The 115343-nt window shown below is 71.4% G+C and carries 89 protein-coding genes, 4 tRNA genes and 4 pseudogenes (2 of these 97 running past the window's edge); 54 read left to right on the plus strand and 43 right to left on the minus strand.

Annotation, left to right across the window (positions count from 1 at the left end):
- The 4 genes from OG410_RS16105 to OG410_RS16120 all read right to left on the minus strand — a co-directional run.
- Positions 1 to 473 carry the 5' portion of a GNAT family N-acetyltransferase gene (locus OG410_RS16105; protein ID WP_329299795.1) on the minus strand. It extends 181 nt beyond the left edge of the window, so 473 of the gene's 654 nt are visible here — the first part of the coding sequence; its start codon is at positions 471 to 473; its stop codon lies beyond the left edge, outside the window.
- A gap of 75 nt (positions 474 to 548) precedes the next feature.
- On the minus strand, positions 549 to 1808 hold the full coding sequence (locus OG410_RS16110; protein ID WP_329299796.1) for a Gfo/Idh/MocA family protein: 1260 nt from the start codon (positions 1806 to 1808) through the stop codon (positions 549 to 551).
- A gap of 110 nt (positions 1809 to 1918) precedes the next feature.
- Positions 1919 to 3157, minus strand: coding sequence for a 3-phosphoshikimate 1-carboxyvinyltransferase (aroA, locus tag OG410_RS16115; protein ID WP_329299797.1), 1239 nt, complete (start codon positions 3155 to 3157; stop codon positions 1919 to 1921).
- Between the two features lie 4 nt (positions 3158 to 3161).
- A complete protein-coding gene (locus OG410_RS16120) occupies positions 3162 to 4067 on the minus strand; it encodes an EamA family transporter (RefSeq protein WP_329299798.1) in 906 nt (301 codons plus the stop codon).
- A 129-nt stretch (positions 4068 to 4196) separates the two neighbouring features.
- On the opposite strand from OG410_RS16120, the gene OG410_RS16125 reads away from it, so the two are divergent.
- On the plus strand, positions 4197 to 5108 hold the full coding sequence (locus OG410_RS16125) for a LysR family transcriptional regulator (protein ID WP_329299799.1): 912 nt from the start codon (positions 4197 to 4199) through the stop codon (positions 5106 to 5108).
- Positions 5109 to 5288: 180 nt separating this feature from the next.
- Positions 5289 to 7157 (plus strand): glycoside hydrolase family 3 protein, encoded by a 1869-nt coding sequence (locus OG410_RS16130; RefSeq protein ID WP_329299800.1) that lies wholly within the window; start codon positions 5289 to 5291, stop codon positions 7155 to 7157.
- A gap of 106 nt (positions 7158 to 7263) precedes the next feature.
- On the opposite strand, the gene OG410_RS16135 is transcribed toward OG410_RS16130, so the two are convergent.
- Together OG410_RS16135 and OG410_RS16140 are read right to left on the minus strand one after the other, a co-directional pair.
- A complete protein-coding gene (locus OG410_RS16135; protein ID WP_329299801.1) occupies positions 7264 to 8727 on the minus strand; it encodes a S28 family serine protease in 1464 nt (487 codons plus the stop codon).
- Positions 8728 to 8814: 87 nt separating this feature from the next.
- Complete coding sequence (locus OG410_RS16140; RefSeq protein ID WP_328452224.1) at positions 8815 to 9204, minus strand: hypothetical protein; 390 nt, start codon at positions 9202 to 9204, stop codon at positions 8815 to 8817.
- A 187-nt stretch (positions 9205 to 9391) separates the two neighbouring features.
- On the opposite strand from OG410_RS16140, the gene OG410_RS16145 reads away from it, so the two are divergent.
- The gene (locus tag OG410_RS16145; RefSeq protein ID WP_329299802.1) at positions 9392 to 9868 is read left to right on the plus strand and encodes a hypothetical protein; all 477 of its coding nucleotides are present in this window, start codon (positions 9392 to 9394) and stop codon (positions 9866 to 9868) included.
- Here the strand turns inward: OG410_RS16145 and OG410_RS16150 are convergent.
- The 4 genes from OG410_RS16150 to OG410_RS16165 form a co-directional block, all read right to left on the minus strand.
- On the minus strand, positions 9852 to 13580 hold the full coding sequence (locus OG410_RS16150) for an ABC transporter ATP-binding protein (RefSeq protein ID WP_329304139.1): 3729 nt from the start codon (positions 13578 to 13580) through the stop codon (positions 9852 to 9854). The genes OG410_RS16145 and OG410_RS16150 overlap by 17 nt on opposite strands.
- Before the next feature lie 179 nt (positions 13581 to 13759).
- The gene (locus OG410_RS16155; protein ID WP_329299803.1) at positions 13760 to 14683 is read right to left on the minus strand and encodes a serine hydrolase; all 924 of its coding nucleotides are present in this window, start codon (positions 14681 to 14683) and stop codon (positions 13760 to 13762) included.
- Between the two features lie 153 nt (positions 14684 to 14836).
- The gene (locus OG410_RS16160) at positions 14837 to 17041 is read right to left on the minus strand and encodes a trypsin-like serine protease (protein WP_329299805.1); all 2205 of its coding nucleotides are present in this window, start codon (positions 17039 to 17041) and stop codon (positions 14837 to 14839) included.
- A gap of 171 nt (positions 17042 to 17212) precedes the next feature.
- Positions 17213 to 17683 carry a hypothetical protein gene (locus tag OG410_RS16165; RefSeq protein WP_329304140.1) on the minus strand — a complete coding sequence of 157 codons (471 nt, stop codon included), beginning with the start codon at positions 17681 to 17683 and terminating at the stop codon, positions 17213 to 17215.
- A 1862-nt stretch (positions 17684 to 19545) separates the two neighbouring features.
- Here OG410_RS16165 and OG410_RS16170 point away from each other — a divergent pair.
- The 7 genes from OG410_RS16170 (at position 19546) to OG410_RS16200 (ending at position 30591) form a co-directional block, all read left to right on the plus strand.
- On the plus strand, positions 19546 to 22929 hold the full coding sequence (locus OG410_RS16170) for an ALF repeat-containing protein (protein WP_329299806.1): 3384 nt from the start codon (positions 19546 to 19548) through the stop codon (positions 22927 to 22929).
- Between the two features lie 138 nt (positions 22930 to 23067).
- A complete protein-coding gene (locus OG410_RS16175) occupies positions 23068 to 25062 on the plus strand; it encodes a DNA/RNA non-specific endonuclease (RefSeq protein WP_329299807.1) in 1995 nt (664 codons plus the stop codon).
- A 31-nt stretch (positions 25063 to 25093) separates the two neighbouring features.
- Positions 25094 to 26137, plus strand: coding sequence for a hypothetical protein (locus OG410_RS16180; RefSeq protein ID WP_329299808.1), 1044 nt, complete (start codon positions 25094 to 25096; stop codon positions 26135 to 26137).
- A 304-nt stretch (positions 26138 to 26441) separates the two neighbouring features.
- Positions 26442 to 26705, plus strand: a complete 264-nt coding sequence (locus OG410_RS16185) for a CopG family transcriptional regulator (protein ID WP_329299809.1) — start codon at positions 26442 to 26444, stop codon at positions 26703 to 26705.
- Positions 26702 to 27115: a type II toxin-antitoxin system VapC family toxin gene (locus OG410_RS16190; RefSeq protein WP_329299810.1), complete on the plus strand. Its 414-nt coding sequence runs from the start codon at positions 26702 to 26704 to the stop codon at positions 27113 to 27115. Before OG410_RS16185 ends, OG410_RS16190 begins: the two co-directional genes overlap by 4 nt.
- Positions 27116 to 27271: 156 nt before the next feature.
- Positions 27272 to 29572, plus strand: a complete 2301-nt coding sequence (locus OG410_RS16195) for a glycosyltransferase family 39 protein (RefSeq protein WP_329299811.1) — start codon at positions 27272 to 27274, stop codon at positions 29570 to 29572.
- 215 nt (positions 29573 to 29787) lie between these two features.
- Entirely contained in the window at positions 29788 to 30591 is an 804-nt protein-coding gene (locus OG410_RS16200; protein ID WP_329299812.1) for an endonuclease I family protein, read from the plus strand.
- Positions 30592 to 30682: 91 nt separating this feature from the next.
- On the opposite strand, the gene OG410_RS16205 is transcribed toward OG410_RS16200, so the two are convergent.
- Both OG410_RS16205 and speB read right to left on the minus strand, forming a co-directional pair.
- Positions 30683 to 32368, minus strand: coding sequence for a thiamine pyrophosphate-binding protein (locus OG410_RS16205; protein WP_329299813.1), 1686 nt, complete (start codon positions 32366 to 32368; stop codon positions 30683 to 30685).
- Entirely contained in the window at positions 32365 to 33333 is a 969-nt protein-coding gene (gene speB / locus OG410_RS16210; protein WP_326787619.1) for an agmatinase, read from the minus strand. Before speB ends, OG410_RS16205 begins: the two co-directional genes overlap by 4 nt.
- Before the next feature lie 261 nt (positions 33334 to 33594).
- Here speB and OG410_RS16215 point away from each other — a divergent pair, with 261 nt between their 5' ends.
- Together OG410_RS16215 and OG410_RS16220 are read left to right on the plus strand one after the other, a co-directional pair.
- Complete coding sequence (locus tag OG410_RS16215; protein ID WP_329299814.1) at positions 33595 to 35535, plus strand: PucR family transcriptional regulator ligand-binding domain-containing protein; 1941 nt, start codon at positions 33595 to 33597, stop codon at positions 35533 to 35535.
- A 62-nt stretch (positions 35536 to 35597) separates the two neighbouring features.
- On the plus strand, positions 35598 to 36386 hold the full coding sequence (locus OG410_RS16220; RefSeq protein ID WP_329299815.1) for a phosphatase: 789 nt from the start codon (positions 35598 to 35600) through the stop codon (positions 36384 to 36386).
- Between the two features lie 234 nt (positions 36387 to 36620).
- On the opposite strand, the pseudogene OG410_RS16225 reads toward OG410_RS16220, so the two are convergent.
- From OG410_RS16225 to OG410_RS16245, 5 genes and pseudogenes are all read right to left on the minus strand, one after another.
- A pseudogene (locus tag OG410_RS16225) lies at positions 36621 to 36893 on the minus strand (cation transporter); the annotation flags it as partial.
- 240 nt (positions 36894 to 37133) lie between these two features.
- Positions 37134 to 37418, minus strand: a pseudogene (locus tag OG410_RS16230) (cation diffusion facilitator family transporter); the annotation flags it as partial.
- A 23-nt stretch (positions 37419 to 37441) separates the two neighbouring features.
- Entirely contained in the window at positions 37442 to 38314 is an 873-nt protein-coding gene (tesB, locus tag OG410_RS16235) for an acyl-CoA thioesterase II (RefSeq protein WP_328452203.1), read from the minus strand.
- Between the two features lie 34 nt (positions 38315 to 38348).
- Complete coding sequence (locus tag OG410_RS16240) at positions 38349 to 39506, minus strand: acyl-CoA dehydrogenase family protein (protein ID WP_329299816.1); 1158 nt, start codon at positions 39504 to 39506, stop codon at positions 38349 to 38351.
- A gap of 109 nt (positions 39507 to 39615) precedes the next feature.
- Positions 39616 to 40266 (minus strand): SACE_7040 family transcriptional regulator, encoded by a 651-nt coding sequence (locus tag OG410_RS16245; RefSeq protein ID WP_329299817.1) that lies wholly within the window; start codon positions 40264 to 40266, stop codon positions 39616 to 39618.
- Positions 40267 to 40363: 97 nt separating this feature from the next.
- Between OG410_RS16245 and OG410_RS16250 the strand changes: the two genes are divergently transcribed.
- The 10 genes from OG410_RS16250 (at position 40364) to OG410_RS16295 (ending at position 53644) form a co-directional block, all read left to right on the plus strand.
- Positions 40364 to 41980: a carboxyl transferase domain-containing protein gene (locus tag OG410_RS16250; protein WP_329299818.1), complete on the plus strand. Its 1617-nt coding sequence runs from the start codon at positions 40364 to 40366 to the stop codon at positions 41978 to 41980.
- Positions 41981 to 41988: 8 nt separating this feature from the next.
- Positions 41989 to 43923: an acetyl/propionyl/methylcrotonyl-CoA carboxylase subunit alpha gene (locus OG410_RS16255; protein ID WP_329299819.1), complete on the plus strand. Its 1935-nt coding sequence runs from the start codon at positions 41989 to 41991 to the stop codon at positions 43921 to 43923.
- A complete protein-coding gene (locus tag OG410_RS16260; protein ID WP_329299820.1) occupies positions 43920 to 44879 on the plus strand; it encodes a hydroxymethylglutaryl-CoA lyase in 960 nt (319 codons plus the stop codon). Before OG410_RS16255 ends, OG410_RS16260 begins: the two co-directional genes overlap by 4 nt.
- A gap of 11 nt (positions 44880 to 44890) precedes the next feature.
- Complete coding sequence (locus tag OG410_RS16265; protein ID WP_329304141.1) at positions 44891 to 46051, plus strand: acyl-CoA dehydrogenase family protein; 1161 nt, start codon at positions 44891 to 44893, stop codon at positions 46049 to 46051.
- A 400-nt stretch (positions 46052 to 46451) separates the two neighbouring features.
- A complete protein-coding gene (locus tag OG410_RS16270) occupies positions 46452 to 47501 on the plus strand; it encodes an ABC transporter substrate-binding protein (RefSeq protein ID WP_329299821.1) in 1050 nt (349 codons plus the stop codon).
- Between the two features lie 42 nt (positions 47502 to 47543).
- The gene (locus OG410_RS16275; protein ID WP_329299822.1) at positions 47544 to 48401 is read left to right on the plus strand and encodes a siderophore-interacting protein; all 858 of its coding nucleotides are present in this window, start codon (positions 47544 to 47546) and stop codon (positions 48399 to 48401) included.
- Positions 48402 to 48575: 174 nt separating this feature from the next.
- A complete protein-coding gene (gene desA, locus OG410_RS16280) occupies positions 48576 to 50060 on the plus strand; it encodes a lysine decarboxylase DesA (RefSeq protein WP_329299823.1) in 1485 nt (494 codons plus the stop codon).
- Positions 50044 to 51321, plus strand: a complete 1278-nt coding sequence (locus OG410_RS16285; protein ID WP_329299824.1) for a lysine N(6)-hydroxylase/L-ornithine N(5)-oxygenase family protein — start codon at positions 50044 to 50046, stop codon at positions 51319 to 51321. Before desA ends, OG410_RS16285 begins: the two co-directional genes overlap by 17 nt.
- Positions 51318 to 51875: a GNAT family N-acetyltransferase gene (locus OG410_RS16290; RefSeq protein WP_329299825.1), complete on the plus strand. Its 558-nt coding sequence runs from the start codon at positions 51318 to 51320 to the stop codon at positions 51873 to 51875. The genes OG410_RS16285 and OG410_RS16290 overlap by 4 nt, the downstream gene beginning before the upstream one ends.
- A complete protein-coding gene (locus OG410_RS16295; RefSeq protein ID WP_329299826.1) occupies positions 51872 to 53644 on the plus strand; it encodes an IucA/IucC family protein in 1773 nt (590 codons plus the stop codon). The genes OG410_RS16290 and OG410_RS16295 overlap by 4 nt, the downstream gene beginning before the upstream one ends.
- A gap of 88 nt (positions 53645 to 53732) precedes the next feature.
- On the opposite strand, the gene OG410_RS16300 is transcribed toward OG410_RS16295, so the two are convergent.
- Positions 53733 to 55316, minus strand: coding sequence for a beta-N-acetylhexosaminidase (locus OG410_RS16300; RefSeq protein ID WP_329299827.1), 1584 nt, complete (start codon positions 55314 to 55316; stop codon positions 53733 to 53735).
- A 135-nt stretch (positions 55317 to 55451) separates the two neighbouring features.
- Between OG410_RS16300 and OG410_RS16305 the strand changes: the two genes are divergently transcribed.
- Entirely contained in the window at positions 55452 to 56333 is an 882-nt protein-coding gene (locus tag OG410_RS16305; RefSeq protein WP_329299828.1) for a DUF4429 domain-containing protein, read from the plus strand.
- A 128-nt stretch (positions 56334 to 56461) separates the two neighbouring features.
- Here the strand turns inward: OG410_RS16305 and OG410_RS16310 are convergent, their stop codons facing one another.
- The gene (locus tag OG410_RS16310; RefSeq protein WP_329304142.1) at positions 56462 to 58030 is read right to left on the minus strand and encodes a purple acid phosphatase family protein; all 1569 of its coding nucleotides are present in this window, start codon (positions 58028 to 58030) and stop codon (positions 56462 to 56464) included.
- Positions 58031 to 58194: 164 nt separating this feature from the next.
- On the opposite strand from OG410_RS16310, the gene OG410_RS16315 reads away from it, so the two are divergent.
- Both OG410_RS16315 and glmS read left to right on the plus strand, forming a co-directional pair.
- Positions 58195 to 58452 (plus strand): hypothetical protein, encoded by a 258-nt coding sequence (locus OG410_RS16315; RefSeq protein WP_326787600.1) that lies wholly within the window; start codon positions 58195 to 58197, stop codon positions 58450 to 58452.
- Positions 58453 to 58466: 14 nt separating this feature from the next.
- A complete protein-coding gene (glmS, locus tag OG410_RS16320; protein WP_329299829.1) occupies positions 58467 to 60284 on the plus strand; it encodes a glutamine--fructose-6-phosphate transaminase (isomerizing) in 1818 nt (605 codons plus the stop codon).
- Between the two features lie 150 nt (positions 60285 to 60434).
- Here the strand turns inward: glmS and OG410_RS16325 are convergent, their stop codons facing one another.
- Positions 60435 to 60998 (minus strand): GPR1/FUN34/YaaH family transporter, encoded by a 564-nt coding sequence (locus OG410_RS16325; RefSeq protein ID WP_329299830.1) that lies wholly within the window; start codon positions 60996 to 60998, stop codon positions 60435 to 60437.
- 185 nt (positions 60999 to 61183) lie between these two features.
- The gene (locus tag OG410_RS16330; protein ID WP_328555400.1) at positions 61184 to 61711 is read right to left on the minus strand and encodes a universal stress protein; all 528 of its coding nucleotides are present in this window, start codon (positions 61709 to 61711) and stop codon (positions 61184 to 61186) included.
- 1358 nt (positions 61712 to 63069) lie between these two features.
- On the opposite strand from OG410_RS16330, the gene OG410_RS16340 reads away from it, so the two are divergent.
- The 4 genes from OG410_RS16340 (at position 63070) to OG410_RS16355 (ending at position 65843) form a co-directional block, all read left to right on the plus strand.
- Positions 63070 to 64308: a helix-turn-helix domain-containing protein gene (locus OG410_RS16340; RefSeq protein WP_329299832.1), complete on the plus strand. Its 1239-nt coding sequence runs from the start codon at positions 63070 to 63072 to the stop codon at positions 64306 to 64308.
- Between the two features lie 163 nt (positions 64309 to 64471).
- Positions 64472 to 65074: an oligoribonuclease gene (orn, locus tag OG410_RS16345; protein WP_329299833.1), complete on the plus strand. Its 603-nt coding sequence runs from the start codon at positions 64472 to 64474 to the stop codon at positions 65072 to 65074.
- A gap of 109 nt (positions 65075 to 65183) precedes the next feature.
- Positions 65184 to 65256, plus strand: a tRNA-His gene (locus tag OG410_RS16350).
- Positions 65257 to 65336: 80 nt separating this feature from the next.
- Positions 65337 to 65843 carry a GNAT family N-acetyltransferase gene (locus tag OG410_RS16355; RefSeq protein ID WP_329299834.1) on the plus strand — a complete coding sequence of 169 codons (507 nt, stop codon included), beginning with the start codon at positions 65337 to 65339 and terminating at the stop codon, positions 65841 to 65843.
- Positions 65844 to 66070: 227 nt separating this feature from the next.
- On the opposite strand, the gene OG410_RS16360 is transcribed toward OG410_RS16355, so the two are convergent.
- On the minus strand, positions 66071 to 67126 hold the full coding sequence (locus OG410_RS16360; RefSeq protein WP_329299836.1) for a LacI family DNA-binding transcriptional regulator: 1056 nt from the start codon (positions 67124 to 67126) through the stop codon (positions 66071 to 66073).
- A 389-nt stretch (positions 67127 to 67515) separates the two neighbouring features.
- Between OG410_RS16360 and OG410_RS16365 the strand changes: the two genes are divergently transcribed.
- The 4 genes from OG410_RS16365 to OG410_RS16380 all read left to right on the plus strand — a co-directional run bounded on the left by OG410_RS16365 (position 67516) and on the right by OG410_RS16380 (position 72304).
- A complete protein-coding gene (locus tag OG410_RS16365) occupies positions 67516 to 68838 on the plus strand; it encodes an ABC transporter substrate-binding protein (protein WP_329299838.1) in 1323 nt (440 codons plus the stop codon).
- Positions 68835 to 69863: a carbohydrate ABC transporter permease gene (locus OG410_RS16370; RefSeq protein ID WP_326787590.1), complete on the plus strand. Its 1029-nt coding sequence runs from the start codon at positions 68835 to 68837 to the stop codon at positions 69861 to 69863. The genes OG410_RS16365 and OG410_RS16370 overlap by 4 nt, the downstream gene beginning before the upstream one ends.
- Positions 69860 to 70768: a carbohydrate ABC transporter permease gene (locus tag OG410_RS16375; protein WP_329299839.1), complete on the plus strand. Its 909-nt coding sequence runs from the start codon at positions 69860 to 69862 to the stop codon at positions 70766 to 70768. Before OG410_RS16370 ends, OG410_RS16375 begins: the two co-directional genes overlap by 4 nt.
- A gap of 105 nt (positions 70769 to 70873) precedes the next feature.
- Entirely contained in the window at positions 70874 to 72304 is a 1431-nt protein-coding gene (locus tag OG410_RS16380; RefSeq protein ID WP_329299840.1) for a GH1 family beta-glucosidase, read from the plus strand.
- A gap of 140 nt (positions 72305 to 72444) precedes the next feature.
- Here the strand turns inward: OG410_RS16380 and OG410_RS16385 are convergent, their stop codons facing one another.
- Positions 72445 to 73167, minus strand: a complete 723-nt coding sequence (locus OG410_RS16385; RefSeq protein WP_329299841.1) for a TetR/AcrR family transcriptional regulator — start codon at positions 73165 to 73167, stop codon at positions 72445 to 72447.
- Between the two features lie 152 nt (positions 73168 to 73319).
- On the opposite strand from OG410_RS16385, the gene OG410_RS16390 reads away from it, so the two are divergent.
- Positions 73320 to 75539, plus strand: a complete 2220-nt coding sequence (locus OG410_RS16390; protein ID WP_329299842.1) for an MMPL family transporter — start codon at positions 73320 to 73322, stop codon at positions 75537 to 75539.
- On the opposite strand, the gene OG410_RS16395 is transcribed toward OG410_RS16390, so the two are convergent.
- Positions 75522 to 75947: an ATP-binding protein gene (locus OG410_RS16395; protein ID WP_329299843.1), complete on the minus strand. Its 426-nt coding sequence runs from the start codon at positions 75945 to 75947 to the stop codon at positions 75522 to 75524. The two genes, OG410_RS16390 and OG410_RS16395, sit on opposite strands and share 18 nt — an antisense overlap.
- Before the next feature lie 238 nt (positions 75948 to 76185).
- On the opposite strand from OG410_RS16395, the gene OG410_RS16400 reads away from it, so the two are divergent.
- A complete protein-coding gene (locus tag OG410_RS16400; protein WP_329299844.1) occupies positions 76186 to 77067 on the plus strand; it encodes a helix-turn-helix domain-containing protein in 882 nt (293 codons plus the stop codon).
- A 12-nt stretch (positions 77068 to 77079) separates the two neighbouring features.
- Positions 77080 to 77283 (plus strand): DUF397 domain-containing protein, encoded by a 204-nt coding sequence (locus tag OG410_RS16405; RefSeq protein WP_329299845.1) that lies wholly within the window; start codon positions 77080 to 77082, stop codon positions 77281 to 77283.
- Positions 77284 to 77420: 137 nt separating this feature from the next.
- On the opposite strand, the gene OG410_RS16410 is transcribed toward OG410_RS16405, so the two are convergent.
- From OG410_RS16410 to OG410_RS16420, 3 genes are all read right to left on the minus strand, one after another.
- A complete protein-coding gene (locus OG410_RS16410; protein ID WP_329299846.1) occupies positions 77421 to 78905 on the minus strand; it encodes a glycoside hydrolase family 18 protein in 1485 nt (494 codons plus the stop codon).
- A 470-nt stretch (positions 78906 to 79375) separates the two neighbouring features.
- Positions 79376 to 80752, minus strand: a complete 1377-nt coding sequence (locus OG410_RS16415; RefSeq protein WP_329299847.1) for a HAMP domain-containing sensor histidine kinase — start codon at positions 80750 to 80752, stop codon at positions 79376 to 79378.
- Positions 80749 to 81453: a response regulator transcription factor gene (locus OG410_RS16420; RefSeq protein ID WP_329299848.1), complete on the minus strand. Its 705-nt coding sequence runs from the start codon at positions 81451 to 81453 to the stop codon at positions 80749 to 80751. The genes OG410_RS16415 and OG410_RS16420 overlap by 4 nt, the downstream gene beginning before the upstream one ends.
- Positions 81454 to 81608: 155 nt before the next feature.
- Here OG410_RS16420 and OG410_RS16425 point away from each other — a divergent pair, with 155 nt between their 5' ends.
- Entirely contained in the window at positions 81609 to 82151 is a 543-nt protein-coding gene (locus OG410_RS16425) for a hypothetical protein (RefSeq protein WP_329299849.1), read from the plus strand.
- A 150-nt stretch (positions 82152 to 82301) separates the two neighbouring features.
- On the opposite strand, the gene OG410_RS16430 is transcribed toward OG410_RS16425, so the two are convergent.
- Together OG410_RS16430 and OG410_RS16435 are read right to left on the minus strand one after the other, a co-directional pair.
- Entirely contained in the window at positions 82302 to 83201 is a 900-nt protein-coding gene (locus OG410_RS16430; protein WP_328669279.1) for a spermidine synthase, read from the minus strand.
- A gap of 64 nt (positions 83202 to 83265) precedes the next feature.
- Entirely contained in the window at positions 83266 to 83703 is a 438-nt protein-coding gene (locus tag OG410_RS16435; RefSeq protein ID WP_328669280.1) for a hypothetical protein, read from the minus strand.
- 297 nt (positions 83704 to 84000) lie between these two features.
- Between OG410_RS16435 and OG410_RS16440 the strand changes: the two genes are divergently transcribed.
- The gene (locus OG410_RS16440) at positions 84001 to 85569 is read left to right on the plus strand and encodes a hypothetical protein (protein WP_329299850.1); all 1569 of its coding nucleotides are present in this window, start codon (positions 84001 to 84003) and stop codon (positions 85567 to 85569) included.
- 19 nt (positions 85570 to 85588) lie between these two features.
- Here OG410_RS16440 and OG410_RS16445 read toward each other — a convergent pair whose 3' ends face one another.
- On the minus strand, positions 85589 to 86185 hold the full coding sequence (locus OG410_RS16445; RefSeq protein ID WP_329299851.1) for a histidine phosphatase family protein: 597 nt from the start codon (positions 86183 to 86185) through the stop codon (positions 85589 to 85591).
- 243 nt (positions 86186 to 86428) lie between these two features.
- Here OG410_RS16445 and OG410_RS16450 point away from each other — a divergent pair, with 243 nt between their 5' ends.
- The 7 genes and pseudogenes from OG410_RS16450 (at position 86429) to OG410_RS16480 (ending at position 93158) form a co-directional block, all read left to right on the plus strand.
- Positions 86429 to 87430, plus strand: coding sequence for a phosphatase PAP2 family protein (locus tag OG410_RS16450; protein WP_329299852.1), 1002 nt, complete (start codon positions 86429 to 86431; stop codon positions 87428 to 87430).
- Positions 87381 to 88493, plus strand: a pseudogene (locus tag OG410_RS16455) (hypothetical protein); the annotation flags it as partial. The gene OG410_RS16450 and the pseudogene OG410_RS16455, both read left to right, overlap by 50 nt.
- Before the next feature lie 260 nt (positions 88494 to 88753).
- A complete protein-coding gene (locus tag OG410_RS16460) occupies positions 88754 to 90349 on the plus strand; it encodes a hypothetical protein (protein ID WP_329299853.1) in 1596 nt (531 codons plus the stop codon).
- Entirely contained in the window at positions 90346 to 91680 is a 1335-nt protein-coding gene (locus tag OG410_RS16465; RefSeq protein ID WP_329299854.1) for an AAA family ATPase, read from the plus strand. The genes OG410_RS16460 and OG410_RS16465 overlap by 4 nt, the downstream gene beginning before the upstream one ends.
- A gap of 155 nt (positions 91681 to 91835) precedes the next feature.
- The gene (locus OG410_RS16470; protein WP_328452125.1) at positions 91836 to 92213 is read left to right on the plus strand and encodes a hypothetical protein; all 378 of its coding nucleotides are present in this window, start codon (positions 91836 to 91838) and stop codon (positions 92211 to 92213) included.
- Between the two features lie 212 nt (positions 92214 to 92425).
- Positions 92426 to 93094: a bifunctional DNA primase/polymerase gene (locus OG410_RS16475; protein ID WP_329299855.1), complete on the plus strand. Its 669-nt coding sequence runs from the start codon at positions 92426 to 92428 to the stop codon at positions 93092 to 93094.
- A tRNA-Lys gene (locus tag OG410_RS16480) sits at positions 93085 to 93158 on the plus strand. The genes OG410_RS16475 and OG410_RS16480 overlap by 10 nt, the downstream gene beginning before the upstream one ends.
- A gap of 74 nt (positions 93159 to 93232) precedes the next feature.
- On the opposite strand, the gene OG410_RS16485 is transcribed toward OG410_RS16480, so the two are convergent.
- Positions 93233 to 94771, minus strand: coding sequence for a M6 family metalloprotease domain-containing protein (locus OG410_RS16485; RefSeq protein ID WP_329299856.1), 1539 nt, complete (start codon positions 94769 to 94771; stop codon positions 93233 to 93235).
- Positions 94772 to 95124: 353 nt separating this feature from the next.
- Here OG410_RS16485 and OG410_RS16490 point away from each other — a divergent pair, with 353 nt between their 5' ends.
- A complete protein-coding gene (locus tag OG410_RS16490; RefSeq protein ID WP_329299857.1) occupies positions 95125 to 97062 on the plus strand; it encodes a putative bifunctional diguanylate cyclase/phosphodiesterase in 1938 nt (645 codons plus the stop codon).
- Here OG410_RS16490 and OG410_RS16495 read toward each other — a convergent pair.
- The 3 genes and pseudogenes from OG410_RS16495 to OG410_RS16505 form a co-directional block, all read right to left on the minus strand.
- Positions 97053 to 98168 carry an LLM class flavin-dependent oxidoreductase gene (locus OG410_RS16495; protein WP_329299858.1) on the minus strand — a complete coding sequence of 372 codons (1116 nt, stop codon included), beginning with the start codon at positions 98166 to 98168 and terminating at the stop codon, positions 97053 to 97055. The genes OG410_RS16490 and OG410_RS16495 overlap by 10 nt on opposite strands.
- A gap of 187 nt (positions 98169 to 98355) precedes the next feature.
- Positions 98356 to 99087 carry a maleate cis-trans isomerase family protein gene (locus tag OG410_RS16500; RefSeq protein WP_329299859.1) on the minus strand — a complete coding sequence of 244 codons (732 nt, stop codon included), beginning with the start codon at positions 99085 to 99087 and terminating at the stop codon, positions 98356 to 98358.
- Positions 99084 to 99582: pseudogene (locus OG410_RS16505) on the minus strand (hypothetical protein). Before OG410_RS16505 ends, OG410_RS16500 begins: the two are co-directional and overlap by 4 nt.
- A 202-nt stretch (positions 99583 to 99784) precedes the next feature.
- On the opposite strand from OG410_RS16505, the gene OG410_RS16510 reads away from it, so the two are divergent.
- The 7 genes from OG410_RS16510 to OG410_RS16545 all read left to right on the plus strand — a co-directional run bounded on the left by OG410_RS16510 (position 99785) and on the right by OG410_RS16545 (position 105510).
- Positions 99785 to 100768 carry a D-2-hydroxyacid dehydrogenase gene (locus OG410_RS16510; RefSeq protein ID WP_329299860.1) on the plus strand — a complete coding sequence of 328 codons (984 nt, stop codon included), beginning with the start codon at positions 99785 to 99787 and terminating at the stop codon, positions 100766 to 100768.
- Positions 100769 to 101062: 294 nt separating this feature from the next.
- Positions 101063 to 101992 (plus strand): ectoine/hydroxyectoine ABC transporter substrate-binding protein EhuB, encoded by a 930-nt coding sequence (gene ehuB, locus OG410_RS16520; protein ID WP_329299862.1) that lies wholly within the window; start codon positions 101063 to 101065, stop codon positions 101990 to 101992.
- Positions 101989 to 102729, plus strand: coding sequence for an ectoine/hydroxyectoine ABC transporter permease subunit EhuC (gene ehuC, locus OG410_RS16525; RefSeq protein WP_329299863.1), 741 nt, complete (start codon positions 101989 to 101991; stop codon positions 102727 to 102729). The genes ehuB and ehuC overlap by 4 nt, the downstream gene beginning before the upstream one ends.
- 85 nt (positions 102730 to 102814) lie before the next feature.
- Positions 102815 to 103465 carry an ectoine/hydroxyectoine ABC transporter permease subunit EhuD gene (gene ehuD, locus OG410_RS16530; RefSeq protein ID WP_329299865.1) on the plus strand — a complete coding sequence of 217 codons (651 nt, stop codon included), beginning with the start codon at positions 102815 to 102817 and terminating at the stop codon, positions 103463 to 103465.
- 43 nt (positions 103466 to 103508) lie between these two features.
- Positions 103509 to 104291, plus strand: a complete 783-nt coding sequence (gene ehuA / locus OG410_RS16535) for an ectoine/hydroxyectoine ABC transporter ATP-binding protein EhuA (RefSeq protein ID WP_328674513.1) — start codon at positions 103509 to 103511, stop codon at positions 104289 to 104291.
- 252 nt (positions 104292 to 104543) lie between these two features.
- Complete coding sequence (locus OG410_RS16540) at positions 104544 to 105302, plus strand: IclR family transcriptional regulator (protein WP_326787561.1); 759 nt, start codon at positions 104544 to 104546, stop codon at positions 105300 to 105302.
- A gap of 134 nt (positions 105303 to 105436) precedes the next feature.
- Positions 105437 to 105510: transfer RNA gene (locus OG410_RS16545), tRNA-Lys, on the plus strand.
- Between the two features lie 55 nt (positions 105511 to 105565).
- Here the strand turns inward: OG410_RS16545 and OG410_RS16550 are convergent.
- The 6 genes from OG410_RS16550 to OG410_RS16575 form a co-directional block, all read right to left on the minus strand.
- Complete coding sequence (locus OG410_RS16550) at positions 105566 to 106891, minus strand: M18 family aminopeptidase (protein WP_329299866.1); 1326 nt, start codon at positions 106889 to 106891, stop codon at positions 105566 to 105568.
- A 527-nt stretch (positions 106892 to 107418) separates the two neighbouring features.
- On the minus strand, positions 107419 to 109176 hold the full coding sequence (locus tag OG410_RS16555; protein ID WP_329299867.1) for an AMP-binding protein: 1758 nt from the start codon (positions 109174 to 109176) through the stop codon (positions 107419 to 107421).
- A 63-nt stretch (positions 109177 to 109239) separates the two neighbouring features.
- Entirely contained in the window at positions 109240 to 109704 is a 465-nt protein-coding gene (locus tag OG410_RS16560) for a DUF3592 domain-containing protein (RefSeq protein ID WP_329299868.1), read from the minus strand.
- A gap of 118 nt (positions 109705 to 109822) precedes the next feature.
- Complete coding sequence (locus OG410_RS16565; RefSeq protein WP_328669299.1) at positions 109823 to 110476, minus strand: lytic polysaccharide monooxygenase auxiliary activity family 9 protein; 654 nt, start codon at positions 110474 to 110476, stop codon at positions 109823 to 109825.
- 158 nt (positions 110477 to 110634) lie between these two features.
- A complete protein-coding gene (locus OG410_RS16570) occupies positions 110635 to 111966 on the minus strand; it encodes an SPFH domain-containing protein (protein WP_329299869.1) in 1332 nt (443 codons plus the stop codon).
- 60 nt (positions 111967 to 112026) lie between these two features.
- Entirely contained in the window at positions 112027 to 113367 is a 1341-nt protein-coding gene (locus OG410_RS16575; protein WP_329299870.1) for a peptidoglycan-binding protein, read from the minus strand.
- A gap of 184 nt (positions 113368 to 113551) precedes the next feature.
- On the opposite strand from OG410_RS16575, the gene OG410_RS16580 reads away from it, so the two are divergent.
- Positions 113552 to 113625: transfer RNA gene (locus tag OG410_RS16580), tRNA-Lys, on the plus strand.
- A 142-nt stretch (positions 113626 to 113767) separates the two neighbouring features.
- On the opposite strand, the gene OG410_RS16585 is transcribed toward OG410_RS16580, so the two are convergent.
- From OG410_RS16585 to OG410_RS16595, 3 genes are all read right to left on the minus strand, one after another.
- On the minus strand, positions 113768 to 114433 hold the full coding sequence (locus tag OG410_RS16585; protein ID WP_329299871.1) for a class F sortase: 666 nt from the start codon (positions 114431 to 114433) through the stop codon (positions 113768 to 113770).
- A 1-nt stretch (position 114434) separates the two neighbouring features.
- The gene (locus tag OG410_RS16590) at positions 114435 to 114989 is read right to left on the minus strand and encodes a hypothetical protein (RefSeq protein ID WP_329304144.1); all 555 of its coding nucleotides are present in this window, start codon (positions 114987 to 114989) and stop codon (positions 114435 to 114437) included.
- Between the two features lie 142 nt (positions 114990 to 115131).
- Positions 115132 to 115343 carry the 3' portion of an HAD-IIA family hydrolase gene (locus tag OG410_RS16595; protein ID WP_328669304.1) on the minus strand. Its footprint extends 568 nt past the window's final position, so the window shows 212 of its 780 coding nt (coding positions 569–780); its start codon lies off the right edge, out of view — the gene reads right to left on this strand; it ends in the stop codon at positions 115132 to 115134.

Consider the following 115343-nt stretch of genomic DNA (forward strand, 5'->3'; position numbering starts at 1 on the left):
CGGGCGCCGGTGCTCGCGATCGCGGCGCGGGAGCGGGCGTTGCGGGCGTCGGTCTTCAGGTCCACGCGTGCCACGCCCCACTCCTCGAAGGCGTGCCGGAAGAGGAGGAGCTTGGACTCGGCGTTCAGGCCGGTGCCCTGGGCCGAGGCGGCCAGCCAGGTGAACCCGACCTCGACGGCGTCGAGCTTGTCGTCCGACCGCCAGCACCGCGGTTCCCAGTACGAGGTGGCACCGACCGCCCGTCCGGAGGCGAGGGAGACCTGCGCGTAGGGCACCAGCCTGCCCGTCGCGGCGCGGGCGAGCTGCGCGTCGACGTAGTCCCCGACCTCGCCGGCCCGGGGCACCCAGGTGAACGCGTACGAGTCCCGGCGTTCCTCCGCCGCCTCGGCGAGGTCGGCCGTGTGCCCGTGGCCGAGCGGCTCCAGCCGTACCAGCGTGCCTTCGAGGACCGGCCCCTCCAACTGGAAACCCAACGCCCCGCACCCCTTCGCCGACCGGTATGTGTCCGCTGCGATTTCTATGTGGCGGGGGCGGCGCGTGTCCAGCGGTTATACGTCCTCGACGGTGCCCGCGTGCCGGGCGCGTTCGGCGGCCAGGACGGTGAGGTGGCTGGTCAGGGACTCGCGCGGGCCCGACTTCACCAGGTCGGGGTTCCCGGTGGCGACGGCGGCGACGAAGGCGTCCATCAGTCCGGCGTCACCGCCCCCGTGGCCGCCCGCCGCGTCCGTGCCGCCCGGGCCCGCGAGGTCGACGGCCTCCTCGGTCCGGGTCAGGAAGTCGTAGACGCTCAGACTCCCGCCGTCGCCGCGCAGTTCGCCGCGGGTCCCGAAGATCCGGGTCCGGCGGTCGGCCTGTTCGGTGAAGGCGGTCATGGTGAAGGTGGCGGTGGCCCCGGAGGCGAACTCCATCGACACCACCTGGTGGTCGACCACGTCGTTGTCGCAGGCATACACGCACCGCCCGTACGGGCCCTCGCGCAGGGCGGTCTCCAGGGCCTCGGGGGTGAAGTCGTCGACGAGCACGCTCAGCGGCCAGTGGTGTTCGCCGCGGGCGAGCCGGTCGCCGTACTCGCGCCGGGCGGAGTAGGGGCAGGTGTTCTCCACCGCGCAGTCGAGGCAGCGGTCGGCGGCGCCCTCGGGCCTGTTCTCGGGCCGGAAGTGCGAGAGGCGCCCGAAACTGGAGACGCGGACGGGGGGTTGGCCGAGGACGTACTGCAACCAGTCGATGTCGTGGCAGGACTTGGCCATCAGCATGGACGTCGCCCGGTCCGTGCGGGCCCAGTTGCCCCGGACGAAGGAGTGGGCCTGGTGCCAGAAGCCGACGGGTTCCAGGTGCTGGACGTTGACCACGTCACCGAGCCGGCCGGAGTCCACCACCTCCTTCACGGCGCGGGTGTACCGGGTGTAGCGCAGGACGTGTCCGACCGAGAGGATCACCCCGGCCTTCTCCACGGCGTCGACGATCCGCCGGCACTCGTCCTCGGTCAGGGCCATCGGCTTCTCCAGCAGGATGTGGTAGCCGAGGGCCGCGAACTCCAGGACGGGCTCCAGGTGTTCGCGGTCGAGGGTGCAGACCAGCACGGCGTCCGCGATCCGGCCGCGGGCGGCCAGTACCCGCCAGTCGTCCACCGAGGCGTCCGGTTCCAGGCCGTGGGCGGCCGCGAACCGGTTGCGCCGGGTCTCCCGGGGCTCGGCGACGGCCACCACCCGGGCCCGTTCCGGGTGGTCCAGGGCCCAGCGCGCGTGACCGGTCCCGCGGTCCCCGGCACCGACGACGGCGAGTGTGACAACGGAGGCGACGGGAGACATCTGTTCACCGCTTTCCCGGTCGGGGCACAGGCGCGGTCGGCGCCGTCCGTCGCGAAGCTAGCCGCCCCGGTTCTTCCCGACAAGACGCCGCCGCCGGCCACCGGGACCGCTCAGTCCTCGTCCCCGGCGGCCGCCCAGGCCCCGAACACCTCGTGGAAGGCGGGGAACGTCTTGCGGACGCATCCGGGGTCGTCGAAGACCATGCCCGGGGCACGCAGCGAGGTCACAGCGAAGGCCATGGCGATGCGGTGGTCGCCGTACGTCCTGATCCCGGTGGCGACGGGGACGCCCGGGTGGATCTCGATCCAGTCGGGGCCGGTCTCCACCCGGATGCCGAGCCCCCGGAGGTTCTCCGCGCAGGCCTCCAGGCGGTCGCACTCCTTGACCCGGGTGTTGGCGACGTCCTCGATGCGGACGGGAGCGGTGGCGAAGGGCGCGATCGCGGCGAGCGTCGGCATGGTGTCGGAGATGTCCCGCATGTTGACGGTGAGTCCGCGCAGTTCGCCGGTACCGCGCACTGTCGTGCGGTCGGGCCCGGTCTCCACGTGCGCGCCCATCCGGCGCAGGACGTCCACGAAGCCGAGGTCGCCCTGGAGCGCCCCCGCTCCGAGGCCGTGCACGGTGACCTCACGGCCGGTCAGGGCGGCGGCCGCGAAGAAGTAGCTCGCGGTGGAGGCGTCGGGCTCGACGGGGTAGGTGGTGGCCCGGTAACCGCCGGGCGCCACCTCGAAGACGTCGCCCTCCGCCCGTACGTCCGCGCCGAACGCGCGCATCATCGCGAGGGTGATGCCGACGTACGGGGCGGAGACCAGGTCGGTGACCTCGATGCGCAGGCCCGTGCGGGTCAGCGGGCCGAGCAGGAGCAGGGCGGTGAGGTACTGGGACGACTGACCGGCGTCGAGGGTGACCGTGCCGCCCTCCACCCCGGACGCCACGATGCTCAGCGGGTGATGGCCCTCCGCCTCCTCGTGCCGCAGGTCCACGCCCAGGTCGCGCAGCGCCTTCGACAGGGGGCCCAGCGGGCGTCGGCGCATCTGGGCGGAGGCGTCGAAGCGGTAGGTGCCGTGGCCGGCGGCGACGAGCGCCGGCAGGAAGCGGGCCGTGGTCGCGCCGTCCCGGCAGTACACGTCCGCCCGGGCCACCGCCGGACCCCCCGGGCGGCCGTCGACGTGCCAGCTGTCCGGGGTCCGGCCGACGCGGTAGCCGAGCCGGGTCAGGCCCTCCGCGAAACCCTCGGTGTCGTCCGAGCGGAGCGGGCGGACGAGGCGGGTGACCCCGTCGGCCGCCGCGGCCAGGAAGAGCGCGCGGGCGGTGATGGACTTGGAACCGGGAATGTCGACGACGGCCATGGGGTCATGCTGGCGCCCCTGCCCGTTCCGGCGCCGGAACGTCCGCCGACTGGACCTTTCGTGGCGCCCGTGAGGTGAGCGCCACCCCGCCCACCAGCAGGGCCGCCGCCGCCCACCGCAGCGGGCCGACGGACTCGTGCAGGAACAGCGCGGCCGACGACATCCCGAAGACCGGGACGAGCAGCGAGAAGGGCGCGACGGTGGACGCGGGGTGCCGGTGCAGCAGCCAGCCCCAGGCGCCGAAGCCGAAGACGGTGGTGATCCAGGCGACGTAGACGACGACTCCGGCGCCCTGCCGGTCCAGGGCGCGCAGCGCGTCGAGGTCGCGGGCGGGGCCCTCGGTGAGCAGGGACAGGCCGAGCAGCGGCAGGACGGGGACGGTGCTCACCCACACCATGAAGTTCAGCGCGTCGGGCGGGGACGCCTTGCGGGTGAGGACGTTGGACACGCCCCAGCAGGCCGCCGCCGCGATGACCAGGGCGAAGGCGCCGAGGGGGCCGGTCGTGCCCTCGTCGACGGCGGCGAGGCCCACACCGGCGAGCGCCACCGCCATGCCGTACAGCCTGACGCGGGTGGGGCGTTCGCCGAGGAAGGCGAAGGCGACGACCGCGGTGAAGACGGCCTGGATCTGGAGCACGAGGGAGGACAGTCCGGCGGGCATCCCCGCGTCCATGCCGATGAACAGCAGCCCGAACTTCGCGACGCCGAGGGCGAGTCCGACCGCCACGATCCACTTCCACGCCACCTTGGGGCGGCCCACGAAGAACACGGCCGGCACGGCCGCCACCAGGAAGCGCAGAGCCGAGAACAGCAGGGGCGGGAAGTGGTCGAGTCCGACCTCGATGACGGTGAAGTTCACGCCCCAGACGGCGGCGACGAGGACGGCGAGGCTGATGTGTGCGGGTCGCATACGTCGAGCATCGGACGCCACCACCATGTAGCACCAGCGCGAATGTCTGGATGGATGGATGAAGCAACGCTTACGTAAGCTGGGTCGCGAGCGACATGGGCGTGCGACAACGCGGACCGGGAGGCCTCCATGCTCGATCTTCAGCGGCTGCGCGCCCTGCACGCCGTCTCGGTGCACGGCACGGTCGGCGCGGCGGCGGCCGCGCTCGGCTACACCCCGTCCGCCGTGTCCCAGCAGATCGCGAAACTGGAGCGGGAGACCAGGACCGTCCTGCTGGAACGGCGCGGACGCGGCGTCCGGCTCACCGAGCAGGCCGAACAACTCGCGGCCACCGCCCAGGAGTTGCTGGCGATCGTGGAGCGGGCGGAGACCGAGCTGGAGGAGCGCCGGGGGATGCCGGCGGGACGGCTGACGGTGGCGGCGTTCGCCTCGGCGGCCCGCGGTCTGATGCCCGCCGTCCTGGCCGATCTGGCCGCCCGTCACCCGGCCCTGGACACCCGGCTGACGGAGATCGACCCGCATCTGTCCGTCGACCTGGTCGCCCGGGGCGCGGTCGACCTGGCCGTCGCGCACGACTGGGACATCTCCCCGCTGCCCGCTCCGCCGGGGGTGGAGCAGGCGGTGATCGGGGACGACCTGTGCGATCTGCTCGTCCCCGCCGGACACCCCTTCACCGGGCGGGCCTCGGTACGGCGCGAGGACCTGGGCGGCCAGCGGTGGATCTGCCAGCCGCCCGGGCGGGTCTGCCACGACTGGCTGGTGCGCACCCTGCGCGAGGCGGGCTGCGAGCCGGACATCGTCCACCAGGCCGAGGAGAACCCGACCCTCATCGCCCTGGTCGCCGCCGGCCTCGGTGTCGCCCTCATCCCGCGCCTGGGCCGCGGCCCCCTCCCCGAAGGGGTGGTGGAGGTGCCGCTCGACCCCCTGCCGGTCCGCCGGCTGTACGCGCTGTGGCGCTCGGGGGCGGCGCGCCGGCCGGCCATCGCCGAAACGGTCCGCACGCTGCGGTCGCACTGGCCCGCGGTGGCGAGCCGCGGCTGAACGACCCCGGCCGGCTCGGCCGCCCCGCCCTCGGCCGACAGCACGTCGTCACCGGCGCGCCACCTTCCGACTGCGCCGGTGGCGGCCCTTTCGCGGATACTGTGCACACTCTTGACTGGAAGAAACTTCCCGGATAATCGTGACTCCTCGGAAGTTTCCTTCACGAGGGAAGGAGCGCTTGTGCGCGACTCCAGCACGGGAAGCACCGCAAGACCCTCCGGGCCGGCCGGGCCGGAGGGACCGTCAAAGCCCTCCCGGCGTACGGTTCTCGCCGCCACGGCGGGTATCACCGCCGCGCTGGCGGCCGGCCCGCGCGCCCACGCGGCCGACGCCCGCCCGCACGACGACAAGGCCCTGCGCGCCCTGATCTCCCGTATGACACTGGAGGAGAAGGTCGGCCAGCTCTTCGTCATGCGGGTGTACGGCCATTCGGCCACCGCGCCCGACCAGGCCGACATCGACGCCAACCTCAAGGAGATCGGCGTCCGCACGGCCGCCGAGCTGATCGCCAAGTACCGCGTCGGCGGCATCATCTACTTCGCCTGGGCGCACAACACCCGCGATCCGCACCAGATCGCCGCGCTGTCGAACGGGATCCAGCAAGCCTCGCTGGAGCTGCCGCGCGGGCTGCCGTTGCTGATCTCCACCGACCAGGAACACGGGATAGTGGCCCGGGTGGGCAAGCCCGCGACACTGTTCCCGGGCGCCATGGCGCTGGGCGCGGGCGGCTCGCGGGCCGACGCCCGGACGGTGGGCCGCGTCAGCGGGGCCGAACTGCGCGCGATCGGCATCAGCCAGGACTACTCCCCCGTCGCCGACGTGAACGTCAACCCGGCCAACCCGGTGATCGGTGTCCGCTCCTTCGGCGCCGACCCGGACGCGGTGGCGGGCCTGGTGGCGGCCGAGGTGAAGGGGTACCAGTGCTCGGGGGTCGCGGCCACGGCCAAACACTTCCCCGGCCACGGCGACACCGCCGTGGACAGCCACTTCGGCTTCCCCGTCATCACCCACAGCCGTGAACTGTGGTCGGAGCTCGACGCGGTGCCCTTCCGGGCGGCGATCCGCGCCGGCATCGACTCGATCATGACCGCGCACATCATGGTCCCGGCGCTCGACCCGGCCGGAGACCCCGCCACCCTCTCCCACCCGATCCTCACCGGCATCCTGCGCGGCGAACTCGGCTACGACGGCGTCGTGGTGACGGACTCGCTCGGCATGGAGGGCGTGCGCACGAAGTACGGCGACGACCGCGTCCCCGTCCTCGCGCTCAAGGCCGGTGTCGACCAGCTCCTCAACCCGCCGGACCTGGGCGTCGCGTGGAACGCGGTGCTGAACGCCGTGCGCGGCGGCGAGCTGACCGAGGCCCGGCTCGACGAGTCGATCCTGCGCATCCTGCGGCTCAAGGCGAAGCACGGGCTGCTGAGCGACCCGTACGTCCGTGACACGGCCGTCGACCGGGTGGTCGGCATCCCGGCGCACCTCAGGGCCGCCGACCGGATCGCCGAGCGCACCACGACCCTGCTGGTCAACAAGGAGAGGCTGCTCCCGCTGTCCCGGCGGCGCACCCCGAGGGTGCTGGTGGTGGGCGCCGACCCCGCCTCGCCGTCCCTGTCCGACGGGCCGCCCACCACGGTCGTGGCCGCGGAGCTGACCGGGCTGGGCTTCACGGCGACGGCCCTGTCCACAGGGACGGCGCCGTCGGCGGCCACGATCGCCAGGGCCGTCACGGCGGCGGCCGACGCGGACGCGGTGGTCGTCCTGACGTACAACCTGACGGCGACCGGCTCCCAGAAGACGCTGGTCGAGAGTCTGGTCGCCACGGGAGTCCCGGTGACCGCCCTCGCCATCCGCAACCCGTACGACATCGCCCGGATCCCGGGGATCGGCGCCGCTCTGGCCTCGTACTCCTGGACCGACGTCGAGGTGCGCGCCGCCGCGCGGGTGATCGCCGGCCGGGTGGACCCGCGGGGCAGGCTGCCGGTGGCGGTGCAGCGGGCGGACGACCCGGCGCAGGTCCTGTACCCGATCGGGTACGGGCTGAGGTACTAGACGTACGCGGCCCGCCCGGGTGCCGCGCCGGTGCGCGCGCGCCCGGAGGAGGGCCGGTGGGCCGTGCCCGCCCGTGTGTACGCGGGCGGGCACGGCCCCGATCCGGTCAGGGACGCAGGGTCATGTCCCGTTCGGTGTCCCGGTGGTCCAGCTTCGCGTCGAACCTCGCGAGCGGCCGGGCCGCCGAGGGGTCCGCCTGGACCGTCGCGGAGGCGACGCCCGCCCAGTCGAGGACGCGGGCGGTGGCGAGCGTCTTCTCGTCGGCGGCGAGTCCGGCGACGTTGGCGCCGTGGTTCAGACCCGGAGCCGTGAAGACGTAGGAGTCGCGGGCCTTGGAACCGAGACGGAACCGCTCGGCTCCCCAGGGGTCGTTCTGGCCGTAGACGAACAGCATGTGGTGCGCGTTCCGGCGGACCCAGCCGTCCACGTCACGCATCGCGGAGGGCTGGAACCTCATCGGGATGGAGCGCGGCACGAAGGTGCGCGGGGCCTGGTAGCCGTAGCGGAGGTACTTCTTCTCGATGTGCGGGAAGTGGATGGTGGGTGCGCCCAGTTGGGTGCCCGCCTGGTAGTAGTACGGGGTGTACGGCTCCAGGCCCTGGTCGGTGTAGAACGAGAAGCCGGAGATCGCGTCGACGGAGTTCCAGATGTCGTCGTCGCTCGCGTGCGCGGCGTCCGCGGGGATCGTGTCGCAGTCCTTCAGCAGGCTGTACTGCCAGAAGCCCCACACGTAGTCGAGCACGACCGCCTCGTACGCCTTGTCGAGGCTGCCGACCGTGGTGAAGGTGTAGCCGTTCTCGGCGGCGTAGTCCGCGTACTTCTTCTCCAGCGGCTCGCGGCGTACGAGGGCCTCGCGCTGCACGGCGTTCAGCCTGTCGCGGCACTCCTTGGTGCCGACCGACGCGAAGAAGCGGTCGTACGCCGAGTCCTCGTCGTTCACGACGTCGTTGGGCGCGACGTAGGCGACGACGCCGTCCATGTCACGCGGGTAGAAGCGCTCGTAGTACGTGGCGGTCATGCCGCCCTTCGAGCCGCCGGTGGAGATCCACTTCTTGCCGTAGACCGGCTTGAGCGCCTCGAAGATACGGTGCTGGTCGCTCGCCGCCTGCCAGATGTCGAGCTTGGACCAGTCGGCCGGGTCGGGCCGGGACGGCGTGAAGTAGCGGTACTCCATGGAGACCTGGTTGCCGTCCACGATCTGGGTCGGCTCGCGCCGGCTCGGTGTGGTCGAGACGTTGTAGCCGCCGGTGTAGAAGACCGTCGGGCGCGAAGTGTCCTTGTGCAGCACGGTGATGCGCTGCTGGAACGTGCCCTTGGACGGGTGCCGGTGGTCGACCGGCTGGGTGAAGTTCAGGACGAAGAACCGGTATCCGGTGTACGGCTTCTCCTGGACGAGGCTCACGCCCGGGATCGCGAGGAGCCGGTCCAGGATGTCCTGGCCCTCGTCGGCCGTGCTGGTTGCTCCTGTGGTGCCGTGGGCCTCCGGCTGGACGGCGGTGGCCGTCCCGGCCGTGCTCAGCGTGCCGATGAGCACCGTGAGCACGAGCAGCCCTCTGAGCGCCTTGCGCATGCACCCTCCCCTGGGAACACTCGGTTGTCCGCCGGAACCTAACGGAGCAACTCCCGTGACGCCAGGGGGTCTTGGGTCATCCGTGGTTCAGCACAGGATCCAGCCGGAACTCACCGAGCCCGATCCGACCGAGCCTTTGACCCGGACACAGCGGTGGCCCGCGTACAGGGTCACCGGGCCCGCGTGATGCGCGAAGCGTCCGGAGTTCACCACCGGCCGGCCGCCGCGCGCCTGCACGCTGACGGACATCGGCTTGCGTGAGCCCCGCGCCCCGGGGAAGGTCACGGCGCAGACATAGCCGCTGCGCTTGTACACCTGGACGGAACCGGTCGTGAAGGGCAGCGTGCGGACCTTGCGGCCCGAGCAGGAGGAGGCGGCGGCCTGGGCGCTGCCCGCACCCGTGAAGGCGAGCAGTCCGGCCGCGGCCAGCACGGCCAGGCCGAGCGCCATCCGTCGGCGTATCGCACCACTGTCCACTGTCGTCCCTCCCGCGCGGCAATCAGCGTACTGGTGTACGGACGCAGGACGTACGGCGGATGGTTGCGTACCGCTACGGCCTCAAGGGCGGGCGCATCTCACCCTTGCGAGGTTTTTGCCTTTTTTGAAGACAACCGTGCCTGTTTCTCCCGGGTCCAACCGACCAGGAAACGAAAGGCGGTTCTTCATGTCCGGCATCAAGTCCACTCTCACGCCCGGCCGCGCGGTCATCGCCGCGGCCCTTCTGATCGCCGCCGGCGCCTCGGTACCGGCCGTCGCGAGTTCCACCGCCGCGCCGCCCGCGCGCAGCGGAAGCAACGGTCCCGCCTACGACCGCGTGGCCGACTTCTACGGCGCCTACGTGGACGCCGTGACCGACGAGGGTTCCGGCCGCCTCAGCACCCAGCTGCGGTCGTTCTACCTGACCCCGGGGCTGCGCTCCCAGCTGGCCCGCTGGGAGAACCGTCAGCACGCGGACGGGGTGCTGCGCGCCCAGAACGTGCCGAGCGCCTGGAAGGTGACGGCGGGCGACAGCGGCGCCGGGCACACCTGGTCCACGGTCCGGCTCACCTGGGGCTCCGCCGCGCACCCGACGTACACCTATCTGACGGTGCAGTCGGATCTGGCGACGAAGAAGATCTCCGGCATCAAGCCGAGGAGCTGACGGGTTCCTCGGGCTCCGGGGAACCCACGAAGGTCCGCCACAGCGCCGCGTAGCGGCCGTCCAGGCGGAGCAGTTCCTCGTGGGTGCCGTCCTCGGCGACCCGGCCGTGGTCCATCACGACGACGCGGTCGGCGCGGGCGGCCGTCGTCAGCCGGTGGGCGACCACCAGCGTCGTACGGCGGCCCGCGAGCCGGTCGGTGGCCTGGTTGACGAGGGCCTCGGTCGCCAGGTCCAGTGCCGCCGTCGCCTCGTCGAGCAGCAGCACGTCCGGGTCGACCAGCTCGGCGCGGGCCAGCGCGATGAGCTGGCGCTGGCCTGCGGAGAGGTTGCGGCCGCGCTCGGCGACCTCGTGGAGATAGCCGCCCTCCAGGGTGGCGATCATGTCGTGTGCTCCGACCGCGCGGGCGGCGGCCTCCACCTCGGCGTCGCCGGCGCCCGGACGGCCGTAGGCGATGGCGTCGCGGACGGTCCCCTGGAAGAGGTAGGCCTCCTGGGGGACGACACCGAGGCGGTGCCGGTAGGAGGTGATGTCCAGGTCGCGCAGGTCCATGCCGTCGACCGTCACCCGCCCGGCCGTCGGGTCGTAGAACCGGGCGACCAGCTTCACGAGCGTCGACTTGCCCGCGCCGGTCTCGCCGACGAAGGCGACGGTCTGCCCGGCGGGGACGCGCAGGGACACCGCGCTGAGCGCCTCCTCGGCCTCGCCCGCGCGGCCGTACGCGAAGCCGACGTCCTCGAACGCGATCTCGCCGCGCAGCGACGTGACGTCCTGCGGCGCGTCGGCGGACTTCGTCGAGGTCGGCTCCCGGAGCAGTTCCTGGATGCGGCCGAGCGAGACGGTGGCCTGCTGGTAGCCGTCGAACACCTGGGAGAGCTGCTGCACGGGCGCGAAGAACAGGTCGATGTAGAGGAGATAGGCGACCAGCGCGCCGGTGGTGAGGGTGCCGGAGTCGATCCGGTGGGCGCCCACGATCAGCACGGCCGCCGCGGCCCCCGAGGCCAGCAGCTGGACGAACGGGAAGTAGACGGAGATCAGCCACTGTCCGCGGATCCGGGCCCTGCGGTAACTGTCGCTGCCCTCCGCGAACCGCCGCCCGCTCGCGCCCTCGCGCCGGAACGCCTGGAGGATCCGCAGCCCGGACACCGACTCCTGGAGATCGGCGTTGACCACCGACACCCGCTCGCGGGCCAGCTCGTACGCCTTGACGCTCGCCCGGCGGAAGAAGAACGTGCCGACGACCAGCGGCGGCAGCGTCACGAAGACGACCATCGCGAGCTGTACGTCGATCACCAGCAGGGCGGCCATGATGCCGAAGAAGGTGACGACGGAGACGAACGCGGTGACGAGCCCGGTCTGCAGGAACGTCGACAGGGCGTCGACGTCGGTCGTCATCCGGGTCATGATCCGGCCCGTGAGCTCCCGCTCGTAGTAGTCGAGTCCCAGGCGCTGGAGCTGCGCGAAGATCTTCAGGCGCAGCGAGTACAGGACCCGCTCGCCGGTGCGGCCGGTCATCCGGGTCTCGCCGATCTGCGCGGCCCACTGCACGAGCACGGTGACCAGTCCGAGCGCGGCCGCCGCCCACACCGCGCCGAGCGCGAGCCGGGTGACGCCCTGGTCGATGCCGTGCCGGATCAGGATCGGCAGCAGCAGCGTCATCACCGCGTCGACGGCGACCAGGGCGAGGCTGATGAGCAGCGGGGCCCCGAAGCCGCGCAGCAGCCGGCGCAGTCCGTAGGAGTCCTCGGCCCGGACCGCGCGGGCCTCGTCGACGTCCGGGACGTCGGCGGCCGGGGGCAGCGCCTCGACCTGGGCGAGGAGTCCGGGGGTGGCGGGCATCCCTTCGAGCGCGTTGTCCCGGGGCTCGCGGTCGCCGGCCCACAGGTGCGGGGTCACCCCGCGCTCGGCGTCGAACTCGGCGTCCAGCTCCTCGCGTACGGAGGTGTCCTCCCGCGGCGCGGCCGGCACGGCGTGTCCCGGGGAGACGCCGCCCAGCTCGTCGGGGTCGGTGAGCAGCCGCCGGTAGAGGGCGCAGCGGTCCTGGAGTTCCTCGTGGGTGCCGATGTCGGCGAGCCGGCCTCCGTCGAGGACGGCGATGCGGTCGGCGAGGTTGAGGGTGGAGCGGCGGTGCGCGATCAGCAGGGTCGTACGGCCCTGCATGACCTCCCCGAGCGCCTCGTGGATCTCGTGCTCGACCTGGGCGTCCACGGCGGAGGTGGCGTCGTCGAGAACGAGCAGCCGCGGGTCGGTGAGGATGGCGCGGGCGAGCGCGACGCGCTGGCGCTGGCCTCCGGAGAGGGTCAGGCCGTGCTCGCCGACCGTCGTGTCGTACCCGCCGGGCAGCTCGGCGATGAACCGGTGCGCCTGGGCGGCGCGGGAAGCGGTCTCGATCTCGTCCTGGGTGGCGTCCGGGCGGCCGTAGGCGATGTTGGCGCGGACGGTGTCGGAGAAGAGGAAGGAGTCCTCGGGGACGAGCCCGATCGCGGCGCGCAGCGACTCGGTCGTCAGCTCGCGGACGTCGTGCCCGCCGATCAGGACGGCGCCGTGCGTCACGTCGTAGAAGCGGGGCATCAGCAGCGAGACCGTCGACTTGCCCGAGCCGGAGGAACCGACGACGGCGAGGGTCTCGCCGGGCCGGATCTCGAAGCTCAGCCCGTCCAGGACGGGCCGGTCCTTGGTGTACCCGAAGGACACGTCGTCGAACTCGACGGTGGCGGGCGCGTCGGCCGGCAGGGTCTTGGTGCCGTCCTTGATCGACGGCTCGGTGTCGATGAGCTCCAGCACGCGCTCGGCACCCGCGCGGGCCTGCTGTCCTACGGTCAGCACGACGGCCAGCATCCGTACCGGTCCGACGAGCTGCGCGAGGTAGGTGGAGAAGGCCACGAAGGTGCCCAGCGTGATCTGGCCGCGCACCGCCAGCCAGCCGCCGAGCGCGAGCATCGCGACCTGGCCGAGGGCGGGCACGGCCTGGAGGGCCGGGGTGTACCTGGCGTTCAGCCGGATGGTCCGCAGCCGCCCCGCGAAGAGCCGCCGCCCGACCTCGCGCAGTTTGCCGGTCTCCTGGTCCTCCTGCCCGAAGCCCTTCACCACGCGGACGCCGCTGACGGCGCCGTCGACGACACCCGCCACGGCGGCGGCCTGCGCCTGCGCGTACCAGGTGGCGGGGTGCAGCCGGGAGCGGCTGCGCCTGGCGACGAACCACAGGGCCGGGGCGACGGCCAGCGCGACCAGGGTGAGCGGCAGGGACAGCGCGGCCATGATCCCGAGGGAGATCAGGAAGAGCAGGACGTTCCCGATGGTCATCGGGAGCATGAACAGCAGACCCTGGATGAGCTGGAGGTCGCTGGTCGCGCGGCCCACGACCTGCCCGGTGGACAGCTCGTCCTGGCGCCGCCCGTCCAGCCGGGTGATCGTCTCGTACATGTCGGTCCGCAGATCGTGCTGGACGTCGAGGGCGAGCCGGCCGCCGTAGTAGCGGCGGACGAAGGTGAGGGCGTAGACGAGGACGGCGGCGCCGAGCAGTGCGCCCGCCCAGGGGGCCATGCCCCGGCTGTGGTCACCGATGACGTCGTCGATGATCACCTTGGTGATCAGCGGGACCACTGCCATCAGGGCCATGCCGCCCAGCGAGGAGCCGAGCGCGAGCACCACGTCCTTCGGGTACCGCCAGGCGTACCCCGCGAGCCGTCGCGCCCATCCCCGTTCCGTCGCCACTCCGGTGCCTTCCGTAGATCTCACTCCGCCGGAAGGAAGCAACACCGAGCGAAGCGGATTTCATCCCTCCGCAACAATCGTCCGCCCGGCAGCGCGACAGACGTCCGCCCGCCGGGCACGGTGGCCGGGCGGGCGGACGACGGAGTACGGAGGTGACGGCGCGGGGTACGCGGCCCCGGTCAGCTCGCCGGGACGGCCGGGAAGGCCTCCGTCGGCTGCGAGGTCGGCGTGTACCGCTGGGGTGCGACGGTCGTCGGCACGAGGTCCTTGTGGATGACCTTGGCGACGGCCTGGATGGTGGCGACGCCGTAGTCCATGGTGCTGCTGCCGACGGTGAGCACCGACATCATGTAGTCGCGGCCGCCGCCGTTGAAGGTGCCGAGGCTGTGCACGCGCCACGCGTTCGAGGAACGCGAGAGCCAGCCGTTCTTGACGTGCACGGTGACCGTCGAGGGCGCCCCGGCCGGTGTCCCCCAGCGCTGCGAGGAGACGACCTTGTTCATGAGCTTCAGGATGTAGGCGCGGGAGCTGTCGCTCAGCACCGTGTTCTTCGCCGTGACGAGTTTGAGCAGCTTCTGCTCGTCGGTGACGTTGATCTGCGTCAGACCCCAGTAGCCGCCTGTGCCCGGCGTGGTCTTCGTCATCCCCGCGGCGGCCAGGAAGCCCTTGATCTTCGTCAGACCGAGCTGGTTCCACAGCTTCGTGGTCGAGGCGTTGTCCGACTGGGTGATCATCTTCGTGGCGAGCGACGTCTCGGTGCTCGTCAGATAGCGGTTGTGCTTCTTCGCGTCCCACAGCAGCGCGGCGAGGACGGTGACCTTCACCGTGCTGGCCGAGTCGAACGAGGTGGTGGCGCGGAGGGTGCAGGTGGTGTTGGTCGAGCGGTCGTAGAGACCGACCGCGACCGTGCCGCGGCGGGTCGCGAGCGCCGCGGTGATGTCCTTCTGAAGCTTGGCGGCCAGACCGGCCTTGCCCGACGTACAGCTGACCGTCGGCGCCGGCGCGGCACCGGCGGGGGCCGCGGCGGCGACGCCCGCTACGAGCAACCCGGCGGTGAGACCCCCCACCACCACTCTCGTACGTCTGAATATCCCGTGAGTCATGCCCATGTTGACTCACGAGTTCGCCCGAATGGTTGTACGGATCATTGCGGGGATTGTGTGTCGGCCGCGGGTACGGCGATACGTGCCGGGAGCCTCCGAGTCCCGTGCGCCGGGTCTCGGAGGCTCCTTCGGGGTTACTTCACGAGCTCGGCGTCACTTCACGACGATGCCGAAGCGGACGCCGGCGGCCGGGAGGTTTCCGGTGCCCGGGGCGTACGTGGTGACCGCGGCCGCCGTGCCACCGGTCACGTTGGACCAGGGCAGCACGTGCACCGCACCGTACGCCGACGGACCGTAGGGCATGCCCACGTACAGGTTGGTGCCGGTCGCGGCGATGCTGATGCCGACCCGCTGGTTCGCCGCCGGGGTGCCCGGCAGACCCGAGCCGCCCGCCTGGACCCAGTAGTCGGAGTCACCCGGAGCACCCAGCAGCGAGAACGTCTGGATCGCGCCGGCCTTGGCGGCCGTACCGACCGCCTCGCCCGGGAGGCCGACCGCGAGCTTCATCGTCGCGGCCGTGCCCTGCGAACGGGGCGCGGTGTTCATGGCGGCCACCCGCTCGCCGAAGCGGTCGCCCGCCTCGGCCCCGCCGGTCACACCGTCGGCCTCCTGCTGGACGTCACCGAGCTGGCTGACGACACCCGCCGCGGTGATCCGCAGGGTCACCACCCGTCCCGCGTCCGCCTTGTCGGCATCGCCCACGGTCAGCGACTCGCCCGGCGAACCCACCGCCAGGATCGAGTCGGTGGCGGCCGTGGCCCCGGCCGGACGGTACTCGGTCATCGACAGCGACGCGCCGAACTCGTCGTCCGCCTCCGCCGTGCCGGTGATCCCGTCGGTGTCCTGGTCGATGCCCGCGAGCGGGGTCGGGATGCCGCCGGCGTTCAGCTTGTGGTCGAAGACCGCCAGCCCGCCGGAGTCCGCCAGCGTGCCGATCTCCTCGTTCGGGATGCCGACCGCGATGTGGTTGGCGTCGCCCGCGACCGAGGTGCCGAAGCCGTCGTTCGCCTCGCCCGTCCCCGGCACATCCGTCTTGTCCTGGTAGATGGCCACGTTCGTGGCACCGCGCAGGTAGAACGCCGAGCCCGCCTTGGTCACCGTGCCGATCGACTCGCCCGGCACACCGATCAGCAGCCACGGCTCGCCCACGGTGCCGGCACCCGCGGCCAGGGAGTAGCCCATGCGGTCACCGGCCTCGGCGGCCGACCCGAGGATCGCGCCCGAACCGGTGCCCTGCTCCAGGTGCAGCGTCGCCTTCCCGGTACCGAGGCCGCCGCTCCCGCCGTACAGCACGTCGACGAAACCGGCGTCCACCGCGTCGCCGACGTCCTCGTTGGGCGAGCCGACGACCAGGTCGGTATAGCCGTCCTCGTTGTAGTCGACGGTCGCCAGAGCCGCGCCGAAACCGTCGCCGGTCTCCGCGCTGCCCGGCACCCAGGTCAGGTCCTGGGTGATCTCGGCGCTGCCCTTGCCGCCGCCGTACACGATCCGGACCAGACCGGCCTTGGTGTGGGTGCCGACGGTCGCCTCGGGGTCGGCGACGGCGATGTCCTCGATACCGTCGCCGTTGAAGTCGTTGACGCGGGTGGCGCTGACCTTGGAGGTGACCCAGGAGCCGAGGTCGTCGACGCGGGTGGCGACCGCGCCGGTGCGGGTCTCGGTGGTGCCGAGGCCGTAGCAACCGCCCTGCCAGGAGCGGCTGTTGATCGCGGCGAGCTGGGCATTTCCGCCGGTGACGCGGATCTCGGGGCCGCCGGTGTCGCCGGGGCAGACGGACACGCCGTCCTTGCCGGTGACGGAGGCGGTGGTGGCGTCGGAGGCGTCCACCGAGAAGGCGCCGGTGTGCAGGGCGAGGGGGGCCCACTCGTCCTTGGTGCGGCCGTAGCCGGCGACGCGCAGTTCCTCGCCGACGGTCGGCGCGGTGGTGGCCAGGGCGATCGGGGTGACACCGGTCGCCGGGGCGGAGAGGCGGGCCAGCACCAGGTCGCGGTCGGTGCGCGGCACCAGCTCGACCACGTTGCGGACCACACCGGCGGTACCGGTCAGGTCGGCGCGGCCGATGGTGGCGGTGGTGGCGAGCTTCGGCGCGCCGGCGGGCACGGTCAGTCCGGCGGCGGGGTTGTCGACGAAGCAGCTGGCGGCGGTGAGCAGCCACTCGGGGTCGACGAGGACTCCGGAGCAGCCGCGAGTGCTGTTGCCGATGTCCAGGCGGACGGTGTAGCCGTAGCTGGTGTCGGCGGCGGCGACGGCGGGGCCGGTGAGGGCCTGCGCGGGCGCGGCGCACAGGGCGAGCGGCGCGGCGATCAGGGTCGCGGCCAGCGCGGCGAGCCGGACAGGTCTGGCGTGTGGGGTGAGCATGACGTCCTTGGGGCGAGAAGACGGAAAAAGGAAGAAGGAGGGGCCGGCCGGAGGACAACAGGGCTCACATCGGCGCGACTTGGGCTGCCCGGTCCGCAACACGGCGCTCACGAAGTGAACTCGACGGCCACGGAGCGAACTCGGCGATCCCTCGGAGTACCTGACGGAGCGCTACTTGGTGGTCCTGATCTCCACGAGCATGAACTCGCGTCCCTCTTCGTCCGCGCTCTCGCCCACGGCCGTCCAGGTGTTCTTGGTGATGTCGTAGGACTTCTCCTCGTCACCCACGGTCATGTCCACCTGGGTCTCGTAGTCGTTGCCCCTCACGACATAGACGGCGGGGATCTCCAGCGTCAGCCAGCCCGATTTGCCGACCGTCTTGAAGCAGATCGTCTCCGACTGCCGCCGGGCCATGACCTGGAGGAGGCCGGTGCCACTGGCACAGTCGGCCAGGATGATGTGACCGTCACCGCGCTTGAGGACGATGCCCTGCTCCGCCAGGATCTTGTCGGCCTGCGGGTAGTCGAAGTTCTCCACCGCGTAGCCGGGCGCCTCGCCCGCGACCGGAGCCGCTCCGGCGGCCGACGCGCCCACCCCGGCGGACCCGCCCGGCAGACCCTGTGCCACGACGAGCCAGCCCATGGCGGCCGTCGCCACCAGGCCCACAACACGCCGCGCAAGTCTCCCGCGGCTCGGCCGCGCCTGAAGCGCGGTACGCACACGTGCCTTCATCACAGTCTTGATCCACAGCCTTTGTCGTCGGTTCCGGGAAACTCCGGAACGCGGAATGAAAGGCGGGCGTTAAAGCCGTGTCCAGCGGCGAGGACACGTTCAAGGATGTGCGGAGAAACGACTCTCGACATAACAAAGCGACAGCTCGCAAACGCATATCCATGAGCTCACCCCCTCCTGGAACCCCCGGCGCTCCGCCCCCAGAAAGCCACTCAAAGTCCCGTCCACCCACCTTGCCGCACGATGAGGCCAGGGGTCGGGGAGGCACCAAGCCGCACGGGCAATGGACCGCGAAAGCGCTTGTGCATCCCGAACGGGAACTCTTTGGCTGCGCTATGAAATCTCATGATCCACACTTTGTCCAGCCATCGCGTTCTGCGCATAAGTGGACATAAGCTCGGCCCTGACCGTGACGCACGTCACCTCACCATGAACGCCTTGCATGCTTTGCGCAATCAGAACGCAAACATCAAGTGACGGATCGGCAACGGGCGGTCCGGTCCACCGGCACCCCGCCACCCCCTCGCACCCGCCCGGCGCACACACGCGCCCTGTGCGGGATAAATCAGACACATTTGCCTTGTGTGTGAATTCACCCGCGCGATCCGTGCCATCCTTCCGCCGGTAATCGATGACATCGGCACCTGTTTCGGGAGGAACGATGGGACCATTGCGCCGCTTACCCCTTTCATGGGTGCCTTTTGGCCCTCCCCGGGGGGTTCATCCAAAGAGATTCCAGACAATGACCACGGTCGCAGAGCGGGCAGCGCCGCCCTGGACTCCGGCGGCCGGGCGAACCTCGCCACGTTCCTCACGCGCGTCCCTCGGCGACGCGCCGCTCGACCGGCTCATGCGCCTTCGACCGCCGCGCACGGGAGACAAGCCACTCGCCGTACGGCGTCGAGGGCTCGGACGGCACCACCGGCTCCCTCACGGCCGCGTGTATGGGGAAGGCGCAGTAGTCGTTGCCCTTGACCGAGTGGACGGCGGGGATCTCCAGGGTCAGCCGGCCCTCGTCGCCGATGTTGTTGCGGGCCAGGAGCTCGAGCCGCCCGGTCCGGCCACGCGGTCGGCGAGCGTGATGCGGCCGCCGCCGCGCTTCAGGGCGAGGTTCTTCCCTGCCGGGATCTTGCCGGCGCGCGGGTGGCCGAAGTCCTCCACGGCATAGGCGGGGTGCCGTCTGCGACGCTCGCCACATCGGCCTTCCCGGACGGCGGGACAAGGACCCCAGCGGTCGTGGCGAGTACGGCAAGTGCGCCTGCCGCCGCAATGCCAGGAATCCGCGACAAGTCGATTCCTTCGCCGCTCCACAGCCATTACGTCATGTTCCCTCACCGCGCTCCTCACCCCGAAGCGGAATGGCAGGTTTGCGAAATACCCCTCATACCGAGGGGAATCGCAGCTACCCCGTAAAGGGTCGCCCGACCTCTCACAGCGAGGACTGCAGGCCTGCATTACCTTCACGAACGCAACCATGGCAACACGAACCCGAAGCGCTGATCAACCGTCAAAGCTCGCTCACACGAAGGATCTTGACGATACGTCAGGTGTGACGTTCACCACCTCGCGAAAGGGTTGTACGGAAAGAAGCGGCAATTGAATAACACCTCCCGTCACGCCTACGACCTTCCCGGTCCTTTAACTCGGCTTCGGCTGTGGTGAGTTGGTAGGGTCACCGTCATTCATTGACGTTTCCACGTATACCCGTGCCGGATCCTGCCCGCGCGATTTCAGCGGAGCTCATCCCACTTCTCACGCGAGGAAATCCCCTTATGCAGACAGTTTTCTGGAGCAGGCGCCGCGTGCTCGGTGCGCTCGCCGCCGCGACCGCCGTCGCGGCCACTCCTTCGGTCCTGATACCGGCCACCGCCGCTGCCACCGAAGGCACCGCACCCGACCCGGTACCGCTGCCGGACACCGAGCGCGCCAAGGTCGTCAGGGCGTGGCTGACCGGTGGCAAGGGCGTCAAGGCCGCCGCCGCCGAGGCCCTCCAGGGGTCGGACGCCGACATCCAGACCTTCCTCGCCGAGACGCTGCCGAGGCAGACCGTGGAGGACAACCGGGTCGCGATCGTCCGCAGCCTGGACCGTGCGGGCAAGGGCCTGCGCCGGGAGGCCGCCGCCGCCCTCGACAACGGCGACGCCGCGATCGCCGCGTTCCTGAAGAACGGCTTCGGACCGGCCATCCTCGAAGACCTCCGGGTCGCCACCACCACCGTCTCGTCCACCGGCGGCAAGGCGGTGGTGCGCAGCGCCAACACCGCCCTCGACACCGCCACCGGACCGGCTCTCACCACTTTCCTCACCGACAAGCAGTACGACTCGCGCCTGGAGGACACCCGGGTCCAGGTCGGCACCATGCTGATGACCGGTGGTCCGGAGGTGCAGAAGTACGCGAGCCGTGCGCTCGACGGCGCCGCGACCGATGTGGAGTGGTTCATCGAGACCGGCCAGCACATCGCGCGCGCCCGTGACCAGGAGTCGGCGACCATCGAGGAGCTGGTGGCCCTCGTCGAGCGCGAGGGCAAGCGCGCCGAAAGCGAGACCAACCTGGCCGTGGAGGCCTCGGCCCGCGCCGAGACCGCCGCCGGGAAGGCCAAGGAAGCCGCCCAGAAGGCCGCCGCCGAGGCGACCGCTGCCCAGAACGATGTGCAGAAGTCGGGGGCGGCGGCCCGTAAGGCGGCGGGTGCGGCGAAGGGCGCGGCGGACGCCGCACGCAACGCCATCAACGCCTCCAATGCCGCGGTGAGTGCGTCCCGCCGCGCCTCCTGGGCGGCCACCGGCGCCGCTCAGGCCGCCTCGAAGGCGGGCAGTGCCGCGTCCCGTGCCTACAGGGCCGCGATAGCCGCCTCCAAGGACGCGGGCAAGACGGAGGAGGCCAAGAACGCCGCGGTCGCCGCCAGGAACGCGGCCGGCAAGGCCCGTAGCGCCGCCAAGGCCGCCGACAAGGCCGCCATCGCCGGTGATGCGGCCGCGGCCGCCGGCAGGACCGCCGCCTCCGCCGCACGCAACGCGGCCGCCGCCGCCACAGCCGCCGCCCAGGCCGCCGTCGCCGCCGGTGTCGCCCAGGCGGAGGCCGCCGAGGCCAAGCGCCAGGCCGCCATCGCCACGGCTGCCGCCAACCGTGCCACCAACGCGGCCTCCACCGCCCAGACCCTGGCCAGCACCGCCGCCGCCGCGGCCCGTACCGCCCGCGACGCCGCCAACTCCGCCGCCGACCACGCCGACAAGGCGGCAGCCGCCGCCGACGAGGCCGTGAAGTACGCGGGCCAGGCCATCGACTACGCCAACAAGTCGACCGCGCACGCCGATGAGGCCGTGAAGGCCGCGAACGTCGCCACCAAGGCCGTCAGCGACGCCATCGAGGTGGAGAAGAACGCCCGCGCGGCCGAGGCCCAGATCCTGGAGCAGGACAAGCAGCAGGCGATGGAGGAAGCACAACTGCTCGCCTCCATCGAGGCGAACGACCTGTCCGACGTCCGCGACAAGCGGCTCATGGCGGAGCGCACCACCCAGGAGATCAAGGACCTCACCACCCGGGCCGAACAGGCCCTGTACTCCGGCGACATGGCTCTCGCCGCGACCCTGGGGCGCAGGGCCGCGACCGGCCTGATCGACGCCCGGGGCGCCTGGACCCGGCAGGCCGCCCAGCACGCCCTGGCGGGCTCCGACGACGACATCTTCGCCTGGATCGACCTCGACCGGGCCATCGCCCAAGGCCAGGACGACCGCGAGACCACCCTCCATGTGGCGACGATCGCCGCACCGAAGATCGCCCAGGCCGCCCAGCTCGCCCTGGCGAGTTCCAGCTCCACGGCCATCGGCGACTTCCTCACCAGCGGCATGAAGAATGCCTCCGACGAGGATCTGCGCGTCGCGATCGGCAAGATCCTCCACGATGGCGCGGGCAAGGCCGTCACCAAGGCCGCCAACGATGCGCTCGACAAGAACACCAGCGACTCCCTCAACGACTTCTTCGACCACGACTACCCGCTGGCGCAGGAGGAGGACGACCAGGTCGCCGCCGGCCAGCTCATCGCCACCGCCGGCGCCATCACCAAGGCCTACGCCGAGGTCGCCCTCGAGGGCCCGGCGTGGATGCTCCGCAACTTCATCACCGTGGTCCAGTTCCTGACGGCCCAGCTCGACCACGACACCGCCACCCATGTCGCCGCGATCCGCGGTGCCATCGCCGCCGCCGCGAAGATCGCCGAGAAGGCGCAGGAGAACGCCGCGCTGGCGACCCAGGCCTCCTGGGAGGCCCGTAACAACGCCGCCAAGGCCCAGGAATGGGCGGACAAGGCGATCGCCTCGGCCGCCAAGGCCGAGGATTACGCGGACGAGGCGCGAGCGAACGCGGACGCCGCCGACAAGTCGGCCGCTGACGCCCAGGCTTCCGCCGACACCGCGAAGGCGGCTGCCGCGACCGCCCGTGGCGCGGCCCGCACGGCCAACTACTCGGCCAACAAGGCCATAGACTCCGCGCGTTCCGCCCTCAAGTCCTCCGCCGACGCCCAGGCTTCGGCCAACGCCGCCCGTGCCGCCAAGCTCGCCGCGCAGGCGGACGCGAAGGAGGCCGCCGCCGCGTACTCCGAGGCCAAGCAGATCGTCGTCCAGAAGCATATGGCCGAAATAGCCACCAAGGCCAAGCTGGCCGCCATGGAGGCCGAGGACAACCTCAGGAACGGGAATAACCCCGCCGACAACAACCGGAACAACCAGGTCAACCCCAACGGCACCAAGGACCCCGCCGACTCCGACGAGTGGTGGAACGACGCCCAGTTCTACGCCGACGCGGCCAACGCGGTCAGCATCGGCGCCGGCTTCCTGGCCGCCGGCTGCACTCTCGCAGGCTTCGTCTTCCCGCCGGCCTTCGCCGCGGCCGGGTTCTTCGCCGGTATCTCCGTGGGTGCGAGCGCCATCGGCACTGTCTTCACCGGCATCGAACACGGCTTCACCAGCAGCGAGTTCGCCTGGTCCGCCGCCGGCACCGGCCTGAACCTGGTCACCTACGGCCTGTCCAAGACGCTGAGCGCAGCCGCAAAGCCCACTGCCAATCTCGTCAAGCCCGTCGCGGGCAAGATCGCCGGCGTTGTCGAGGACGGGGCCTCCGCCATCACCAGAGGACTCAGTGATGTCTTCGGACTGGCCTCCTGACGAGTGCGTCCCCTTCGTCCGGCCCTGACGCGGTAGAGCGCGGGCCGCCCACCGCCGCCGTTCGGGGGGGCACTGCATGTCCGGTGCCCCCCCCTCCCTCCCCCAAGACAGCAAACAAGGAAGAGAGATCTGACGTACATGCATGAGATACGCCCCAGAGGCGCGGCTCGAATACGGGCCCGGTCGACCGTACTGGCCGTACTGACCGCGGTGACGCTGGGACTCACCACGGCGGGTACGGCCACGGCACAGCAGACCGCGGACGAGAAGCCGCGGCAGGTGGGGAGGGTGGACCTGACCGCCGCTCCCGCCCCCGCCACCGTGACCAGCACCTTCCCCAAGCAGTCCGGGGAACGCTGTGAGGCCACGAAGGCAGGCTCGAAGGAGCGCAGGGCGGGCGCCGTCAAGGCGTGCGTGAGCACCAGCCCCATCCTGGCTCCGCGTACCACGGCACAGCCGAAGAGCCTTGCCGCCACTGCCACTGCCACTGCTGCCACCGCCGCCAGCTGCTCCCTCACCAGCTCCGGCAACTACTCCTACGAGCGCTTCAGTTACTGCGTGACCGGGATAAACGTCCTCTACATCCTGCGCGACAGCAACGGCGCGGAGCTCGGGCGCGGCACCCTGGAGATCTCCACCAGCGCGTCACTGCCCGCGAGCGGCACGACGTGGAGCGAGCACGTCACCGTGACGATGACCTCCGCGATCGGCGAGGTCACCGCCCTCAACGCCAAGTTCCGCGCCTCCTGCGGCACCGGCTGCACGGCGACGACGACCTCGCCCTGGTACAACAACAACGACCTGGTCCTGGGGAAGAGCCTCAACGGCGACGTCAAGTACTCCTCGTCCCCGGCGGCGGGCGGCGTCGCGGAGTTCCTCACCTCGTACAAGATGTACGTGACCTCCCCGGGCGCCACGGCCATCGACCCGAACGCCTCGTGGGACAACCCGCGCAAGATCCGCTGTGACAACGCGGTCGGGGGCACCTCGGCGGCGGGCTGTGTCATCCCCTCGATCACGCCCGTCGTACCGATGAGCGCGCAGGCCTCCGACGCCGGCGGCGCCGTGGCCGCCTACGCGTGGGCGCAACAGAACCTCGACGGCGCCTGGGGGAAGAAGAGCAGCCCCCTGACCCGGTCGACGAGCGGCGTGGCCAACCGCACCGCCAGCACGTGCGGCGGCTTCACGGCCCAGACGGAGATCGTCGAGAACGACTCCTGCGGCGACTTCCCCTTCGGCGAGGCGAAGGAAGGCGGTGCCGCCGGCGCGCAGTGCGCCCAGGTGATCCCCAACCTCGGCAACGGCGAATGGGACGCCTACGTCCTGAACGACGCCCATGTCCTGGACCGCGCCGCACCCTGCGTACAGGCCCATGTCACGCCCGCCGAGAAGCAGTTCGCCGACAACCAGCTCGCCGACGGCTTCAAGAACCAGCGGGTGATCGACGCCGACCAGTTCGAGCTGACGTTCTCGTTGCCGGACGCCGGCCCGCAGGCCAGCTGCCTGAACGACCCCCGGCCGATCAACTCGATTCCCAATCCCAACGGCGGCGGCTGGTTCTGGAACACCACCGAACCGGTTCCCCACGTCAACAAGACGGTCAGCCTGCCCAGCCCGCCCAGCCCGCCCGACACGCCCTACCCGGCCGGAGAGCGGCCGACCCGGGCGCAGGCATGCCTGACCCGGCAGACCGAGGAGGGGACCGGAACCAGCGATCCCATCACCGGCTGGGAGGACGCGGAGGAGTTCAAGGCGAACAACGGCCTCACCTACCAGCTGGCCCGGTGTCATCTCATCGCGAACATCCTCGGCGGAAAGGGCACGAGTGAGCTCACTCGGTTCAACCTCGTCCCCTGCTGGCAGTCCGGGATGAACACGGGCAAGCCCAGCATGCGGACCTACGAGCTCATTGCGCAGAAACTGGTCCAGGGCACCACCCCCGGTCTCGGAACGAGCGACGCGATCTTCTACCAGGTGACACCCGTCTACAATGACCCGGAAAGCACCATCCCGGTGGGCGTCACGATGAACGCCCATATCGAACGGGCGGACGGGACAACCGAGGACCTCTTCCCCGACGTCTACGTCACCAACACCTATCGGAACACCGGGTTGTACAACCTCGGTAACTGATCCCGCCCAGTTCGCGCCAACGGGAGCCGGCATGAGTTTCACCACCCCACCGCGGCCGTTCGACATCACCGCGCTCTTCCCTCAGCTGGCCCCGCTGGCGCGCACGGCGACCCGGTTGCACCCGCGCCCCGGGTCTCCGACCGTGCACGACAGTTCCGTCGGCGGGCCGCTCCTGTGGCCCGCCGATGAGATGTGGCCGTACTGCGGCGAGCCGCACGACAGTCGCGCGGCGCCGGTGGTCCACTCACCGGACGACATCCGGCTCCTCCGCCGAAACCGCGTGGAAGCGACCGAGCGGCTGCGTCACGACCCTCAGGCACCCGAGTGGACCCCCGAGGAACTGGCGGCCTGGGAGCGGATCAACGTGGGCCGCCCGTGGTTCGACGGCCCGATCCCCCTCCTCCCCGTCGCCCAGCTCTACGCTCGTGACGTCCTCTTCCCGTGCCCGCCCGGCACGGACCTCCTCCAGGTCCTCTGGTGTCCCTTCGACCACGGGGAACACGCCCACCCCAGGACCGCACTCTTCTGGCGCTCCTCCGCCACCGTGACCGACGTCCTCGACGCACCGCCCGAGCCGCCGATCGTCCAGCTCGACTACTACCTCCCTGAGCCGTGCCTGTTCTCACCGGAGCAGGTCACCGACTTCCCCAACCCCTTGGAGCTGGACAAGGAGCTTCGGGACCAACTGGCCGACATGAGCCGCTGGGAGACGGTCGACCCCGCGCGGTACAACACGTACGCGGACGACCCGGGCGAGCTCTACCTGAACAACCTCTCCACCGCCCCCGGCTGGAAGACCGGCGGCTGGACCCGCTGGAGCCCCACCGACCCCGTGCCCTGCCCCTGCCCCGAGTGCGGCACCGAGCAGGTCCCGCTCCTCACCATCGCCTCCTCGGAATGGGACGGCGGCAGCAGGACCTGGATCGCCGAGGAGGAGCGGACGAACCCGACCCCGCTTCCCCTGGGCACCCCGGCCGGCAACTTCACCAAGATCGACATCGCCGGCGGCCACGACCTCCAGCTCCACGCCTGCCCGAAGTCCCCGGACCATCCCCACATCGAACTGGTCCAGTGAGCAGACCCGCCGCCCAAGTACCGGGACGCCACTCGCACGATTACCGTGGGAGTTACGTTGAGCACCGATATCGAGCGGGACGACGGATCGGTGGAGGAGCTGTTCCCCGACGTCCACATCCCAACACCCGGGCCGACACTGGGCTGTTCAACCTCGGCAACTGATCACGGCCAGTTCGTGCCATCGGGAGCCGACATGAATCCCGCCACCCCGCCGCAGCCTTTCGGCGTCACCGCGCTCTTCCCTCGACCGGCCCCGACGGCGCACACGGCACGACGGTAGGATTCAAGGTAGGATAAGTAGCATGAGTGAGCCTACCGGCAAGTACTCGATCACCATGCCGCGCGACATCGCCGAGGCCGCCAAGGCCCGCAGCGGCCCCTCCGGACTGTCCGCCTACGTCGCCGCGGCCGTCGCCCGCCAGATCGAGCGGGACAGTCTCAACGAACTCATCACGGTCGCGGAGGCCGAACACGGCCCCGTCACCGACGAAGAGATCCAGGCCCTGCGAGACCAGCTCCACCGAGCCCGGGAGCAACAGACCCGAGGCGGGGCGGACGCTGCGTGAGCCCCTCCCCCGCCGTCCCCGGCGGCACCCTGGTCCTCGACAGCGAGGGGCTGGCCAAGGCCGTCCTGCGCGACCGCACGGTCACCGGCTGGCTCGCCCTCGCCCGCGCCGAAGACCTGCGGGTGATCACTTCCGCGGCCACCCTCGTGGAAGTGATCCACCCACGGATCAATCGGCCGGCCCTGGAATGGACCCTGTCCCGCCTCGTCGTCGAACCGGTCACCGAGCCCATCGCCCGGCACGCCGCCGCCCTCCTCTCCGACACCGGCCTGCACGGCCACAAGTACGCCATCGACGCCATGGTCAGCGCCACCGCCCTCGCGGCCCCCGGTCCGGTGACGGTCCTGACCTCCGATCCGGAGGACATCATGGCGCTGTGCGACGGGCACGCCACCGTCATCAAAATCTGATTCCCGCCGGGCACACCGGCACAAGCGCCGGTCACGCTCCGCAACGCCGTTCTCGCACCAACCGGCTGCAACGGGTGCCCCCTTCACCCACACACCCACAGGCTGCCCTCAGCTTCACCACAGCCGTCACCCATCCGGCGCCTGCACGGTGCAGTGGTGACATCTGCCACCGACCCACACCCCCACCCGACCGCGACTCCCGACTCACCGCCGCCGGTCACGCCCACGGCGCCCCCGACGGGCTCGCCCCGCTGGTCGCTCCCCGCACTGATCGCGATCCTGATCCTGGCGGCGGTGCTCTACTCCTGGAACCTGTCCGGCTCCGGCCTGAACAGCTTCTACAGCTCCGCCGTGTTCAGCGGCACGCAGAGCTGGAAGGCGTGGTTCTTCGGCTCGCTGGACGCGGGCAACTTCATGACCGTGGACAAGCCGCCGCTCGCGCTGATGGTGATGGGCCTGTCCTGCCGGATCCTCGGCTTCGGCACCTGGCAGATGATGCTGCCGATGATCCTCGTCGCGCTGGCGACCATCTGGATCCTGCACGCCTCGGTGAAGCGGGTGTGGGGTCACGGCGCCGCGGCCGTCGCCGCCCTGGTGCTCGCGCTGACCCCGATCACGGTCGCCATCAACCGCGACAACAACCCCGACACCCTGCTGGTGTTCCTCATGGTGTCGGGCGCGGCCCTCGCCCTGCGGGCGACCACGAACGGCCGGCTGCTGCCGCTGCTCGGCTCGGCCGCCTGCTTCGGCCTCGCGTTCAACACGAAGATGCTCCAGGGCTACATCGCACTGCCCGCCGTCTTCGCGGTCTACCTCTACGCGGCCACGCCGACGCTCCGGAAGCGGATCCTGAACCTGGCGCTCGCGGGCGTGGCGCTGACCGTCTCCAGCTTCTGGTGGGCGACGGCCGTGTCCCTCGTGCCCGCCGACGACCGGCCCTACATCGGCGGCTCGACGGACGGCACCGCCTGGGACCTGATCACGGGCTACAACGGCCTCGGCCGGGTCCTCGGCGGCGAGGGCAACGGCGGCGGAGGCGGGGGCGGAGGCGGGGGCGGGGGCGGCGGCTTCTCCGGCACCGCGAGCCTCGGCCGGCTGTTCAACGACATCCTGGGCGGCCAGATCTCCTGGCTGATCCCCTTCTCGGCCGTCGCCCTCGTCGGCGGTCTGGTGCTGTGCGGGCGCGCCCCGCGCACCGACCTCACCCGCGCCGCGCTGGTGCTGTGGGGCGGCTGGATGCTGCTGCACTACCTGACGTTCGCCATGGCCGAGGGCACGATGCACCCGTACTACACGACCGCGGTCGCCCCCGGCATCGCGGTGCTGTGCGGGGGCGGCGGCGTCATGCTGCTGCGCGCCTTCCGGGGCGGCGACGCGCGCTGGTCGTGGGTGCTGCCCGCCGGGTTCGCGGTCACCGGCGTCTGGGCGGTCGTGCTGCTGCGCCGGGCCACCGACTGGAACGCCTGGCTGTGGCCCGCCGTCGCGGTGGTCATGGTGCTGGCGATCGTGGGCCTGGTCCTCTTCCGCACCGGCCGGCGCGCCCGGCTGCTGGCCGTGTCCGTGACCGCCGCGATCGTCGCGGCCCTCGCGGGTCCGACGGCGTACGCGGTCGCCGTTCCGGCGAGTACGGGCGGCGGCATGGGCGGCACCAACCCGACCGCCGGTCCGTCGACCGGCAACGGATTCGGCGGCGGTGGCGGTCGGGGCGGCTTCGGCGGCAACGGCGGCGGGCCGGGCGGTGGCGAGCTGCCCGGCGGCACCCGGCAGGGCGGCCAGGCGACCGGCCAGGAAGGCGGTCAGACGACGCCCGGCGGCGGTGCGAACGGTGAACTGCCCGGCGGTGCCCCGCAAGGCGGCGGGAACGGCGGATTCCCGGGCGGCGGCGAGAACGGCCAGGGCGGCGGCTTCCCCGGCGGTGAGAACGGCACGGCTCCCGGCGGTACGGCCCCGAACGGCTCGGGCGGTCAGCCCGGCGGGGGCGGCTTCGGCGGCGGTGGTGGCGGCATGGGCGGCGACACCAGCAGCGAGCTGATCTCGTATCTGGAGAAGCACCAGGACGGCGCCGAGTGGCTGCTCGCGGTGTCCAATTCGCAGAGCGCCGGGCAGTTGATCCTGAGCACGCACAAGCCCGTCATCTCCATGTTCGGCTTCACCGGCAGCGACAACGGCATGACGGTCGCCAAGCTCAAGGAGCTGGTGAAGAAGGGCGAACTGCACTACATCCAGATCGGCGGCGGAGGCATGGGCGGCGGTATGGGCGGCGGCAACAGCGCCAGTTCGGCCGTCACCGCCTGGGTGCAGAAGAACGCCACGGCGGTGAAGGAGAGCGAGTACAGCAAGACCACGACGTCGGAGTCGGGTTCCGAGTCGAAGTCGGGTTCGGGTTCGAGCTCCGAGGCTCAGAACAGCCAGTCGACGTCGACTCTCTACCGTCTGGATCCCTCGGACGTCAGCTGACAGCGCCCCTCCACACCCGAACGGCCCCCGGCTCCCCGCCGGGGGCCGTTCCCGTACCGTCCCTCACCCCGTCGGGCAATCAACTCGCGTAGACAGCTCCCGACTTGCCCGTTCCCGTCATCCGAAAGACATGTCAGATTCATTGCCAAGCCTACATGTTCATGTCATTCTCGCGATTGCCGCCTCCCATCAACCCGCGTAGATCGGACCCCCACATGCTGGCGACACGCACATACCGATGGAAATCCGTGGCCCTGGCCACCGCTGCCGTCCTGGTCGGCCTGACCGCACCCGCCCTCACCGCGACCCCCGCCGCGGCGACCACGACGGCGTACGACTCGACGTACTACAAGAACGCGGTCGGCAAGACCGGCACCAGCCTGAAGTCCTCGCTGCACACCATCATCAGCAGCCAGACCAAGATCTCGTACTCCGCGGTCTGGAACGCGCTGATGGCCACCGACCAGGACCCGAACAACAGCAGCAACGTGATCCTGCTGTACAGCGGTGTCTCGCGCGCCAAGTCCCTCAACGGCGGCGACGTCGGCGACTGGAACCGCGAGCACACCTGGGCCAAGTCGCACGGCGACTTCGGCGAGGTGACCGGCCCCGGCACCGACCTGCACCACCTGCGTCCCGCGGACGTCCAGGTGAACAGCATCCGCGGCAACCTGGACTTCGACAACGGCGGCAGCGCCGTCACCAACGGCGGCGGCAGCACCGTCGACTCCGACTCCTTCGCGCCTCGCGCCGCGGACCGGGGCGACGTGGCCCGCATGATCCTCTACATGGCCGTGCGCTACGAGGGCGACGACGGCTTCGCGAACCTGGAGCCCAACGAGAAGGTCGGCAACGGCAGCAACCCCTACATGGGCAAGCTCTCGATCCTCAAGGCATGGAACGAGGCGGACCCGCCGAGCGCCTTCGAGGAGAAGCGCAACCAGGTCATCTACGACACCTACCAGCACAACCGCAACCCGTTCATCGACCACCCGGAGTGGGTCGAGGCGATCTGGTAGACGGGCGGGCCCGGCCCTTCCCCGTGCCCCGGGGCCTCTTCCGGACGGGAGAGGCCCCGGGGTGACTCCCGGCCCCGGCGAGGGCCGGCCCTCAGTCCAGGTGGGTCGGCGCGAACATCCGCAGCAGCGCCGGGAGGACGACCACCGAGGGGCCGGGCGTGGCCAGGGCCTTGGCCAGATCCTCCTCCAGCGTCCCGGGGGTCGTCAGGACACCCGGGACGCCGAAGGACTCGGCAAGGGCCACGTAGTCCGGGCGGGACAGTTCCGTGGCGGTCGCCTGGCCGAAGGCGTCGGTCATGTACTCGCGCAGGATGCCGTAGCCGCCGTCGTCGACGATCAGCCAGGTGACGTCCAGGCCGTACTGCCGGGCCGTGGCGAGTTCGGCGATCGAGTACAGCGCGCCGCCGTCGCCGGAGACCGCGAGGACGGGGTGGGTGGGATCGGCCGCCGCCGCGCCCAGCGCCGCCGGGAATCCGTAGCCGAGACCGCCCGCGCCCTGGGCGGAGTGCATGGTGTTCTTTCCCCGCGGGTCGAAGGCCGACCACGCCCAGTACGCCAGGATCGTCATGTCCCAGAAGGACGGCGAACCGGCCGGCAGGGCCCGGCGGACGGATGCCAGCAGGTCCTGTTCCAGGGTGAGTTCCTGGGCGGCGATGCGCTCCGCCACCCGCGCGAGGACCGTGCTCACGCGCCCGGCCGCCGACGGGTCGGGGCGCTCCCCGACCGTCTCCAGAAGCGCGGACAGCGCGAGACGGGCGTCCGCGTGGATGCCCAGCGCCGGGTGGTTGGACTCCAGCTTGCCGAGGTCGGCCTCGATCTGGATCACCCGGCCGCGGGGCTTGAACGTGTGGTAGTTCGAGGACAGTTCACCGAGGCCCGAACCGACGACCAGCAGGACGTCCGCGTCCTCCAGGAAGTCCGTGGTGTGCCGGTCCTCCAGCCAGGACTGGAGCGAGAGCGGGTGGATCCAGGGAAAGGCGCCCTTGCCGCCGAACGTGGTGACGACCGGCGCGTTCAGCTTCTCCGCGAGGGACTTCAGCTTGCCGGACGCGTCCGACCGGACGACACCGCCGCCCGCGATGATCACGGGACGGGCCGCCGAGGACAGCAAGTGGGCCGCCAGCGCGGTCAGTTCGGGACGCGGGACGAGGTCCTCGGGGGTCGCGTCCATCGCCGTGACCTGGGGCAGAGAGGTCTCGGCGAGCAGGACGTCCTGCGGGATCTCCACCCACACCGGTCCGTGCGGGGCGGTCAGCGCCGACTCCCAGGCCGCCGCGATCGCGGAGGGGATCTGCGACTGCGTACGGACCGTGTGGACGGACTTGACGACACCCCTGAACGACGCCTGCTGGTCGGGGAGTTCGTGGAGATAGCCGTGGCGGCCGCCGCCGAGTCCCGCGGTCGGGACCTGGCTGCCAATGGCGAGGACCGGGGCCGAGGCGGCGCGCGCCTCCTGGAGCGCGGCGAGCGAGGTCAGCGCCCCGGGACCGGTGGACAGCAGCAGCGGCGCGGCCTCGCCGGTGATCCGGCCGTAGGCGTCCGCCGCGAAGCCCGCGTTGTTCTCGACGCGCAGTCCGATGTACCGGAGCGAGGAGCGGCGCAGCGCGTCGAACATGCCGAGCGCGTGCTGGCCCGGCAGCCCGAAGACGGTCGTCGCGCCGAGCCCGGAGAGGGTCTCCACGACCAGGTCTCCGCCGTTGCGGCCGGGGGGCGGGTTGAGCGCGGCCTCCGTCTGCGCCGCCGAGGGACGGAGAACCAGGTCGTGGTCGTGGGTCACTTGTTCCGGGCCTCCGCGATCTGGCGGGACATGATGGTGGTCAGTTCGTACGCGGTGTGCGACGCGGCCACGGCGGTGATCTCGGCGTGGTCGTACGCCGGGGCGACCTCGACGACGTCGGCCGAGACCAGGTTGCAGGACGAGAGTCCGCGCAGGATCTCCAGGAGCTCGCGGGAGGTCATGCCGCCCGCCTCCGGGGTGCCGGTGCCGGGCGCGTGCGCCGGGTCGAGGCAGTCGATGTCGATGGAGATGTAGAGCGGGCGGTTCCCGATGCGCTGGCGGAGCTGGTCGGCGACCTCGTCGGCGCCGCGGCGGTAGACGTCCGCCGAGGTGACGATGCCGAAGCCCATCTTCTCGTCGTCGGTGAGATCCTGCTTGCCGTACAGCGGGCCGCGGATGCCGACGTGGGAGAGCGCGGAGGTGTCGAGGATGCCCTCCTCGACGGCGCGGCGGAACGGGGTGCCGTGGGTGTACTCGGCGCCGAAGTAGGTGTCCCAGGTGTCGAGGTGCGCGTCGAAGTGGAGCAGTGCGACCGGGCCGTGCTTCTTGGCGACCGAGCGCAGCAGGGGCAGCGCGATGGTGTGGTCGCCGCCCAGGGTCATCAGGCGGGCTCCGGTGCCGAGCAGCTCGTCGGCGGCGGCCTCGACCGTCTCCACGGCCTCGTTGATGTTGAACGGGTTCGCCGCGATGTCACCGGCGTCCGCGACCTGCGCGAGGGCGAACGGGGAGGCGTCCTGCGCCGGGTTGTAGGGGCGCAGCAGCCGGGACGCCTCGCGGATCGCGTTGCCGCCGAAGCGGGCGCCCGGCCGGTACGAGACGCCGGAGTCGAACGGCACGCCGACGACGGCGACGTCGGTGGTGCCGACCTCGTCGAGGCGCGGCAGCCGGGCGAAGGTCGCGGGGCCGGCGTACCGCGGGACACGGGACGAGTCGACGGGGCCGCGGGGCGTCTCGTTGCTGCTCATGAGGTATTGCCTTCTTTCCTACGCCTGTCACACAAGTATGACCAGGCACGAGTGACACGACTCCTCGACGAGTTCCGGACCGGACCGGAACCCGTGCGGGTGTGCGCTGACGTGTCGCGCGGGGACACGGGCGGGCCGGCGACTGGTCACGAGGACAACCGCCGACGGCCGTCCGCACCCGCGACTGCGGGGTCGAGACCGACCCTAGGTGGCCGGAAAGCGGCTGCGAAGTGTACGTTTCATCCATTCGATCCGAACGGGATGGAGGAAGTATCCATCGTGCCAGACTCACCGCCACCGTCCGTCCCGGCCGTGTCCGTCCCGGCCGTGCCGCCGACCCCTCCGGTGCCGCTGTCGGCACTGCTGGCCCGCGAGGACCTGGCCCTGCGCCTGATCGCCGGGCCCGCGGAGCCCGACACGGTGATCCACTGGGCCCACACCTCGGAGATGGCCGACCCGTATCCGTACCTGCTGGGCGGCGAGCTGCTGCTGACAGCCGGGGTCCACGTGCCCGCCGCGGCCGGTCCCGGCGAGGACACCCCCGGCCCCGAGGACTACTTCGACGGCTACGTCTCCCGGATCGTCGCGGCGGGCGGCGCGGCCCTGGGGTTCGGCCTGGCGCCGGTCCACGACACCGTCCCGCCCGCCCTCGTCGCGGCCTGCGACACCTACGGGCTGCCGCTGCTGGAGGTCCCGCCCCGCACGACGTTCTCCGGCGTCGCCCGCGCGGTGTGGCAGCTCATGGCCCAGGCCCGGCTGGCCGAGCTGCGCCGGGTGACGGAGGCCCAGCAGAGTCTGGCGGCCGCCGCCGCCCGCCCGGATCCGGTGCCGGCGGTACTGCGGCAGCTGGCCCGGCGGGTGAACGGCTGGGCGGTGCTGTACGGCCCGGAGGGCACGGAGCTGGCCCGGGCCGGAACCGTCCCGCCGTCCCGAACGCCGGAGGCACCCCGGCCCGCCCCGGCCGCCCCCGCACCCCACCCGACCACGGCAAACCCGGCGACTCCCGGCAGCCCGACAGCTCCGGCCGACCCGGCGGGTCCGGGAAACCCGACGTCTCCCGGCAGCCCGACGACTCAGGCAGGCCCGCCGGCTGCCGGCAGCCCCGCGACTCCCGGCAGCCCGACAGCTCCGGCCGACCCCGCGAGTCCGGGGAACCCCGTGGGTCCGGGGAACCCGACAGCTCAGGCAGGCCCGGCAGGTCCGGGAAGCCCGGTGGCTCCCGGTGGTCCCGCGTCTGCGGCCGACCCGGCGGCTCGCGTCCCCCCGGTCCTTGGGGGGTCTCCCGATGACGTGCTCGGCGAGCTCGCCGGTGTCGTGCGGCCCCGTAAGGCCCAGGGCCCCGCACCGGCCTCGGCCACCGACACCGTGGGCGGTGTCCATCTCACGGCGTACGCGCTCGGCAGCGGCCAGGGTTTCGTCCTGGGCGTCGCCTCACCGCGGCGCGACCCCGGCGACCACACGATCGCCTCCGTCGCGTCCGTGCTGCTCTCCCTCCTCACCGGGGAGCACCAGAGCACGAGCGGGGCCGCGCGGTCGGCGGCCCTGGTACGGCTGCTGCTCGGGGCGGCACCCGAGGCGGTGGCCCCCCTTCTCGGCGGTGACCGGTGGGTGGTCGTGCACGCGCGCCCCGCCGGGGACGGCCCCGCCCCGGACGCCGTCTCCGCGTCCGCGCTGGCCGCCGCGCTGGGCTCCGCGCTGGTGGACGTCGGCGGCGAGGTCGTCCGCGTCCTCGTCCCCGGTGACCGCGTGCCCGCCGCGCAGCCGGGCTGGACCTGCGGGATCAGCGCGCCCGCGAGCCCGCACGGGTGGGCGGCCGCCGACACCCAGGCAGCCCGCGCGCTGGCCCGCGCCCGCGCCACCCGGGCGGCCCTGGTCCGGCACGGCGACCGTCCCGCGCTCGCCGACCTCGTCCCCCCGGCGGACGCCGAGGACCACGCCCAGACCCTCCTCGCCCCCGTCGCCGGGACTCCGGCCCTGACCGAGACACTGCGCACCTGGCTTTCCCTGCACGGCAGTTGGGACCGCACCGCGGTGGCCCTCTCCGTCCACCGCAACACCGTCCGCCAACGCATCGCCCGCTGCGCCGCGTTGCTGGACACGGACCTCGACGACCCGGACGTACGGATGGAGTTGTGGTTCGCGCTCAGGGAGGACGGGCCGCGGGGCACGCCGGACGGCCCCGCGGCCCGAACACCCGAGTGACGCACGTCCCAGCGACGGGGACGGCCGCACCCGGGGCCCGAGGGCACCGGCACAATGGTGGTATGCCGATACCCGGGACGCCCAGCCGCGCCGAACTCGTCGACCATCTCGTGAAGACCCGTATCGCGGGGGATGTCGCCACGCCCCGCGAGAACAACCTCTCCCACTACCGCAAGCTGGCGAACGGCGAGCGCAACTGGTGGCTCGGACTGGAACTCGGCGACCGCTGGGCCGACGAGCAGGACGTGCTCGCGGTGATGGCGGAGCGGGTCGGCGTCAACGACGACCCCGAGTACCGCTACGGCCAGGACACCATCGACCCCGAGCTGACCGTGGACGCGCTGGACCGTCTCGCGGGCCGGCTGCGCAAGGCGGCCGAGGACCGTCAGCGGGTGTTGTTCGCGACGGGTCACCCCGGCGGGCTGCTGGACGTGCACCGGGCCACGGCCGCCGCCCTGCGCGCCGCCGGCTGCGAGATCGTGGTGATCCCGGACGGCCTCCAGACGGACGAGGGCTACCTCATGCAGTTCGCGGACGTGGCGGTGCTGGAGCACGGCGCCACGCTGTGGCACACGCACTCGGGCGAGCCCATGCGCGCGATCCTCAACGGCCTGGAGCGGGAGGGCCGTCCGCTGCCCGACCTGGTCGTGGCCGACCACGGCTGGGCCGGTTTCGCGGGCCAGCGGGGCCTGGACTCCGTCGGATACGCCGACAGCAACGACCCGGCGCTCTTCCTCGCCGAGTCGGAGGGCACGCTCCAGGTCGTGGTCCCGCTCGACGACCACGTCCTCAGCCCGCGCCACTACGACCCGATGACGGCGTATCTGCTGAGAGAAGCGGGCCTGGCCTGAGCCCAGGGCCCCTCGGACACCGGCCCGGATCCCGGCGGCCGGTCCGGGGGCGCGCCCGGCGCGGACGGGCTCCTGGACGACGTTCGCCGTGCCGCGCCACCGGACCGCGCGGCGCGGGCTCCGCTCACGGCCAGGGATTCAGCCCCTCGGACCGCCGCTGGGTGTGGCCCGGTGTCGGGTCCAGGTACACCCTGCTCACCGAGGGGAGCACCGACCGGATCCGCTCCTCGGCCCGAGCGCGGCCGAGCCCTCCATGACGACGGCCTTGACCGCGGTGTCGGGGGCGCGCCGGAGGTAGGTCCGGAAGGGGGCGTCGACCCGGGCGCCCTCACCGCGTGTCTGCCGCAGTCCCGTCCGGAGGGAGAAGCCCTCCAGACAGAATGCGACGGCCAGCATGATGTACGACACCAGCGGGGCGCCAGGCTCCTCCCCGGCGACCAGGGTGTGGACGCCGTCGTAGATGGAGAAGACCGCGCCGCCGACGAAGGCGGCGAGCAGGGCCCAGATTTGACGCCCTCACCTGCCAGAGGGCAGGTGATTCCGGTCCGTACTGCTCCGCAGCACCACCATGGGTTCCTGTTTCACGGGCCTCCGCCGACCGGTGAAGGTCGGTCTTACGTGGCCTCCGCAGGCCTGACTTCCCGCCCGTCCGGCGGTAGGCCGGACAACTCTGTTGTCCGGCAAGGCGATCCTAGCCATGCCGCTGCGGCTCTCCGGGCCGCTATGAACAGGATGCCCTTCACCTTCACCCTGAAGGGTGGAGTACTGGGCAAGTGTTCGGTAGCGCTCGGGTCCGTAGCCGAGCGGATGGTCCCCGTCCGCCGGCTTCTCGCTCCGTTTCAGTGCCGTGAGCAGCAGCAGTTCCGTGACGGTGTCGGCGACGGAGTGGGCGGCCTCCGACAGCATCGCGCTGGAGCCGCTGATGACACCGGCGACCGCCTTGGCGACGGCGATCCCGAGATTGGCCGCGGCGGCGACGATCACCGTGAAGACGCTCTCGCCGCTGCCGGAGTCCTGCGCTGCGTCGGTCATGCCCCAGTCTTACCGGGCCACGCCTACCGGGGGACGCGAACCACGCCCTCCTGGATCACCGAGATGGCCAGCCGGCCGTCCTGGGTGTAGATGCGGGCCTGGCCGAGGCCCCGGCCGCCCGAGGCGGACGGCGACTCCTGGTCGTACAGCAGCCATTCGTCGGCGCGGAAGGGGCGGTGGAACCACATCGCGTGGTCGAGCGAGGCGCCGACGACGTCGCCGGTCACCCAGCCGCCGCGCCCGTGCGCGAGCAGGATGGAGTCGAGGAGCGTCATGTCCGAGACGTAGGTCGCGAGGACGACGTGCAGCAGCGGGTCGTCCGCGAGCTTGCCGTTGGTGCGGAACCACACCTGGGAGCGCGGCTCGCGGGCCTCGCCGACGGTGGCGTACGGCGGTGCGTCGACGTAGCGCAGATCGACGGACTCGCGGGCCTCCAGGATGCGCTCCACGACCTCGGCGTCGGTGAAGACGTCGGCGTACAGCGGAAGCAGTTCGGCGGCCGTGGGCAGCGTCTCCGGGTCGGGCGCGGGCGGCATCGGGGCCTGGTGCTCCATGCCCTCCTCGTACGTCTGGAAGGACGCGGAGAGGTGGAAGATCGGCTGTCCGTGCTGGACCGCGACCACCCTGCGGGTGGTGAAGGAGCGGCCGTCGCGGATGCGGTCCACGGAGTACACGATGGGTGCGCCGGGGTCGCCGATCCGCAGGAAGTACGCGTGCAGGGAGTGGGCGAGCCGGTCCTCGGGGACCGTGCGCCCGGCGGCGACCAGCGCCTGCGCCGCCACCTGTCCGCCGAAGACCCGGGGGACGACGGCGGACCGGGAACGGCCGCGGAAGATGTCCTCCTCGATCCGCTCGAGATCGAGCAGATCGAGGAGGGACTGAAGTGCCTCGCTCATAAGGCAGTTGTACCGCGCAGTCTTTTCGCGGGCCTTACAGGCCCATGTCCTTGGCGATGATCGTCTTCATGATCTCGCTGGTCCCGCCGTAGATGCGGTTGACCCGGTTGTCCGCGTACAGGCGGGCGATCGGGTACTCGTTCATGAAGCCGTAGCCGCCGTGGAGCTGGAGGCAGCGGTCGATGACGCGGTGCGCGACCTCGGTGCAGAACAGCTTGGCGCTGGCGGCCTCGGCCGGGGTCAGCTCACCGGCGTCGAGGGCCTCCAGGGCGCGGTCGGCGACGGCCTCGGCCGCGTCCACCTCGGCCTGGCAGGCGGCCAGCTCGAACTTGGTGTTCTGGAAGGAGGCGACCGACTTGCCGAAGACGGTGCGCTCCTGGACGTACTCCTTGGCGAACCGGACGGCGGCCTTGGCCTGCGCGTAGGCGCCGAAGGCGATGCCCCAGCGCTCGGAGGCGAGGTTGTGGCCGAGGTAGTAGAAGCCCTTGTTCTCCTCGCCGAGGAGGTCCTCGACGGGCACCTTCACGTCGACGAACGCCAGCTCGGCGGTGTCGGAGGTCCGCAGGCCGAGCTTGTCGAGCTTGCGGCCGATGGAGTAGCCCTCGGACTTGGTGTCCACGGCGAACAGGGAGATACCGAAGCGGCGGTCCTCGGCGGTGGGCGCGGAGGTGCGGGCGCAGACGATCACGCGGTCGGCGTGGACGCCACCGGTGATGAAGGTCTTGGAACCGTTGAGGACGTAGTGCGTGCCGTCCTCGGAGAGCTTGGCGGTGGTCTTCATGCCCGCGAGGTCGGAGCCGGTGCCCGGCTCGGTCATCGCGAGGGCCCACATCTCCTCGGCGCTGACGAACTTCGGCAGGAAGCGCTTCTTCTGCTCTTCGGTGGCGAGCGACTTGAGGTAGGGCAGGCCGAGCAGCACGTGCACACCCGAGCCGCCGAACTGGACACCGGCGCGCGCGGTCTCCTCGTACATCACGGCTTCGAACTTGTACGAGTCGATGCCGGCGCCGCCGAACTCCTCGTCCACGCGGATGCCGAAGACGCCGAGCTCGGCGAGCTTGTAGTAGAAGTCGCGCGGCGCCTGGCCGGCGGCGAACCACTCGTCGTAGACCGGGACGACCTCGGCCTCGATGAAGGCGCGCAGGGTCTCCCGGAACGCCTCGTGGTCCTCGTTGAACACAGTACGGCGCACCGCCGCCACCTCCGCCTGGATACCTGGGGTTATTTCTAAGCGCTTGCTCAGATACGAGGTTACCCGTCGGTCACGAGCGCCGTCCAGGGGTCGCCCCCCGAGACGCTCGTCACGCCCCGGGCGTCACGGGAACCACGGGAACCTCAGAGACCACGATGGCTGCCTCGGGAACCGTGGCCGCCGCGCCGAAGGCCCCCCGCGCCATCCGGTGCAGCAGCTCGGCGGTCCCCGCGCGCCCCGGGAGCGCGCCCGGCCGCCCCAGGTGGGGGGTCGAGTTCAGCAGACCGAAGACCGAGTGCACGGACGAACGGGCCGCAGGCTCGGTGAGCTCCGGGTACACGTCACGGACCACCTGCACCCACAGCTCGACGTACTGGCGCTGGAGCTGGCGCACGAGCTTGCGGTCGCTGTCCCGCAGGCGGTCCAGCTCGCGGTCGTGCAGGGTGATCAGAGGGCGGTCGTCGAGCGCGAAGTCGATGTGCCCCTCGATGAGCGAGTCGAGGAGCGTCTCCGCGCCCCCGTCGGCCTCCGCCACCCGGCGCCTGCCGCCCGTGAGCAGCTGCCCACTGATCCCCACCAGCAGTTCGGCGAGCATCGCGTCCTTGCCGGCGAAGTGCCGGTAGAGACCGGGGCCGCTGATACCGACCGCCGCTCCTATCTCATCCACTCCCACGCCGTGGAAACCGCGCTCGGCGAAGAGCCGGGCGGCTTCCCTGAGGATCTGCTCGCGCCGGGTGGGGGCGTCTGTTCTGGTGGCCATGAAATCAATTCTAGACAGGCGGGTTAGCGGTCGTTAACCTGAAGGAGTTGCGTTAACGCTCATTAACTGGTCGATCACCTGGTGAGGGGACCGCAGGATGCAAGAGGCACCGGAGCTGACGAGCGCGGCAGACCCCGCGTCGGAGGCCTGGAGGGCCAACGAGGCGGCACACCGCGCGCTGGGCGAGGAGCTGCGCCACAAGCTGGCCGCGGCGCGGCTCGGCGGCGGCGAGAAGGCACGCGCGCGGCACACCGCGCGCGGCAAGCTGCTGCCCCGCGACCGTGTGGACGCCCTGCTCGACCCCGGCTCCCCGTTCCTGGAGCTGGCGCCGCTCGCCGCCGACGGGATGTACGACGGGGCGGCCCCGGCCGCCGGTGTCATCGCCGGGATCGGCCGGGTGAGCGGGCGCGAGTGCGTGATCGTCGCCAACGACGCCACCGTCAAGGGCGGCACGTACTACCCGATGACGGTGAAGAAGCACCTGCGCGCCCAGGAGGTGGCGCTGGAGAACCGTCTGCCCTGTCTGTATCTCGTCGACTCCGGAGGCGCCTTCCTGCCCATGCAGGACGAGGTGTTCCCCGACCGCGAGCACTTCGGGCGGATCTTCTACAACCAGGCGCGGATGTCCGGCGCCGGGATCCCGCAGATCGCGGCCGTTCTCGGCTCCTGCACGGCCGGCGGCGCGTATGTGCCGGCGATGAGCGACGAGGCCGTGATCGTCCGCAACCAGGGGACGATCTTCCTGGGCGGGCCCCCTCTGGTGAAGGCCGCCACCGGTGAGGTGGTGACCGCCGAGGAACTGGGCGGCGGCGAGGTCCACTCCAGGATCTCCGGCGTCACCGACCACCTCGCCGAGGACGACGCGCACGCGCTGCGGATCGTGCGCACCATCGTCGCCACACTCCCCGCGCGCGGGAAGCTCCCCTGGGAGGTCACCGCGGCGGCGGAGCCCAAGGTCGACCCGTACGGGCTGTACGGCGCGGTGCCGGTCGACTCCCGCACCCCCTACGACGTACGCGAGGTCATCGCGCGCGTGGTCGACGGCTCGCGCTTCGCCGAGTTCAAGGCCGAGTTCGGGCAGACCCTGGTCACCGGCTTCGCCCGGATCCACGGGCACCCGGTCGGGATCGTCGCCAACAACGGCATCCTGTTCTCCGAGTCCGCCCAGAAGGGCGCCCACTTCATCGAGCTGTGCGACCAGCGCGGCATCCCGCTGGTGTTCCTGCAGAACATCTCCGGGTTCATGGTGGGCCGCCAGTACGAGGCCGGCGGCATCGCCAAGCACGGCGCGAAGATGGTGACGGCCGTCGCCTGCACCCGCGTGCCGAAGCTGACCGTCGTGATCGGCGGCTCGTACGGCGCGGGCAACTACTCCATGTGCGGCCGGGCGTACTCGCCGCGCTTCCTGTGGATGTGGCCCGGCGCCAAGATCTCCGTGATGGGCGGCGAGCAGGCCTCCTCGGTCCTCGCGACCGTCAAGCGCGACCAGATCGAGGCGCGCGGCGAGTCCTGGCCGGCCGCGGACGAAGAGGACTTCAAGGACCCGATCCGCCGGCAGTACGAGCAGCAGGGCAACGCCTACTACGCGAGCGCCCGGCTCTGGGACGACGGAGTGATCGACCCGATGGAGACCCGGCAGGTCCTCGGACTCGCCTTGACCGCCTGCGCCAACGCGCCCCTGGGTGACCCCCAGTTCGGCGTCTTCCGGATGTGAGGGGACCCATGTTCGACACAGTGCTTGTGGCCAACCGGGGTGAGATCGCCGTACGCGTCATCCGCACCCTGCGCGCGCTCGGCGTGCGCTCGGTGGCCGTCTTCTCGGACGCGGACGCGGACGCCCGGCACGTCCGGGAGGCCGACACGGCGGTGCGGATCGGACCGGCGCCCGCGTCTCAGAGCTATCTGTCGGTGGAGCGGCTGCTGGAGGCGGCGGCCCGCACCGGCGCCCAGGCGGTGCACCCGGGGTACGGCTTCCTCGCCGAGAACGCCGCCTTCGCGCGGGCCTGCGCGGAGGCCGGGCTGGTCTTCATCGGCCCGTCCGCCGAGGCGATCTCCCTGATGGGCGACAAGATCCGCGCCAAGGAGACGGTGAAGGCGGCCGGGGTCCCGGTCGTCCCCGGCTCCTCGGGCAGCGGTCTGACGGACGCGGAGCTGATCGCGGCCGCCCGTGAGATCGGCGTCCCGGTGCTCCTGAAGCCGAGCGCGGGCGGTGGCGGCAAGGGCATGCGCCTGGTGCGGGACATCGGGGTCCTGGCCGACGAGATCGCCGCCGCCCGGCGTGAGGCGCGGGCCTCCTTCGGCGACGACACGCTTCTCGTCGAGCGCTGGGTCGACCGGCCCCGGCACATCGAGATCCAGGTCCTGGCGGACGGGCACGGCAACGTCGTGCACCTGGGCGAGCGCGAGTGCTCCCTCCAGCGCCGCCACCAGAAGATCATCGAGGAGGCGCCCAGTGTGCTCCTCGACGACGCCACCCGCGCCGCGATGGGAGAGGCGGCCGTCCAGGCGGCCCGCTCCTGCGGCTACCGGGGCGCGGGCACGGTGGAGTTCATCGTCCCCGGCGGCGACCCGTCCTCGTACTACTTCATGGAGATGAACACCCGCCTCCAGGTGGAGCACCCGGTCACCGAGCTGGTCACGGGCCTCGACCTCGTCGAGTGGCAGCTGCGGGTCGCCGCCGGCGAGCACCTGCCGTACGCGCAGGAGGACATCAGCCTCACCGGGCACGCGGTGGAGGCCCGGATCTGCGCCGAGGACCCGGCGCGCGGCTTCCTCCCCTCCGGGGGCACCGTGCTCGCGCTGCACGAGCCGCAGGGCGACGGGGTGCGCACCGACTCGGGCCTGACGGAGGGCACCGAGGTCGGCAGCCTCTACGACCCGATGCTCTCCAAGGTCATCGCGTACGGCCCCGACCGCCCGACGGCGCTGCGCCGGCTCCGGGCCGCCCTCGCCGACACGGTCACCCTGGGCGTCCAGACGAACGCGGGCTTCCTGCGCCGTCTGCTGGCCCACCCGGACGTGGTGGCCGGCGACCTGGACACCGGTCTGGTCGAGCGGGAGGCGGAGGGCCTGGTCCCGGACGGGGTGCCCGAGGAGGTGTACGAGGCGGCGGCGGCCGTCCGGCTCGCCGCCCTGGCGCCTGCGGGCGAGGGCTGGACCGACCCGTTCTCGGTGCCGAGCGGCTGGCGGCTCGGCGGCACGCCGAAGCCGGTCGGCTTCTGCCTGCGCGTCCTCGACCCCGTGGAGTACACCCCGCGCGGCACCCACACGGTCACCGCCGACCGGGTCGCGGTGACGCTCGACGGGGTGCGGCACACCTTCCACCGCGCCGCCGACTGGATCGGCCGCGACGGCGACGCCTGGCACGTGCGCGATCACGACCCGGTGGCCGCGTCGCTCACCGGAGCCGCGCACGCCGGTGCCGACTCGCTGACCGCGCCCATGCCCGGCACGGTGACCGTCGTGAAGGTCGCCGTCGGCGACGAGGTGGCCGCCGGACAGAGCCTGCTCGTGGTCGAGGCGATGAAGATGGAGCACGTCATCTCCGCGCCGCACGCCGGGACCGTCAGCGAACTGGACGTCACACCGGGCACCACCGTCGCCATGGACCAGATCCTGGCGGTCATCACCCCCGTGGAGGAGGCGGAGACGGCATGAGCACTTCCGAACTGGGCCTGCCGATGGCCGTACCGGCGCAGGACCTGCCCGCGCGGGTGCGGATCTACGAGGTCGGCGCGCGCGACGGGCTCCAGAACGAGAAGGCGACCGTACCGACCGAGGTGAAGGCGGAGTTCATCCGGCGCCTCGCGGACTCGGGGCTGACCACGATCGAGGCGACCAGCTTCGTCCACCCCAGGTGGGTTCCCCAACTGGCCGACGCGGAACAGCTGTTCCCGCAGGTGGCCGACCTGCCGGTGGCGCTTCCGGTGCTGGTGCCGAACGAACGCGGGCTGGAGCGGGCGCTGGCGCTCGGCGCCCGGCACGTGGCGGTCTTCGCCAGCGCGACGGAGTCCTTCGCGAAGGCCAACCTCAACCGGACGGTCGACGAGTCGCTCGCCATGTTCGAGCCGGTGGTGAGCCGCGCGAAGGACGCCGGCCGCGCGGTCCGCGGCTATGTCTCGATGTGCTTCGGCGACCCGTGGGAGGGGCCCGTCCCGGTCCATCAGGTCGTCCGCGTGTGCAAGGCGCTGAGGGACATGGGCTGTGACGAGCTGAGCCTCGGCGACACGATCGGCGTGGCGACTCCGGGCCATGTGCAGGCCCTGCTCGCCGAGCTGAACGAGGAGGGCGTGCCCACCAGCGCGCTCGGCGTGCACTTCCACGACACCTACGGCCAGGCGCTCTCCAACACCCTGGCCGCTCTCCAGCACGGCGTCGCCACCGTCGACGCCTCCGCGGGCGGCCTCGGCGGCTGCCCGTACGCGAAGTCCGCGACGGGCAACCTCGCGACGGAAGACCTCGTATGGATGCTCCAAGGCCTCGGTATCGACACCGGGGTCGACCTCGGCCGCCTCACCGCCACAAGCGTGTGGATGGCCGGACAACTGGGCCGACCCAGCCCGTCCCGCACCGTCAAAGCACTCGGTAAAACGACTCAGTCCCACCAGGAGTGATCCGCATGTCCCTGGACCACCGTCTCTCCCCCGAACTCGAAGAACTCCGCCGTACGGTCGAGGCGTTCGCCCACGACGTCGTGGCGCCGAAGATCGGCGACTTCTACGAGCGGCACGAGTTCCCGTACGAGATCGTGCGGGAGATGGGCCGCATGGGCCTGTTCGGGCTGCCGTTCCCCGAGGAGTACGGCGGCATGGGCGGCGACTACCTCGCGCTCGGCATCGTTCTGGAGGAGCTGGCCCGGGTCGACTCCTCCGTGGCCATCACCCTGGAGGCGGGCGTCTCGCTGGGCGCCATGCCGATCCACCTCTTCGGCACCGAGGAGCAGAAGCGGGAGTGGCTCCCCCGGCTCTGCTCCGGCGAGATCCTGGGCGCCTTCGGCCTGACCGAGCCGGACGGCGGCTCGGACGCGGGCGCGACCCGTACGACGGCGCGCCTCGACCCCGAGACGAACGAGTGGGTCATCAACGGCAGCAAGTGCTTCATCACCAACTCCGGCACCGACATCACGGGCCTGGTGACGGTCACCGCGGTCACCGGCCGCAAGCCCGACGGCAAGCCGCTGATCTCGGCCATCATCGTCCCCTCCGGCACCCCGGGCTTCACGGTCGCGGCCCCGTACTCGAAGGTCGGCTGGAACGCCTCCGACACCCGTGAGCTGTCCTTCGCGGACGTGCGGGTCCCGGCGGCCAACCTGCTCGGCGAGGAGGGCCGCGGCTACGCGCAGTTCCTGCGCATCCTGGACGAGGGCCGCATCGCCATCGCGGCGCTGGCCACGGGACTCGCGCAGGGCTGTGTCGACGAGTCGGTCAAGTACGCCCAGGAGCGGCACGCGTTCGGACGCCCGATCGGCGCCAACCAGGCGATCCAGTTCAAGATCGCCGACATGGAGATGAAGGCCCACATGGCCCGCGTGGGCTGGCGCGACGCCGCGTCCCGTCTCGTGGCGGGCGAGCCCTTCAAGAAGGAGGCGGCCATCGCCAAGCTGTACTCCTCCACGATCGCCGTCGACAACGCCCGTGAGGCCACCCAGGTCCACGGCGGCTACGGCTTCATGAACGAGTACCCGGTCGCCCGCATGTGGCGCGACTCCAAGATCCTGGAGATCGGCGAGGGTACGAGCGAGGTCCAGCGGATGCTGATCGCCCGGGAGCTGGGGCTCACGGGCTGATCCCGGCACCGTGCCCGCGGCTCCCGGACACCACCGGGGGCCGCGGGACGTGGGGCGCACGGCCGGACGTCTGGTCCGGATCTGGTCTGCTGAGGTCAGGTCAGGTCAGGTCGGAGCGCAGTCGGCCCGCGGCCACCCGCGTCCGCCCGCCGTCGCCCCTCCACGTCTTACGGCCCATCAACTCTTGCTGGAACAAGGGTTGTTGAAGTGCTTCGAGAGACGGTGAAGGGAGATCGACAACCGATATCGGCAGGCGTGCACGCCGGCCTGCGACACGGCGAGTCCGGCACCCGGGCCCGGCGGCGGCACCCGCCCTCTGGACACGAGCTGAGGTTAGGCTAACCTACCTTCGAACGAGTCCGGCGGGCGCTCCCGCCCCGTGTCGAAAGCAGCCACACTCATGCCCAACGCCCGTGCCACCCGCCTCTCCCGTCGCGGCGTCCTCGCCGCCGGCGGCGCCCTCGGCCTCGGCGCCGTCCTCGCCGCCTGTGGCGACGACGACGCTTCGAAAAACGGTGGCTCGGAGTCGACGAAGGCCGCCGCGAAGTCCGGCCCGTGGACGTTCAAGGACGACCGCGGCACGACCGTGAAGCTGGACAAGACCCCGGCGAACATCGTCGCCTTCACCGGTGTCGCCGCCGCCCTGTTCGACTACGGCGTCGAGGTCAAGGGCGTCTTCGGCCCGACCACGACCAAGGACGGCAAGGCCGATGTCCAGGCCGGCGACATGGACGTCAGTAAGCTGACGGTCCTCGGCAACGAGTGGGGCCAGTTCAACATCGAGAAGTACGCGGGTCTCGCCCCCGACGTGCTGATCTCCACGATGTTCGACACCGCGGGCACCCTCTGGTACGTCCCCGAGGAGTCCAAGGACAAGATCCTCAAGCTCGCGCCGAGCGTCGGCATCTCCGTCTACGACCGTCAGATGCCGCAGTCCCTGGAGCGGATGTACGCGCTGGCCGAGTCCCTCGGCGCCGACGTGAAGTCCGCGAAGACCGTCGAGGCGAAGAAGAAGTTCGAGGCCGCCGCCGAGCGGCTGCGCAAGGCCGCCAAGGCGCGCCCGGAGATCAAGGTGCTGGCCGGCTCCGCGAGCCAGGACATCTTCTACGTCTCCGGCTCCAACCTCTCCATCGACCTGGAGTACTTCAAGGCGCTCGGCGTGAACATCGTCGAGCCCTCCGCCAAGGCCCTGAAGGCCAGTGGCGGCTGGTTCGAGAACCTGAGCTGGGAGAACGTCGACAAGTACCCGGCCGACATCATCATCATGGACGACCGCAGCGCGACCATCCAGCCGGCCGACATCACCGAGGCCACCTGGAAGAAGCTGCCCGCCGTCAAGGCCGGCCAGGTCATCGCCCGCACGCCCGAGGCGATCCTGTCGTACGACAAGTGCACCCCGATCATCGAGCGCCTCGCCGAAGCCATCGAGAACGCCAAGAAGGTCGCCTGACACCCTCCGCGGTGACCACCTGACGATCACTCAGGAGTGCACATGACGACGGCCGTAGCCGCCCCGTTCCGTTTCTTCACCCTCCGGGTCGTACGGACGAGGCGGCTCGGCCCGTCTCTGCTCCGGGTGACCTTCGGCGGACCCGACCTGGTGGACTTCCACTCCGACGGGCGGGACCAGTCCCTGTCGCTGTTCCTCCCGCACCCCGGCCAGAGCGAGCCGGCCGTGCCGATCGAACTCGGCGACGGCTGGTGGCAGGGCTGGCGCGAACTGCCCGACGACGTACGGGCGGTGATGCGCTCGTACACCCTGCGCGAACTGCGCCGCGATCCCGACGAGATCGACATCGACTTCGCGCTGCACGGCCTGGAGCCGGGTGCGGCCGTCCCCGCCGGGCCCGCCGCGCGCTGGGCGTCCGGCGCGCGGGCCGGTGACCGTGTCGTGCTGCTCGGGCCCGCCATGGCGGACAACCGGGCCATCCGCTTCAGGCCGCCCGCGGACACCGACCTGGTGGTCCTGTGGGGCGACGAGACGGCCCTTCCCGCCGCCTCGGCCATCCTCGAATCGCTGCCGGCGGGGCTGCGTGTCCGCGCCTGGCTGGAGGTCCACCACGCCGCCGACATCCAGGATCTGGTGACCTCGGCCGACGCCGAGATCACCTGGCTCGTACGGGACGAACTCACCGCCGGGAGTCACCCGTCGGCTCTCGACACGCTGCGGAACGACCGACTCCCGTCGGCCCGGGCCCCGTACGCCTGGATCGCGGGTGAGTCCGGCCGCGTGAAGGAGCTGCGCCGCCATCTCGTGGGCGAGCGCGGCATCGACCGCAGGCGGGTCACCTTCGTGGGCTACTGGCGGCAGGGCCTGAGCGAGGAACAACTGCGGGAGCAGGGCGAGTAGTTCGCGGGCACCCGCAGGCGCCTCCCGGCAGTCCGGACCGAGGCGTGCGTCACGAAAGACCAGGTGGGGCGGGGTCGCACGGTTAACTTAGGTTAGGCTAACCTTAGTTGAACGTCGCGACTCCGCCCTTTCTCCTGTCCCGCTCGGACTCTCCCCCGCACGGAGGACCCCCACATGCGCTCGCACCTGCTCAATGACACCACCGCGGACCGGTACCGCCGTTCCGTGACCGAAGGGGTCGAGCGGGTGGCGGCCAGACTCGCCACCACCGACCGCCCGTTCACGGGTGTCACGGTCGACGACCTCGCTCCCCGCATCGAGCGGATCGACCTCGACAAGCCCCTGCACGACACCACGGCCGTCCTCGACGAGCTGGAAGAGGTCTACCTCCAGGACGCGATCTACTTCCACCACCCCCGCTACCTCGCCCACCTCAACTGCCCGGTCGTCATCCCGGCCGTGCTCGGCGAGGCCGTCCTGTCCGCCGTCAACTCCTCACTGGACACCTGGGACCAGTCGGCCGGCGGCACCCTCATCGAGCGCAAGCTCATCGACTGGACGAACGAGCGGATCGGCCTCGGACCGGCCGCCGACGGCGTGTTCACCAGCGGCGGCAGTCAGTCCAACCTCCAGGCCCTGCTGCTGGCCCGCGAGGAGGCCAAGCCCGGCGGGGAGGGCTGGGAGGGCTGGGAGGGCGAGGGAACGAGGGCCGACCTCGGCAGGCTGCGGATCTTCGCCTCCGAGGCCAGCCACTTCAGCGTGAAGAAATCGGCCAAACTCCTCGGCCTCGCCCCCGACGCCGTCGTCTCGATCCCCGTCGACCACGACAAGCGCATGCAGACCGTCGCCCTCGCCCACGAGCTGGAGCGCTGCCGGCAGGACGGCCTCGTCCCCATGGCCGTCGTCGCCACCGCGGGCACCACCGACTTCGGCTCCATCGATCCGCTGCCCGAAATCGCGGAGCTGTGCTCCCAGTTCGGCGCCTGGATGCACGTGGACGCGGCCTACGGCTGCGGACTGCTCACCTCACTGAAGAACCGGGACCGGATCGACGGCATCGAACGGGCCGACTCCGTCACCGTCGACTACCACAAGTCCTTCTTCCAGCCCGTGAGTTCCTCGGCCGTACTGGTTCGCGACGCCACGACCCTGCGCCACGCGACCTACCACGCGGAGTACCTCAACCCGCGTCGCATGGTCCAGGAGCGCATCCCCAACCAGGTCGACAAGTCCCTCCAGACCACCCGCCGCTTCGACGCGCTGAAGCTGTGGATGACGCTGCGCGTCATGGGCGCCGACGGCATCGGCGAACTCTTCGACGAGGTCTGCGACCTGGCCGCCGAGGGCTGGAAACTGCTCGCCGCCGACCCGCGCTTCGACGTCGTCGTGCAGCCGTCGCTCTCCACCCTCGTCTACCGGTACATCCCGGCCGCCGTCACCGACCCGGCCGAGATCGACCGCGCCAACCTCTATGCCCGCAAGGCCCTGTTCGCCTCCGGTGACGCCGTCGTCGCGGGCACCAAGGTCGGCGGACGCCACTACCTGAAGTTCACGTTGCTCAACCCCGAGACCACGACGGACGACATCACCGCCGTCCTCGACCTGATCGCCGGCCACGCCGAGCAGTACCTGGGAGAGTCCCTTGACCGCGCTTGCTGAATCCACGGACACCACCTACGACTTCGTAGGCATCGGGCTCGGGCCCTTCAACCTCGGGCTCGCCTGCCTCACCGAGCCGATCGCCGAACTCAGTGGCGTCTTCCTGGAGTCGAAGCCCCACTTCGAGTGGCACTCCGGCATGTTCCTGGAGGGCGCGCACCTGCAGACCCCGTTCATGTCGGACCTGGTCACCCTCGCCGACCCGACCTCCCCGTACTCCTTCCTCAACTACCTGAAGGAATCGGGCCGTCTGTACGCGTTCTACATCCGCGAGAACTTCTACCCGCTGCGGGTCGAGTACGACGACTACTGCCGCTGGGCCGCGGCCAAGCTGAGCAGCATCCGCTTCTCCACGACGGTCGCGGAGGTGACGTACGAGGACGAGGTGTACACCGTGCGGACCGAGGCCGGCGAGCTGTTCCGCGCCCGCCACCTGGTCCTCGGCACCGGCACCTCGCCCCATGTCCCGGACTCCTGCGCGGACCTCGGCGGCGACTTCATCCACAACTCCCGCTACACGCAGCACAAGCAAGAGCTCCAGGCCAAGGACTCGATCACCCTGGTCGGCAGCGGCCAGTCCGCCGCCGAGATCTTCTACGACCTGCTCGGCGAGATCGACGTCCACGGCTACCGGCTGAACTGGGTCACCCGCTCGCCGCGCTTCTTCCCCCTCGAATACACCAAGCTCACCCTGGAGATGACCTCCCCGGAGTACATCGACTACTTCCACGCGCTGCCCGAGCCGACCCGCTACCGCCTCCAGTCGGAGCAGAAGGGCCTGTTCAAGGGCATCGACGGCGAGCTGATCAACGAGATCTTCGACCTGCTCTACCAGAAGAACCTCGGCGGCCCGGTTCCCGCCCGGCTCCTCACCAACTCCTCACTGGAGAGCGCACGGTACGACCAGGGCACGTACACCCTCGGGTTCCGCCAGCAGGAGCAGGGCAAGGACTACGAACTGAGCTCGGCGGGCCTGGTACTGGCCACCGGCTACCGCTACGCCGAGCCCGCGTTCCTCGCACCGGTCCGCGACCGGCTCCGCTACGACACCCAGGGCAACTTCGACGTGGCCCGCAACTACGCCATCGACACCACCGGGCGCGGGATCTTCCTGCAGAACGCGGGCGTCCACACCCACTCGGTCACCTCGCCGGACCTCGGCATGGGCCCGTACCGCAACGCGTCCATCATCCGTGAGCTGCTCGGCACCGAGTACTACCCGGTCGAGAAGACCATCGCGTTCCAGGAGTTCGCCATATGACCACCTCCACCTCCACCTCCACCGCCGTCGGCACCTTCACCGTCCGCCCCCTCGACCCCGTCGAGGACGCGCCGGTTCTGCACCGGTGGGTGACCCACCCCAAGTCCGCCTTCTGGATGATGCAGGAGGCGAAACTGCACGACGTGGAACGCGAGTACATGGCCATCGTGGCCAGTGACCACCACGACGCCTTCCTCGGTCTCCTGGACGGCGAGCCCGTCTTCCTGATGGAGCGCTACGACCCCCGGTACGTCGAACTCGTCGGCCTGTACGAGCCGCAGCCGGGCGATGTCGGCATGCACTTCCTGGTCGCCCCGAGCGACACCCCCGTGCACGGCTTCACCCGGGCCGTGATCACCACGGTGATGGAGCACCTCTTCGCCGACCCGGCGACCGAGCGCGTCGTCGTCGAACCCGATGTGAACAACACGGCCGTGCACGCCCTCAACGAGGCCGTCGGCTTCGTGCCCGTGCGGGAGATCCAGAAGCCGGAGAAGAAGGCCCTGCTGAGCTTCTGCACCCGCGAGCAGTTCACGAAGGCGGTGACGGCATGACCCTCGCCGACAGCGTCGCCCACCTGTCCCCCGAGCGCTGGGCCCTCGCCAACCGCCTCCTCGTCCGCAAGGCGCTCGCCGAGTTCGCCCACGAGCGGCTGATCGCCCCGCGGACCCTGCCGGACGGCCGCTACGAGGTCCGCGGCGACGACGGCCTGACGAGCTACCGGTTCACCGCGACCAGGTGGTCCCTCGACCACTGGCAGGTGGCCGCCGAGTCGATCACCCGGCACCGGGACGGCGACGAACTCCCGCTGTCCGCGATCGACTTCTTCGTCGAGCTGAAGAAGTCGCTCGGCCTGAGCGACGAGATCCTGCCCGTCTACCTGGAGGAGATCTCCTCCACCCTCGCGGGCACCTGCTACAAGCTCACCAAGCCGCGGATCCCCGTCCGCGAGCTGGCCGGCTCCGGTTTCCAGGCCATCGAGACCGGCATGACCGAGGGGCACCCCTGCTTCGTCGCCAACAACGGGCGGCTGGGCTTCGGTGTGCACGACTACCGCGCCTACGCGCCCGAGACCGCGAGCCCGGTGCGGCTCGTGTGGCTGGCCGCGCACCGCTCACGGGCCGCCTTCACGGCGGGCGTCGGCATCGCGTACGAGTCGTTCGTGCGCGACGAGCTGGGCGCGGAGACGGTCGAGCGGTTCGACGGGATCCTGCGCGAGCGGGGGCTCGACCCCGAGGACTACCTCCTCATACCCGTCCACCCCTGGCAGTGGTGGAACAAGCTGTCGGTGACGTTCGCCGCCGAGGTCGCCCAGCGGCGCCTGGTCTGTCTCGGCGAGGGCGACGACGAGTACCTGGCCCAGCAATCCATCCGGACGTTCTTCAACACGACCAGCCCCGAGAAGCACTATGTGAAGACGGCGCTGAGCGTGCTGAACATGGGCTTCATGCGGGGCCTGTCCGCCGCCTACATGGAGGCGACCCCGGCCATCAACGACTGGCTGGCCCAGCTCGTCGAGAACGACCCGGTGCTGAAGTCGACGGGTCTGTCGATCATCCGTGAGCGGGCGGCCGTCGGCTACCGGCACCTGGAGTACGAGGCGGCCACCGACCGGTACTCCCCGTACCGCAAGATGCTCGCCGCGCTGTGGCGCGAGAGCCCGGTCCCCTCTCTCCAGGAGGGCGAGTCCCTGGCGACGATGGCGTCCCTCGTCCATGTCGACCACGAGGGCGCCTCGTTCACGGCCGCGCTGATCGAGCGGTCGGGCCTGACGCCGGTGGAGTGGCTGCGCGGCTATCTGCGCGCCTACCTCACCCCGCTCCTGCACAGCTTCTACGCGTACGACCTGGTCTACATGCCGCACGGCGAGAACGTCATCCTCGTCCTGAAGGACGGCGCCGTGCGGCGGGCGGTCTACAAGGACATCGCCGAGGAGATCGCGGTCATGGACCCGCAGGCGGTGCTGCCGCCCGCGGTGGAGCGGATCCGGGTCGAGGTCCCCGAGGACACGAAACTGCTGTCCATCTTCACGGACGTCTTCGACTGCTTCTTCCGGTTCCTGGCGGCCCAGTTGGCCGACGAGGGCGTCCTCGGCGAGGAGGACTTCTGGCGGACGGTCGCCGAGTCGGTGCGCGCCTACCAGGAGGCGACGCCCGAACTCGAGGACAAGTTCCGGCAGTACGACCTGTTCGCGCCCGAGTTCGCGCTGTCCTGCCTCAACCGGCTCCAGCTGCGCGACAACCGGCAGATGGTCGACCTGGCGGACCCGTCGGGCGCGCTCCAGCTCATCGGCACCCTGAAGAACCCGATCGCCGGGTTCTGATCACCGGGCCCCTGGTGCGTTCCCAGGAGCTCCTGAGACGGGCGGGCGCCCCGGAGACGGTCCTCCGGGGCGCCCGTCGGCATTCCCTCTAGCCCGCGGGCCAGGGGACCTGGGGTGAGCGGTAGTAGCCGATGCCCAGGGCGTCCCAGCGGGGCGCCTGGGCGGCGAGGCGCACCTTGTAGGTGTCCCAGTCGTGCGTCGAGGCGGGGGACCAGCCGAGTTCGGCGGCCCCGGGCAGCCTTGGGAAGGCCATGACGTCGATGTCCGCGGAGCTCTGGATCGTCTCCGTCCACAGCGGCGCCTCGACGCCCTTGACGGCCGAGGCGGGCACCCCGGGAAGGTAGCTGCCCGGGTCCCAGTCGTAGGCCCGCCGCACCTCCACCAGACCGGCCCAGTCCTGGCCGAGCGGGGTGTCGGCGGTGTACTTCATGTCGAGGTAGAGCCGGTCCGCGGGCGACAGCACGAGCCCGGTCCCGTTCCGCGCGGCCTCGGCGACCTGCGCCTTCTCCTCGGCACCGGTGTCGTCGAGACCCCAGTACTGCGCGAGGGCGCCCGCCGCCGGGGTGGCCCCGGTCAGCTGGTGCCAGCCCATCACCTTCTTGCCGTACCTGGCGACCAGTGGCTGCACCTTGTCCATGAAGGTCACGTAGTCGGCGTGGCTGGTGGAGTGCGCCTCGTCGCCGCCGATGTGGAGGTACCCGCCGGGGGTGAGCGCGGCCAGCTCCCGGATCACGTCGTCCACGAAGGTGTACGTCAGCGGCTTGCCCACGCACAGCGAGCTGAAGCCGACCTCGGTTCCGGTGTAGAGCGGCGGCGCGATCCCGTCGCAGTTCAGTTCGGCGTACGAGGCGAGGGCGGCGTTGGTGTGCCCGGGCATGTCGATCTCCGGGACGACCTCCAGATGGCGCGAGGCGGCGTACCGGACGATCTCGCGGTAGTCGGCCTTGGTGTAGAAGCCGCCCGGTCCGCCGCCGACCTCGGTGGAACCGCCGTGGGCCGCCAGCCTCGGCCAGGAGTCGACGGCGATGCGCCAGCCCTGGTCGTCGCTCAGGTGCAGATGCAGCTTGTTGACCTTGTAGAGCGCGAGTTCGTCGATGTAGCGCTCGACCTGACCGACGGTGAAGAAGTGCCGGGAGACGTCGAGCATGGCGCCGCGGTAGGCGTAGCGCGGGGTGTCCCTGATGGTGCCGCCGGCGATCAGCCAGGGGCCTCGCTGCACGGACTTCCTCTCGACGGCGGCGGGCAGCAGCTGACGCAGGGTCTGGACGCCGTGGAAGAGGCCCGCGGGCCTGCCGGCCGTGATGGTGACGCCCGAGGCGCCGCTGTCGAGCCGGTAGCCCTCGTCGCCCAGCCCCTTGCCGCCGAGCCGGAGCCGGATCGCTCCGGAGCCGTGCGAGCCGACCGGCAGCCGGTAGCCGGTCGAGGGCCGCAGGATACCGGCGAGGTACTCGCCGACAGCGCGGGCCGCACGCGAGTCGTCGACGCGGATGCGGGTGTCACCGGTGATGCGGTACGGGGCTCCGCCCGGCTCGACGGAGGCGGGGGCCGGGACGACGCGGCCCAGCGGGGCGGCGGTCCCGGTGTGCGGTGCCGCGCCGACGAGGGAGAAGCCGGCCGTCGCCACGAGCAGCAGCGTACCGAGAAGGCGGGGCGTTCTGTGGTGCTGTCTCACATGCGCTCCCTTCGGTGCCCGGCGAGAAAACCCCGGCCCGTCCGGCCGCGCGCTCTCGCCGTGCCCTTCGATCTGGTCGAGACCTCGAATTGGTCGAGACCACTCTGCCGCAGACGGGGTGGAACAATCCCCCGCATGGCGGAAATCATCCAGCGGGACGGCACGTGGATCTTCGACGGCGACACTCTGCGGCTGACGCCGGGGCGGGACAAGAACGTCAGCCTGCTGCGCCGGACCCTGGGTGAACTCACCGTGCCGCTCGGCGCGTTGGCGGGTGTCTCGCTGGAGCAGGGAAAGAAGGCCGGGCGGCTCAGGCTCCGGCTGCGCGACGGCGCCGACCCGCTGCTCCAGGCGACCGGCGGCAAGCTCGCGGAGCCGAACGACCCGTATCAGCTCACGGTGGAGGCCGACCGTCTCGGGGTCGCCGAGTACCTCGTGGACGAGGTGCGGGGCGCGCTGCTCCTCGACCAGGTCCCGGCCGGTCCGGTCGACGGCTATCTGGTGCCCGGCCCGGCGGTGCCGCTGTCCGCGTCCGCGGGTGACGGTACGGCGAGCTTCGACGGCGAGCGCGTACGCCTGGAGTGGAACTGGAAGACGGAGGAGGCGAAGTCCGCGGCGGGTGCCCGGACGCTCGCGCTCGTGGACATAACGGCCGTCGAGTGGCGGCCCGCGGCCGGGCTGGAGAACGGCTGTCTGCGCTTCACCGTCCGCGGCGCCGACACCAAGGCGCCGCCGAAGTACGACCCCAACTCCGTGGAGCTGTGGGGCTTCAAGCGGGACCCGCTGATGGCACTGGTGGCGGCCGCCGTGCAGGCGAGGCTGCCGCACCCGGCGGCGGCGGTGGAGGACCGTCCCGTCGAGGAGCCGGACGGGGCCCCGGCCCTGGGACCGGGACCCGAGGCCGACCACGACGCCCTCCTGCGCAGGCTGCGCGAACTGGGCGAGCTGCACAAGGAGGGCGTCCTGACGGACGAGGAGTTCGCCCTGGCCAAGCAGGCGGTCCTCAAGCGCCTCTAGAAACAGGCGGGCGACGACCGCCGCGCGGGGGCCGGCCGCCGGTCAGGGAGGCGGTACGCCCCGCCTTCCGGGCGTACCTGGTTCCTGGGGGCCGACGGTACCCGGAGCGCCCGGGCAGGGGCCCGGGGCTACTTGGCCCGGCGCGCGATCGTGAAGTGGTCGACCTCCGCACCGGTCTCGGCGATGCCGCGGACCTTCAGGGTGGTCAGGCGTCCCTTCGGGGCCGGCTGGACGTCGACGCGCAGGAACGAGTAGTTGAGGTAGCGCACGCGCGACCAGGCGACCGTCTCGTTCTGCCTGCCCCCCTTCAGGTTGACGAAGGAGGCGACGGACTCGACCTCGTTCTCCTTGCCCTCGTAGGACTCCGGGGCGCTGAACGCGTACAGGCTGCGGCCGGCCGCGCCCGCCGTCACGTACACGACACCGTCGGTCTCGGTGTACGCCGTGCCGCCGATCGGCAGCTTCTTGGTGACGGCGTTCGCCTTGATGACGTCCGTGCGCTCGTACTGGTGGTTGTGGCCGTTGATCACCAGGTCGACGGTGTACTTCTCGAACAGCGGCACCCACTCCTGTCGCACGCCCCCCTCCGAGGCGTGCGCCGTGGAGGTGCAGTACGCGCAGTGGTGGAAGAAGATCACGACGAAGTCGATGTCCCGCGCGGCGCGGTACTTCTTGAGCTGCGCCTCCAGCCACTTGGTCTGGGTGCCGCCCGAGACGCCGAGGTTGGCCGGGATCTCGAAGGAGACGTCGTTGGCGTCGAGCGAGATGACCGCCGTGTTGCCGTGGACGAAGGAGTAGACGCCGGGCAGGTTGGCCTTGTCGGGGCCGTTGTCCGGCAGCGTCCAGCGGGCCTCCTCGCCGCCGTAGCCGTTGGGCGAGTACCAGGCCTCCATGTCGTGGTTGCCGTACGCCGGCATCCACGGGACCTGCTTGGCGACCGTCTCGGTCTGGGCGAGGAACTGGTCCCAGATGCGCGAGTCGAAGCCGGTGTCGGCGGTCTTGCCCTGGCCCGCCGGGTCCGCGTACGCGATGTCGCCGGCGTGCAGGTGGAAGGCGGGGTTCTGGGCGAGCAGCAGGGCGTCGTTGGCGAGGCCGTGGTAGCCGACGCCCTCGTCGCCGAAGGCGGTGAAGGTGAAGGGCTCGGCACGGTCGGGCGCGGTGGTGAAGGTGCCGAGCGTGCCGAGGAGGTGCGGCTGGGCGGGGTCGAAGCCCGCGTGGCCGACGCCGTAGTAGTAGGTCCGGCCGGGGCGCAGGTGGGTGAGCCTGGCGTGCAGGTAGTACTGGGTGTGGTCGCCGCTCGCGCCCACGCCGGCCGGGGTGTACAGGGTGCGGACCTCGGCGTCGATCTTGCGGGAGAGGTCCCAGGGGTGGGCGCCGATGCGGATGTAGGGCTTGGCGACCGCGGCCGGCACCTGCCAGGAGACGGTCATCTCGGTGCGCGGGTCGTTGCCGAAGGCGAGGTGTCGGCCGAAGGGGGCGACGAGCGCGCCGTCGACCTTCTCCGCCGAGGCCGGGGCGGAGGTCCGCTGCGCCGGGGCGGCGGCCTGGGCGACGCCGGGCACGAAGGCGCCGCCCGCGACGGCACCGAGGGTCACGGCGCCGCCTCTGATCATGTTGCGCCGCGAGAACTTGGCGCGAAGGTACTCGTGCTGCTCGGCCATGGTCATCTTCTCGGCGAGCCGCTCGGGTACGCCCATACGTGGAGTGTCCATGGCTCCAGAAGTTGCTCCGGGCAATCGACGGGACACAAGACGCCAGCTGGACAGCCCGCAAACAGCACACCATGAGAGCTTCAACAAGGCCTTGCCCGATATCGGGCAGGATTCTTGCGAATCGTCTTCCGGTACCCCAGGATCAACGGGTGCACGACGAACTCGTTGATCATTTGACGCGGTCGACCCCCCTGAACCGGGGTGAGGCGCTGCGGGTGATCCAGGACGTTCTCGCCTATTTCGACGAGACGACCCAGGAGTTCGTCCGCCGCCGCCACCGCGAGCTCCAGGCCCAGGGCCTGGTGAACGAGTCGATCTTCGAACGGATCGAGGCGGACCTGAAATATCGCGCGGTCGCGCCGCCGGAGCTCACGCTCAGGCAGCTCCGCCGCATCGTCTATGGCTGAGGGAATCTACCTGTATGTGCGGAATCGTCGGATACATCGGCAGGCGTGATGTGACCCCGCTGCTCCTCGAAGGCCTTCAGCGCCTGGAGTACCGCGGTTACGACTCGGCGGGCATAGTCGTGACCTCCCCGAAGTCGGCCGGCCTGAAGATGGTCAAGGCGAAGGGGCGGGTCCGCGACCTGGAGGCGAAGGTCCCCAAGCGCTTCGCCGGCACCACGGGTATCGCCCACACCCGCTGGGCCACGCACGGCGCCCCCTCCGACGAGAACGCGCACCCGCACATGTCCGCCGACAGCAAGGTCGCGGTCGTCCACAACGGCATCATCGACAACGCCTCCGACCTGCGCAAGAAGCTGGAGGCCGACGGCGTCGAGTTCCTCTCCGAGACCGACACCGAGGTCCTCACGCACCTCGTCGCCCGCTCCCAGCAGGAGAAGCTGGAGGACAAGGTCCGCGAGGCGCTGCGCGTCATCGAGGGCACCTACGGCATCGCCGTGATGCACGCCGACTTCCCCGACCGCATCGTGGTGGCGCGAAACGGCTCCCCCGTCGTGCTCGGCATCGGCGAGAAGGAGATGTTCGTCGCCTCGGACATCGCCGCCCTGGTCACCCACACCCGCCAGATCGTCACGCTGGACGACGGCGAGATGGCCACGCTCAAGGCCGACGACTTCCGGACGTACACCACCGAGGGCACCCGGACGACGTCCGAGCCGACCACCGTCGAGTGGGAGGCCGCGTCGTACGACATGGGCGGCCACGACACGTACATGCACAAGGAGATCCACGAGCAGGTCGAGGCCGTGGACCGCGTGCTGCGCGGCCGTATCGACGACCGGTTCTCGACGGTCCACCTCGGCGGCCTGAACCTGGACGCCCGCGACGCGCGCGCCGTGCGCCGCGTGAAGATCCTCGGCTGCGGCACCTCGTACCACGCGGGCATGATCGGCGCGCAGATGATCGAGGAGCTGGCCCGTATCCCCGCGGACGCCGAGCCGGCCTCCGAGTTCCGCTACCGCAACGCGGTCGTCGACCCCGACACCCTGTACATCGCGGTCTCCCAGTCCGGTGAGACGTACGACGTCCTCGCCGCCGTGCAGGAGCTCAAGCGCAAGGGCGCGCGGGTCCTCGGCGTGGTCAACGTCGTCGGTTCGGCGATCGCCCGCGAGGCGGACGGCGGCATGTACGTGCACGCGGGCCCCGAGGTCTGCGTCGTCTCGACGAAGTGCTTCACCAACACCACCGTCGCCTTCGCGCTGCTCGCCCTGCACCTCGGCCGTACCCGCGACCTGTCGGTCCGCGACGGCAAGCGGATCATCGAGGGCCTGCGCAAACTCCCCGCCCAGATCGCCGAGATCCTGGAGCAGGAGGACGAGATCAAGAAGCTGGCCGCGGAGTACGCCGAGGCCCGCTCGATGCTCTTCATCGGCCGCGTCCGGGGCTACCCGGTGGCCCGTGAGGCCTCCCTGAAGCTCAAGGAGGTCTCGTACATCCACGCCGAGGCGTACCCGGCCTCCGAGCTCAAGCACGGTCCGCTGGCGCTCATCGAGCCGGCGCTCCCCACCGTCGCGATCGTCCCCGACGACGACCTGCTGGAGAAGAACCGCGCCGCCCTGGAGGAGATCAAGGCCCGCAGCGGCCAGATCCTCGCCGTCGCGCACCGGCACCAGGAGAAGGCCGACCAGACGATCGTCGTCCCGAAGAACGAGGACGAGCTCGACCCGATCCTGATGGGCATCCCGCTCCAGCTCCTCGCGTACCACACGGCGCTGGCGCTCGGCCGGGACATCGACAAGCCGCGCAACCTCGCCAAGTCGGTCACCGTCGAGTAGTCACCACCGGGCGGCGGTCCGCCGCCCCTTCGTCGCCACGCAACTCCCTTGCCGGCGGCCGGACATGAACGGTCCCCGTGCGCACCACCCGCGCACGGGGACCGTTCTTCGAGGGGCCGGAGCCGCCCAATACCCCGGCCCGCGCCGGGGTCAGCCGGTGGCCGTCACCCCCCGGCCGGCGGCGCGTCGCGGAACTGCGGTGGGCCAGTGGGCGAGAGCCGCGGTGGCCGCGTACCAGGCGACCGCGCCGGCCGCGACGGCGAACCAGCCGCCGGCCTTGCCCAGGCCGGTGCTGTCCGCGAAACGGCCGACGGCGAGAAGCAGCAGGGAGACGAAGAACAGTCCGTAGGTGCCCTGGCCGAGGGTGTCCCCGCCCGCGAGGGCGAGCGAGAGCACGACGAGCGCGAAGAGCAGCAGGAAGAGTCCCGCCGCGTTGTCGGAGACCTGGCCGCCGGCCGAGACGGCCCAGGTGAACCAGAGGGCGCCGAGTCCCGTGAAGGCCGTGCCGTCGGCCGTGTCACGGTCGCGGAAGGCGAGCAGACCGGCGACGAACAGCGCGACGCCGCCTACGTAGTGGGCCAGTGACACGGCGTCGGCCGCCGTCACCCCGTCGATCAAGTCGGTGTACCCGAGGCCGAAGGCCAGCAGGGTCACGCCGAGCGCGAGTCTTCCTACGATGGTGGTGGTGCTTCCCGCAGAGACGTCGTTGTCCACGGCGGGCTCCCTTCATGCCTGTGCAGTTGTGCTGCGCCATACCGGTCGCCGCGTAGGACCGGCGTCCCGTATATGCCCTTCACAAAGGCACAAACACCTCTACGCGCCGGTAGGTTCACTCACCGCACAGAGAACACCGCCGGTCGCGCGCGGCGCGGCCGGACCGCCCCGTAAGGGACGGGGCGTCAGGGAATGACGATGACAGGGCGCTTGGCGCGCTTGGCGAGCCGTCCCGCGACCGAGCCGAAGATGCGCCCGACGATGCCGTGCGTGGAGCCCACGACTATCGCGTCCGCCTCGTACTCCCGGCCCACTTCCTCGAGTTCGTGGCAGATGTCTCCGCCCCGCTCGACCAGGATCCAGGGCACCTCGGAGAGGTATTCGGCGCAGGCGAGTTCGAGACCCAGCACCTCGGTGCGGTGGTCCGGGACGTCGACGAAGACAGGCGGCTCGCAGCCCGCCCACACCGTGGTGGGCAGCCGGTTGGCCACATGGACGATGATCAGGCCTGAGCCCGAGCGGTGCGCCATCCCGATCGCGTAGGCGAGGGCACGCTCGCTGGACGTCGAGCCGTCGAAACCGACGACGACGCCGTGCTTGAAGGCGGGATCGCAGGAGTGGCGGAGTTCTTCCGCCGCCAGGGGCTCGGCCGCCGTGGGATCGGCGAGCGGGCGCTTGCGGTCCGCGGGATCGAAGAATTCGTGACCGGCCATGGGTGTCTCGGCGTTTGGATCCTCGTGGTGGGGACGACAACGAACGGCAGAGCTGTGTCTGGGAAACATCTTCCCAACCCCATACCCCCAAGGGTACGGCGGCACGCCTCCTCTGCCCAGATCCCGCGCGCCTTACGCGGCATTCCAGGGAGCATGCACGAGAGGGTGCCCGTAACGCAATGGTTGCTGCCCTGTACAGGTGGTTTGCGCTGAGCCCCCGGTGAATTTGCACGGAACTCCCGGGAACCGGGAGTTCCGCCGGCGGACGGGACCGGGCGGCCCCCTTCCGGACACTCGCCCCGCGGGCCGGGCAGTGACCGGCGCGTCGAACACGCGTTGAACCGGTCGCAGCCGCCGCGGAGAAGGCACGCCACGGAGATCACATGCCGTGCGGAGCGCGGAGAACACCGGAGCACCAGGGAGCAGAACGTGTCCGGACCCGACACCGCCCCCCGCTCCTCCACACCCTTCGCACCCTCCGCCCCGCCGGCCCGCCCCGCCCGTTCCACCTCGCCCGCGGCGCACCCCGGAGCCCGACCCGGATCACACCCCGGATCGCGATCGGGAACATGCTCCGGTTCACGCCCCCCGGCTCCTCCCGCGCCGGACGCGGTGGGCGACGTGGTCCGCTGGGCGGCCTTCAGCTGCGTCCTGGTCCCGGCGGTTCTCCTCTGGTACGGCAGCTCGCTCGCCGACGCGGCCGGTACGGCACTGGGCCTCGCGGCCGTGACAGGGGTCTGTGTGATCCTGCTGCGCCAGTCCGAGCGGGGGGCGGCGCTCCTGGCCGACGAGCGGCGGAGCGTGTCGCGCCCCCGTCGACGAGCCCCGCGACAGCGCGGACGGCACGGGAGGACCGGCACGGGGAGCACGGGAGCCACGGGGCACGGGAGCGAAGCGGGCCCGAGGGTCGTCCCATGGGGCGCAAGCGGCACGGGAGTTCACCGAGGCGCTCGTCACACTGGGAGGAACGAGTCGGTCGACTGACCGGTTTGCGCGTACACCTACGCTTCTTTTCAGCCAACTTCCGGCAGTGGCGCATCCCTTGCTCGAACGACCCCCCAACCCCCGTTCGACCTGCACCTAAAGGGGTACGGAGGCCGCGCGCACCCTATGTGGATTGGCCACTGCCACGAGGCGCACTTCCCTGCGGCGCCCACGAGTGCAACGCTTCGTGATCGAATGCTTCACGCCAAGTTGCCATGTCGACATTCTACGGAGTACCGAACTGGTCACCCTGGCGTGACGGGACACAGTAGATTCGATCTTGTCTTACGGCGGGGGACTCGTGCAGGACCGAGGGGAAACGTGCAGGAGCGACACAACCGAGGAGCCGCGACCACCGAGGGGGGCTTAGCAGGATGAGCCACGACTCCACTGCCGCGCCGGAAACCGCGGCCCGGAAACTGTCCGGGCGACGCCGCAAGGAGATCGTCGCGGTGCTGCTGTTCAGCGGCGGCCCCATTTTCGAGAGTTCCATTCCGTTGTCGGTGTTCGGGATTGACCGCCAGGACGCCGGCGTGCCGCGCTACCGCCTTTTGGTGTGTGCCGGCGAGGATGGCCCGCTGCGGACCACAGGGGGCCTGGAACTCACCGCACCACATGGCCTGGAAGCGATCTCCAGGGCAGGCACGGTCGTCGTGCCCGCCTGGCGGTCGATCACCTCGCCACCACCGGAGGAGGCGCTCGACGCACTGCGCCGTGCCCATGAGGAAGGCGCCCGCATAGTCGGGCTGTGCACCGGCGCCTTCGTGCTCGCCGCGGCCGGCTTACTGGACGGCCGTCCGGCGACCACCCACTGGATGTACGCGCCGACGCTGGCCAAACGCTATCCGTCGGTGCACGTCGACCCCCGCGAGCTCTTCGTGGACGACGGCGACGTCCTGACATCGGCGGGTACGGCGGCCGGAATCGATCTCTGTCTCCACATCGTGCGGACGGACCACGGCAACGAGGCGGCCGGCGCGCTCGCCCGGCGTCTGGTGGTCCCGCCGCGGCGCAGCGGAGGCCAGGAGCGCTATCTCGACCGGTCACTGCCGGAAGAGATCGGCGCCGACCCCCTCGCGGAGGTCGTCGCCTGGGCGCTGGAGCATCTCCACGAGCAGTTCGACGTCGAGACGCTGGCGGCTCGCGCCTACATGAGCCGCCGCACCTTCGACCGCCGGTTCCGCTCGCTCACCGGAAGCGCTCCCCTGCAGTGGCTGATCACTCAGCGCGTCCTGCAGGCGCAGCGCCTCCTGGAGACGTCCGACTACTCGGTGGACGAGGTCGCGGGCCGCTGCGGCTTCCGTTCGCCGGTCGCGCTGCGGGGCCACTTCCGGCGGCAGCTGGGTTCGTCCCCGGCCGCGTACCGGGCGGCGTACCGCGCCCGCAGGCCACAGGCCGAGCGGAACGCGGATCCGGACGGCCCTTCGGGTCCGGTCGGACCGCCGACGTCGCTGCACCAGGAGCACTCGGGCCCGGTCCCGATGCAGACCCGCCGCACCGCGGTGGCCGGCCTGGGCGCGGCGGCGGCGCTCTCCGCGGAGGCGATGCGGGAACGGGCGGAGCTGTACGCCACGGGCAGGCCGAGCCTGCCCGGACAGCGCAGCGCGCCATAGGTCCGGCGGCAGCCGGCAGGACACGCGGGGCCCGCACCTTCGGGTGCGGGCTCCTTCGTATGCGGACCCCTTCACCCGCGAACCCGGACCCGGTGCGATGCGCCGACCCGGCGGGGCGCACGGGCGGGTCCGCCTGAGGGAGGCTGGCCGTAGGGTGAGACACATGAACGATCGCATGGTGTGGATCGACTGCGAGATGACCGGACTCTCGCTGTCGGATGACGCGCTCATCGAAGTGGCCGCGCTGGTCACCGACTCTGAGCTGAACGTGCTCGGCGAAGGGGTGGACATCGTGATCCGCCCGCCGGACGCGGCCCTGGAGACGATGCCGGACGTGGTGCGCCAGATGCACACGGCCTCCGGCCTGCTGGAGGAGCTCGCCGGGGGTACGACCCTGGCGGACGCCGAGGCGCAGGTCCTCTCCTACGTACGTGAGCACGTCAAGGAGCCGGGCAAGGCCCCGCTCTGCGGGAACTCCGTCGGCACGGACCGCGGTTTCCTGCTGCGCGACATGCCGACGCTGGAGGACTACCTCCACTACCGCATCGTGGACGTGTCCTCCGTCAAGGAGCTGGCCCGCCGCTGGTATCCCCGGGCGTACTTCAACAGCCCGGAGAAGAACGGCAACCACCGCGCCCTGGCCGACATCCGCGAGTCCATCGCCGAGCTCCGCTACTACCGCGAGGCGGTCTTCGTCCCGCAGCCCGGCCCGGACTCGGACACGGCCCGCACCATCGCGGCCAAGCACGTCCTGCCCGCCGAATAGGCCTTTGACGGGGCCCTGACGGGCCCCGGAAAAAGCTGTGCACGAGCACCCCTCGGAACCCTGTACACTTTTTCTCGGCCGGTCAGGGAAGTCCCGAAGACCGGACATGGTGGGTGTAGCTCAGTTGGTAGAGCACCTGGTTGTGGTCCAGGTGGCCGCGGGTTCAAGTCCCGTCACTCACCCTGAGTGATCAGCCGGTGACCTGTTGAACAGGTCACCGGCTGATTGCGTTCCCGGACCCTGCGGCCCGTACGCTCCCCTGGTGTCCCACCCCACGAAGCCCCTCGCCACCACCCGGCTCGATCTCCTCCCGTTGCGGACCGAGCACGCCGAGGAGATGGCCGCGGTGCTGGCCGATCCGGCGTTGCACGCGTTCATCGGCGGGGCGCCGGACACTCCACAGGCACTGCGGGCCCGCTACGAGCGCCTCGTCGCGGGTTCGCCGGATCCGGACGTCCTCTGGTGCAACTGGGTGCTGCGGGAACGGGCCCTGGGCTGCCTGGTGGGGACGGTGCAGGCGACTGTCTCGGAAGAGACCGCGGAGGTCGCCTGGGTCGTGGGCACGCCCTGGCAGGGCCGGGGATACGCGGTGGAGGCGGCGAGGTCACTGGTCCGGCACGCGGTCCGGGCGTTCCCCGTCCGCACGGTCGTGGCCCATGTGCACCCCGCTCACCACGCCTCGGCCGCCGTCGCCGCGGCCGCGGGACTCACCGCGACCGCGGAACTCCAGGACGGCGAGGTCCGCTGGGAGCTGACGGTACGACGATGACCTCACCCGGTTCCGGGGCGGACGGCGAGGTCCGTCCACGAGGAGCTGACGGTACGACGGTGACCCCGCCCGGTCCAGGGCATGACGCCGAGGACCCGGAACGGTCCGGCGGACGGCACCCCTGAGCGCCGTCCGGCGTCGCGGGGCCGCCCCGTGCGGCATCCCGAGGGCGCCCTCCGGGCGAAGCCGCCCCGAAGGCGGGCCATGAGGGCCGCCCCTCGCGCGCCTCAGGACGAGGCCCGCACCACCAGTTCCGCGGGCAGCACCAGTTGACGCTTCTCCAGCCCCCGGGAGGCCACGGGCCGGCGGTCCGCGATCTCTCCGAGCAGGAGGTCGATCATGGCCCGGCCCATCTCCTCGATGGGCTGGCGGACGCTGGTCAGGGGCGGATCCATGTGACGGGCTATGGCGGAGTCGTCGTAGCCGATGAGCGCCACGTCGTCCGGGATGCGCCGGCCGCTCTCGCGCAGCACCTGCCGGGCACCCGCCGCCATGACGTCGGAGCCGGCGAAGACCGCGTCGAGGTCGGGGAAGCGCTCCAGCAGCAGGGTCATGGCGCGCCGGCCCCCTTCCTCGGTGAAGTCGCCGGGGACGATCAGCCGGTCGTCCACCTCGCGGCCCGCGTCCCGCAGACCCTGGCGGTAGCCGTCGACGCGCCGCTGGGCGCCGTAGACGTCCATGCGGCCGGCGAGGTGGCCGATTCTGCCGCGGCCCCGGGAGACGAGATGTTCCACGGCCGCGCGCCCGCCGCCGTAGTTGTCGGAGTCCACCGACGGAAGCGTCTCCTCCGCCGAGCGCCGGCCGCTGATCACGGCCGGGATCTCCAACTGGGAGAGCAGGTCGGGGAGCGGGTCGTCGGCGTGCACCGAGACCAGCAGGACGCCGTCCACGCGGTGCGCCGCGAGGTACTGGGCCAGGCGCTGCCGCTCCCGGTCGCTGCCCGCGAATATCAACAGCAACTGCATCTCGGTCTCGGAGAGTTCGGCACCGACACCGCGCAGCATGTCCGAGAAGTACGGTTCCGCGAAGAAACGCGTCTCCGGTTCGGGGACGACCAGGGCGATCGCGTCCGTGCGGTTGGCCGCGAGGGCGCGGGCCGCCGTGTTCGGAACATATCCGAGCTCCGCGACCGCCGCCTCGACCGCGGCCCGGGTCGCGTCACTGACCCGCGGGGAACCGTTGATCACCCGGGAGACCGTGCCACGGCCCACTCCCGCGCGCGCGGCCACCTCTTCGAGGGTCGGCCGCCCACCACCGCGGCCCCGCGCTCCGTGGACTGCCATGGCCTCCGCCTCCCGTTGAAACCAAGTTGGCCTGGAATCTAACAGCCTCGCCGGGCGAGGCTCGCGTCACTGGGCCGCAGCCCAGGAGGCGTCTCCTCGCGAAACCGCCGCCCTTCAGGCACCGGACGCACCATGAGACGCTTCCGGCCATGTGGCGGAATGACATCTTCAGCTAACAGGCCGATAACTGAACGCATCTCTCCGCTCCCCCACCCTTGACACCCCCGCCGGAACCGACGACTCTTCAACACATCACCTGTGGGAGCGCTCCCACAGTACCTGACACATACACATCCCGCACGTTCCCCGCCCGAGCCGCAGCGAGAAACAACGGGCGCCACCAATGCAGTTGGCCGGGGGGTCGGCACGTCAGGCAACAGGAGGACGCAATGCGCACGAGTACCCGCCGGTCCCGCAGGCTGGGGGCCATCGCGGTCGTCGCCGCGCTGGCTACGGGACTGCTGGCCGGCTGTTCCAGCGACCCGGACGACAGCTCGTCGGACGACAACGGTGGAAGCGGCAAGGGCAAGACGACCCTGACCGTAGGCACGTTCGGCGTCTTCGGCTACAAGCAGGCCGGCCTCTACGACGAGTACACGAAGCTGCACCCCGACATCACGATCAAGGAGAACGTCACCACCCGTACCGACGTCTACTGGCCCAAGACGCTCACGCGTCTCCAGGCCGGCTCCGGGACCGACGACATCCAGGCGATCGAGGTCGGCAACGTCACCGAGGCCGTCCAGACCCAGGCCGACAAGTTCGTCGACCTCGGCAAGGAGGTCGACAAGTCGCAGTTCCTGCCCTGGAAGGTGGCCCAGGCCACCACCAAGGACGGCAAGACCATCGCGCTCGGCACCGACATCGGCCCGATGGCGATCTGCTACCGCAAGGACCTCTTCGAGAAGGCCGGTCTGGAGACCGACCGCGCCAAGCTCGCCGAGCAGTGGAAGGGCGACTGGGCGAAGTACGTCGCGCTGGGCAAGGACTACATGAAGAAGGCGCCCAGCGGCACCAAGTTCGTGGACTCCGCCTCCTCGGTCTACAACGCGGCCCTCGGCGGCGAGAGCGAGCGGTACTACGACAAGGACGGCAACGTCATCTGGGACAAGTCCACGGGCGTGAAGAAGTCCTGGAACGCCGCGATGACCGTGGCGACCAGCAACATGTCGGCGAAGCTGAAGCAGTTCGACCCGACGTGGGACCAGGGCTTCGCCAAGGGCTCGTTCGCGACCGTGGCCTGCCCCGCCTGGATGATGGGCTACATCCAGGAGAAGTCCGGCGACTCCGGCAAGGGCAAGTGGGACGTGGCCGCCGCGCCGACCGCGGCCAACTGGGGCGGCTCGTTCATCGGTGTGCCGGTGGCGGGCAAGCACCAGAAGGAGGCCATCGCGCTGGCCAAGTGGCTGACCGCGCCCGAGCAGCAGGCGAAGGTCTTCGCCAAGCAGGCGAGCTTCCCGTCGACCCCGTCGGCCTACTCGACCCTGACGCCGGCCGCCGCCACCACGGAGTACTTCTCCAACGCGCCGATCACGCAGATCTTCGGCGACTCGGCGAAGACCATCCCGGTCCAGTACTTCGGTACCAAGGACCAGCCGATCAACACCGCGATCTCCGACGTCGGCATCCTCCAGGTCGAGCAGAAGGGCAAGTCCCCCGACCAGGGCTGGAACGCGGCAAAGGCTGAGATCAAGGACGTGCTCGGCCAGTGACCAGCTCCAAGCAGGCTCTCGCGCACCCCGCGACGAGCGCCGACGCCGCGCCCGGCTCTCAGCCGGGCGCGGCCCGGGGCGCTCAGGGTCGCGGTACGCCGCCGCAGGACCCGGGGTCCTGGCGCAGCCGGATGTACCGCTGGGACATGAAGGCGTCGCCGTACGCATTCATCGCCCCCTTCTTCATCGTCTTCGGGGCCTTCGGGCTCGTACCGCTGCTCTACACGGCCTGGTACTCGCTGCACAATGTGCAGCTTTCCGGTCTCGACCACCAGACCTGGGCCGGTCTGGACAACTACAAGAACCTGCTGTCCTCGGAGTTCTTCTGGAACGCCCTGGGGAACACCTTCACCATCGGTGTGATCTCCACGGTGCCGCAGCTCCTGATGGCGATCGGCATCGCCCACCTGCTCAACTACCGGCTCCGCGGCTCGACCGTGTGGCGGGTCGTGATGCTCACCCCGTACGCCACCTCGGTGGCGGCGGCGACGCTGGTCTTCACGCTGCTGTACTCGTGGGACGGCGGCATGATCAACTGGCTGCTGCACTTCGTCGGGGTGGACCCGATCAACTGGCGCGAGTCCGACTGGGGCGGTCAGTTCGCCGTCTCCTCGATCGTGATCTGGCGCTGGACCGGCTACAACGCGCTGATCTATCTCGCGGCGATGCAGGCGATCCCCACGGACCTGTACGAGTCGGCCGCCCTCGACGGCGCCGGCCGCTGGCAGCAGTTCCGCCACGTGACGATCCCCATGCTGCGGCCGACGATCCTGTTCACGGTCGTCGTGTCCACGATCGGCGCGACCCAGCTCTTCGGTGAACCGCTCCTGTTCGGCGGGGTCAGCGGCTCGAAGGGCGGCTCCGCGCACCAGTACCAGACGCTCGGCCTGTACATGTACGACCAGGGCTGGAACATCGGCAACCTCGGCAAGGCGTCGGCAATCGCATGGACGATGTTCCTGATCCTGCTGATCATCGCCGCGATCAACCTGCTGATCACCCGACGGCTGAGGAAATCCCAATGACCACGACCGAACTGACTGCCCCTCAGGCGGAGACGAAGACGACCACGGACGGCCGCCCCGGACGCCGCAGGGTGCTCGGCGCGGGCAAGCAGCTCCACGCGGGTCCGGTCACCTATGTCGTCCTGACCGTCTTCGCGCTGGTCTCGCTCGCGCCGCTGGTCTGGACGGCCATGGCGGCCTCACGCAACAACGAGCGGCTGGCTCAGTCACCGCCGCCGCTGTGGTTCGGCGGGAACCTGTTCAAGAACCTCGAGGCCGCGTGGGAGCAGGCCGGGCTCGGCACCGCGATGGTCAACTCCACGATCGTCGCCGGGACCATCACCGTCGGCACGGTCGTGTTCTCCACGCTCGCCGGATTCGCCTTCGCCAAGCTGCGGTTCAAGTTCTCCGGACTTCTGCTGCTGCTGACCATCGGCACGATGATGATCCCGCCGCAGCTCGCCGTCGTACCGCTGTATCTGTGGATGAGCGACCTGGGCTGGTCCAACCAGCTCCAGACGGTCATCCTGCCCACCCTGGTGAGCGCCTTCGGTACGTTCTTCATGCGGCAGTATCTGTTGCAGGCCCTGCCCTCCGAGCTCATCGAGGCGGCGCGGGTCGACGGCGCGAACAGTCTGCGCGTGGTGTGGCACGTCGTCTTCCCGGCGGCGCGCCCGGCGATGGCGGTGCTCGGCCTGCTGACGTTCGTGATGGCCTGGAACGACTTCCTGTGGCCGATCATCGCCCTGAACCAGCAGGAGCCGACCGTGCAGGTCGCCCTCAACGCGCTGGGCACCGGCTACATCCCCGACCAGGCCGTGATCATGGCGGGCGCGCTGCTCGGCACCCTGCCGCTGCTCATCGCCTTCCTCCTGTTCGGCAAGCAGATCGTGGGCGGGATCATGCAGGGCGCGATCAAGGGCTGACCGCCCTTCCAGGGGCCGGGTCACCGCCGCCTCGGCCCCTTTGTCCCGCCTCTCCTTCCCCACCTCCAACTCGTCGGTCTTCACGACCCCCTTGGGAGCGCTTCCATGCCTGAGTCCGCAACTTCCGTGACTTTTCCTCCGGCCTTCCTCTGGGGTGCGGCGACCTCCGCCTACCAGATCGAGGGTGCGGTGCGGGAGGACGGCCGCACGCCGTCGATCTGGGACACCTTCAGCCATACACCTGGCAAGACGGCCGGCGGCGAGCACGGTGACATCGCTGTCGACCACTACCACCGCTACCGCGACGACGTGGCCATGATGGCGGACCTCGGACTGGGCGCGTACCGCTTCTCCGTCTCCTGGTCGCGGGTGCAGCCCACCGGCCGTGGCCCCGCCGTCCAGCGCGGCCTGGACTTCTACCGGCGTCTGGTCGACGAGCTGCTGTCGCACGGCATCAAGCCGGCCGTCACCCTCTACCACTGGGACCTGCCGCAGGAGCTGGAGGACGCGGGCGGCTGGCCCGAGCGCGAGACGGCGCTGCGCTTCGCGGAGTACGCGCAGATCGTGGGCGAGGCGCTGGGTGACCGCGTCGAGCAGTGGATCACGCTGAACGAGCCCTGGTGCAGCGCCTTCCTGGGCTACGGCTCCGGTGTGCACGCCCCCGGCCGGACGGACCCGGCGGCGGCGCTGCGCGCGGCTCACCACCTGAACCTCGCGCACGGGCTCGGCACGTCGGCGCTCCGTTCCGTCATGCCGTCCCGCAACTCGGTCGCGGTGAGCCTCAACTCCTGCCCGATCCGGCCCCTTTCGCAGGACCCGGCGGATCTGGCCGCGGTCCAGCGCATCGACGACCTGGCCAACGGCGTCTTCCACGGCCCGATGCTGCACGGCGCCTACCCGGAGACCCTGATCACGGCCACCCGATCGATCACCGACTGGCCGCACGTCCAGGACGGGGATCTCGCGCTGATCCACCAGCCGCTGGACGCCCTCGGCCTCAACTACTACACCCCGACGCTGGTTTCGGCCTCCACCGCTGCCACCGACGGTCCGCGTGCGGACGGCCACGGCTCCAGCTCGCACTCCCCCTGGCCGGGCGCGGACGACGTCACGTTCCACCAGACCCCGGGCGAGCGCACGGAGATGGGCTGGACGATCGAACCGCAGGGACTGCACGACCTGATCATGCGGTACACCCGCGAGGCTCCGGGCCTTCCCTTGTACATCACGGAGAACGGCGCGGCCTACGACGACAAGCCGGACCCGGAGGGCCGCGTCCATGACCCCGAGCGAGTCTCCTACCTGCACGGCCACCTGTCCGCCGTGCACCGCGCGATCGCCGACGGGGCGGACGTCCGCGGCTACTACCTGTGGTCCCTGATGGACAACTTCGAGTGGGCCTACGGCTACGAGAAGCGCTTCGGCGCGGTCTACGTGGACTACGCGACCCAGGTCCGCACCCCGAAGACGAGCGCCCACTGGTACAGCCAGGCGGCCCGCACGGGAACGCTGGCCCCGGTGACGCCCGCCGAGTAGGCCGGCGCCCGAAAGACACGGGGGACACGGGAGACACGGGGCGCGACACCCGAGGGGGTGCCGCGCCCCGGCATGTTCCGGGGGCCTCCAAGCACGTTCGTGGGACGTCCAGGCACGTTCGCGGGACGTCCAGGACGCGGCTAGCGGATGAGTCCCGCGACGATCGTGGTCAGGGTGCGCTCGACCACCGCGTCGCGCTGGTCCGGGGGCAGGAGGGCCAGCGGGCCGTCGAGGATGAGCAGGGACAGGCCGTGCACGGTCGCCCAGGCGGCCGCCTCGGCGGCGGGGCGGTTCTCCGGTCGCATCCGGCCCGTCACGACCAGCGCGTCGAGGGTGTCGGAGAGTTCCCTGAACGCGGCGAACTCGGCCCCGGCGTCCGGTGCTTCGATGCCGGTGAAGTCGTGTTCCGCCGCCGCCTCGGTGCGGCAGAAGGCGGTGCGGTAGAGGCCGGGGTGCTCGATCGCGAAGCGGACGTAGCCGCGCCCGACGGCCTCGGTCCTGCGCACCGCCGCCTCGCCCGGGTCGTCGGACGCGGGCAGAGCGCGTACGGCCTCCATCATCGAGGCGGCGAGGGCCTGCTGGCCGTGGATCTTCACTTCCTCCAGCAGTTCCCCCTGGCCCCCGAAGTGGCGGTAGGCGGCGGTGGGCGACACCCCGACACTGCGGGCGGCCTCCCGCAGCACGACCCGCTCCGGGCCGCCCTCCGTCGCGAGTTCGACCGCGGCCTCGATCAGGGCGTTGCGCAGGTCGCCGTGGTGGTACCGGGACCGGCCGCCCGTCCGCGTGCGGGCACCCGCTGTCCGCCGGTCGTCCGCGCCCGCGTCGCCGCCGGTGTCCGCCGCGCCGTCCGTGATCGATTCCATGACTCCATCCTGCCCGAATCGGTGGTTCCACCCGCACCCCCGTTCCGGTCCTCCGGCCTGCCCCTCTCCCTACCCCGCGCTTCGAAGTTGACGCCGTTAACATCCTATGCCATCGTCGATGTTAACGGCGTAAACATTCGGAGGCGATCACCGTGTTCGACCGCATCGCACAACTGGCCCTCCATCGGAGCCGGCTTCTGCTCGCCCTCGCCGCGGTGGCCGTCGTCGCCATGGCCGCTGTCGGACTCGGAGCGTTCGGCAAGCTCCAGAGCGGCGGTTTCGAGGATCCGAGCGCACCCTCGGCCCGCGCGCAGACCCTCATCGACCAGAAGTTCGGCGGCGAGAGCAACCTCGTCCTGCTCGCCCGGTCCGACGACGGCGGGGCCATCGGCTCCCCCGCCGCCGACCGCGCCGGGCGCGACCTGACCTCCCGGCTCAAGAACGAGCCCGCCCTGTCGAACGTGATCTCGTACTGGGACACCGGCGCCTCCGCGCTGACCTCCCGGGACGGCAAGCAGGCCCTCGTACTGGCGCACGTCAAGGGCGACGACACCCAGCGGGGCGACAACGCCTCGGCGGTCATCGGCCGGTACACCGGCGACCGGAACGGGCTCACCGTGCAGGCAGGTGGTGAGGCCGCGGTCGGCGACGAGGTGCCCACCCAGGTCGCCAAGGACCTGGCGGTGGCCGAGGCCATCGCCGTACCGCTGATCCTCGTCCTGCTGGTGATCGCCTTCGGCAGTTTCGTCGCGGCGCTGCTGCCGCTGGTCATCGGGCTGATCGCGATCGTCGGCACCTTCGCCGAGCTCTATGTCCTGGGCAGCCTCACCAGCGTGTCGGTGTTCTCGATCAACCTCACCACCGCGCTGGGCCTGGGCCTCGGCATCGACTACGCCCTGCTCATGATCAGCCGGTTCCGTGAACACCTCGCGGAGGGCGCCGAGGTCCCCGACGCCCTGCGGCACACGGTCCGCACCGCGGGACGCACCATCACCTTCTCCGCCGCGACCGTCGCCGCCGCACTCGCCGCGCTGCTGGTCTTCCCGCAGTTCTTCCTCCGCTCCTTCGCCTACGCGGGCATCGGCGTGGTGGCCATCGCCGCCCTGAGCGCGCTGCTGGTCATGCCGGCCGTGCTCGCCCTGCTGGGCCACCGCGTCAACAAGGGCCGGCTGCCCTGGGCGAAGACGGTCCGCAGCGCCGAGGCCCCGCTCTGGGCCAGGCTCTCCCGCACGGTGATGCGCAGGCCCGCCCTGACCGCGCTCCCGGTCCTGGCCGTCCTGCTGCTCGCGGCCTCCCCGCTGCTCGGCGTCGTCTTCGGCACACCCGACGAACGGGTCCTGCCCGAGAGCGCGCAGAGCCGGCAGGTCGCCACCGCCGTCCAGCACGACTTCACCGGCAGCGACGAGTCGGCGGTGCAGATCGTGACGACGGGCCCGGTGTCACCGGGCGCGCTGAGCACGTACGCGACCACGCTGTCGCGGCTCGACGGCGCGGCCCGCGTCGAGACCTCCGCCGGCACCTACACCGACGGCCGTTCCGGTCCGCCCGGACCGGCCGCCGCCTCGCTCGGCCGCCCCGACGCCCAGCGGATCAGCGTCGTCACGGACCTCACCCCGAAGTCGGACCGGGCCCAGGGACTGGTCAAGGCCGTACGGGCGGTCGACGCGCCCGGCGGGACCGAGGCGCTGGTCGGCGGCACGGACGCCCGGCTGGTCGACTCCAAGTCCTCGATCGCGGACCGGCTCCCGGCCGCCATCGGCCTGGTGGCCGGCAGCACCTTCCTGATCCTGTTCCTCTTCACCGGAAGCGTGGTCCAGCCCCTGCGGGCCCTGGTCCTGAACGCCGTCAGTCTCACCGCGGCCATCGGTGTCATGGTGTGGATCTTCCAGGACGGTCATCTGTCCTCCCTGTTCGGCTTCACGCCACAGCCGATGGACACCTCGATGACCGTGCTGATGTTCTGCATCGCCTTCGGTCTGTCCATGGACTACGAGGTGTTCGTGACCAGCCGTATCAAGGAACTCCACGACGCGGGCGCCGACACCGGGACCGCGGTCACCAGCGGGCTCTCGCACACCGGCCGGATCGTGACCATGGCCGCCGGGCTGCTCGCGGTGAGCTTCTTCGCCTTCGGCACGTCTCACGTCAGCTTCATCCAGATGTTCGGCCTCGGCAGCGGTCTGGCGATCCTGATCGACGCGGTGGCCGTACGGGGTGTGCTCGTCCCGGCCGCCATGCGGCTGCTGGGCCCCGCGGCCTGGTACGCGCCGAAGCCCCTGCGCGCGCTGCACGGACGGCTCGGACTCAGCGAGGGTTCGCCCCCCTCGGACGCCTCCGCCGCCTCTCCCGGGCGGTCACCCGCGAAGGTCTGACCGTCCCAGTTCGAACCAGGTCGCCTTGCCCCGCCCCGGCCCGTGCCCGCACACGCCCCAGGCGTCGGCGCTCCTGGAGATCAGCTGTATCCCCCGGCCTCCCTCCTCATCGGGGCCGGGGGTACGGCAGTCGGGACGGCCCGGGGCCTCGTCGTGCACGAGGACACGCAGGCGGCGGGGGCCCGCCCAGCCGGCGTGCAGCGTGACCGGGGCCGAACAGCCCTGACCAGTACAGGCGTTGACAGCATTGGTGACGGCCTCGGAGGTCAGCAGCACCGCGATGTCGGTGAGTTCGGGCCGGTGCGACGCGGCGAGGAGGGTACGGACGGTCTCCCGGGCGGTGCGCACCCAGACGGAGAGCGGCGGAAAGACGAGGGAGACGTCGGTGGGGCGCGGGGGGTCCTCCATCGGAAGGGCTCCTTCACATTGCGCGCGACCGTGGTGACCAAGTCCGGGTCCTCAACTCCGTTGAGACCAGGGGTACTTCCTCGGAGCGCGGGGGCGAGGTGGATCGCCTCGACGGTAGGGAAATGTTTTCCCTCGACGCAAGCGTCTCCCGCTTATGTCACCCACGTGAGTGACATGCCGACGGGTCGGCAACTCGCGGGCGCCGAGATCGGCAGACTGCTCCGCGAGGAGGTCGGCCATGGCACCCAGGAGCAACCCGAGCGAGCGCCAGCGCAGGCTCGGTGCGGAGCTGCGCAGACTACGCGTCCGCGCCGGGCTCTCGGGCGAGCGCGCGGCAGCCATCCTCGACGCCGACCGTGCTCGCGTCAGCAACATCGAGACCGGACGCATCGACGTCTCGCGCAACCGCCTGCACAAGGTGCTCCAGGAGTACGGCTGTCCGCCCGGACCCTACTTCGACGGGCTGATGGCGATGGCCCAGGAGAACGGCAGGGGATGGTGGGACGAGTTCAACGACACGATCGGCCCGGCGGCCCGGGACCTGGCCGAACTGGAATCCCGGTCGACGGTGCTGCGGACGCACGAGCCGCTCGTGATCCCGGGGATGCTCCAGACCGAGGAGTACGCCCGAGCGGTGCTGGAAGCCACCGAGAAGGACCGCCGACGCGCCCACCGCTACGCGGAGTTCCGCCTGGCCCGCCAGCGCGTGCTCACCGGCGAGTCGCCCGTGATGTACCGGGCCGTCGTCCACGAAGCCGCGCTGCACACCCAGGTAGGGGGCGCGGCGGTCATGCGGCGCCAGCTGCTGCGCCTCATGGAGATGTCGCGGCTGCCCAACCTGACCGTGCAGGTGTACCCGTTCGAGGCGGGGATCTACGCGGCCCACACCCAGTCGTTCGTCCTCTACGGAAGCGCCGCACCCGAACTGGAGACGGTCTACCTGGAGCACCCGACGAACTCCCTCTTTCTCCGGGACGTGAGCCATCTCGATGAGTACACAAAAATGTTCGAACGGCTGTCAGAGCTGGCGCTGGCGCCGGTCGACCCCGAGTCGGCCCCGGAGTCGCACGCGTCACGCGACTCCCTGAGCCTGATCCAGCACGTCATGTACGCCCTGTGAAAGGAACCCCTCATGCCCCGACCGGTCTGGCAGAAGTCCTCGTTCAGCACGGGCGGCGAAGGCAACTGCGTGGAACTGGCGCCGGCGGTGTCCGGTCACATCCACCTCCGCGAGAGCGACCAGCCGTACGACATCGCCACGGCCGCGCCCCACGCCCTGGCCGGTCTGCTCCACGCGCTCAAGGACGACTCCTGGGGGCCGCCTCGGAGCCGGTGAGGAGAAAAGGGCCTGGGCCGCGTCCGGAAGATCACCGGACACCGCCCAGGCCCTTTTCGTGGTCCGACTACGACGCCCCGGCCGGGTGGGGGGTGGAGAAGTCCGGCCGGGGCGCGCAACCCCCGTTCTCGCGATGGCTACTTGAGAGCGGCGAACGCCTTGGAGAAGGCGCCGTCGCTCTGGACGATGGAGCTGCAGACCGCGTCCGCCGTGTTCTTGGCACCGCCGGCGCACTGCTTGTCACGGGTGGCGGACCACATCGACAGCCAGCCGATGCCCTTGGACTGAGCGAAGGTCACGAGCTGCGAGGCGTCGTCGACCTTGAAGATCTCCGAGGCCACGTCGTTGACGCCGATCATCGGGGTGATGGCGACCGTCTTCCACGCGGCACTGTCGGAGAGGCCGAGGACGCTCTTGATCTGCGCCTGCGTGGCCGTGGCGGCCTGCTGGGCGAGGTCGCCCATGTCACCGCTGAACGCGGGGCCGTAGTCCATCGCCATGATGTTCACGGTGTTGATCTTCACGCCGTTGGACTTGGCGTCGGAGAGCAGGTTGACGCCGTCCTGGGTGAGGCCCTGGGGCAGGACCGGCAGGGTGAAGGAGACGTCCAGGCCCGGGTGCTGCTGCTGGAGCTTGGCGATGGCCTTCGCGCGCTTGGAGTTCGCGGCCGTGTCGGGCAGCGCGCCGCCCTCGACGTCGAAGTCGACCTTCGTGAGCTTGTAGGCGTCCACGGCCTTGCCGTACGCGGCCGCCAGCGCGTCGGCCGAGGAGCAGGTGGTGGCCAGCTCCGAGCCGGAGGCCCCGCCGAAGGAGACCCTGACGTCGCCGCCCTTGGCGCGCAGCGCGCCGATCTGCGCCGCCACCGCGTCACTGGCGAGGTCGCTCACGCCGCCCCACTTCGGCGTACAGCCGCCGCCGTCGGTGACGAACGCGAGGTTGTAGTTCTTCACTCCGGTGGCGTCGGCCGCCTTGAGCAGGTCGAAGGCCGGGAAGAGAGAGGTGTCGACGTAGGGCGCGAAGCCCGCGGTCGTCGTGGTGCCGCCGCCCGAGCTCTGGGTGGGGGACGGGGTGGCGGTGGCGGTGGCGGTGGCCGTCGGCTTCGGGGTCGCGGTCTGCGTCGCGCTCGCGGTCGGGGTGGGCGCGGCCGTGGGGGTCGCGGTCTGCGTGGGGCGGCCGCTCGGTTCGGGCGTCGCTCCGTCCACCGAGCACTTGGTGCCGTCGATGACACAGCCCGTCGGGTTCGCGGTGCCGTTCACGACGAAGCCGACGGTGACGGACTCGCCGGCCGCCAGACCGTCCTTGTCCCAGGACGGCGGCGTCACGGTGACGTGCTGCCCGCTCACCGACGAGGTCGCGTCCCACAGCGAGCTGAGCCTGGAGCCCGAGGGCAGGTCGAACTCCAGCTTCCAGTCGGGCTTCCGCTGGCCCGTGTCGTTGGAGACGACGTACTGCCCGGTGTACCCCGTGGACCACTCGCTGGTCCTGGTGTAGGCGGCGCCGACGCTCGACGCGTTCGCGATGCCGGTGAACACGAGGGCGCCACCGCCGGCCACGGCCGCCGCGACGATGCCGCCTATCGCCTTGTTCCTGCCACTGACCTTGCGCCGGTGCGTGCTGCTCATCGCGTGTGCCTGCCTTCGCGGAATCACGGGGGTTCGCTGGGGGTCGTCCCAGGGAGGTGCGGGCATCACGCTAGCGATCCGGAATCGGTCAAACCGATTGTTCCGGACGGCGGTTGAGGATCTTAGGGTCCGCTTAAGGAAGGCATCGGGAGGCGTTAAAGGTCGAGACCAATGTGAGCGGTTTGGCACGTGCCGGCTGCCTGCTCGGAGCAGGCCCCCCAGGCGTACTCAGCGCAGAACACGGATCCCGCTCGGCGCAGGCCGCGGGCCTGGGAAGCGCAAGGCACGGGCCTGGGAGCACAGGGCGCTGGGCGGCGCGGCGCGACGCGACATGTTGCCGCCGGCCCGGCCCCCTCAACGCAGAACGCCGACCGCGCAGCGCAACGCGGGAGTCCCGCTCGGTGCAACGGGCAAGTCCCGCTCAGCGGGGTACGCGGGCCCACTCGGAGCACCAGGTCGCCCATGGCGTGTCAGCGCACGCCCACGCCGCGCCTTCGGCGCCGTACGCTGCCGCGGTGTCCGCTGCGGACCGGCGCCCTGCCGTCCAGCTGGATCCAGATGCGCACCTCGGTTCCGCCCAGCACGGAGGAACCGATCCGTACGTCCCCGCCCGTCGACTCCGCGAGCCGCCGCACGATGTCGAGGCCGAGGCCCGTCGACCCGTCGTTGCCCGAGCCCCGTCCGCGGGCCATCGCCGCCTCCGGATCCACGATTCCGGCGCCCGCGTCCGACACCAGCACGATCACGGCGTCCTCCGCGTTGTGCACGTCGACCGCGAAGGCCGTGCCCTCGGGGGTGTGCCGGAAGACGTTGCCGAGGAGGGCGTCGAGCGCGGCGGCGAGATCGGCGCGGGCCACGGGTATGCGGCACGGCCGGTCCACGCCGGCCACCCGCACCTTGCGTCCCTCGTCCTCCGCGAGCGCCGACCAGAAGTCCATGCGCTCACGGACGACCTCGGAGGCGTCGCACCCGGCTCCGGCTCCGATCGCCGCGGTCTGCGGCTTGGCCTCCCGGGCCGTCCTGATGATCGTGTCGACCTCGCGCTCCAGTTGCTCGACGGCGGCCCGGGTCTGCTCGGCGGCCGGCCCGTCGCCGAGCGAGGCGGTGTTGAGCCGGAGCACGGTCAGCGGGGTACGCAGGCGGTGCGAGAGGTCGGCGGCGAGTTCTCTTTCGTTGGCGAGCAGTTGGACGACCTGGTCGGCCATGGAGTTGAAGGCGACGGCGGCCTGCCGCAGTTCGGTCGGCCCTTCCTCCGGCACGCGGGAGCCCAGCTTCCCCTCGCCCAGCTCGTGCGCGCTCTCGGCGAGGCGCTGCGCGGGCTGCACCATCCGCACGCCCAGCCGGTCGGCGACCGCGACCGAGCCGACGATGAGGGCGGCTCCGACCCCAGCGAGGACCGCCCAGGCCGTGCCGACGCCGTTGCTGACCTCGGCCTCGGGGACGTACACCTCGATGACCGCGATCTCGCCGGAGCTGAGCGCGACGGGCTGGAGCAGCGTGGAGCCGCCGGGCACCTCCGCGATGGAGGCCCGGCCCAGCCGCCGGGTCATGACGATGTCCTTGGCGACGGCACGCCGCTCGCCGATCTCGACGGCCGGCTTGCCGTCGGCGGCGGGGATGTGCACGGCCATCTGCGCGTCCGATCCGGCGGAGGCGACCACGCGCTCCAGCTCGTCCCGGTCGGTGGTGATGGAGAGCGCGGGCGCGATGGCGGCGGCCTGCCGCTCGGCGTTCGAGAACGCCCGGTCGCGCGCCATCTCCTTGATCACCAGGCCGAGCGGGACCGCGAAGGCGACGACGACCATCGTCGTCACCGCCACGCACACCTTGACCAGTGCCCACCTCACAGCGGACGCTCCGCTCTCGGCGGCTCCAGCTTCACGCCGACGCCCCGCAGGGTGTGGAGATAGCGCGGGCGTGCCGCCGTCTCCCCCAGTTTCCGGCGCAGCCACGAGAGATGGACGTCTATGGTCTGGTCGTCGCCGTAGGCCTGCTGCCACACCTCGGCGAGCAGTTCCTTGCGCGGTACGACGACACCGGGGCGGCCGGCCAGGAAGGCGAGCAGGTCGAACTCGCGCCGGGTCAGGTCGAGTCGTACGCCTTCCAGTTCCGCCTGGCGGCGCAGCGGGTCGATGGCGAGCCCGCCGACGCGGATGACCGTCGACACGGGGGCCTCTCCCACGGTGGCGCGCGAACGGCGCAGCACCGCCGCCATCCGCGCGGACAGGTGCTCGACCGAGAACGGCTTGGTCAGATAGTCGTCCGCGCCGGCGTTCAGGAGTCGGACGATCTCCGTCTCGTCGTCCCGCGCGGTGGCGATGATCACCGGGACGTCGGTGATCCCGCGCAGCATCTTCAGTGCCTCGGACCCGTCCAGATCGGGCAGTCCGAGATCGAGGATCACGACGTCGAAGGAGAAATGGGCGACCTCGCGCAGCGCCTCCAGGGCGGTGCCGACGCTGCGCACGATGTGCGCGGCCTCGGTCAGATGCCGGATGAGCGCCGAGCGTACGAACTGATCGTCCTCGACGACGAGCACACTTGCCATGGGCGGCACCGTACGCCATCCGGGCGCGGCCGTCCGGAGCCTGTGGACAACCCTCGTGCGGCACTTGTGGACAATCCCGGACCGTTCCCCGGGACATTCCGGATCTTGGCAGGGCCGGGAGACACCCGTGGTGCTCGTGGTGCAGTATGGCCGCGATGCGCAGAGGACTCGTACACGTACTCGCGTGGTCGCTCGCCACGGGCGCGGCGGTCACGCTGTCGTGGTGGGGTGTCCACACCGTCATGACGGGGACGGCCTACGACCCGCCGCGGGCCCTGCCCATCACGGCGGCCGGCGCGACGACGCGGGAGACGGGACCGCCGGCGTCCTCGACCCGGCGGACCGAGCCGTCCAGGAGCGCGCCGAGCAGTCCGTCCACGAGCCCGAGGCCGAGCGCGGCACCCTCGAAGTCCGCGCCGGAGAGCGGCAGTCCGTCTTCTGCCGCCCCTGCCCCGACGGCCTCCCCGACCTCCTCCGGACAGGTCAAGAGCTACGACTCCGACGGCGGCCGGGTGGTCTTCGACATCGCCGCCACCTACGGGACGCTGGTGTCCGCGACGCCGAACACCGGCTGGTCGATGCAGGTGTGGAAGTTCGACACCTATATCCGCGTGGAGTTCACCTCTGGCGCCGACCGGGTGTCGGTGTTCTGCGACTGGCACGACGGGCCGCCGCATGTCGACATCGGGACGTACTGACCCGACGGACGTGCCGGGTGGCGCGCGGGCGGCCTGAGCGGGCGAGCGGGAGTACGTGACCGGCCGGCGAGCAGGCGAGCGGGAGTACGCGACCTCCTGACGAGCCGGTGGACGTGTCGGCGCCGCCGTCCAGGGCGCGCTGACGCCGGGTCAGCGGAACACGGACGGCGGCGGTGCCGGTGAGGCGACCGCCACCGCGTCCGTGACCGGTGCCGCGCCGCCCGTGAAGTCCAGGAGTTCCCTGCCGTGTTCGACCCGGGCGGGATGCGGGTCGGAGGCGGCGCGGCGGGTCAGTTCGGCGATGGGCAGGGGCAGGCCGGAGGCGACGAGGACGGCGTTCCCGAAGCGTTTGCCGCGCAGCACCGTCGGGTCGGCGACCAGGGCGAGCTCGGGGAAGACGGAGGCGACGGTGGCGATCTGGCCGCGGAGGTGCGCGAGCGGGGGTCCGTCGGCGAGGTTCGCGGCGTAGACCCCGGAGTCCTTCACGGCCCGGCGGACCTCCGTGACGAACTCGGCGGACGTCAGGTGGGCCGGGGTGCGCGCACCGCTGAAGACATCGGCGATGACCAGGTCCGCCCAGCCGTCGGGCACCTTGGCGAGGCCTTCCCGCGCGTCCACGGAACGCACCCTGATCCGGGCGTTCGGGTCCAGTGGCAGTTCGCGGCGCACCAGTTGGACGAGGGCCGCGTCGCGCTCGACGACCTGCTGGGTGGACCGGGGGCGGGTGGCGGCGGTGTAGCGGGCCAGGCTGAGGGCGCCGCCGCCGAGGTGGACGACCTGCACGGGCCTGCCGGGCGGGGCGACGAGGTCGATGACATGGCCGAGGCGGCGCTGGTACTCGAAGCTCAGGTACGCGGGATCGTCGAGGTCGACGTGGGACTGCGGGGCTCCGTCGATGAGCAGGGTCCAGCCGCGGGCCCGGTCGCGGTCGGGCAGCAGCTCGGCGAGCCCGCCGTCGACGGCCTCGACGACCGCCTCGGCCGGCCCGCGCCGTCCGCCCCGTCCGGTGTCACGGCCGTCGTCCGCCCGCTGTTTCCTCGCCCTTGCCATCTGGCCATTATCGGGGCGCGGGGGCGGGTCGGCTCAGCGACCGGTCCCCGGGGTGCGCGCCCGCTCACCGGCAGCCGTCGGCCGCCTCGATCAGCCGCGCGGCCTCGCCCAGCGCGGCCCGCAGCACCGCCGGATCGGTCGCGAGGTCCGCGTCGCCGGGCGGGAGCAGCCAGTCCGAGCCCTCGACCGGAGGCTCGGGGGCCGGCCGCAGGCCGCGGCCGTCGGTCTGCGTACAGGTGCTGCCGGGCACGTCCCAGGCGTCGGCGGTGCCGGGCGGCACCAGGAAGCCGAGGGTGTCGCGGCCGCCGTCGTGCAGGACGGGCCCCACGAGGTCGGCCGCGCCCCGGCGCAGGATGTCGACCGCTTCCAGTCCCTGGCGGGCCGGAACGGTCACCAGGTCGCACTCGGCGGCCGGCCCCGGCGGGACGCCGTGCTCCGGGGACGGCCTGTGCTGTGCGGTCGACGGCGGCGTACGGAACTCGATGCTCTGCGTGATCTGCATCCCGGCCTCCAACGGAACCCCTCCTCATGACGAGTGGGTCGGGAGTTCGGGCGGCTCCCGGTCCACCCGGTTCAACGCGCCAGGACGTCAACGGCTACGGCGGGACTCCGCCACAAAGGATGGCAGTTCATGGCAGATCGTGGATGAGATATCCGGTTTGTAGCTAAACCCAGCGTGGCGGCGTTGTCACAGCAGGTACGTTCTTGCCCCGCCGGAAGCAGGCACCTACCGGGCACAACCCGGTCAAGTCAGCCTCGGTTCCGGCGTGGTTCACGGTTCGCAAGAGAGGGCCCGGCCATGGCGTCGTCATCGGTGACCTCGTCCCCGTCCCCCCGGCCACCACGGCCGAATCTCGCCTTCCGGAGGCTGCGCGGCCAGCGCTCCCCGGGCGAGTTCGCCGCGCTGGTGCGGAGGGCCGCGCGCGAGATCGGCGAGCGGGTCAGCTGCGACGCGCGCTACATCGGGCGCGTCGAGGCGGGAGAGATCCGCTGTCCCAACTACGCGTACGAGCGGGTGTTCCTGCACATGTTTCCCGGCCGCACGCTGACCGACCTCGGTTTCACGCCCCGCTCATGGGTACGCGGACGCGGGGCGCGCGACACCGAGCCACCTCTCGCGCACTCCACGAACCTCCCGCACGTCCCGCACGAGGATGAGACGGACGGGGCGCACGAGACGTATGAGACGTCGGGTCCGCTCCACGTCCCGGCTCCGTACGGCCCGCGCACCGCGCACCACACGGACAGCCCGCACGATCCGTACAGCCCGCACGATCCGTACGACCCGCACCACTTGTGCGATCCGTACGACCCGTACGACAAACGCGATCAGAACCACGAGGAGAGCGACGTGCAGCGTCGCGCATTCATGACCGGAGGCACCGCCACGGTGGCGGCCTCACTGGGACCCTTCGCGGGCGCCTTCGGCGGCACCGCCGGGGCCTGCGAACGACGCGTCCACCGGGCGGGTACGTCCGAGGCGGGAGCCCTCGAAGAGGCCGTCCGCAGAATCCGGCTGCTCGACGACAGACACGGGGCCGACGGGCTCTACCGACGCGCGGCGGCACCCCTGCGCACGGCCTACGAACTGCTCGACGCGGGCACCACCCGGCAGACGACCGCAGACCGGCTGTACTCCGGAGCCGGCGAACTGGCCATCTCGGTGGGCTGGCTGGCACACGACTCCGGGCGCTTCGACGACGCGCGCTCGCACTACGCGGAAGCCCTCGCGACCGCCCGGATGGCGGGCGACTCGGGCCTGGAGGCCCACGCCTTCTGCAACACGGCGTTCCTCGCCCGCGACGCGGGACGCCCGCGCGAGGCCGTACGCGCGGCCCAGGCCGCCCAGCGCGCCGCACGCACCCTCGGATCCCCCCGGCTGCTCTCCCTGCTCGCGCTGCGCGAGGCCGGCGGCTGGGCCGGGCTCGCCGACCGCCGGGGATGCGAGCAGGCGATGGCCCGCGCACAGGCCCTCTACGGACGCGGCCCCTCGGAGACCGACCCCGAGTGGATGACCTTCTACGGAGAGGCCGAGCTGGAAGGGCTCGAGGCGCAGTGCTGGTCGACGCTGGGCGACTGGACCCGGGCCGCCCGCCACGCACGCCGCGCCGCCCGCCTGCAGGACCCGCACTTCACCCGCAACATCGCCCTCTACACCGCCGAACTCGCCGACGACCTCGCCCGCGGCGGCCGCCCCGACGAGGCCGCCGTCGCCGGTCTGCGCGTCCTGGACCTGCTGAACGAGGTCCAGTCCTCCCGCATCCAGACCATGCTGGCGGCGACGGCCCGCGTGCTGCTGCCGCACCGCCGGGCCTCGGGAGTCTCGGCGTTCCTCGACCGGCACGCGAGCCTGCCCCGCACGGCGTGAGGGCGGCCGGGGGCGCCGGTCAGGCGTTCAGGTGCCCGCAGTCGTTCCACACCTCGATCGCGGGTTCCCCGTAGGCCCAGCCGAGCACCGACAAAGAGGTCGGGTTGAGGCGGATACGGGCCGCGAAGTCCAGCGGAAGGCCCAGCCAGCGGGCGCCTATGGAACGCAGGATGTGGCCGTGGGCGAAGACCAGCACATCGCGGTCCTCGGAGCGGGCCCACGAGACGACCTCGTCCGCGCGCGCGGTGACCTGCTCCAGGGTCTCCCCCTCGGGAACCCCGTCGCGCCAGATGAACCAGCCGGGGCGGATGTCCTGTATCCCGGCCGGGGTCATGCCCTCGTAGGCGCCGTAGTCCCACTCCATGAGCGCGTCCCAGGCCGTCGCCCGCTCCCCGAAGCCGGCGAGTCCGCACGTCTCGCTCGCGCGCGAGAGCGGGCTGGTCCGCACCTCGGCGGCGGGCAGCGAGTCGAACGGTGACCGGTGGAGCCGCTCGCCCAGCAGCTTGGCTCCCCGCCGCCCCTCCTCCAGGAGGGGGATGTCGGTCCTGCCGGTGTGCTTTCCGGACAGCGACCATTCGGTCTGTCCGTGCCGGGCCAGCAGGATGCGCGGTGCCATGAAGAGGAGCCTTTCCGTGACGGGCGGCACGGACGAGAGGGTCGGCTCACCCGTGGACGACTGAGGAGTGGGTCACTCCATCATCGCTCACGTCCGCTCCGGGCAACCCGGAGGGCGATCTCCGCGTCTTTGACATCCGGGGCGCCCCTTCGGGGCATTCACGCACACCGTAAAATCCCCGGGTGGCCACGGACCGGGTCACCACGAACGAACAAGCACGAGCAGTTGGGGGAGGGCGATCGGATGCCGCAGACCGATGCACCGCGTACCGAAGCGGCACCGCGCGCCCGGCCGGGCCGGTGGGACGCCCTGCGCGCGTCCGCCGCGTCGCAGGCCCGTCTGCGCTGGTGGACCGAGGTCCCGCTGATCCTGCTCGTGTACGCGGCGTACACCGCTGGCCGGCTGCTCGCCCGGGGCAACACCTCCGGCGCGATAGACCACGGCCTGGAGATCCTGCGTATCGAGAAGGCCCTCCACCTCAACGCCGAACATCCGCTGAACCGGCTGTTCACGCGGGAGGCCTGGCTCGGTGTGCCCGCCGACTTCGGGTACGCGTCGCTGCACTACGTGGTGACGCCGGCGATCCTGATATGGCTCTTCCGCTCCCGGTCCGTGCGCTACCGCGCGGCCCGCACCTGGCTGTGGACCTCCACGTTCATCGGTCTGATCGGCTTCACCCTGCTGCCGACCTGCCCGCCCCGGCTGCTGTCGCCCGAGCACGGCTTCGTCGACACGATGGCCCAGTACAGCGATTACGGCTGGTGGGGCGGCGAGGCGAGTGCGCCACGCGGCATGGGCGGGATGACGAACCAGTACGCGGCGATGCCGAGCCTGCACGTCGGCTGGGCGCTGTGGTGCGGGGTGATGCTGTGGCGTCACGGCCGTACTCCCGCCGCCAAGGTCGCCGCCGTCGTCTATCCGCTGTTCACCACGATCGTCGTGATGGGCACGGCCAACCACTACTTCCTGGACGCCGTCGCGGGCGTCGCCGTGATGGGGGCCGGCCTGCTGCTGACCCCGTTCGTGATGCGGGCGGCGGACCGTGTGCGGACGCTGCTGAACGTCGTCGTCCCGTGGGGCAAGGGTGCCTCGGGGGGCGAGGGTTCCGCGATTGTCAGTGCGGGGTGCCAGACTTCCCCGGGTGAACGAATTCCCCGACAGCGCGAGCCCCGTCCCGGGCCGGGAGCCGAGCCGGATTCCGCCGCCACGGACGCGGGAGACAGCGCTGCGACAGCAGCTCGCTGAGCTGCGCGGTCCGGACATCGCGCCGAAGGCTCTGGACGCGCGGGCCCTCGCGGCGCTCGCCGCCAACCCCGGGTGCGACCGGCGCGCCCTGCTGGACGGTGTGGGCGTCGACAAGGCGAAGCTGGCCGGTGCGCTCGGCGCGCCGTCCGCGTTCGGGATGTCGCAGTTCGCCTTCATGCGGGGCAACGCGTTCGAGGCGCGGGTCAAGGCCGACGGCGGCGCCGAGCTGCTGCGGCTGGTGCACGAGAAGCTGGACCCCGGGGCCGCGCCGCCCGGCGCCGGTGCCGTGCCCGACCTGAGCGCGATCGGCCCCGAGGGACGCACGGAACGCACGGCACGGGCGTTGCGCGAGGCCACCGGGACCGGCGCCTGGACCCTGCTCGACCACCCCATGCTCGCCCTGGACGTGGCGGGCTCCCCCGCCTTCCTGGAGCCGGACGCCGTGGTCGTGCATCCCGACGGGGACTGGACGGTCGTCGAGATCAAGTCGTTCCCGATGCTCGACGGCTCGGCCGACCCCGCCAAGGTGGGCGCCGCCGCCCGGCAGTCCGCGGTGTACGTCCTGGCCCTGGAGGAGGTCGCGGCCGGTCTCGAGCCCGCTCCCGAGGTCCACCACCGTGTCCTGCTGGTCTGCCCGAAGGACTTCTCCAACCTCCCGGCCGCCTCGGCCGTCGACGTGCGCAAGCAGCGCGCGGTCACCCGCCGCCAGCTCGCCCGGCTCACCCGGGTCGAGGACATCGCGGCCGCCCTCCCCGAGGGCACCTGCTTCTCCCCCGGCCTTCCCGCCGAGGAACTGATCACGGCCGTCGAGGCGGTCCCCGCCACCTACGCCCCCGAGTGCCTGTCCGCCTGCGAGCTGGCCTTCCACTGCCGGGCCCGCTCGCGCGCGGAGGGCGCGGTGACCTCGCTCGGCCGCTCGCTGCGCGCGGAGCTCGGCGCTCTGACGACCGTCCCGGACGTCCTGGCCGCGGCGCGCGGGAAGGCGGGCGACCCCGAGGACCCCGCCGTCGCGGCCCTCAGGAGAGCGGCGCTGCTGCGGGCGGAGGCCCTGCGCGGGACGGCCGCGCAGACCCCTGCCCGAGCCCGGGAGGCCCGGGTACCGGTCGCGGTGGCGGCGCGGGCCGGCTTGCCGCAAGACCTCGCGGCAGGCCGGAGGGGCTCGGCCGGCGGCCTCCCCGAGGTACACACCGTGCCCGCACCAGGATCCCCGGCCCCGGAGACCGGCGCGCCCAGGGCCGAAGCACACGAAACGCCCGTGCCCACCGGTGCGGGCGCCCCCGAAGCCGCCGCCCCCGGCGACGTCGGCGGCCGGGAGGCGGGCGCATGTCTCTGATCACCGCCCTCGCCCGGCTGGAGGCCGTCGAGAGCGGCCGGGCGCAGCCCGCCGCCACCGTCCTCCACCGCCATCTCGTCGAACGGCCGCTGGTGTTCGTGCCGCTCACCACCGCGGGCGAGGCGGGAGCCCCGCTCGGGGCGCTCGTCGGCACGGACCGGGACGCGCCCCGGCTGCTCGTCGTGCCGCAGCCGCGCGACCGCGACCTGCGTTTCGCCTTCCTCGCCGAACTCGCGGACGTCGTCCTGCCCTACATCGACTCGTTCGCGGATGTCGTCGAGGCGGCCGAGCGCAGCGAGACCGACCCGGAGACCGGCAAGCGCGTCAAGGTCGAGGTCGAGCTGTCCGCGGACGCTCCGCAGCTGATCGTGCCGGGCCGGGCCGGCATCGAGTTCATCCGCCTCCTCGGGCGCTCCACCCGCTTTCGCCGCACCGCCGAGCAGGATCCCGAGACTCCGCATCCTGCGCCTCCCCGGGTGCCGCTGTTCGGGCGCTGGCTGACCCACTTCGGGGAGCGCGCCCGGGTGCCCGGCTCCGCCCTGCTCCTCGCCCTCACCGACGTGCTGTCCCGGCACTGGGCCACCGGTCAGAGCAGCCTGGAGGACCAGCATCTGGGCGCGCTGCTCGCCTGGCTCGATCCTCCGGACGGCGAGCCGGGCGCCGAGGCGGCGGTACGGGCCGAGCTCCAGCGGGACGCGCGCGGTCAGCTCGTCTGCCCGCCCGCCGGACCGGCCACCGACCCCGCCTTCGACAACGAGCTGCTGGCCCCCGCGATCGAACGCTACGACCGTGCGCGTACGGCGCTGGCCGCCGCCGAGGACGGCATCGAGGCGGACGACCGGCTCGGTGAACTCACCGCGGCCGAGCGGAGGATCCGCGACCTGGTCGAGAGCGTCACCCGGCCCACCTGGGACGCGGTCTGGCACGGTCTCGACCTGCTGCGGGCGCTGCCGGAAGGAGCGCACTCCGCCGACCGGTGGACCCGTGACCGCTGGTCGTTCACCGGACACCGCGACCGGGTGGTGGCGGGCGAGCCGCCGCAGCCGCGCCGCGACGACGCGGTCACCGCCGCGAACAAGCTGGCCACCCGGGAGCGGGAGCAGGCCCGGCTGGAGGCGCAGGAGGCTCTCGACGACCCGCTGGTCATGGCCGGCCGGCGGCTCGCCGGAGAGGCGTTCGCCGGAGAGGTCACCGAGGTCGTGACGGCGTACAGCGAAGGCAAGCGGCCGAGCCCCCGCCCGCTGGTGACCGTCCGCACGGACGACCGCCCGCACCTGGGGGAACGGGCCAAGGTGTACCGCTCGCTCGGCGGGAAGCCGCAGGCCGCGGAGTTCGTGGGGTACGACGACGAGGGTGCGGCCGTGGTGCTGCGGATCGTCGACAAGATGGGGCGCGGCAAGGAACCGGAGGCCGGGTCCGTGCCGGAGAACGGGGATGCCGTCTGCTTCACGCTCTTCGAGCACGAGCAGCGCGGCGGTGCCAAGCTGCCCGACCCGGAGGAGACGCCGTGGACGCACGGAGGGCCGCCGGGCGAGCCCGACGCGCTGCCGCTGCCGGACCCGGTGACCGAGGAGGACGTGCTGTGACCGCCGTGTTCGACCCGGGTGCCGAGGCCACCCGCGCCACCGACGCGATCCTGCGCGACACCCTGCACGGCACCGACCGCGGAGTCGTGGTCGACTCCCCGCCGGGCGCCGGCAAGTCGACCCTCGTCGTCCGGGCCGCTCTCGAACTGGCGGCCGCCGGGCGCCCGTTGATGGTCATCGCGCAGACGAACGCCCAGGTCGACGATCTGGTGCTGCGGCTCGCGGAGAAGGCGCCGGACCTGCCCGTGGGCCGGCTGCACAGCAGCGACTCCGACCCGTACGACAAGGCGCTCGACGGCCTGGACCAGGTCCGCAAGTCCGCGAAGGCGGCAGACCTGGCCGGCCTGGACGTCGTCGTCTCGACCGCCGCGAAGTGGGCCCACGTCAAGGGCGTCGAGCCCTGGCGGCACGCCATCGTCGACGAGGCGTACCAGATGCGCTCGGACGCGCTGCTCGCGGTCGCCGGGCTCTTCGAGCGGGCGCTGTTCGTGGGCGACCCGGGGCAGTTGGACCCGTTCGCGATCGTCGGCTCGGAGCAGTGGGCGGGACTGTCCTACGACCCGTCCGCGTCCGCGGTGTCCACGCTGCTCGCGCACAATCCGCAGTTGCCGCAGCACCGGCTGCCGGTGTCCTGGCGGCTGCCCGCGTCGGCCGCGCCCCTGGTGTCGGGCGCCTTCTACCCGTACACGCCGTTCCGCAGCGGCACCGGTCACGGCGACCGGCGGCTGAACTTCGCCGTCCCGTCGGACGGTTCGGGCACCGACCAGGTCATCGACGAGGCGGCCGAGTCCGGTTGGGGGCTGCTGGAACTGCCGGCCCGGCACACTCCGCGCACGGACCCGGAGGCGGTCCACGCGGTGGCCGGGGTCGTACGGCGGCTGCTCGACCGGGGCGGCGCGGCCACGTCGGAGCGGGCGGAGGATCCGGTGCCCCTGACGGCCGACCGGATCGCCGTCGGCACGGCGCACCGCGACCAGGCCGCGGCCGTACGGGCGGCGCTGACCGGTCTCGGCGTCACGGACGTCACCGTGGACACGGCGAACCGGCTCCAGGGACGGGAGTTCGACGTCACCGTCGTCCTGCACCCGCTGTCGGGACGGCCCGACGCCACGGCCTTCCATCTGGAGACCGGACGTCTGTGCGTACTCGCTTCCCGGCACCGGCACGCGTGCATCGTGATCTGCCGGGAAGGAATCACGGAGTTGCTGGACGACCACCCGTCGACCGAGCCCGTACAGCTGGGGGTGACCGTGAAGTTTCCGGATGGCTGGGAGGCCAATCATTCGGTGCTGTCGCATCTGGCGGAACACCGGGTGACCTGGCGGCCCTGAGCCGGCGGGCGGCCCGCTCCGACGGCCCCACGATCCGGCGAGGTCCGGGTCCCGCGGGGGATGCTCGACCCTGCGGGCCCACTTGCGCGGGCGCGAGACAATGGACGGTGGCCCTTTGCCGAGAGGGGCCCCGAACCGTACGAGGAGGAGAAGACATGGCGGAGCCCACGCCGCGTCGGAACGAACCGCGGCTACGCCCCGCGCCCCTGCTCTTCGAGCCCGCGGAAGCCGCCGGGGATCCGGAGCATTTCTTCGACCTGGAGTCGATCGACGATCCGCGCGCGCTCCTTGACCGGTCCACGGAGCTGGCGCACGCGTTTCGCGCCGCCGCCGACCGGGCCGTCGAGTTCCAGGCCATCGCCGCCGCTCAGCTCGCCGATCCGCGCCGTTTCGACCGGCTGACCACCGCCTCGATCGCCGAGCGGGCCGAATGGACCGAGGACTACGCGAAGAAGATGGTCGAGTTCGGCCAGGACCTGCTGCGGGGCACGGAGGGCAACGGACACGGTCACGGAGTGACCGACCCACTCTGACGTGGACACCCGGGACGACCAGGACGCCCGGAACCAGGGCGGTCGAAACCCTGGCGGTCGGGACCAGGGCGGTCGGGCGACCCCGTGAGCGCGGTCGGTCACCCCTCCCTGGCATATGCCAGCCGGGCAAGATACTCCACCTCACCCCTGCCTGTCCCGGTTTCGGGCAACCCTCCGGAACGGGACGCTCACCGCCGGTAGATGTATGCGGCATGAGCAGCACACGGAACCCGCCGAGCAGCAGCCCGCACAGCCCCGGAGCGAGGTCGTCCGAAGGGCTGGACGTCTCCGGTGTCACGGCCGAGGGCGCCGCCTGGCTCGCCTCCGCCGGAACGTATCCGCGCAGCACGCTCGCTCTGTGGCGCGAACGGCCCGACGCCCCGGTCGTCCTGCTCTGCGGCAGCGCGTTCGACGTCGTCAGCGCCTCGGCCCTGTTCGGGCGGCGGATGCTCGACCGGCTCTGGGACGAGGGGCCGGGCTCGGGCCCGGTGGCGGCGTACCGCGGACGGATCCTGCTGTTCGCCGCGCCCGGCACCGCCCAGCGGCTCCCCTCGCTCATGGAGTGGGAGGAGTGGGGCGGGAGGCCGGGCGTCGGGGCGGGGCGGTGCCGGGAGGTTCCTCCGCTGCTCTGCCACGGCACGGGAGACGCGGTCACCGTGCCCCCGCTGACCCCCGGGAGCGACGGACCGGGGGCCGTCCGGACCGATTCCCGCTGGCTGGTCGCCCCCGACACGCAGCGGCCCTGGCTTCCCGGCCCCGAGATCCTGCTCTGGGCGGCCGTGCGGGCGGCCCGCGCGGCGGCGTCGGCTGCGGTACGGATATCGATTTTTCCTCGTGCCGATCAGGATGCTAAGGTCTACGACGTCAGCAGGCGCCGCTAGCTCAGTTGGTTAGAGCAGCTGACTCTTAATCAGCGGGTCCGGGGTTCGAGTCCCTGGCGGCGCACGCCAACGAGAGCGGGATGATTCGCGGAAACGCGAGCGTCCCGCTCTCGTCGTTTCCGCGGTCGCGGAGCCCGCTCAGCCTGTCGTGATCCGCACCGTCCAGGCCCCCGAGGCGGTCCGGTCCTCCACCTGGACCCGGACGTTCGCGCCCGGCACCTCGAAGCTCTCCCCGAGGCGCACCGGGGCGTCCGCGAGCGGCGGGTACACCGAGTCCTCCCAGCAGGACTCGGAGCCGGGGTGCGCGTCGAGGACCTGGACGGGGCCGCTGCCCGACTCGGTCCGGCTGCGGACCCGGTAGACGAGGACGCCCCGCTCGCACGTCGACCTGTCGTTGCCCGCCGGCCCCCTGGCCTCGAAGGCGATCGCGCTGTCCGGGCCCGTCGGGACCACCGCCAGCTTGGTGCCCCGGCCGATGCCGACGGTCTGTGATCCGGGGGGCGCCGCCACACCCACCGCGTTCACGGAGGCGCCCGGCGCGCCCGGACCACGCACGGACGTCCGCAGCCCGCCCGAGGGCACCCGCGGCCCCTGCCACGCCACCCCCGCCCCACTCGTACCGGTCTTCCCGCTCGCCCCGCCCGACGCGGCCGCACCACTCCCCGCCGACGCGGCCGGGCCGGTGGCCAGCACCCCGGTGCCGGCGGCTTCCCGGGCGCTCGCGCCGGCCGAACCGACCGTGGAGTGCGCGGGTCCGGCCTCCAGCGGCTCCAGCGTCAGCCGGGTGGTGCCGGAGCCCAGTACGCACGCCACCTGGTGCGGTTCCAGCCACCCCAGCCGCCACTTGTGCCAGCCGAAGAGGTCGGGGGCGAGGCCGAACTGGCTGCCCATGAGGTCCCAGTCGCCCACATAGGTGTCCCAGTCGCCCTTGCCGTCGGTGGGGCGGTGGTAGAGGTCGGGCAGGTCGAAGACATGGCCGGTCTCGTGCGCGAGGACGAGACGGTCCGGCGGGTGCTTCTCGAAGACCGTGACGACGCGCCGGATGTCCTTGCCGTCCGCGCGCAGAGGTGTGTCCAGGTTGACGACCTTCGTGGCGTCCGAGTCGACGCCCGGAGCGTCCGGGTCCGCGATGAAGTAGACGACGTCGTAGCGCGAGAAGTCGACCCGCGGGTCGGCCACGGCGAGGGCGTCGCGCAGATAGGCGGCACGGTCGCCGGAGTTCCAGTCGCGCTGTATGGCGTACGAGGTGGAGGCGTGCGGCATCTGGATCCAGGCGCGCCGGGGGTGCGGCCGGACCGTGAACTTTCCGTACGAGGCCTGCTCGAAGAAGCGGCTGGTGGCCGGGAAGTAGTCGCCTGTCAGCTCGGCGGGCGTGGTGTGCGGGGTGGAGTCCGGGAAGGACAGGAAGACCATCACGGCGTCGAGGGGGCGGGTGGGACGCACATAGGCGGTGTTCCAGGTGTCGGCGCCCTCCGAGTGGTGCGCCGCTGTCCGCGTCAGGGCGCAGGGCGACGCGAGGGGTTCGGCGAGCGCGTGGCCCGGCCCCAGGGAGGTCGCCGCGAGCGCGGTCATCGAGGTGAACATGGCCGCGGTGCTGCGCCAGCGGGCCGCCCCGTCGCGGGCGGGACCACGCAGGAGCCCGCGAGCGAGAACCCTCAAGGGGAGCGGACGCGGCACGTCGACCTCCGGATGCGGTTGTGGGTCACCGCATCCAGCCTGATTGAATTTGTACTATTTCGCCCTGTTTGTCTGCACCGGAAGAGTGAGTGCCCGAGCGGGTCGACACCCCCGGACATGCACGGAACGTCACGTACGGTCGACGGGACAGGGAACCGTCCGGATAACAGGCAGAAACGATCTGTCAGAACAGGCGGTTGTTCCTGGACACTGGACAGTGGCCGCACCGTTTCGCGGGCAGCCTCTATGATCGGCACACTTTCCTGCACGGACACGGCTTGTGCGGCCGCCCATCACCGGCCGACCGCCCCGAAAGACCCATACGAAGAACGAGTGCACTGCGGGAGCGAGCGGTGAGCGGAACGTCCGAAGGGCCGGCGCCCGCGGGAGACCTCGTCCGGCCGGCCGTCACAGAACGTCACGTCGACACGTCTTCTCGTACGTCCGCCGGAATCTCTCCCGGCCCACCCGCCCCCTCCGTACCCTCCGTACCGTCCGTGGCGCCGGGGCCGCCTTCCGGGACGCCGGCACTCCTGGCGGTTCCCGACGGAACGTCACTCCGTACCTTCCACGCGGCCTTCGCCACCGCGCCCCTCGCGATGGCCGTCGTCGACCGCGAGGGTCTCGTCGTCACCGCCAACGAGGCACTGGGCACGCTGCTCGGCGCCGAGGCGCGGACGTTCACCGGGCGGGCCGCCGCCGACCTGGTGGACCTGGCCTCCGACGCCCGCACCTGGCACGCGTACCGCGAGATGCTGGGCGGCAGCCGGGCCCGGCTGCGCTGCACCCGCCGGCTCAAGCATCCCGACGGCCAGGTGGTCTGGGCGCAGGTCACGATCGCGCCACTGCCCCCGCAGGAGCGGGCGGTGCTGATCTCGGTCACCGACATCGGCGCGCGGCGTGAACTCCAGGCGCGGCTGCGCCACTTGCAGATGCACGACCCGGTGACCCGGCTGCCCAACCGCACCCTGTTCTTCGAACGCCTCTCGGCGGCGCTGGAGGCGGAGGCGTACGAGGAGTGCGGCACCGGCCGGATCGGGCTCTGCTATCTGGACCTGGACGGGTTCAAGGCCGTCAACGACACACTCGGGCACCGGGTCGGGGACCGGCTGCTCGCGGCGGTCGCCGAGCGTCTGACGCGCTGCGCCGAGGAGGCCGGCCTCACGCGGACGGCCAGTCCCCTGGTGGCCCGGCTGGGAGGGGACGAGTTCGCGCTGCTCGTCGAGGACTCCACGGGCACCGACCAGCTCGCGGATCTCGCCGAGTCCGTGCTGAAGTCGCTCCAGGCACCGTTCGACCTGTCGGGGCAGCGGCTGTCCCTGTCGGCGTCGATCGGGGTCGTCGAGCGGCGCGCCACCGGCACCACGGCGACCGGTCTGATGCAGGCCGCGGACACCACGCTGTACTGGGCGAAGGCGGACGGCAAAGGCCGCTGGACGCTCTTCGACCCGGAGCGCAACGCCCACCGCATGACCCGCCAGGCATTGTCGTCCACCCTGCGCGCGGCCGTCGAACGGGGTGAATTCGCCCTGGAGTACCAGCCGTTGGTGGGGATGGAAGACGGCGGTGTGCACGGGGTGGAGGCGCTCGTCCGCTGGAACCACCCGCGATTCGGGATGCTCACGCCGAACCGGTTCATCGGACTGGCCGAGGAGAACGGCTCGATCGTCCAGCTCGGCCGCTGGGTGCTGGCCACCGCCTGCAGCCAGGCGCGCCGTTGGCAGCTCGACCGTCCGGACGCCCCGCCGATCTTCGTCAGCGTCAACGTCGCCGTGCGCCAGGTCTGGGACTCCGACCTGGTGGCGGACGTGGCGAAGATCCTGGCGGAGACCGGACTGGCCCCGCATCTGCTCCAGTTGGAACTGACGGAGTCGGCGGTGATGGGTTCGGCGGGCCGTCCGCTCCAGGCGTTGCAGGCACTCAGCGACATGGGGGTGCGCATCGCCATCGACGATTTCGGCACCGGCTACTCGAACCTCGCCTACCTGAGCAGGCTCCCGGTGTCGGTGCTGAAGCTGGACGGCTCGTTCGTCCGCGGCTTCCAGTACGAGAACGCCGACGGTTCGTCCGCCCACCCCAACCCGGCCGACGAGGTCATCGTCGAGGCGCTCATCCAGCTCGCCCATCGGCTCGGCCTGACGGTCACCGCCGAATGCGTGGAGACCGCCTCGCAGGCGTCACGGCTGCGCGGGATCGGCTGCGACACCGGCCAGGGCTGGCTGTACTCCCGGCCGGTGGCGCCGGAACGCATCTCCGCGCTCCTGATGTCGGCGACCTGCCCTCAGGCCTGAGCGGTCCGCGCCCCCGGCAACCCGTAGGCGTCCGCGATCAGTTCGTACGAGCGCAGCCGTACGTCGCCACCGTGCGCGTTGCCCGTGATCATCAACTCGTCGGCGCCGGTGCGCTTCTGGAGGTCATCGAGGCTGGCGCGCACCTCGTCGGCGGTGCCGTGGATGACGTTGGCGTTCCAGGATCCGACGAACTCCCGCTCCATCGGGCTGAATTCGTAGGCCTCCGCCTCCTCCGGGGTGGGCACGAGTCCGGGACGCCCGGTGCGCAGGCGGACCATGCTCAGCGCGGCCGCCAGCACCTGGCGGCGGGCCTCCTTCTCCTCGTCCGCGGCGAGCGCGGAGACGCCGATGAGGGCGTACGGGGCGTCGAGGACCGCGCTCGGCCGGAAGGACTCGCGGTAGAGGTCGAGCGCCGGGATGGTGTTCTGCGCCGAGAAATGGTGCGCGAAGGCGAACGGCAGGCCGAGGGCCCCGGCGAGGCGGGCGCTGAAGCCGGAGGAGCCGAGCAGCCAGACCGGGGGCCGGTGCGGGGACTGGACGCCGCCCGGTGAGGTCGCCTGGACGGGCCCGGGAACGGCGTGGATCCGGGCGTAGGGGTGGCCGTCGGGGAAGTCGTCGTCCAGGAAGCGGGTGAGCTCCGCGAGCTGTTCGGGGAAGTCGTCGGCGCCCTCGTCGAGGCGCTGGGTGCGGCGCAGCGCGGCGGCCGTCGCGCCGTCCGTGCCCGGGGCCCTGCCGAGACCCAGGTCGATGCGGCGCGGGGCCATCGCCTCGAGGGTGCCGAACTGCTCCGCGATGACCAGCGGGGCGTGGTTGGGGAGCATCACTCCGCCGGAGCCCAGGCGGATGCGGTCCGTGTGGGCGGCCAGGTGGGCGAGGATCACCGCGGGCGAGGAGCTGGCCACGCCGGGCATCGAGTGGTGTTCGGCCACCCAGTAGCGGTGGAATCCGCGGGACTCCGCGAGGCGGGCGATCTCGACGCTGGTGCGCAACGCGTCGGTCGCGGTGCGGCCCGCGCCCACGGTGACCAGGTCCAGTACGGACAGGGGCACGGGGGCGGTGCCCTGTGCCGTACCTCGGATCTCGTCCGTCTCGGCCGTCTCGTCCACCGGGGTGCCTCCTGTTGCGTACGCGATGGTGTCCTCGGCGTAGCAACAGGAGGCTGTCTCCGCTTATTCCCCCGAGGTGGACCGGGGAGCGCCCCGGGGCAGGGCTGGGAAGCTTGGTCTCGCCCCCCGCCCTTGCCCCGGCGGGATCCTTGGCCTCGGAGGGTCTGGATCCTTCGGGGCCGGATCCTCACACCTGGACGATGGGTTCCCTGGTGAAGAGGGTGCCGAGGGCCGGGGCGTTCACGCGGCGGCCCGTCAGGCGCAGGGCCTCCCAGACCGTGACCTGGTTGGCGGTGAGGACCGGTTTGGCGAGCTCCTTCTCCAGGGCCGTGAGATGGGAGGCCGTGTGCAGGGCCGTGTCGGGGAGGAGGATCGCGTCGGCGTCCGGGTGGTCCGCCTCCCGGGCCAGCGCGAGGACCTCGCCGTAGTCCCAGCCGGCGGCCTCGGCGGCGGTGACGGCACCGGAGCCGCGCACCGCGGCCACCTCCGTACCGGTCTCCTTCAGGAACCCCGCGAAGAGCGCGGCCACGTCGTCGGGGTAGGTCGCCCCGATCGCGACCCGCCTCGCCCCGAGCTCCCGCGCCGCGTGGGTGAAGGCGAAGGACGTCGAGGAGGCGGGCAGCCCGGCCGCCCTGGCGAGGCCGCGGACCTGCTCGTGGGCGCCCTGTACCCCGTACACGAAACTGCCGCTCGTGCACGCCCAGACCACGGCCTCCGCGCCGGACAGGCGCAGCTCCTCGACGCCCGCCTCGAGGCGGTGCGCCGAGCCCATTTCGAGGAGCCCGTCCACACTGTGGGCGTCCTCCCCCATGTCCGTGTGGACGACGGTCAGGCGGATGTCGCTGCCGATGAGCTGCTCGATGCGCGGGTAGTCGTCCTCGGCCGAGTGGCCCGGGTAGAGAAATCCGAGTGCGGTCATGCCCAACCTTCCTGTTCTTCGGGAAGTACGGGTCCCCGGCGGGCGGCCTGATCAATCAGCCGCTGACAGGGGCCCACCGCCCGGGTACCCAGTTGGCGCAACGCCGCCCACATCGTCACCTGGTTGGCCGAGATCACCGGTATCCGCAGTTCCGCCTCCGCGAGCGAGGGCAGCGCGCCCGCCCGCGTCATCGCCTCGCACGTCGCCCGCTCCCCGGCGAGCCCGCCGACGAAGCTGCCGGACGTGCACGCGTACGCGACGACCTCGGGCGCGAGCGTGCGGGGCGCGGACCGCGTCGGCGAGCGTCTCGTGCTCGGAGACCAGGCGGGCCAGGGCCAGGCCGACCTCGACGGGCACGAACGGGGTGCGGGTCGGATGCAGGGAGACGTCGACGGGCACCCATCGCCACAGCTCACGGTCGAGGACGGAGTCGAACGGCGCGACGACGCCGACCCCGCGCTGCGGATGCGGACCGCCGAGAAAGGAAACGTCCATGGCAGGCACCGGCCTCGAAGAGGGGAACGGGCGGCAACGGACCGTATGCGAGCCCGTGTTGACGAAGGTAGGTTCGGGTGCGAGCGTGGTCAATCCGCCCATCTCGGACGGCTCGGATCCCATTCGCCCGCACGTCTCCCCGGTCATTTCGCCCCAGGATCTCCCAGAGAAGCGGACTCCCCTTGCGAAACGGTTTCCTCCGATGAACGCCCGTGTGTCCCCCGGCGCGTCCGGCCCGTCGGACCGGGCCACGCTGCTCGTCCTGGACGCCGACCCGCTCCCCCGGCTGGGCCGGCTCACCGGCCGGGTACGGATCGAGCACGCCGACGAGTCCACGCTCGCGGAGCGGCTGCCGCACGCGGACGTGCTGCTCGTGTGGGACTTCACCTCGGGGGCCGTACGCCGTGCCTGGCCGGGCGAGGGGCCCCGGCCGCGCTGGGTGCACACCGCGAGCGCGGGCGTGGACCATCTGATGTGTCCCGAGCTCGCCGCCTCCGACACGGTGGTGACCAACGCGCGCGGCGTCTTCGACCGGCCGATCGCCGAGTACGTGGCCGCTCTCGTCCTCGCCATGGCGAAGGATCTTCCGCGGACCTGGGACCTCCAGCGGCGGCACGAGTGGCGGCACCGCGAGTCGCAGCGGGTGGCCGGGACCCGCGCCTGTGTGGTGGGGTCGGGGCCGATCGGGCGGGCGATCGTGCGCACCCTCAAGGCGCTCGATGTCACCACGGCGCTGGTGGGACGCGTCCCGCGCACCGGGATCCACGGTCCCGGGGAGCTGGACCGGCTGATGGCGCGCGCCGACTGGGTGGTGTCGGCGGCGCCGCTCACCGCGGAGACACGCGGCATGTTCGACGCCCGGCGCTTCGGGATGATGCAGCCCTCGGCCCGCTTCGTCAATGTCGGGCGCGGGCAGCTCGTCGTCGAGGAGGCGCTCGCCGAGGCGCTGTCGAAACGGTGGATCGCGGGCGCGGCCCTCGATGTCTTCCAGCACGAACCGCTCGGCCGCGACAGCCCGTTGTGGAACGTCCCGGGTCTGATCGTGTCGCCGCACATGAGCGGGGACACGGCCGGCTGGCGGGACGAGCTGGGTGAGCAGTTCGTGGAGCTGTACGAGCGCTGGGCGGCGGGCAGGCCGCTGTCGAACGTGGTCGACAAGAAGCGCGGGTACGTGCCCGGACACTGAACCGCCTCGGGAGGCAACGGTCGTTACAAGCCTCGGCCATCGCGTCGAGGCCGTCGACCAGTTGGCCCCGGACGATGCCCGGGGCCCGACCCACGTCTCCGCTTGAGGAGCAGCAGTGCGGGAGCACTCGCGAAGACTCCGCCAGGAGTACGAGAGCGACACTCCAAAACCGTGCCCGCATTCGGCCCAGGGCAGTTCTGCGAAGGTCTTCATCCGCAGGGTCAAGAGCCCCTCGGCCGCACGGGGCCGGAACCGGTCCGCATACAACGCATGGTCTCGGGTAGCCGCGCGGCCATGGCTCCACCACTTGAGAACGCACGTGCGAACACAACGGGAAACGAGAGACATCCGTCCGGGACGACCCGCCGGTCGCTGCTCGCGGGGGTCGCGGCGCTCGGCGCGCTCGGCGCCGCCGGCTGCAGTCGCGTGGCTACGACGTCGTCGAGGGACGGAGGAGATCTCCTCGACCGGCTGAAGGCACAGGGCGTCGTCCGCCTCGGCATCGCGGGCGAGATCCCCTTCGGCTACATCGACCGGGACGGCGAACTGACCGGCGAGGCGCCGGAACTCGCCAAGGCCGTCTTCGAACGGCTGGGCGTCGACCGGGTCCAGCCCGTGCCGACCGAGTTCGGATCCCTCATACCCGGGCTCAACTCCCAGCAGTTCGACGTCGTCTCCGCCGGGATGTACATCAACGCCGAACGCTGCGAACAGGTCATCTTCGCCGACCCGGACTACCGGATGCTCGACGCGTTCATCGTGCGCAAGGGCAACCCGAAGGGGCTGCACGACTACAAGGACGTCGTGGCGAAGAAGGCCAGGTTCGCGACGGGGACCGGCTACGCGGAGATCCAGTACGCGGTCGAGGCCGGGTACAAGGAGAGCGAGATCCTCATCGTGCCCGACCAGGTAGCCGGGCTGAACGCGGTCGAGGCCGGGCGCGCCGACGTGTTCGCGGGGACCGCGCTGACCGTCCGCGAGGTGGTGAGGAAGTCCTCCAGGGCGGAGAGCACGAAGCCCTTCGCGCCGCTGGTCAAGGGCAAACCGCACGTCGACGGCGGCGGCTTCGCGTTCCGTTCGCCGGAGACGAGGCTGAGGGACGCCTTCAACGTCGAGCTGCGGAAGATGAAGGAGAGCGGCGAACTCTTCCGCATCCTGCGGCCGTTCGGCTTCACCAAGGCCGAGATGACCGACATGACCGCGAAGGAGCTGTGCCGCGGATGACATCGGGACTCTGGAAACTCGTCCTCGAAGGGATCTGGGTCACCGTCCAACTGCTGTTCTTCAGCGCCTTGTCGGCCGGAGCCATGTCCTTCCTGGCGGGAATCGCGCGTACGTCGAACCGGTGGGCCGTCCGCTTCCTCACGGGCTTGTACACCGAGGTGTTCCGCGGCACCTCCGCGCTGATCATGATCTTCTGGGTGTACTTCGTACTGCCGCTCGCCTTCGGCTGGCAGCTCGTCCCGCTGTGGGCGGGCACCCTGGCGCTGGGGCTGACGTACGGGGCGTACGGCTCCGAGATCGTGCGCGGCGCGCTGAACGCGGTCGACCCAGCCCAGCGCGAGGGCGGTATCGCGCTCAGCTTCACCCCCGGGCAGCGGATGCGGCTGATCCTGCTGCCGCAGGCGGTACCGGAGATGATCCCTCCCTTCTCCAACCTGCTGGTCGAACTGCTCAAGGGCACGGCACTCGTCTCGGTGATGGGGATGGGTGACCTGACCTTCAGCGCCAACCTGGTGCGGCTCGCCCTCCAGCAGAGCGCGGAGGTCTACACGTACGTCCTGCTCATCTACTTCGTCATCGCCTTCCTGCTCACCCGGCTGATGCGCGGCCTGGAGAAGCGGCTGAAGGCCGGGGTCGGCAGGGCGCCGGACAGCAGCCCGGCCCGCGAGGCGAAGCGGGCCGCGACGACCGGTGCGGGTGCCGGTGCGGGTGCCGCCACGGGCGGAGGTGCCTCATGAGCGCCACTCCCCTCACCTCGGCGCCCCTCGGCGCCACTTGCCTCAACGCCACGCCCCTCATGAAGACGACGATCGGTGGTGCCTCGTGACCTGGGACTGGAACGCCGTCGGCGACTTCATGCCGCACTTCCGGGACGGTCTGCTGGTCACCCTTGAGGCGCTGGCCCTCGGCTCGGTGATCTCGTTCGTTCTCGGCCTGGTGTGGGCACTGCTGATGCGGGCGCCGACGCGCTGGGTGCGCTGGCCGGTCGGGGTGGCCACCGAGTTCGTACGCAACACCCCGCTGCTGGTGCAGCTGTTCTTCCTCTTCTACGTGCTGCCCGAGTGGAACATCACGTTCTCCGCGCCGACCACCGGGGTGATCGCGATCGGGCTGCACTACTCGACGTACACGATGCAGGTCTACCGGGCCGGCATCGAGGGCGTGCCCGCCGGCCAGTGGGAGGCGGCCACGGCGCTCGGCCTGCCCGCGCGGCGCACCTGGACGGCGGTGATCCTGCCGCAGGCGGTCCGCCGTGTGGTGCCGGCGCTCGGCAACTACGTCATCGCGATGCTGAAGGACACCCCGATGCTGATGACGATCACCGTGCTGGAGATGCTGGGCGAGGCGCGGCTGTACTCGCAGCAGCACTTCCAGTTCACGGAGCCGCTCACGGTCATCGGCGTGGCCTTCGTCCTCATTTCCTACCCGGCTTCCCTGCTGCTGCGAGCCCTGGAGCGACGCCTTGTCCGCTGACACGAACGCTGACACGAACACCGGTCCGAACGCCGGACCCGGCATCGAGGCCGGCCCCCTGAAGGACCTCGCCAACCCTCCGGTGGACGGCAGCGAGCTGATCCGCTTCGACAAGGTCACCAAGCGCTTCGGGGACAACACCGTCCTCGACGGGCTCGACTTCCGCGTCGACTCCGGCAAGCACGTCACGCTGATCGGCCCGTCAGGGTCCGGCAAGACGACGATCCTGCGGCTGCTGATGACCCTGGCCCGGCCGGACGAGGGCACGATCACGGTCGCCGGGGACCGGCTGTTCCCCGCGCAGGGGAAGCAGGTCCGCGAGGTCCGCAAGAAGATCGGGATGGTCTTCCAGCAGTTCAACCTGTTCCCGAACATGAGCGTGCTGCGCAACGTCACCGAGGCGCCCGTGACCGTGCTCGGCCTGTCCCGGGACGAGGCCGAGGAACGGGCCCGGGAACTGCTCGACCTGGTCGGTCTCGCGGACAAGTGCGACGAGCGGCCGGGCCGGCTGTCCGGCGGCCAGCAGCAGCGCGTGGCCATCGCCCGCGCGCTGGCGATGCGGCCGCAGATTCTGCTGCTGGACGAGGTGACGTCCGCGCTCGACCCCGAACTCGTCGCGGGCGTCCTCGACGTCCTGCGTGACATCGCTCACACCACGGACATCACGATGCTCTGCGTGACCCACGAGATGAATTTCGCCAGGGACATCTCGGACCAGGTACTCATGTTCGATTCTGGCCATGTCATCGAATCCGGCCCGCCGGAGCGGATCTTCGGCGACCCGGAGCACGAGCGGACCAGGGAGTTCCTCGGCGCGGTCCTCTGACGCCGGGGAGCGAACGGGGACGGAGGGGCGGCGCGCACGGCAAGGCGCGAGGTCCGGCCGGTGGGGCATGCCCGAAGGGTCATGCCTTTGGCATATGCCAGGGTGGCGCGCTCCTGCTGAGGGGCGTGGAGCGCGCCACCAATCTCGTCAACGGACCGCCACAGATGGCGTCTTGGCCGTTATCGTGTAGTGAGCCCAGGTGTCCGGACCGACGTCATTTTTGAGCCGGGCCATGAAGCGCAGGGGGAAACCGTGGCGCTGATGAACGAGCCGACCGCGCCGTACCACTCGGCCCAGGACGCGCTGCGCGTCCTGGAGACCGTGTCGCAGCACACGACCGGTGTCACCGCGAACGAACTCGCCCGCCAGGCCGGCCTCGGCGCCGACCGGCTGACCGCACTGCTGCGCATGCTGCGCCGGGAGGGCTACGTCGAGCAGGTCACGGACGGCGCGTACGTCACCGGCGCCGCCCTCGGCCGTCTCGGTTCCGCCCACGGCCGCGAGCAGGCGCTGCGCGACAAACTCCAGCAGACGATCGACCGGCTCCGCGACTCGGTCGGCGCCGCGATCTACATCAGCCGCTACATCGACGGCGAGGTGCACGTCACCCAGTACGCGGAGAGCCCGTCCACCCCCGCGGTCAACGAATGGGTCGACTTCCGCTCCTCCGCCCACGCCAGTGCGGTCGGCAAGAGCCTTCTCGGCCAGCTCGACCACAACGGCCGCCGCGACCATCTCGCCCGCCACAAGATGGCCCGGCTCACCTCGCGGACCATCACCAGCGAGCGGCTCCTGCTGTCCCGTCTCGACTCCCAGCCGGCCACCGTGCCCGTCCTCGACCTCCAGGAGTATGCGATCGGCACGGTCTGCGCGGCGGTCCCGATCACCGCCGGCTCCTCCGTCGGCTGCCTCGCCCTCTCCCTGCCGGTCGAGCACGCCCATCGGCTCCGCCGCGCCGCGGACACGCTGAACCGCGGGGCGACTCCGGTACTGCTCTCCCTCGCGATCTGACAGCCGCCACCGGGCCCGTACGAGGTCTGCGGCCGTGGTCCGCGCGAGCGGTGCGCGCGGCTGGTCGGAAGTACCCCTGCGGACCAGGTAGTATTTCTTTTGTCGCCGACCGCGAAGCGGACGGCGAGAGTCATGCGCCGCTAGCTCAGTTGGTTAGAGCAGCTGACTCTTAATCAGCGGGTCCGGGGTTCGAGTCCCTGGCGGCGCACATCGGTGAAGGCCCTCCACTTCGGTGGGGGGTCTTCACGTATGTCCGGACAACCTCAGGCGCCTCCGGTCACCCCGGTCCGCTCCGCCGTGACGAACGCGGTCAGCACCCGCGCCAGCAGCTCCGGGTCCCGTGCCCCGCACAGTTCACGCGCCGAGTGCATCGACAGCCCGGCCACCCCCACGTCGACGGTCGTCACGCCGAGGCGGGCCGCGGTGACCGGACCGATCGACGTCCCGCACGGCATCGCGTTGTGGGAGACGAACGGCTGCCACGGCACCCCGGCCCGTTCGCACGCGGCGGCGAAGGCGGCGACACCGACGCCGTCGCTGGCGTACCGCTGATTGACGTTGACCTTGATCACGGGACCGCCGTTGGGCAGCGGCCGGTGGTCCGGGTCGTGGCGTTCGGCGTAGTTGGGGTGGACCGCGTGGGTCATGTCGGAGGAGACGCACAGGGCGTCGGCGAGGGCACGGACGAAGTCCTCCGGCCCGCCGCCCCTGGCGGTCACGGCGCGGCCGAGCACCCGTTCCAGGAAGGGGCCCTGGGCACCGGACTCCGATCCGTTGCCGACCTCCTCGTGGTCGAAGGCGGCCAGCACCGGTATGAACGCGGGCGGCCGTTCCGAGCCGGCCGCGGCGACCAGGGCGGTGACACCCGCGTGCACCGAGATCTGGTTGTCGAGGCGCGGCGCGACGATGAACTCCTCGTCCGCCCCCAGGTATCCGGGCGGCTGGATGTCGTGCAGCATGAGGTCCCAGCCGAGGACCTCCGCGGCGTCGGCACCCGCCTCGTCCGCGATCCGGCCGAGCAGGGCGCCGGGCGCGGAGCCGCCGAGCCCCCACAGCGGGGTCATGTGCCGCTGCCGGTCCAGGGCGAGCCCCTCGTTCACGGCCCGGTCGAGGTGGATGGCGAGCTGTGGCACCCGCAGCAGCGGCTTGTCGACGCGGACCAGCCGGGTCGAACCGTCCCGCAGGGCCAGCCGCCCCGAGACACCCAGGTCCCGGTCGAGCCAGGTGTTGAGCGGCACTCCGCCGTAGATCTCCACGGCGACCTGCCGCCACCCCGCCGAGCCGGTGTCCGGCGAGGGCTTGACCCGCAGGTTCGGTGAGTCGGTGTGGGTGCCGACGATCCGGAACGGAGTGCCGGCCGGGGCGCCCGGCGGGACGTACCAGGCCACCAGCGCTCCCCCGCGCACCACATAACGGCCTCCCTCGGCTCCGGCCGTCCACTCGTCCCGCTCCCGCAACTCCGCGAAACCCGCCTTCTCCAGGCGCTGCGCCGCGCTCACCACCACGTGGTACGGCGAGGGGCTGGCTCTGACGAAGCTGAACAGGTCGTCATTGTGTCCGCGGTCGAGCGTGTCATGCGTGGGGGACATGATTGCCTTTCGGGAGCCGTCGAGGGGGTGGGGGTGGGGGCGTCGGAGCATGCCGCCGGACGCGCGGTTCGGCCGGGGCGACGGTCCTGCCGGGAGGCGGCCTGGGACCCAGGGGCATGACACCCTCCCGACCGGGACCGGGCCTCGGTGCACGCGACACCACCGACGTCACCGACGTCACCGACGTCACCGACACCATCGAGGTCACCGCCGGCACCGGCGCGGACGTGGGCCGGGGCGGCAGCGCCCCGCGGCTTCCGTGTCCGCGACCCGGATCAGGCAACGCAACGCCCTTCTTCCCTCGGTTCGGGGCTCTGGCGCACAGGCCCCTCGGCACACGTGCCCGGATATCCTCCCCGCGGAAAGCGGCCGGGATGCCTCATGTCCCGACCGTTCGCAAGACACCACCGGACGTCACCGGACACCACCGGACTCCCCGGCCCCGCGAACCATCGGGGCCGAACCCCACCGGACACCGCGCCCGCCCCGCCCCGCTGGAGTGGCGGTCTCCCGAACCGGCCCCGCGGTCAGCGCGTCAGCAGTTCCTCCCGCCCGTGCGCCCGGTACTGGGCCACCAGCCCGGCCACGTCCGGCGCCGTCAGTCTCCGGTACGTCTCCTCGCCCGGGGGCCGCCACCACACCGGGTCGGCGCAGTGGAAGCCCTCGCGCCTCAGGGCCACTCGGTGGATCTTGTTGGTGGCGGTGACGGGCATCCGCTCCACGAGACGCAGGAACCGGGGCGCCATCTTCGTGCCCAGATCCGGCTGGGCGCGCAGGAACGCGGCGAAGGGCGAGGGGCCGAAGCGCGCGCCGTCCTTGAGGGCCAGTGTCGCCATCACCTGGTCGCCCGCCACCGGATCCGGTACGGCGTACACCGCGACGGCGGCGGCATCCTCGTACCGGGCCAGGATGTTCTCGATCATCGCGGCGGCGAGGTTCTCGCTGTCGACGCGCAGCCGGTCGTCGGCCCGTCCGGCGAAGTAGAGGAAGCCGTCGGCGTCGCGGTAGAAGAGGTCACCGGTCCAGTACCAGCCCTCCCCCGCCTCACCGCTCCCTTTCCCCGCTCCCCCTGCCTCACCCTTCCCCCCTGCCCCGCCGTTCCGCGTCCCCGCCTCCCCCGGCCCTGGTGGCGCCCCCCGGCGCCGGGCCGCCTCGGCTCCGGGATTGCGCCAGTACCCCTCGAAGAGACTGGCGCCCCGGTTCACCAACTCCCCTATCGCGTCCGCGCCGTTGAGCAGACGTCCGTCCCCGGCGAAGACGGCCGGCGGGCACTCGCGCCGGGTGTCCGGGTCGAGCACCGCGAGGTCGTCGGCGGGCGCCGCCCGGCCGATCGCCCCGGCCGGGGTGCCGGGCGTGCGCTGGATGGCGGCGCCGCCCTCGGAGGAGCCGTACCCCTCGACGAGCCGCACCCCGAACCGCTTCTCGAAGGCGGCCGCGTCGACCGCTCCGGCCTCCGTCCCGAACCCCAGGCGCAGCGGGTTGTCGCGATCGTCGGGGCGGGCGGGCGTGGCCAGCAGATACTGCACGGCACGGCCGACATAGGTGAAGTACGTGGCCCCGCAAGCCCGTACGTCGGGCAGGAACCCGGAGGCCGAGAAGCGGCGCCGCAGCGCGATCCCCGCGCCGGCCGCGAGTGCGGGAGCCCAGTCGGCGATCACCGCGTTGCCGTGGAACATCGGCATGCAGATGTAGTGGGTGTCGTCGGCGCGCACCCCGAAGTGGTCGACGAGCGACCGCCCTGCCGCGGCGATCCTGCCCTGGGTGCAGATCGCGGCCTTGGGCGCGCCGGTCGAACCGGACGTGAACAGCAGCAGGAAACGGCTGTCCGGACGCGCCCCGCCGTCGTCCGGCCGCACGCCCTCGTACGTCCTCAGGAGCTCGGCGTAGGCGTCCGTATCGGTCACCAGGACGTGCAGGCCGGGCAGTTCGAGTCCGTCCAGAAGCGGGAGACGGGCCCGCTCGGTGACCAGGACGCGGCACTCGGTGTGCCGGATGTCCCGGGCCAGTTCGGGTCCGCGCCGGGTCGGGTTGATCCCCGCGACGGCGGCACCGGCGAGGGCGGCCGCGCCCAACCACTGGGGATACTCAGGGGTGTTGTCGAGCAGCACTCCCACATGCGGCTCCGCGCCCGGCGGCAGCAGCTCGGCGAGCAGCGCCGCGCGCGCCGCCGCGCCCTCCGCGACCTGGTGATGGCTGAGGACCCGGCCCTCGAACCACAGTCCCGGCCGGTGGTCGCCCCACCGCTCCCGCACGAGCTCCCCGACGGTACGCCTCCTGGACTCCATGGAGACGTAAGGTAATTGACGGTACGTCAGATGGGGAGTCTCGTGCGCGGGCGCGCGCCCGCGTCAGCCCCCGAAGAACGGGTCGCCGGCGAGCGCCTCGTGGTACGTGATCATGAAGCCGACACAGAAGCTGACGATCACGCCGTAGAACACCAGCATGCCGAGGGTGCCCGCGGCCACCCTCGCCCGGCTCGGAGGGTACGCCGTGGCCTTCTCGGGGTGATGGGCGATGTAGTACGCCGGGACGATGTCGCCCTCGACGACCGTCGAGGGGCCGTTCGGCTCCTCGAAGCGTATCGTCCGGCCGTCGCGGGTCGTGAACTCGTAGACGTGATGCATGGTCGTGGTGACGTGCGTGTCGTTGCCTCCGCCGCGGACCGTCGTGTACGAACGCAGACAGCGCGCCTCCGCGGTCAGTCCACTGTTCCAGGCGCTGCGCAGCTCCAGCGAGCGGCGCACGGTCCTGGCCGCCACGAACAGCACAAAGACGATCATCAGGCTGGGCAGGGCATAGAAGAAAGCACTCATGACGGTCCCCCGGTGGTCGGATACTGGTCCCCGCACGTCGACCTGGTCATGTCGACGTGCGGGGAACATACCCGCACCGGTGCCGTCAGCGCCTCAACGAAGGCTCAGAATTCGGGCCTCAGAACGTGACGTCCGCGCAGGAGTAGAACGCGTTCGTCGTGTCCGCGACCGTCCACACCCCGAGGATGACGTGGTGTCCGGTCCGGCCGCCGGGCAGGGTGCCGGTGTGCGAGAGCGTGGACGGGGGGCGCTGTCCGTTGTAGGGGACCGTCAGGAACGGGGTGGTCTCCAGGTCGGCGCGGGTCAGCGCGTGGTTCTGGTTCCAGCCGGTCTTGGTGATGAAGTACTTGAAGTCGGTCGTCGCGTGCATCGCGGTGAACTGCCAGCGGAAGGTGTAGGTCTGCCCCGCGGTCACCTTGGTCGTCGGCCAGGCCGTACCCGCGGGGGTCTTAGGCTGGTCGAGCTGGCCGAAGTTGGTGTGGTTCGCGGAGCAGATCCGGCCATCGGCCGGGCCCGCCGCCGGGAAGCCCTTGAGGCCCTCGACGCTCTGCGGCTCCCACTGGATGTCACCGCAGTTGGCCACGATGCCGCCGTTCGCGGCGCACATCTTCTGCCGGCTGAGGGGCTGGTCGGTGTAACCGTGGGCGCTGGCTCCGCCCGTGGAGAGCACGAAAGTACCCGCCGTGGCGAGACCGAGCGCCGCCGCGTACAACTTCACTTTCCCGCCGGTGCGGGACCGGCCGGTGAGGTTCTGGTTCGTCCGTTTGCGCATGCTGCCGCTCCTGGAGGACGTGGGGGATGTTCCCGTGAGCCGTGCGCGCGAGGTTCAGGTCTAGACCAAGTATCAGATTATTGCGGGTAGTTGAACATGTCCATACCAATGCCCGACCCGGCCGGCCGCCCCGCCCGAGCCGCGCGAAAGTGCGAGGCCTACGAGGACACCTCCCCGCGTCCCGTGCAGAACGCCACCGTCAAGTCCTTCACCAACGCCTTGCGTTCGTAGTCGTCCAGTTCGACCAGCCCGCGCAGGGTCAGCCGGGTCACCGTGTCCTCGACCGAGTCGACGACCGAGCCGAGCACGCTGTCACGGTGCTGGGCGTCCAGGGCCGCGATCCGGCGGCGCTGCATCACGGCGGCGATCTCCGGCGCGTACTCGATCCGGGTGGGCTGCGCGGAGAACACCTCCAGGCCGACGGGAGCCGTGTCCGCGGCCACCATCCGGGTCAGCGCCTCGCCGACCGCGTCCGTGTTGCGCAGGGTCAGATCCCTGATCACGGCGGGCGGCAGCTCGGCCGGCAGCTGGGAGAGCACCCGCGAGAGCGCCGCCTCCACACATTCGCGCAGATACGTCCGGTGGTCGTCGACCGCGAGGGTGGCCCGGGCGGTGTCCTTGACGCGCCACACCACGAGCACGACCACCCGCAGCTCGACCCCGTTCGCGTCGACCACGGACATCGGCTCGCTGCGCCAGTGCCGCAGCCTCACATCGACCCGGCGGCGCAGCACCAGCGGGTTGACCCACATCAGACCGGTGCGCCGGACCGTACCGCGATAGCGCCCGAACAGACCGAGTACCCAGGCCCGCCCGGTCCGGCCGCGGGCGAGACCTCCGAAGCCGAACAGACCGAGCGCGCCCGCCCCGGCGTACGCGGCCCACTGCGCGGGGCCGAGTCCGGTGCCCGCGTGGCCGTGCAGCTCCAGCGCCGCCAGCACGGAGGGCGGCAGCAGGCCCGCCCACCAGGTGGTGAGGGCGCATCCGGCCGCACCACAGGCCCCGGCCAGCACACCCGCCGCGCCGGGCAGCACCCGTGCGGGCCGTTCGACCAGCTCGGGGTCGGCCTCCGGCACCGGGCGCGGGGGCGGGCCGGGCGCGGGCCGCCGGATTCTCGGCTGCTCCCCGGTACCGCGCCGGCGGCCCACGACGGCGGGCGCGAGCGGCACGGACACCGGGTCGGGGTCGTCGCGGAAGAGCAGGTGAACGGGGATCTCGGTGGTGGCCTCGTTGTGGATGAGCCGGGCGGACCGGTGACCGCCGCCGCCCTCGGCCGCCGCACCGGAACACGGACCACCGCCACCCTCAGCCCCCGCACCGGACCGCTGACCACCGCCACCCTCAGCCCCCGTACCGGACCACTGACCGCCGTCGTCGGCCGCCGTGCCGGACCGCCGGCCGCCGCCGTCGTCGTCGGCCGCCGTATCGGGGCGGGGTTCCCCCGGAGGTGCTCCCTCGGACTCCGGGGTGTCTGACGTCGTCGTACTCATAGCTGCCTCCATGCCTCCGCGCCTGGAAGTGTGTTCACGGGCCGTGGGGAACCCGGCCGCTCAGGAGAAGAGCCGCCGCCAGGTCTCCGGTCCCGGGTATCCGTCCGCCGCCCCGCCGCGCCAGCCCTGGGCCCGCTGGAACGCCTCGACGTTGCGCCGGTCCGCCTCGCCCCAGCGCGGCCCCGGACCGGACGTGTAGTACGTGCCGAACCCCTTCTTGACCAGCTGCTTTCCCAGCGCGGTCACCTGGGCGTCGTTCGCTCCGGGCCGGAACACCGCGCGTCCCGGATAGCCGGGCACGGTGCCCGGGGAACCCGGGCCGGCCGTCACGGCGGGGATGTTCCTGCCCTTCTTGCCCACCAGGTACGACCAGGTCGTCGGCCCCGGCAGCCCGTCCGCGTCGGCGCCCTTCCAGCCCTGCGCCCGCTGGAACGCCTGAGTCGCCCGCTTGTCCGCGGCCGACCAGCGCGGCCCCGGTCCCTTGGTGTAGAAGCGGCGCCCGCCCCGGTCCACCAGGAGCCGGCCGAGCTGGGTGACGTACGCGTTGTTCGCGCCGTTCCCGAAGTACGCGGCCCCCGGATAGCGGGTCGACGTGGACGGCGGCGAACCGCCCGCGCCCTCCGTGATCCCCCGGTAGCGATAGGGCACGTAGTGGTCCGAGTTCGTCCAGTACGCGTACGGGGTGGACTGCTTCCTGGCACGCGGCGGACTCTGCTCGTAGGCGACGTACTGGGTGTGCGTGTAGTCCGTCCAACCGCCGAAGATGACGACGTGCGAGCCCTTCTCGGGGTTGTCCGGGTTGTGGAAGAGCAGGATGTCGCCCGGCTGGAGCCGGTCCCGGGTGATCCGCACCCCGAAGCTGTCGAGGCTGCCGGTCCACTCGTTGCCCGGCAGGTTCCAGGCCATCGAGACGAAGCCCGAGCAGTCCTGCCGGTACCCGTCCCGCCAGTAGTCGTCCGTGCTGTACGGCACCTGCGCGTCGATCCATGTCGTGGCACGGCCGATGATCGCGGCCCGTGTGGTGGTGGGCACCTGTACCGTCTGCCCCGGTCCGGCGGGCAGCGCGGGCTTCCCCGCCGGGCCGTGCAGCGGCGCCCTGCGGCCCTGGGGGGTGCCGTCGTGTCCGTCGGCCGGGGGAAGACCGGGCCGGACGGGTCCGTGCACGGCGGCGACCGCCGGGACCGCGCCGAGGGCGGTGCCCGCCGTGGCGGCCAGCGCGAGCGCCAGGGGGGTTCGCGCGACCCCCGTCAGGCCGAGGACATGGGCACGGGCCGCCGGATGCCCCAGGGGGCCGGACGGCCCGAGCCGCGAGGAGACGGGCAGGACCCGCCGCCGGTGAACGCATTCGGGGCAATCACAGTCACTCGCGGGATCGACCTCCTCGAACACCGGAGTCTTCATGCGACGCCCCTCACACTCCAGATTGAAATGTCCGCAATTCTGCACATTCGTCAGTTTCTCAACTGACATCCGGCGCCGCACGCTGACGGTCCGAATGATGTACGGGACCGCCCCCACCTGCCACGGAGCCGCCCACCTGGTCGGGAGCACCCCCGAGGGTCGGGTAGAGTTTTCCCGTCAGCAGGCGCCGCTAGCTCAGTTGGTTAGAGCAGCTGACTCTTAATCAGCGGGTCCGGGGTTCGAGTCCCTGGCGGCGCACCGACCGGAGGGCCTCCTCGTGAGAACGAGGGGGCCCATCGTCATGTCCGGCGGCCGCGGGGCGGAAGCCGCGAGGGCAGGGGCCCGGCGCCGTCCGTCGCGGAACCGGCGTCGAACAGGCCCCGGCCGAACCCCCTCCGCCTCACATCCCGCTCCCCGTGAGGTACGCCGAGACGACCACGTTCGCCGTGTAGCTGCGGTCGGCCCGGTCGAAGGTTCCGCCGCAGGTGATCAGCCGCAGCTCGGCCCGCCCGGACTCCCGTACGCCATAAGCCTGCCGGGCATCGAAATGGTCACGCGGCAGTACCTGGACGTCGTCCACGGTGAACTCGGCGACCGTCCCGTCGTCGCGCATGACCCGGACGGTGTCACCGGGCTTGACGGTGCTGAGCCGGTAGAAGACCGCGGGCCGGGTCTCGGTGTCGACGTGGCCGACCATCAGCGCCGTCCCCGCGGCCCCCGGCTTCGCCCCCGACGCGTACCAGCCGACGACACCCGGCTGGTCGAACGGCGGCGGATCGATGGCACCCCGCCCGTCGAGCCCGCGGGCCACGACGGGCGCCTGCACGCCCATCGAGGGAATGTCGACGCGCTGCGGACGGGCGCTGCCGAGGGGCTTGAGCGCGGGGGGCAGCCGCACCTCCGGCGGCCGGCCGACGGCGGCGATGTCCCCCGTGGTCGGTGCCGACGTCCCCAGCCGCAGATCCGTCACCTCACGGCCCCACAGCCACAGCCCGAGCAGCAGGACAAGCCAGGCCACACCGGTCAGCAGACGGCCGGTGCCGGGGGAACGCTCCCGTTCGGACATGTCAGTCGCGGCCGTCGTTGCCCCGGCGCGTGCCGCGGACCGCCACGGCGATCGCGGCGACGCTCGCGAGGACCAGACCGACCACGGCCTGCCTGGTGCCGGGTCCGGCCGCGTGGGCGTCGTCCGCCGCGGCGAGGCGGGCGGTTCCGCCGCCGCCCGCGTTCACCGGCGCGACCGGCGAGGCGGGCGTGGCGACGCTCGGGGAGGAGTCGCGTGCCGGGACGGTGAGCGTGCCCTTGACCCGCTCGTGGTGACCGTCGCAGTCGACCTGGATGCCGTAGTCGCCGGGCCGCAGCGCGGTACGGACGCGGGTGTCACCGACGAGTCCGCCGCCGCCCCCGCCGGTCAGCCGCGCGTCCGAGACGAACGCGTCCGACGCCGCGGTGCCCGTCCGGCCCGCACAGCCCATGGCCCGCAGCCGGATGTCGCTGCCCGCGGCCGGGGAGGCCGGGTTCACGGAGACACCGGCCGGTCCCGCGTCGGCCGCGTACGCGACGGGCGTGAACGCCGCGGCGACCACCGCCCCGGCACAGAGAGTAAGCCGCATCGAGCGCATCGTGAAACCTCCAGACAACTGGAGACTCCCCCTCAGGACGGCGGCCCGCATCTTCAGGGGGCCGCCACTGCTCCGTACGGGTCCGTGCGCGCCGCCGGGGGTTTGGACCGGCTCGACGCGGTCCCGAACCCGGATCGCCCGCTCAGACGCGGTCGACCAGGTCCGCGATCGAGTCGACGATCTTCGACGGCCGGTACGGGTACCGCTCGATCTCCTCGGGCGTGGTCAGCCCGGTCAGGACGAGGAAGGTCTGCATCCCCGCCTCCAGACCGGCCAGCACGTCGGTGTCCATCCGGTCGCCGATCATGGCGCTGGACTCCGAGTGCGCGCCGATGGCGTTCAGGCCGGTCCGCA

It is taken from the genome of Streptomyces sp. NBC_00659, from assembly GCF_036226925.1.
Lineage (GTDB): Bacteria > Actinomycetota > Actinomycetes > Streptomycetales > Streptomycetaceae > Streptomyces.

Coding starts and splice junctions, on each gene's coding strand:
- OG410_RS16110 (WP_329299796.1), bottom strand. CDS start 1,808: ATGTCTCCCGTCGCCTCCGTTGTCACACTCGCCGTCGTCGGTGCCGGG.
- aroA (WP_329299797.1), bottom strand. CDS start 3,157: ATGGCCGTCGTCGACATTCCCGGTTCCAAGTCCATCACCGCCCGCGCG.
- OG410_RS16120 (WP_329299798.1), bottom strand. CDS start 4,067: ATGCGACCCGCACACATCAGCCTCGCCGTCCTCGTCGCCGCCGTCTGG.
- OG410_RS16125 (WP_329299799.1), top strand. CDS start 4,197: ATGCTCGATCTTCAGCGGCTGCGCGCCCTGCACGCCGTCTCGGTGCAC.
- OG410_RS16135 (WP_329299801.1), bottom strand. CDS start 8,727: ATGCGCAAGGCGCTCAGAGGGCTGCTCGTGCTCACGGTGCTCATCGGC.
- OG410_RS16145 (WP_329299802.1), top strand. CDS start 9,392: ATGTCCGGCATCAAGTCCACTCTCACGCCCGGCCGCGCGGTCATCGCC.
- OG410_RS16155 (WP_329299803.1), bottom strand. CDS start 14,683: ATGACTCACGGGATATTCAGACGTACGAGAGTGGTGGTGGGGGGTCTC.
- OG410_RS16160 (WP_329299805.1), bottom strand. CDS start 17,041: ATGCTCACCCCACACGCCAGACCTGTCCGGCTCGCCGCGCTGGCCGCG.
- OG410_RS16165 (WP_329304140.1), bottom strand. CDS start 17,683: ATGGGCTGGCTCGTCGTGGCACAGGGTCTGCCGGGCGGGTCCGCCGGG.
- OG410_RS16170 (WP_329299806.1), top strand. CDS start 19,546: ATGCAGACAGTTTTCTGGAGCAGGCGCCGCGTGCTCGGTGCGCTCGCC.
- OG410_RS16175 (WP_329299807.1), top strand. CDS start 23,068: ATGCATGAGATACGCCCCAGAGGCGCGGCTCGAATACGGGCCCGGTCG.
- OG410_RS16180 (WP_329299808.1), top strand. CDS start 25,094: ATGAGTTTCACCACCCCACCGCGGCCGTTCGACATCACCGCGCTCTTC.
- OG410_RS16185 (WP_329299809.1), top strand. CDS start 26,442: ATGAGTGAGCCTACCGGCAAGTACTCGATCACCATGCCGCGCGACATC.
- OG410_RS16200 (WP_329299812.1), top strand. CDS start 29,788: ATGCTGGCGACACGCACATACCGATGGAAATCCGTGGCCCTGGCCACC.
- speB (WP_326787619.1), bottom strand. CDS start 33,333: ATGAGCAGCAACGAGACGCCCCGCGGCCCCGTCGACTCGTCCCGTGTC.
- OG410_RS16215 (WP_329299814.1), top strand. CDS start 33,595: ATGGAGGAAGTATCCATCGTGCCAGACTCACCGCCACCGTCCGTCCCG.
- OG410_RS16220 (WP_329299815.1), top strand. CDS start 35,598: ATGCCGATACCCGGGACGCCCAGCCGCGCCGAACTCGTCGACCATCTC.
- tesB (WP_328452203.1), bottom strand. CDS start 38,314: ATGAGCGAGGCACTTCAGTCCCTCCTCGATCTGCTCGATCTCGAGCGG.
- OG410_RS16245 (WP_329299817.1), bottom strand. CDS start 40,266: ATGGCCACCAGAACAGACGCCCCCACCCGGCGCGAGCAGATCCTCAGG.
- OG410_RS16250 (WP_329299818.1), top strand. CDS start 40,364: ATGCAAGAGGCACCGGAGCTGACGAGCGCGGCAGACCCCGCGTCGGAG.
- OG410_RS16255 (WP_329299819.1), top strand. CDS start 41,989: ATGTTCGACACAGTGCTTGTGGCCAACCGGGGTGAGATCGCCGTACGC.
- OG410_RS16260 (WP_329299820.1), top strand. CDS start 43,920: ATGAGCACTTCCGAACTGGGCCTGCCGATGGCCGTACCGGCGCAGGAC.
- OG410_RS16270 (WP_329299821.1), top strand. CDS start 46,452: ATGCCCAACGCCCGTGCCACCCGCCTCTCCCGTCGCGGCGTCCTCGCC.
- OG410_RS16275 (WP_329299822.1), top strand. CDS start 47,544: ATGACGACGGCCGTAGCCGCCCCGTTCCGTTTCTTCACCCTCCGGGTC.
- desA (WP_329299823.1), top strand. CDS start 48,576: ATGCGCTCGCACCTGCTCAATGACACCACCGCGGACCGGTACCGCCGT.
- OG410_RS16290 (WP_329299825.1), top strand. CDS start 51,318: ATGACCACCTCCACCTCCACCTCCACCGCCGTCGGCACCTTCACCGTC.
- OG410_RS16295 (WP_329299826.1), top strand. CDS start 51,872: ATGACCCTCGCCGACAGCGTCGCCCACCTGTCCCCCGAGCGCTGGGCC.
- OG410_RS16305 (WP_329299828.1), top strand. CDS start 55,452: ATGGCGGAAATCATCCAGCGGGACGGCACGTGGATCTTCGACGGCGAC.
- OG410_RS16310 (WP_329304142.1), bottom strand. CDS start 58,030: ATGGGCGTACCCGAGCGGCTCGCCGAGAAGATGACCATGGCCGAGCAG.
- glmS (WP_329299829.1), top strand. CDS start 58,467: ATGTGCGGAATCGTCGGATACATCGGCAGGCGTGATGTGACCCCGCTG.
- OG410_RS16330 (WP_328555400.1), bottom strand. CDS start 61,711: ATGGCCGGTCACGAATTCTTCGATCCCGCGGACCGCAAGCGCCCGCTC.
- OG410_RS16340 (WP_329299832.1), top strand. CDS start 63,070: ATGAGCCACGACTCCACTGCCGCGCCGGAAACCGCGGCCCGGAAACTG.
- orn (WP_329299833.1), top strand. CDS start 64,472: ATGAACGATCGCATGGTGTGGATCGACTGCGAGATGACCGGACTCTCG.
- OG410_RS16360 (WP_329299836.1), bottom strand. CDS start 67,126: ATGGCAGTCCACGGAGCGCGGGGCCGCGGTGGTGGGCGGCCGACCCTC.
- OG410_RS16365 (WP_329299838.1), top strand. CDS start 67,516: ATGCGCACGAGTACCCGCCGGTCCCGCAGGCTGGGGGCCATCGCGGTC.
- OG410_RS16375 (WP_329299839.1), top strand. CDS start 69,860: ATGACCACGACCGAACTGACTGCCCCTCAGGCGGAGACGAAGACGACC.
- OG410_RS16380 (WP_329299840.1), top strand. CDS start 70,874: ATGCCTGAGTCCGCAACTTCCGTGACTTTTCCTCCGGCCTTCCTCTGG.
- OG410_RS16385 (WP_329299841.1), bottom strand. CDS start 73,167: ATGGAATCGATCACGGACGGCGCGGCGGACACCGGCGGCGACGCGGGC.
- OG410_RS16395 (WP_329299843.1), bottom strand. CDS start 75,947: ATGGAGGACCCCCCGCGCCCCACCGACGTCTCCCTCGTCTTTCCGCCG.
- OG410_RS16400 (WP_329299844.1), top strand. CDS start 76,186: ATGGCACCCAGGAGCAACCCGAGCGAGCGCCAGCGCAGGCTCGGTGCG.
- OG410_RS16405 (WP_329299845.1), top strand. CDS start 77,080: ATGCCCCGACCGGTCTGGCAGAAGTCCTCGTTCAGCACGGGCGGCGAA.
- OG410_RS16410 (WP_329299846.1), bottom strand. CDS start 78,905: ATGAGCAGCACGCACCGGCGCAAGGTCAGTGGCAGGAACAAGGCGATA.
- OG410_RS16420 (WP_329299848.1), bottom strand. CDS start 81,453: ATGGCAAGTGTGCTCGTCGTCGAGGACGATCAGTTCGTACGCTCGGCG.
- OG410_RS16425 (WP_329299849.1), top strand. CDS start 81,609: ATGCGCAGAGGACTCGTACACGTACTCGCGTGGTCGCTCGCCACGGGC.
- OG410_RS16430 (WP_328669279.1), bottom strand. CDS start 83,201: ATGGCAAGGGCGAGGAAACAGCGGGCGGACGACGGCCGTGACACCGGA.
- OG410_RS16435 (WP_328669280.1), bottom strand. CDS start 83,703: ATGCAGATCACGCAGAGCATCGAGTTCCGTACGCCGCCGTCGACCGCA.
- OG410_RS16440 (WP_329299850.1), top strand. CDS start 84,001: ATGGCGTCGTCATCGGTGACCTCGTCCCCGTCCCCCCGGCCACCACGG.
- OG410_RS16445 (WP_329299851.1), bottom strand. CDS start 86,185: ATGGCACCGCGCATCCTGCTGGCCCGGCACGGACAGACCGAATGGTCG.
- OG410_RS16450 (WP_329299852.1), top strand. CDS start 86,429: ATGCCGCAGACCGATGCACCGCGTACCGAAGCGGCACCGCGCGCCCGG.
- OG410_RS16460 (WP_329299853.1), top strand. CDS start 88,754: ATGTCTCTGATCACCGCCCTCGCCCGGCTGGAGGCCGTCGAGAGCGGC.
- OG410_RS16470 (WP_328452125.1), top strand. CDS start 91,836: ATGGCGGAGCCCACGCCGCGTCGGAACGAACCGCGGCTACGCCCCGCG.
- OG410_RS16475 (WP_329299855.1), top strand. CDS start 92,426: ATGAGCAGCACACGGAACCCGCCGAGCAGCAGCCCGCACAGCCCCGGA.
- OG410_RS16500 (WP_329299859.1), bottom strand. CDS start 99,087: ATGACCGCACTCGGATTTCTCTACCCGGGCCACTCGGCCGAGGACGAC.
- OG410_RS16510 (WP_329299860.1), top strand. CDS start 99,785: ATGAACGCCCGTGTGTCCCCCGGCGCGTCCGGCCCGTCGGACCGGGCC.
- ehuB (WP_329299862.1), top strand. CDS start 101,063: ATGGCTCCACCACTTGAGAACGCACGTGCGAACACAACGGGAAACGAG.
- ehuC (WP_329299863.1), top strand. CDS start 101,989: ATGACATCGGGACTCTGGAAACTCGTCCTCGAAGGGATCTGGGTCACC.
- OG410_RS16550 (WP_329299866.1), bottom strand. CDS start 106,891: ATGTCCCCCACGCATGACACGCTCGACCGCGGACACAATGACGACCTG.
- OG410_RS16555 (WP_329299867.1), bottom strand. CDS start 109,176: ATGGAGTCCAGGAGGCGTACCGTCGGGGAGCTCGTGCGGGAGCGGTGG.
- OG410_RS16560 (WP_329299868.1), bottom strand. CDS start 109,704: ATGAGTGCTTTCTTCTATGCCCTGCCCAGCCTGATGATCGTCTTTGTG.
- OG410_RS16565 (WP_328669299.1), bottom strand. CDS start 110,476: ATGCGCAAACGGACGAACCAGAACCTCACCGGCCGGTCCCGCACCGGC.
- OG410_RS16570 (WP_329299869.1), bottom strand. CDS start 111,966: ATGAGTACGACGACGTCAGACACCCCGGAGTCCGAGGGAGCACCTCCG.
- OG410_RS16575 (WP_329299870.1), bottom strand. CDS start 113,367: ATGAAGACTCCGGTGTTCGAGGAGGTCGATCCCGCGAGTGACTGTGAT.
- OG410_RS16585 (WP_329299871.1), bottom strand. CDS start 114,433: ATGTCCGAACGGGAGCGTTCCCCCGGCACCGGCCGTCTGCTGACCGGT.
- OG410_RS16590 (WP_329304144.1), bottom strand. CDS start 114,989: ATGCGCTCGATGCGGCTTACTCTCTGTGCCGGGGCGGTGGTCGCCGCG.